Source organism: Pseudomonas sp. RA_15y_Pfl1_P11 (assembly GCF_963970975.1).
Classification (GTDB): Bacteria; Pseudomonadota; Gammaproteobacteria; order Pseudomonadales; family Pseudomonadaceae; genus Aquipseudomonas; species Aquipseudomonas tritici.
Genome location: NZ_CAXAOY010000011.1, coordinates 1 through 115,343 on the forward strand (window position 1 = coordinate 1; position 115,343 = coordinate 115,343).

Annotated in this window: 94 protein-coding genes, 4 tRNA genes and 4 pseudogenes (1 of these 102 running past the window's edge); 48 read left to right on the forward strand and 54 right to left on the reverse strand. The window is 60.3% G+C overall.

Going from position 1 to position 115,343, the window contains the following annotated elements; all coding sequences use genetic code 11:
* Positions 1–143: 143 nt before the first annotated feature.
* The 7 genes from AACY44_RS15195 to AACY44_RS15225 all read right to left on the reverse strand — a co-directional run bounded on the left by AACY44_RS15195 (position 144) and on the right by AACY44_RS15225 (position 11,107).
* Positions 144–1,673 carry a DHA2 family efflux MFS transporter permease subunit gene (locus AACY44_RS15195; RefSeq protein WP_339417927.1) on the reverse strand — a complete coding sequence of 510 codons (1,530 nt, stop codon included), beginning with the start codon at positions 1,671–1,673 and terminating at the stop codon, positions 144–146.
* The gene (locus tag AACY44_RS15200) at positions 1,673–2,872 is read right to left on the reverse strand and encodes an HlyD family secretion protein (protein WP_339437225.1); all 1,200 of its coding nucleotides are present in this window, start codon (positions 2,870–2,872) and stop codon (positions 1,673–1,675) included. Before AACY44_RS15200 ends, AACY44_RS15195 begins: the two co-directional genes overlap by 1 nt.
* A gap of 15 nt (positions 2,873–2,887) precedes the next feature.
* A complete protein-coding gene (locus AACY44_RS15205; RefSeq protein WP_339417929.1) occupies positions 2,888–4,339 on the reverse strand; it encodes an efflux transporter outer membrane subunit in 1,452 nt (483 codons plus the stop codon).
* Positions 4,336–4,809 carry a MarR family winged helix-turn-helix transcriptional regulator gene (locus tag AACY44_RS15210; protein ID WP_339417930.1) on the reverse strand — a complete coding sequence of 158 codons (474 nt, stop codon included), beginning with the start codon at positions 4,807–4,809 and terminating at the stop codon, positions 4,336–4,338. Before AACY44_RS15210 ends, AACY44_RS15205 begins: the two co-directional genes overlap by 4 nt.
* Positions 4,810–4,993: 184 nt before the next feature.
* On the reverse strand, positions 4,994–8,665 hold the full coding sequence (locus tag AACY44_RS15215; RefSeq protein WP_339530554.1) for a translocation/assembly module TamB domain-containing protein: 3,672 nt from the start codon (positions 8,663–8,665) through the stop codon (positions 4,994–4,996).
* Entirely contained in the window at positions 8,665–10,392 is a 1,728-nt protein-coding gene (locus AACY44_RS15220) for an autotransporter assembly complex protein TamA (RefSeq protein ID WP_339437223.1), read from the reverse strand. The genes AACY44_RS15215 and AACY44_RS15220 overlap by 1 nt, the downstream gene beginning before the upstream one ends.
* A 64-nt stretch (positions 10,393–10,456) precedes the next feature.
* Positions 10,457–11,107 carry a GNAT family N-acetyltransferase gene (locus tag AACY44_RS15225; RefSeq protein WP_339417933.1) on the reverse strand — a complete coding sequence of 217 codons (651 nt, stop codon included), beginning with the start codon at positions 11,105–11,107 and terminating at the stop codon, positions 10,457–10,459.
* 169 nt (positions 11,108–11,276) lie between these two features.
* On the opposite strand from AACY44_RS15225, the gene xthA reads away from it, so the two are divergent.
* Entirely contained in the window at positions 11,277–12,089 is an 813-nt protein-coding gene (gene xthA, locus AACY44_RS15230) for an exodeoxyribonuclease III (RefSeq protein ID WP_339417934.1), read from the forward strand.
* A gap of 119 nt (positions 12,090–12,208) precedes the next feature.
* A complete protein-coding gene (locus tag AACY44_RS15235) occupies positions 12,209–13,540 on the forward strand; it encodes a phosphate ABC transporter substrate-binding/OmpA family protein (protein WP_339438294.1) in 1,332 nt (443 codons plus the stop codon).
* A gap of 126 nt (positions 13,541–13,666) precedes the next feature.
* Here AACY44_RS15235 and AACY44_RS15240 read toward each other — a convergent pair whose 3' ends face one another.
* Complete coding sequence (locus AACY44_RS15240; RefSeq protein ID WP_339437220.1) at positions 13,667–14,896, reverse strand: acyl-CoA dehydrogenase; 1,230 nt, start codon at positions 14,894–14,896, stop codon at positions 13,667–13,669.
* A gap of 152 nt (positions 14,897–15,048) precedes the next feature.
* Here AACY44_RS15240 and AACY44_RS15245 point away from each other — a divergent pair, with 152 nt between their 5' ends.
* From AACY44_RS15245 to AACY44_RS15255, 3 genes are all read left to right on the forward strand, one after another.
* A complete protein-coding gene (locus tag AACY44_RS15245) occupies positions 15,049–15,984 on the forward strand; it encodes a LysR family transcriptional regulator (protein WP_339437219.1) in 936 nt (311 codons plus the stop codon).
* Between the two features lie 78 nt (positions 15,985–16,062).
* A complete protein-coding gene (locus tag AACY44_RS15250) occupies positions 16,063–16,455 on the forward strand; it encodes a MerR family transcriptional regulator (protein ID WP_339417938.1) in 393 nt (130 codons plus the stop codon).
* A gap of 16 nt (positions 16,456–16,471) precedes the next feature.
* Positions 16,472–17,371: a hydroxymethylglutaryl-CoA lyase gene (locus AACY44_RS15255; RefSeq protein ID WP_339530558.1), complete on the forward strand. Its 900-nt coding sequence runs from the start codon at positions 16,472–16,474 to the stop codon at positions 17,369–17,371.
* A 548-nt stretch (positions 17,372–17,919) separates the two neighbouring features.
* Here the strand turns inward: AACY44_RS15255 and AACY44_RS15260 are convergent.
* Both AACY44_RS15260 and AACY44_RS15265 read right to left on the reverse strand, forming a co-directional pair.
* Positions 17,920–23,094 (reverse strand): NEL-type E3 ubiquitin ligase domain-containing protein, encoded by a 5,175-nt coding sequence (locus tag AACY44_RS15260; RefSeq protein ID WP_339530560.1) that lies wholly within the window; start codon positions 23,092–23,094, stop codon positions 17,920–17,922.
* 81 nt (positions 23,095–23,175) lie between these two features.
* Entirely contained in the window at positions 23,176–24,810 is a 1,635-nt protein-coding gene (locus AACY44_RS15265; RefSeq protein WP_339417941.1) for an AMP-binding protein, read from the reverse strand.
* 150 nt (positions 24,811–24,960) lie between these two features.
* Between AACY44_RS15265 and AACY44_RS15270 the strand changes: the two genes are divergently transcribed.
* The 4 genes from AACY44_RS15270 (at position 24,961) to AACY44_RS15285 (ending at position 30,583) form a co-directional block, all read left to right on the forward strand.
* Entirely contained in the window at positions 24,961–26,124 is a 1,164-nt protein-coding gene (locus AACY44_RS15270; RefSeq protein WP_339427851.1) for an isovaleryl-CoA dehydrogenase, read from the forward strand.
* Between the two features lie 110 nt (positions 26,125–26,234).
* Positions 26,235–27,839 (forward strand): carboxyl transferase domain-containing protein, encoded by a 1,605-nt coding sequence (locus AACY44_RS15275; RefSeq protein ID WP_339530562.1) that lies wholly within the window; start codon positions 26,235–26,237, stop codon positions 27,837–27,839.
* A gap of 15 nt (positions 27,840–27,854) precedes the next feature.
* Positions 27,855–28,661, forward strand: coding sequence for a gamma-carboxygeranoyl-CoA hydratase (locus AACY44_RS15280; RefSeq protein ID WP_339417945.1), 807 nt, complete (start codon positions 27,855–27,857; stop codon positions 28,659–28,661).
* Complete coding sequence (locus AACY44_RS15285; protein ID WP_339530564.1) at positions 28,658–30,583, forward strand: acetyl/propionyl/methylcrotonyl-CoA carboxylase subunit alpha; 1,926 nt, start codon at positions 28,658–28,660, stop codon at positions 30,581–30,583. The genes AACY44_RS15280 and AACY44_RS15285 overlap by 4 nt, the downstream gene beginning before the upstream one ends.
* Here the strand turns inward: AACY44_RS15285 and AACY44_RS15290 are convergent.
* Positions 30,580–31,212, reverse strand: coding sequence for a LexA family protein (locus AACY44_RS15290; RefSeq protein ID WP_339417949.1), 633 nt, complete (start codon positions 31,210–31,212; stop codon positions 30,580–30,582). The two genes, AACY44_RS15285 and AACY44_RS15290, sit on opposite strands and share 4 nt — an antisense overlap.
* A gap of 130 nt (positions 31,213–31,342) precedes the next feature.
* Here AACY44_RS15290 and AACY44_RS15295 point away from each other — a divergent pair, with 130 nt between their 5' ends.
* Both AACY44_RS15295 and AACY44_RS15300 read left to right on the forward strand, forming a co-directional pair.
* Positions 31,343–31,693, forward strand: coding sequence for a DUF6124 family protein (locus tag AACY44_RS15295; RefSeq protein ID WP_339417951.1), 351 nt, complete (start codon positions 31,343–31,345; stop codon positions 31,691–31,693).
* A 465-nt stretch (positions 31,694–32,158) separates the two neighbouring features.
* Positions 32,159–33,310 (forward strand): M14 family metallopeptidase, encoded by a 1,152-nt coding sequence (locus AACY44_RS15300; RefSeq protein ID WP_339417952.1) that lies wholly within the window; start codon positions 32,159–32,161, stop codon positions 33,308–33,310.
* On the opposite strand, the gene AACY44_RS15305 is transcribed toward AACY44_RS15300, so the two are convergent.
* Positions 33,307–33,759 (reverse strand): winged helix-turn-helix transcriptional regulator, encoded by a 453-nt coding sequence (locus AACY44_RS15305; protein ID WP_339417953.1) that lies wholly within the window; start codon positions 33,757–33,759, stop codon positions 33,307–33,309. The two genes, AACY44_RS15300 and AACY44_RS15305, sit on opposite strands and share 4 nt — an antisense overlap.
* Positions 33,760–33,858: 99 nt before the next feature.
* Between AACY44_RS15305 and AACY44_RS15310 the strand changes: the two genes are divergently transcribed.
* Positions 33,859–35,130, forward strand: a complete 1,272-nt coding sequence (locus AACY44_RS15310) for an MFS transporter (RefSeq protein ID WP_339438289.1) — start codon at positions 33,859–33,861, stop codon at positions 35,128–35,130.
* On the opposite strand, the gene AACY44_RS15315 is transcribed toward AACY44_RS15310, so the two are convergent.
* Complete coding sequence (locus AACY44_RS15315; protein ID WP_339417956.1) at positions 35,032–35,571, reverse strand: cytochrome b; 540 nt, start codon at positions 35,569–35,571, stop codon at positions 35,032–35,034. The genes AACY44_RS15310 and AACY44_RS15315 overlap by 99 nt on opposite strands.
* Complete coding sequence (locus AACY44_RS15320; RefSeq protein ID WP_339530567.1) at positions 35,568–36,650, reverse strand: catalase family peroxidase; 1,083 nt, start codon at positions 36,648–36,650, stop codon at positions 35,568–35,570. Before AACY44_RS15320 ends, AACY44_RS15315 begins: the two co-directional genes overlap by 4 nt.
* A 168-nt stretch (positions 36,651–36,818) precedes the next feature.
* Between AACY44_RS15320 and AACY44_RS15325 the strand changes: the two genes are divergently transcribed.
* From AACY44_RS15325 to AACY44_RS15340, 4 genes are all read left to right on the forward strand, one after another.
* Positions 36,819–37,325 (forward strand): sigma-70 family RNA polymerase sigma factor, encoded by a 507-nt coding sequence (locus AACY44_RS15325; protein ID WP_339530568.1) that lies wholly within the window; start codon positions 36,819–36,821, stop codon positions 37,323–37,325.
* On the forward strand, positions 37,322–38,059 hold the full coding sequence (locus tag AACY44_RS15330; protein WP_339417959.1) for an anti-sigma factor family protein: 738 nt from the start codon (positions 37,322–37,324) through the stop codon (positions 38,057–38,059). The genes AACY44_RS15325 and AACY44_RS15330 overlap by 4 nt, the downstream gene beginning before the upstream one ends.
* A 120-nt stretch (positions 38,060–38,179) precedes the next feature.
* Positions 38,180–39,274: a cell division protein ZapE gene (zapE, locus tag AACY44_RS15335; RefSeq protein WP_339417961.1), complete on the forward strand. Its 1,095-nt coding sequence runs from the start codon at positions 38,180–38,182 to the stop codon at positions 39,272–39,274.
* Between the two features lie 39 nt (positions 39,275–39,313).
* Positions 39,314–40,606 (forward strand): protein kinase, encoded by a 1,293-nt coding sequence (locus AACY44_RS15340; RefSeq protein ID WP_339417963.1) that lies wholly within the window; start codon positions 39,314–39,316, stop codon positions 40,604–40,606.
* Positions 40,607–40,720: 114 nt separating this feature from the next.
* Here the strand turns inward: AACY44_RS15340 and AACY44_RS15345 are convergent, their stop codons facing one another.
* Together AACY44_RS15345 and AACY44_RS15350 are read right to left on the reverse strand one after the other, a co-directional pair.
* On the reverse strand, positions 40,721–41,428 hold the full coding sequence (locus AACY44_RS15345) for a YebC/PmpR family DNA-binding transcriptional regulator (protein WP_049712595.1): 708 nt from the start codon (positions 41,426–41,428) through the stop codon (positions 40,721–40,723).
* A gap of 100 nt (positions 41,429–41,528) precedes the next feature.
* On the reverse strand, positions 41,529–42,386 hold the full coding sequence (locus tag AACY44_RS15350; protein ID WP_339417967.1) for a LysR substrate-binding domain-containing protein: 858 nt from the start codon (positions 42,384–42,386) through the stop codon (positions 41,529–41,531).
* Positions 42,387–42,499: 113 nt separating this feature from the next.
* Between AACY44_RS15350 and AACY44_RS15355 the strand changes: the two genes are divergently transcribed.
* The 3 genes from AACY44_RS15355 (at position 42,500) to AACY44_RS15365 (ending at position 45,150) form a co-directional block, all read left to right on the forward strand.
* On the forward strand, positions 42,500–43,624 hold the full coding sequence (locus AACY44_RS15355) for a 2-aminoethylphosphonate--pyruvate transaminase (RefSeq protein ID WP_339427855.1): 1,125 nt from the start codon (positions 42,500–42,502) through the stop codon (positions 43,622–43,624).
* Positions 43,621–44,448 (forward strand): phosphonoacetaldehyde hydrolase, encoded by an 828-nt coding sequence (phnX, locus tag AACY44_RS15360; RefSeq protein WP_339417970.1) that lies wholly within the window; start codon positions 43,621–43,623, stop codon positions 44,446–44,448. The genes AACY44_RS15355 and phnX overlap by 4 nt, the downstream gene beginning before the upstream one ends.
* A 114-nt stretch (positions 44,449–44,562) precedes the next feature.
* Complete coding sequence (locus AACY44_RS15365; protein ID WP_339427856.1) at positions 44,563–45,150, forward strand: cytochrome b; 588 nt, start codon at positions 44,563–44,565, stop codon at positions 45,148–45,150.
* A 163-nt stretch (positions 45,151–45,313) separates the two neighbouring features.
* Here AACY44_RS15365 and AACY44_RS15370 read toward each other — a convergent pair whose 3' ends face one another.
* Entirely contained in the window at positions 45,314–46,198 is an 885-nt protein-coding gene (locus AACY44_RS15370; protein WP_339417973.1) for a 1-aminocyclopropane-1-carboxylate deaminase/D-cysteine desulfhydrase, read from the reverse strand.
* Between the two features lie 57 nt (positions 46,199–46,255).
* Positions 46,256–48,295 (reverse strand): NADPH-dependent 2,4-dienoyl-CoA reductase, encoded by a 2,040-nt coding sequence (locus AACY44_RS15375; protein ID WP_339418071.1) that lies wholly within the window; start codon positions 48,293–48,295, stop codon positions 46,256–46,258.
* A 213-nt stretch (positions 48,296–48,508) separates the two neighbouring features.
* Between AACY44_RS15375 and AACY44_RS15380 the strand changes: the two genes are divergently transcribed.
* The 3 genes from AACY44_RS15380 to AACY44_RS15390 all read left to right on the forward strand — a co-directional run bounded on the left by AACY44_RS15380 (position 48,509) and on the right by AACY44_RS15390 (position 52,002).
* On the forward strand, positions 48,509–49,639 hold the full coding sequence (locus tag AACY44_RS15380) for a carbon-nitrogen hydrolase family protein (protein WP_339437210.1): 1,131 nt from the start codon (positions 48,509–48,511) through the stop codon (positions 49,637–49,639).
* Positions 49,636–50,664 carry an AraC family transcriptional regulator gene (locus AACY44_RS15385; RefSeq protein ID WP_339438282.1) on the forward strand — a complete coding sequence of 343 codons (1,029 nt, stop codon included), beginning with the start codon at positions 49,636–49,638 and terminating at the stop codon, positions 50,662–50,664. The genes AACY44_RS15380 and AACY44_RS15385 overlap by 4 nt, the downstream gene beginning before the upstream one ends.
* 333 nt (positions 50,665–50,997) lie before the next feature.
* Positions 50,998–52,002: a transketolase-like TK C-terminal-containing protein gene (locus tag AACY44_RS15390; protein ID WP_339456976.1), complete on the forward strand. Its 1,005-nt coding sequence runs from the start codon at positions 50,998–51,000 to the stop codon at positions 52,000–52,002.
* 33 nt (positions 52,003–52,035) lie between these two features.
* On the opposite strand, the gene AACY44_RS15395 is transcribed toward AACY44_RS15390, so the two are convergent.
* A complete protein-coding gene (locus tag AACY44_RS15395; protein WP_339417980.1) occupies positions 52,036–52,506 on the reverse strand; it encodes a MarR family winged helix-turn-helix transcriptional regulator in 471 nt (156 codons plus the stop codon).
* 145 nt (positions 52,507–52,651) lie between these two features.
* Between AACY44_RS15395 and aceE the strand changes: the two genes are divergently transcribed.
* Positions 52,652–55,312 (forward strand): pyruvate dehydrogenase (acetyl-transferring), homodimeric type, encoded by a 2,661-nt coding sequence (gene aceE, locus AACY44_RS15400; protein ID WP_339438279.1) that lies wholly within the window; start codon positions 52,652–52,654, stop codon positions 55,310–55,312.
* A gap of 1 nt (position 55,313) precedes the next feature.
* On the opposite strand, the gene AACY44_RS15405 is transcribed toward aceE, so the two are convergent.
* Entirely contained in the window at positions 55,314–56,096 is a 783-nt protein-coding gene (locus tag AACY44_RS15405; RefSeq protein ID WP_339437205.1) for a DUF2242 domain-containing protein, read from the reverse strand.
* A 174-nt stretch (positions 56,097–56,270) separates the two neighbouring features.
* On the opposite strand from AACY44_RS15405, the pseudogene AACY44_RS15410 reads away from it, so the two are divergent.
* Positions 56,271–56,962 (forward strand): annotated as a pseudogene (locus tag AACY44_RS15410) (MFS transporter); the annotation flags it as partial.
* A gap of 38 nt (positions 56,963–57,000) precedes the next feature.
* Here the strand turns inward: AACY44_RS15410 and AACY44_RS15415 are convergent.
* From AACY44_RS15415 to AACY44_RS15465, 11 genes and pseudogenes are all read right to left on the reverse strand, one after another.
* A pseudogene (locus AACY44_RS15415) lies at positions 57,001–57,219 on the reverse strand (GNAT family N-acetyltransferase); the annotation flags it as partial.
* 285 nt (positions 57,220–57,504) lie between these two features.
* Positions 57,505–59,379 carry a SurA N-terminal domain-containing protein gene (locus tag AACY44_RS15420; protein ID WP_339417987.1) on the reverse strand — a complete coding sequence of 625 codons (1,875 nt, stop codon included), beginning with the start codon at positions 59,377–59,379 and terminating at the stop codon, positions 57,505–57,507.
* Between the two features lie 230 nt (positions 59,380–59,609).
* Complete coding sequence (locus tag AACY44_RS15425; protein WP_003174819.1) at positions 59,610–59,882, reverse strand: HU family DNA-binding protein; 273 nt, start codon at positions 59,880–59,882, stop codon at positions 59,610–59,612.
* A gap of 148 nt (positions 59,883–60,030) precedes the next feature.
* Positions 60,031–62,427: an endopeptidase La gene (gene lon, locus AACY44_RS15430; RefSeq protein ID WP_339456978.1), complete on the reverse strand. Its 2,397-nt coding sequence runs from the start codon at positions 62,425–62,427 to the stop codon at positions 60,031–60,033.
* Between the two features lie 175 nt (positions 62,428–62,602).
* The gene (gene clpX / locus AACY44_RS15435; RefSeq protein WP_017136464.1) at positions 62,603–63,886 is read right to left on the reverse strand and encodes an ATP-dependent Clp protease ATP-binding subunit ClpX; all 1,284 of its coding nucleotides are present in this window, start codon (positions 63,884–63,886) and stop codon (positions 62,603–62,605) included.
* A 112-nt stretch (positions 63,887–63,998) separates the two neighbouring features.
* Positions 63,999–64,634: an ATP-dependent Clp endopeptidase proteolytic subunit ClpP gene (gene clpP, locus AACY44_RS15440; protein ID WP_017848147.1), complete on the reverse strand. Its 636-nt coding sequence runs from the start codon at positions 64,632–64,634 to the stop codon at positions 63,999–64,001.
* 91 nt (positions 64,635–64,725) lie between these two features.
* On the reverse strand, positions 64,726–66,036 hold the full coding sequence (gene tig, locus AACY44_RS15445) for a trigger factor (RefSeq protein WP_339417991.1): 1,311 nt from the start codon (positions 66,034–66,036) through the stop codon (positions 64,726–64,728).
* A 398-nt stretch (positions 66,037–66,434) separates the two neighbouring features.
* A tRNA-His gene (locus tag AACY44_RS15450) sits at positions 66,435–66,510 on the reverse strand.
* Positions 66,511–66,587: 77 nt separating this feature from the next.
* A tRNA-Leu gene (locus AACY44_RS15455) sits at positions 66,588–66,672 on the reverse strand.
* 57 nt (positions 66,673–66,729) lie between these two features.
* Positions 66,730–66,805, reverse strand: a tRNA-His gene (locus tag AACY44_RS15460).
* Between the two features lie 32 nt (positions 66,806–66,837).
* A tRNA-Arg gene (locus tag AACY44_RS15465) sits at positions 66,838–66,914 on the reverse strand.
* Positions 66,915–67,193: 279 nt separating this feature from the next.
* Between AACY44_RS15465 and folD the strand changes: the two genes are divergently transcribed.
* Both folD and pbpG read left to right on the forward strand, forming a co-directional pair.
* Positions 67,194–68,048 carry a bifunctional methylenetetrahydrofolate dehydrogenase/methenyltetrahydrofolate cyclohydrolase FolD gene (gene folD, locus AACY44_RS15470; protein WP_339530572.1) on the forward strand — a complete coding sequence of 285 codons (855 nt, stop codon included), beginning with the start codon at positions 67,194–67,196 and terminating at the stop codon, positions 68,046–68,048.
* Between the two features lie 205 nt (positions 68,049–68,253).
* On the forward strand, positions 68,254–69,177 hold the full coding sequence (gene pbpG, locus AACY44_RS15475; RefSeq protein WP_339427860.1) for a D-alanyl-D-alanine endopeptidase: 924 nt from the start codon (positions 68,254–68,256) through the stop codon (positions 69,175–69,177).
* A gap of 146 nt (positions 69,178–69,323) precedes the next feature.
* Here pbpG and AACY44_RS15480 read toward each other — a convergent pair whose 3' ends face one another.
* Positions 69,324–69,986 carry a C39 family peptidase gene (locus tag AACY44_RS15480; protein WP_339417993.1) on the reverse strand — a complete coding sequence of 221 codons (663 nt, stop codon included), beginning with the start codon at positions 69,984–69,986 and terminating at the stop codon, positions 69,324–69,326.
* Between the two features lie 210 nt (positions 69,987–70,196).
* Between AACY44_RS15480 and AACY44_RS15485 the strand changes: the two genes are divergently transcribed.
* The gene (locus AACY44_RS15485) at positions 70,197–70,349 is read left to right on the forward strand and encodes a hypothetical protein (RefSeq protein WP_339417994.1); all 153 of its coding nucleotides are present in this window, start codon (positions 70,197–70,199) and stop codon (positions 70,347–70,349) included.
* On the opposite strand, the pseudogene AACY44_RS15490 reads toward AACY44_RS15485, so the two are convergent.
* Positions 70,346–70,686, reverse strand: a pseudogene (locus AACY44_RS15490) (PA0061/PA0062 family lipoprotein). The gene AACY44_RS15485 and the pseudogene AACY44_RS15490 overlap by 4 nt on opposite strands.
* A 79-nt stretch (positions 70,687–70,765) precedes the next feature.
* Here AACY44_RS15490 and AACY44_RS15495 point away from each other — a divergent pair.
* Positions 70,766–70,999: pseudogene (locus AACY44_RS15495) on the forward strand (hypothetical protein); the annotation flags it as partial.
* Here the strand turns inward: AACY44_RS15495 and AACY44_RS15500 are convergent.
* From AACY44_RS15500 to AACY44_RS15515, 4 genes are all read right to left on the reverse strand, one after another.
* Positions 71,000–71,839 carry a TIGR03915 family putative DNA repair protein gene (locus tag AACY44_RS15500; protein ID WP_339530574.1) on the reverse strand — a complete coding sequence of 280 codons (840 nt, stop codon included), beginning with the start codon at positions 71,837–71,839 and terminating at the stop codon, positions 71,000–71,002.
* Entirely contained in the window at positions 71,836–73,056 is a 1,221-nt protein-coding gene (locus AACY44_RS15505) for a putative DNA modification/repair radical SAM protein (protein WP_339427861.1), read from the reverse strand. Before AACY44_RS15505 ends, AACY44_RS15500 begins: the two co-directional genes overlap by 4 nt.
* Before the next feature lie 107 nt (positions 73,057–73,163).
* Positions 73,164–74,501 carry a lysine N(6)-hydroxylase/L-ornithine N(5)-oxygenase family protein gene (locus tag AACY44_RS15510; protein ID WP_339417998.1) on the reverse strand — a complete coding sequence of 446 codons (1,338 nt, stop codon included), beginning with the start codon at positions 74,499–74,501 and terminating at the stop codon, positions 73,164–73,166.
* 120 nt (positions 74,502–74,621) lie between these two features.
* Entirely contained in the window at positions 74,622–75,104 is a 483-nt protein-coding gene (locus AACY44_RS15515; protein WP_065875993.1) for a sigma-70 family RNA polymerase sigma factor, read from the reverse strand.
* A gap of 255 nt (positions 75,105–75,359) precedes the next feature.
* Between AACY44_RS15515 and AACY44_RS15520 the strand changes: the two genes are divergently transcribed.
* From AACY44_RS15520 to AACY44_RS15585, 14 genes are all read left to right on the forward strand, one after another.
* Positions 75,360–76,529, forward strand: a complete 1,170-nt coding sequence (locus tag AACY44_RS15520; protein WP_339418000.1) for an efflux RND transporter periplasmic adaptor subunit — start codon at positions 75,360–75,362, stop codon at positions 76,527–76,529.
* Between the two features lies 1 nt (position 76,530).
* Positions 76,531–78,501, forward strand: a complete 1,971-nt coding sequence (locus tag AACY44_RS15525; protein ID WP_339530576.1) for a MacB family efflux pump subunit — start codon at positions 76,531–76,533, stop codon at positions 78,499–78,501.
* Positions 78,494–79,897 carry an efflux transporter outer membrane subunit gene (locus AACY44_RS15530; protein WP_339427864.1) on the forward strand — a complete coding sequence of 468 codons (1,404 nt, stop codon included), beginning with the start codon at positions 78,494–78,496 and terminating at the stop codon, positions 79,895–79,897. The genes AACY44_RS15525 and AACY44_RS15530 overlap by 8 nt, the downstream gene beginning before the upstream one ends.
* A gap of 104 nt (positions 79,898–80,001) precedes the next feature.
* On the forward strand, positions 80,002–80,799 hold the full coding sequence (locus tag AACY44_RS15535; RefSeq protein ID WP_339418003.1) for an alpha/beta fold hydrolase: 798 nt from the start codon (positions 80,002–80,004) through the stop codon (positions 80,797–80,799).
* A 60-nt stretch (positions 80,800–80,859) separates the two neighbouring features.
* Positions 80,860–81,630, forward strand: coding sequence for a FadR/GntR family transcriptional regulator (locus tag AACY44_RS15540; protein WP_339418004.1), 771 nt, complete (start codon positions 80,860–80,862; stop codon positions 81,628–81,630).
* 127 nt (positions 81,631–81,757) lie between these two features.
* Positions 81,758–82,960, forward strand: coding sequence for an ABC transporter substrate-binding protein (locus AACY44_RS15545; RefSeq protein ID WP_339418006.1), 1,203 nt, complete (start codon positions 81,758–81,760; stop codon positions 82,958–82,960).
* A 57-nt stretch (positions 82,961–83,017) separates the two neighbouring features.
* A complete protein-coding gene (locus AACY44_RS15550; RefSeq protein WP_339418008.1) occupies positions 83,018–83,878 on the forward strand; it encodes a branched-chain amino acid ABC transporter permease in 861 nt (286 codons plus the stop codon).
* 1 nt (position 83,879) lies between these two features.
* Positions 83,880–84,890 (forward strand): branched-chain amino acid ABC transporter permease, encoded by a 1,011-nt coding sequence (locus AACY44_RS15555; protein ID WP_339418009.1) that lies wholly within the window; start codon positions 83,880–83,882, stop codon positions 84,888–84,890.
* Complete coding sequence (locus tag AACY44_RS15560; RefSeq protein WP_339418010.1) at positions 84,887–85,636, forward strand: ABC transporter ATP-binding protein; 750 nt, start codon at positions 84,887–84,889, stop codon at positions 85,634–85,636. The genes AACY44_RS15555 and AACY44_RS15560 overlap by 4 nt, the downstream gene beginning before the upstream one ends.
* Positions 85,636–86,331: an ABC transporter ATP-binding protein gene (locus AACY44_RS15565; protein WP_339418011.1), complete on the forward strand. Its 696-nt coding sequence runs from the start codon at positions 85,636–85,638 to the stop codon at positions 86,329–86,331. Before AACY44_RS15560 ends, AACY44_RS15565 begins: the two co-directional genes overlap by 1 nt.
* A gap of 13 nt (positions 86,332–86,344) precedes the next feature.
* On the forward strand, positions 86,345–87,613 hold the full coding sequence (locus tag AACY44_RS15570; protein WP_339418013.1) for a Zn-dependent hydrolase: 1,269 nt from the start codon (positions 86,345–86,347) through the stop codon (positions 87,611–87,613).
* On the forward strand, positions 87,610–89,013 hold the full coding sequence (locus AACY44_RS15575; RefSeq protein ID WP_339530578.1) for an amidase: 1,404 nt from the start codon (positions 87,610–87,612) through the stop codon (positions 89,011–89,013). Before AACY44_RS15570 ends, AACY44_RS15575 begins: the two co-directional genes overlap by 4 nt.
* An 81-nt stretch (positions 89,014–89,094) precedes the next feature.
* Complete coding sequence (locus tag AACY44_RS15580) at positions 89,095–89,958, forward strand: LysR family transcriptional regulator (RefSeq protein ID WP_122684030.1); 864 nt, start codon at positions 89,095–89,097, stop codon at positions 89,956–89,958.
* A gap of 58 nt (positions 89,959–90,016) precedes the next feature.
* Positions 90,017–91,021 carry a LacI family DNA-binding transcriptional regulator gene (locus AACY44_RS15585; protein WP_339467570.1) on the forward strand — a complete coding sequence of 335 codons (1,005 nt, stop codon included), beginning with the start codon at positions 90,017–90,019 and terminating at the stop codon, positions 91,019–91,021.
* On the opposite strand, the gene AACY44_RS15590 is transcribed toward AACY44_RS15585, so the two are convergent.
* The 6 genes from AACY44_RS15590 to AACY44_RS15615 form a co-directional block, all read right to left on the reverse strand.
* Positions 91,018–91,743, reverse strand: a complete 726-nt coding sequence (locus tag AACY44_RS15590; RefSeq protein WP_339418021.1) for an SDR family oxidoreductase — start codon at positions 91,741–91,743, stop codon at positions 91,018–91,020. The two genes, AACY44_RS15585 and AACY44_RS15590, sit on opposite strands and share 4 nt — an antisense overlap.
* Positions 91,744–91,828: 85 nt before the next feature.
* Entirely contained in the window at positions 91,829–93,361 is a 1,533-nt protein-coding gene (locus tag AACY44_RS15595) for an FGGY-family carbohydrate kinase (RefSeq protein ID WP_339497542.1), read from the reverse strand.
* 2 nt (positions 93,362–93,363) lie between these two features.
* The gene (locus AACY44_RS15600) at positions 93,364–94,443 is read right to left on the reverse strand and encodes an alcohol dehydrogenase catalytic domain-containing protein (RefSeq protein WP_065875978.1); all 1,080 of its coding nucleotides are present in this window, start codon (positions 94,441–94,443) and stop codon (positions 93,364–93,366) included.
* Between the two features lie 28 nt (positions 94,444–94,471).
* Positions 94,472–95,464, reverse strand: coding sequence for an ABC transporter permease (locus AACY44_RS15605; protein WP_339427870.1), 993 nt, complete (start codon positions 95,462–95,464; stop codon positions 94,472–94,474).
* Positions 95,430–96,938: a sugar ABC transporter ATP-binding protein gene (locus AACY44_RS15610; RefSeq protein ID WP_339530582.1), complete on the reverse strand. Its 1,509-nt coding sequence runs from the start codon at positions 96,936–96,938 to the stop codon at positions 95,430–95,432. The genes AACY44_RS15605 and AACY44_RS15610 overlap by 35 nt, the downstream gene beginning before the upstream one ends.
* Positions 96,939–97,001: 63 nt before the next feature.
* Positions 97,002–97,925 carry a substrate-binding domain-containing protein gene (locus AACY44_RS15615; RefSeq protein WP_339418029.1) on the reverse strand — a complete coding sequence of 308 codons (924 nt, stop codon included), beginning with the start codon at positions 97,923–97,925 and terminating at the stop codon, positions 97,002–97,004.
* Between the two features lie 204 nt (positions 97,926–98,129).
* On the opposite strand from AACY44_RS15615, the gene AACY44_RS15620 reads away from it, so the two are divergent.
* Complete coding sequence (locus AACY44_RS15620; protein WP_339530584.1) at positions 98,130–98,807, forward strand: sterol desaturase family protein; 678 nt, start codon at positions 98,130–98,132, stop codon at positions 98,805–98,807.
* Positions 98,804–99,901 carry an SMP-30/gluconolactonase/LRE family protein gene (locus tag AACY44_RS15625; RefSeq protein ID WP_339530586.1) on the forward strand — a complete coding sequence of 366 codons (1,098 nt, stop codon included), beginning with the start codon at positions 98,804–98,806 and terminating at the stop codon, positions 99,899–99,901. The genes AACY44_RS15620 and AACY44_RS15625 overlap by 4 nt, the downstream gene beginning before the upstream one ends.
* Before the next feature lie 60 nt (positions 99,902–99,961).
* On the opposite strand, the gene AACY44_RS15630 is transcribed toward AACY44_RS15625, so the two are convergent.
* The 6 genes from AACY44_RS15630 to AACY44_RS15655 form a co-directional block, all read right to left on the reverse strand.
* Positions 99,962–101,473, reverse strand: a complete 1,512-nt coding sequence (locus AACY44_RS15630) for an acid shock protein (protein WP_339418035.1) — start codon at positions 101,471–101,473, stop codon at positions 99,962–99,964.
* A 127-nt stretch (positions 101,474–101,600) separates the two neighbouring features.
* Complete coding sequence (locus AACY44_RS15635; protein WP_339418037.1) at positions 101,601–101,954, reverse strand: hypothetical protein; 354 nt, start codon at positions 101,952–101,954, stop codon at positions 101,601–101,603.
* A gap of 2 nt (positions 101,955–101,956) precedes the next feature.
* Positions 101,957–102,952: a hypothetical protein gene (locus tag AACY44_RS15640; RefSeq protein WP_339530588.1), complete on the reverse strand. Its 996-nt coding sequence runs from the start codon at positions 102,950–102,952 to the stop codon at positions 101,957–101,959.
* A 137-nt stretch (positions 102,953–103,089) separates the two neighbouring features.
* Positions 103,090–104,154, reverse strand: coding sequence for a lipocalin-like domain-containing protein (locus AACY44_RS15645; RefSeq protein ID WP_339427873.1), 1,065 nt, complete (start codon positions 104,152–104,154; stop codon positions 103,090–103,092).
* Positions 104,144–106,606: an ABC transporter permease gene (locus AACY44_RS15650; protein ID WP_339437189.1), complete on the reverse strand. Its 2,463-nt coding sequence runs from the start codon at positions 106,604–106,606 to the stop codon at positions 104,144–104,146. The genes AACY44_RS15645 and AACY44_RS15650 overlap by 11 nt, the downstream gene beginning before the upstream one ends.
* A 1-nt stretch (position 106,607) precedes the next feature.
* On the reverse strand, positions 106,608–107,276 hold the full coding sequence (locus AACY44_RS15655) for an ABC transporter ATP-binding protein (RefSeq protein WP_339456990.1): 669 nt from the start codon (positions 107,274–107,276) through the stop codon (positions 106,608–106,610).
* A gap of 274 nt (positions 107,277–107,550) precedes the next feature.
* Between AACY44_RS15655 and AACY44_RS15660 the strand changes: the two genes are divergently transcribed.
* Entirely contained in the window at positions 107,551–108,228 is a 678-nt protein-coding gene (locus tag AACY44_RS15660) for a histidine phosphatase family protein (RefSeq protein WP_339418072.1), read from the forward strand.
* Between the two features lie 174 nt (positions 108,229–108,402).
* Positions 108,403–110,058: a lipid IV(A) 4-amino-4-deoxy-L-arabinosyltransferase gene (arnT, locus tag AACY44_RS15665; RefSeq protein WP_339418046.1), complete on the forward strand. Its 1,656-nt coding sequence runs from the start codon at positions 108,403–108,405 to the stop codon at positions 110,056–110,058.
* A 56-nt stretch (positions 110,059–110,114) separates the two neighbouring features.
* On the opposite strand, the gene AACY44_RS15670 is transcribed toward arnT, so the two are convergent.
* From AACY44_RS15670 to AACY44_RS15680, 3 genes are all read right to left on the reverse strand, one after another.
* Entirely contained in the window at positions 110,115–110,828 is a 714-nt protein-coding gene (locus AACY44_RS15670; RefSeq protein WP_339530591.1) for an AAA family ATPase, read from the reverse strand.
* Positions 110,828–111,571 (reverse strand): ABC transporter permease, encoded by a 744-nt coding sequence (locus AACY44_RS15675; protein WP_339530593.1) that lies wholly within the window; start codon positions 111,569–111,571, stop codon positions 110,828–110,830. Before AACY44_RS15675 ends, AACY44_RS15670 begins: the two co-directional genes overlap by 1 nt.
* Before the next feature lie 380 nt (positions 111,572–111,951).
* Positions 111,952–112,371: a hypothetical protein gene (locus tag AACY44_RS15680; protein ID WP_339427875.1), complete on the reverse strand. Its 420-nt coding sequence runs from the start codon at positions 112,369–112,371 to the stop codon at positions 111,952–111,954.
* A 558-nt stretch (positions 112,372–112,929) separates the two neighbouring features.
* Between AACY44_RS15680 and AACY44_RS15685 the strand changes: the two genes are divergently transcribed.
* Positions 112,930–113,724, forward strand: a complete 795-nt coding sequence (locus AACY44_RS15685; RefSeq protein ID WP_339530595.1) for a helix-turn-helix transcriptional regulator — start codon at positions 112,930–112,932, stop codon at positions 113,722–113,724.
* A 261-nt stretch (positions 113,725–113,985) separates the two neighbouring features.
* On the opposite strand, the gene AACY44_RS15690 is transcribed toward AACY44_RS15685, so the two are convergent.
* Positions 113,986–114,390 carry a Rid family hydrolase gene (locus AACY44_RS15690; protein WP_339427876.1) on the reverse strand — a complete coding sequence of 135 codons (405 nt, stop codon included), beginning with the start codon at positions 114,388–114,390 and terminating at the stop codon, positions 113,986–113,988.
* 325 nt (positions 114,391–114,715) lie between these two features.
* On the opposite strand from AACY44_RS15690, the gene AACY44_RS15695 reads away from it, so the two are divergent.
* Positions 114,716–115,174 carry an REP-associated tyrosine transposase gene (locus AACY44_RS15695; protein ID WP_339530597.1) on the forward strand — a complete coding sequence of 153 codons (459 nt, stop codon included), beginning with the start codon at positions 114,716–114,718 and terminating at the stop codon, positions 115,172–115,174.
* Here the strand turns inward: AACY44_RS15695 and AACY44_RS15700 are convergent.
* A protein-coding gene (locus tag AACY44_RS15700) for a pyridoxamine 5'-phosphate oxidase family protein (RefSeq protein ID WP_339418058.1) crosses the window boundary here: on the reverse strand, positions 115,144–115,343 show its final stretch. The gene runs 799 nt beyond the window's last position; the window shows 200 of its 999 coding nt (coding positions 800–999); its start codon lies beyond the right edge, outside the window — the gene reads right to left on this strand; its stop codon occupies positions 115,144–115,146. The two genes, AACY44_RS15695 and AACY44_RS15700, sit on opposite strands and share 31 nt — an antisense overlap.

Below are 115,343 nucleotides of genomic sequence, written 5' to 3' on the forward strand. Positions count from 1 at the left end.
TCCCACTCGGGTGCTGACACACCAGTGCTGGCTACGGCCTTTGCCCCGCACGCGTTCTATAACCTTACGATGAACCAGTTTGATGCGCGACAGCGCTACGTCGAAGATGTAGTGGGGCCTCCCACATGGATCGAGTACATCCATCAGTGGCCGGAGGCCTCCGGCCCAGCCTTCGCACCAAACGGCGGCTTCGCCAACCACACCAACAACATCAACCCCATGAACATCCACCCCAACAACGTGAAGTAATCCACGGTGGACATCATGTACGCCTGGCTGGTGAGGATTTGATCCAGTTGCGCATACGCCTTGTGCCCTGCCCCACCCAACGCCTGCAACGCGTCGCGGGTCGCCGGGTCGTAGGTGGTCATGTTTTCGCTCATGTACGCATGGTGCTGGTCCGCCCGGCGAATCCAGATCCAGGTGGTCAGCGAGGCCGCAAAGCTGCCGCCCAGGGTACGCAGGAACGTCGCCAGGCCCGCACCGTCGGCGATCTGGCTGGGCGGCAGGTCGGACATCAGGATGCTCAAGGTCGGCATGAAGAACAGCGCCACGCCGATGCCCATGAACAGCTGCACCAGGGCGATGTGCGTGAAGTCCACTTCATTGGTGAAGCCAGCACGCATAAAGCAGCTCAAGCCAATCGCCAGGAACGCCAGGCCTGCCAGCAGGCGCAGGTCGAACTTGTGCGCGTATTTGCCGACAAACGGCGACATCAGCACCGGCAGAATGCCAATCGGCGCCACCGCCAGGCCAGCCCAGGTAGCGGTGTAACCCATCTGGGTCTGCAGCCATTGCGGCAGGATCAGGTTGATACCGAAGAAGCCCGAGTAGCCCAGAATCAGCACAATGGTGCCGATACGGAAGTTACGGTAGGCAAACAGTCGCAGATTCACCACCGGGTGTTTGTCGGTCATTTCCCAGATGACGAACACCGCCAGCGCAATCACCGAAATCGCCGCGCCAATGATTATGAAGTTGGATTCGAACCAGTCCAGGTCATTGCCCTTGTCGAGAATGATCTGCAAGGCGCCGACACCGACAATCAGGCTCAGTAACCCAACGTAGTCCATCGGCTGGTAACTGGTCTCGACCGGGCGCTTCTTCAACTGCGAACGCACCACCAGCACCGCAAAGATGCCGATGGGCACGTTGATAAAGAAGATCCACGGCCAGCTGTAGCTGTCGGTGATCCAGCCGCCGAGGATGGGACCGGCGATCGGCGCCACCACTGTGACCATCGCCAATAACGCCAGGGCCATGCCGCGCCTGGCCGGCGGGTACACGGCGATCAGCAAGGTCTGGGTCATGGGGTACAGCGGCCCCGCGACCAAACCTTGCAGCACCCGAAAACCGATCAGCTCGGGCATCGAGGTGGAAATACCGCACAGGAACGAGGCCAGCACAAACAGAATGGTCGCCCACAGAAACAGCTTCACCTCGCCAAAACGGCGGCTCAGCCAACCGGTAAGTGGCAGGGCAATGGCGTTGCTCACGGCGAACGAGGTGATGACCCAGGTGCCCTGCTCCGAACTCACGCCGAGGCTGCCGGAAATAGTCGGCAACGCGACGTTGGCAATGGTGGTGTCGAGCACCTGCATAAAGGTCGCCAGCGACAGGCCAATAGTGGCCATCAACAGGCTGGGTGGCGTGAAGGAGGCGTTATTGCTCATCAGCGTTGCGCAGCCTTGGGCGCGGCGGTGCTGTTGTCATGAATCAACTGCTTGATCATGGCATCCGCCTCGGCCAATTGGCCGTCATACACATTGGTGGTGAACGACGCCTTTTGCGGCGCCTGTTGCGCCAGTACCGGGCCACTCTGGTCGTGCAGGTCCACATTGACCACGGTGCTCAAGCCCACCCGAAGCGGGTGTTTGGCCAACTCGTCGGCGTTGATGTGGATGCGCACCGGCACCCGTTGCACGATCTTGATCCAGTTACCGGTGGCGTTCTGCGCCGGCAGCAGGGCAAATGCGCTGCCGGTACCGGCGCCAAGGCTGTCCACAGTACCGCTGTACTTCACGTCACTGCCGTAAATGTCCGACTCGATGTCCACCGGCTGGCCAATACGCATATCGCGCAGCTGGGTTTCCTTGAAGTTGGCATCGATCCACAGCTGGTTGAGTGGAATCACCGCCATCAACGCCGTGCCGGGCTGTACGCGCTGGCCCAGTTGTACGGTGCGCTTGGCCACGTAGCCGGTGACCGGGGCAATCAGAGTGCTGCGTGCATTGGTCAGGTACGCCTGGCGCAGTTGCGCGGCGGCGGCCTGCACGTCCGGGTGGGACGAGATCACGGTGTCATCCACCAGCGCATTGCTGGTCTTGAGTTGCTGCTCAAGGTTGGTCAGGGCGTTTTTCGCCGCCGTCAGGCTGTCACGGGCGTGGGACAGTTCTTCCCGGGAAATCGCCCCGCCCTGGGCCAGGGTTTTACGACGGTTGTAATTGTCCTGGGCCGTTTGCACGTCGGCTTTCTGCGCATTGACTTGGGCCTTCATGCCGTCGACGTTGCTGTATAAACCACGCACCTGACGCACCGTGCGGGCCAGGTTGGCCTGGGCACTTTGCAGGCCGACGGCCGCGTCGTTCGGGTCGAAGTTGATCAGCACTTGGCCTTCATGGACCAAATCGCCATCGTCGGCGCCGATGCTCACCACGGTACCGGTGACCAGCGGGGTGATTTCCACCACGTTGCCGTTCACATAGGCGTCGTCGGTGCTTTCGTTGAAGCGACCGTAGAGCTCATACCAGCCCCACACGCCCACGACGCCAAGGATGACGATCAGCGCGAGGCCGATCAGCATCACTTTGCGTTTGCGTGGGTTGTTGTCCTTGGGTTGTTCAGTTGCGGTGTTGCTGTCGGCAGTGGCCATGACAAATACCTCAAATTATTCCGAGCGTGTGGCTGGGGTGGTCGCGGCCACATTGTTGGCGTCGTATCCGCCACCCAGGGCCTGCATCAATTGAATCGACAGATCGATCTGCGCCGCATTCAGGCTCGCCAGTTGGCGCTGGGCCTGCAGCAACTGCTGCTCGATGCTGAGCACATCCAGGTAGTTACCGATCCCGGCGCTGTAACGTTGAACGCCTGTGTCGTAGGACTGCTGGGCAATGTCCGCAGCGTGTTGCTGAGCCTGGATCTGCCGGCCGGTATCGCGCAGTTGCGAAAGGGTGTCGCCGATATCGCCAAGGGCTTGCACCAGGGTCTTGTTGTACTGGGCCACGGCCAGGTCGTAGTCGGCGTCGCGGGCATCCAGGTCGGCGCGCAGGCGGCCGCCGTCGAAGATCGGCAGCGAGATCGTCGGCGCGATATTGAAAAAGCGGCTGGCCGAACCAAACATCGCATCCCCCAGCAACGACTCGGCCCCGGCGCTCGCGCTCAGGTTGAGGTTGGGGTAGAAGCGGGTTTTGCTGGCATCGATATTCTTGCCCGCTGCCTCGACGCGCCAGCGCGCGGCGATCAGATCCGGGCGACGGCCCAGCAGCTCAGCCGGCAGCACTGAAGGCACGGCGACCGCGCTGGGCTTGAGTACGTTGGGACGGGCCAGCTCATTGCCACGGTCCGGGCCTTTGCCGAGCAGCACCGCCAGGGCGATTTTCGCGCTCTGCAGTTGCTTTTCCGCGTCGATCAGTTGCGACTGCGAGCTGGCTTCCAGGCTTTCGGTCTGTTGGTACTGGTACTGGCTGTCGATGCCCGAGTCCAGGCGGCGTTTGCTCAGGTCAAGCATCTGCCGGGTGCGTTTGAGGTCGTCATTGGCCAGGTCACGCACGATATGCGCCTGGCCCAAGTCGCTGTAGGCCTTGGCGACGTTGGCGGCCAGGGTCAGGCGCGCCGCCTGCTGATCAACCTGGGCGGCGCGAGCCTCGCCCAACGCGGCTTCCCAGGCAGCGCGCTGGCCGCCCCAGAGGTCGAAGTTGTAATTAAAGCTGGCGCCGATGTTGCGCACGGTCGAATAGGCATCGCCTTCGCCTCGCGGGTCCTGGTCTTTGGCCAGGCGCGAGCGGCTCACACCGGCGCTGGCATCCAGTGTCGGCATGCGCTCGGCATTGGCGGCGTAAGCGGCGGCTTCGGCCTGATGGGCACGGGCACTGGCGACTTGCATGTCGGGGCTGTTTTGCAGGGCTTCCTGGATCAGGCCGTCGAGCTGCGGGTCGCCAAGGTTTTTCCACCAGTCGGCGCTGGGCCAGGCGGCACTCGACAGGGTCACGCCACCCAAGGACTTGCCGGTTTGCAAGGTATTGGCGTCAAGGCGTTTGCCCTGGGTGTCGAGGCCGCTGTAGTTGGCGCAACCGGCCATGCTCATGGCCACCAGCACCAGGCAAAGGGCGCGTGTGTTCATTGGTTACCTACCCGCTGGATAGTGATGGGATCACCTGCAGCTATCAGAATTTTCTTGAGGATCTTTTCCAGGGTTTCCAACTCACCCGGTTCCAATGCGCCGGCCAACTGGTTTAACGCATCGGCGCCGATGAACGGCAGCATGTCTGCCAGGCGCTGGCCGTCGGACGTGAGCACAAGCTGCACTTGGCGTCGATCCAGCTCTGAACGCTTGCGATCCAGCAGCCCCTTCTGCGTCAGGCGGTCGAGCATGCGGGTCATTGAACCGCTGTCCAAAGACAGGTGGCGGCACAGCTCCGCCGGGGTGTCGACGCCGAACTGAGCCATGATGATCAACACCTTGAACTGCGCGGCAGTGATGCCGTGGGGTTCCATGTGGGTGTCGATGATGCGGTCTTTGAGGATTGCGGCGCGCCCGAGCAATAGCCCCAGGTGGCAGTTGTGGAAGTTATCCGGAGTGAAGTGTTTCATCGGAAGTCACCTTATTACTGCCTAGGCAGTGAATGTGTGACGAGATATTACTGCTTAGGCAGCGAATGTCAAATGGAATAGTTAGCTTGCTTGGTAATTTCACGATGAGCGGTTTGAAATGCAAACAGATATGGCCGCTAGCGCCCACATCTGTTTGCTCCCACAGTTTTGAATCGCGCCGGGGTCAGAAATCGCGCTTGTAGAAGATATCCAGCGAACTGGCCACACCACTCGCCACCTCCAGATACACCTTCTTGCTCAACAAATAGCGCAAGGCGATGGTGCTGGCCGGTTCGAATACCCCTACCCCGTAACGCAGGCTGAGCTTTTCGGTGATTTTGCCGCTGGCGACCACGGCGGTGTTGTTGCCGCTGCCCTGGGTATCCAGGTCGAAATCCTGGATGCCCAACTTGGTGGCAAGGTCCGAGGTCACCCCGGCACTGCCCATCAACCCCAGGCCCAACGCCGCCTGGGCAAGCATGTTGTTGTCTTCACCGGTGGAGCTCAGCGGACGGCCAAGCACCAGGTAGGACAGCGCCTGTTCCTGGCTCATGGCCGGTTCGGAGAAGATTTGCGTGGTGGGCTGCTCGGCGCTGCCGCTCAGGCGGATACCGGCGATCACATCGTCGGTCTTGCGGATCGCTTCGACATCGAGATACGGCTGGTCCAACGGACCGGCGAACAGCAGCCGTGCACGCCGCACATCGAGCCGCTGCCCGTAGGCGCGGTAGCGGCCATCGTTGAGCCACAGCTCGCCACGGGTGTCGAGGTTGTCGCCGATGTGCACCTGGCCCTGCACTTTGGCGGTGAGGCCAAAGCCCGAGAAGTTGAGCTTGTCCTCACCCACCACCACGTTGATGTCCATGGCCATCGCCATCGGCGGCTTGCCCTCTTCGGTCTGACTGCCCACGATCACGGTGTCATCCGAGACCTTCACGGTGGACGGTGGCAACTCGCGCACGATGATATCGCCACGCGGGATGTGCACGTTGCCGGCCACGGCGAGCTTGTCATTCTTCAGGGTGATTTTCAGGTCGGGCGCCACTTCCAGCACGGCGTAAGGTTCAACCGTGACCGGCAACTGCGAGCCTTGCAGGCTGAGGTCCACCACCAGGGCCTTGCCCCAGTCGATCTGCCCTTTGAGGCTGCCCTGCCCGGCTTTACCGCTGCGCCAGCCGCCATTGAGCTGCACGCTTTCACCGGCGATCAGCGCCTGCACGTTCAGGCCTTCCAGGCTAATGGGCAGTTCCGGACCGGAAATCTCGCCGCCCACCAGGTTCACGCTGCCGTTGACCTGAGGTGCCAACAAGCCGCCGGAGATGCGCCCGTTGCCATTGAGCTTGCCGCTGAGGGTTTCCACCATCGGCACAAACGGCCGCACCACCGCGAGGTCCAGGCCGGCAAGGGTGAACGTGCCCGTGATCGGTTTGCTCTTCGGCAACGGGTTGATCTGCGCTTGCAACATCAGCTCGCCGAGCTTGCCGCCACGGAAGTTCAGCTGGGTGTCGATACGCTTGGGGTTGAGCGTGGTTTCCAGCTTCAGCGTGTCATAGGGGAAATCCAGCCACTGGTCCTTGTCCTTGACGCGCAAGGTGCCGCCACTGGCGTCCACCGAGACCACGCCTTTGGGGCCGCTGTCCGGCAGATCGAGCTGCAGGTCGGCGTTGAGCTTGCCCTTCCAGGCGAAATCCTTGGGCAAAAACGCCGCCAGGCTGTCGATGGGAAATTGCTTGAGGTGGTAGCGCAGCTTTGGCTCGGGCATCAGCCGCTGGTCTTCGCCGCACAGGCTGGCGGGGCCGGAGCCCCAACAATGTGCGGCAAACGTCAGCTTGCCATCGGCCATGCGTTCGATCTTCGCCGGCGCTTGCAGCTTCCAGTCCTGGCCGCCCGCTTGCACATCACCACTGGCGAGGCGCCCGCGCCAATTGCCTTTGTCGAGGTTGCCATCCAACGCCAGGGCCAGCTTGACCAAGGGGCCAGCCAGGTCCAGTTGGACCTTTTGGTTCTTGATATCGCCCTGGGCGCTGGCTGTCAGGGTGCCGACCTGGGTGTCACCGCTCTGAATGCCGCTGCCCTTGAGGTCGATCCTTGCGCGCTGGGCGCTATCGAGGCTGGCGTCGAGGGTAAGGCTTTGCAGGCGATTGTCGGCGAACGCCAATTGCTGGCCTTTGAGGGCGAGCTTGCCTTGGGGGGCCTTGAGGCTGCCGGCCACGTCGAGTCGGCCATTAACCTGCCCGCGCAACTGCGGCCACAGCTGGGCCAGGCGCGCCAGCTTGATATCGATCTGCCCAGCCAGGCGTTGTTGCAGACTGCCGCTGCCGTTGATGCGGTTGTCGCCCAGGCGGATATCCACGTTGGCCAGGGTCCACTGCTCGCCCGCGCCTTCAGCCTTGGCCGCCAGCACGGCAGTTTGCCCGCGCAGGCGGCCCTTGAGGTCGAGGTCGGCATTCAGCTTGAGCTGCTCGTTCTTGAACTCGCCCTTGCTGCGCAGGGGGCCGGCCAAAGTGCCGGGCAGTTCAGCAACCCAGTACGCCGGGTTCAAGGCCGACAGGTCCAGCGCGGTGTCCCAGGCGATGCCGTCGGCGAATTGCAGGTTCAAGTGGCCTTCGGCCTTGCCTTGGCCGGCGGTGAGTTTCAGCTCGGGCAGGAAGACTTGCTTGAGGTCGCCACTGAACGGCGTGACCACATTGAACTTGCCCGCCGGGCCGTCGAGGTCGGCCTTGAGGTTGCCCAGGTAGTTACCGTCTTTGTAGGAAACCTCACCATTAAACGTACGCAATACGACTTGCGGCTCGTCGACAACCGGATAGAGGCGATGCCAGGGGAAGTCCAGCCAATCGATATTGGCGTCGGCGCTGAAACCTTGTTGCCAATCCAGTTGGGCCGTCAGCTTGAGGCTTTGCTTGTCTCCGGCATTCAGGTCCAGGCCGGCGATCTGCGCGCCCTTGGCGTCAACCCGGCCTTGCAGCAGCACATCCACCGGGCCTTTTTCCGCAGGAAGCACGGCCTTGCCCAACACTTGGTAGCCGCGCTTCAAGTCACCTTTGGCGGTGAGGTCGAGTGTGTTGAGTTGCAAGGTGTCCGGCAGATCGGCGCTGGGCTTGAAACTGTCGGCGGTGATGTGCAATTGGGCCGGGAGGTTTTCTGCCAAGGGTTGCAGTTCGCCCGTGAGCTTGGCTGGCAAATAGCCGCTGCTGTCTGCATCAAGCGTGAGAGTCTTTAACAAATCGCCATCGATCTTCAACGCCACCTTCCAAGGTGCGCTGCCTGGCGCATACGGCAGGCTTACATTCCCAGTGGCGCTCAGCGGCCAATCGCCGGTGGGTTGCAGCAAGCCGGCCAGGTCCAGTACCAGATCGTCACGCTGCAGGTGCACGGCGTCGATCTGCAGACCGGCAGCCGTCCAATGCGCCGCCAATTGCAGGCCCCTGAGTTCTTCGCTGCCGTTGAACAGCAGGCTACCGACGCGAACGTCGCCCAACTGGATGGCTACGGGCAGTTTCAGGTCGGGTAACTGGATCGGGCCGCTGCTTTCCTCAGTGCCCGGCGGAAATTGCAGGCTGACCTGATCCACGTCCAACCGATTAATGCACAAGGTCATGCGCAACAGGCAGGCGGGCGACCAATCCACCGTCGGCGCCTGGAGTTCGACGCGGCTGCTGTCTTGCTGCCACAGCAGATGGTCGGCGCTCCACTGGCCGCCCAAATGCCCCTGGAAATGCTCTACGCTCAACCCCGGTACGCGGGCCAATGCCCAGCGGCTGCCGGCCTGGGTGCCGAGTAACGCCCACAGCGCCAATAACAGCACGGCGAGGATGGCAAGCACGGCCAGCCCCGCTATTTTCACCCCACGCATCACAGCTCAGGCCCCATGGAAAAGTGCAATCGAACGCCGCCCGGATCTTCGAGGGCATGGGCCAGGTCAAGGCGGATCGGGCCGACCGGCGAGACCCAGCGGATACCGACGCCGACGCCGGTTTTCAGGCTGGGCAGGTCCAGCGAATTGAACGAGTTGCCCTGGTCGATAAACGTCGCGATCCGCCACTTCTCGGCGATGGAATATTGATACTCGGCGCTGAGGGCAACCATGTAGCGGCCACCGATGCGGTCGCCGCGGTCGTTCTCGGGCGACAGCGTCTGGTACTCATAACCGCGCACGCTCTGGTCACCACCGGCAAAAAAGCGCAACGACGGCGGCACCGATTTGTAACCGTTGGTGGCACTGCCGCCGACCTGGGCGCGGGCGAGAAAGCGGTGGTTGTCCCACAAGGTGGTCAGACCCTTGACCATGGCCGTGCCGTAAAGCAGGTTGGTGTCGGAGCCTAAGCCCTCTTTGGCGACCTTGGTGTCGAATTGCAGACGATAGCCGTGGTGCGGGTCGATGCGGTTGTCGCTGCGCAGGTAGGCGTAGCTGATACCCGGCATCACCAGGCTACTCAAGCCGGAGTCGTTGCCCAGGCGATACTCTTCGCGCTGATACTTGAGCGAGATTACTCGGGTCCAACCGCTGGGCAACTTGCTATGCCATTCTGGGCCGAGGGTGAGCAATTTACTCACGGTGTCGGTGTTGGCGAGTTCTTCGTTCTGATAGCCACCGGAGAAGCGCAGTTTGTCGGTGAGCGGGGGGTCGAGCGGAATGTCGTACCACAGGCCGACGTTCTGCCGCGGTGCCGACAGCTCGGCTTCCCAGCCATAGCTATGGCCCTGTGGGTTGACCCAGTGACGGGTCCAGTTGGCTTTGCCGCGCGGGCCAACGTCGGTCGAAAAGCCCAAGCCCAGGCCCATGGTCCGCGGCTTGCGGGTTTCCAGACGCACGGCCACCGGGATGATGTCATCCGTCGAGGCGGCCGGCGCAGCGTCCACGCGCACGCCTTCGAAAAAACCACTGGCTTGCAGGTTCTGGTTGAGTTCGGCGATCAATTCGGAATCGTAGGGCGTACCGCTTTTGAACGGCACCATGCGTTGCAGCAGCTCTTCGTCAAACGGCGTGTCGCCGGCAAAGCTCACCTTGCCCAAGGTGTAGCGCGGGCCGCTGTCATAGATGAGTTCGATATCGGCGACGCCCGCCTGCGGGTCCACCGACAGTTTCTGTTTGGTAAAACGCCCGCTGAAGAAGCCGTAGCGCGAGGCCTGGTTCTGGATCAGCCGCTTGGCGTCTTCGTAATGGCCGTGGTTGAGCACGGCGCCGGATTTGAGGTCGTCGCTGACGGGCACGCGAAAAGCTTTGAGGTCTGCGGCTTGGCCGTCGACTCGTAGGGTCACGTCTCGCAAATGCACCGGCTCGCCGGGCTCGATGGTGAGGATCAGGCGCGGGTTCTTGCCGCCCTTCACATCACTTTCGATCTGTGGCTGATAGAAGCCCAGGGCCTGGGCTGCTTTACGCGCCTGCTCCTCGGCGCCACGGCTGAACCGCAGCAAGGCCTCTTCATCACGATCGCCCACCCCGCCGATGTAGCCCTCGATGTTGGCTTTCAACGCATCGTTTGAGGGCTTGATCCGCACGTCCAATTCGCTTTGCGCCAAGGCGCCGCAGCTTGTGAACAGCAGAATCAAGCCGCTGGTAAATCTTCCTGGAAACTTCATAGGCGCGGATGCTACACGAGCTGGAGAGCACTTTAGAACTCGGAAAATTCTGAAAAATTCTGCATCAAGCCGTTGCAGCATGTGACGACTGCGGGTTGGGATGAAAAAACACGTGCTCCACGACAGGTCCTACAGCGACTTCACCGATCTCTTCATACCCCTGGCGCTGGTAGAAATCCAGGTAGCGAGAATTGCCGGTGTCCAGCACCACACCGGACGAGTGCGGGTCGTCGGCACACCAGTTGTGCACCGCTTCCAGCAACTGCTCGCCGTAGTGTTTGCCCTGGAATTGCGGGTGAATACCCAGCAGCGGCAGCACGTGTACCGACTCACTTGGCAGGCACGCCAGCACCGCATGGTGGTAGTCGAGGTAACGCCGCGTGCCGCGCACGCCGGTGCTCAGCCACATGCGGATTTGCCAGGCCCAGCTTTCGGTAATCCCCAGGCGCCGCTGCGGGGGGGCGATCAGGGCGATGCCGATGAGCCGGTCATTGACGAATAGGCCGATGGCCGGAAGCTTCTGGAAGAAATGCTGCTTGACCAGTTCGCGCACGGTGGCGCGCACTCGCTGCTCATAACCTGAACGTTCCGCTTCAAAGATATAGGCAAACGTTGGCTCATGGCGGTAGGCCTGGTACAGCAGGGAACGGGCCTCGCGGGAGTAGCCGCTGTTGAGCAAGCGGATTTCGCCAATGGCGGTCGAAGTGTCTGGCATACAGTGAATCTCCCTGGGCACCGCTCAGAAGGCGGCGTTCTTATGGGTACGAACCCACGCAGCACGAGTCGTTCCCAGACATTAGCAGCGCAACTGCCCTACCGCCACGCTGGCCCCCGTCCGACTTGTCGGCTAGCATCGCCCTTTTGCCAGGACTGGACTGCCGACCATGAAAATCGTCTCCTTCAATATCAACGGGCTGCGCGCCCGTCCTCATCAGCTGGCGGCGCTGATCGAGAAGCACCAGCCGGATGTGATCGGCCTGCAGGAAACCAAAGTCCACGACGACCAGTTCCCGTTGGCCGAAGTACAGGCCCTTGGCTATCACGTGTACTACCACGGGCAAAAAGGCCATTACGGTGTGGCTCTGCTCTCGCGCCTGCCGGCGTTGAGCCTGCACAAAGGTTTTGCCACCGACGAAGAAGACGCCCAGCGCCGGTTTATCTGGGGCACCTTCGCCGACGAAAACGGCCAACCGGTCACCATCATGAATGGCTATTTCCCCCAGGGCGAAAGCCGCGACCACCCGACCAAGTTCCCGGCCAAGCAGCGCTTCTATGAAGACCTGCAACAGTTGCTGGAAAGCCAGTTCAGCAATGACCAGGCGCTGGTAGTGATGGGCGACGTGAATATTTCCCCGGAAGATTGCGACATCGGCATCGGCGCCGACAACGCCAAGCGCTGGCTCAAGACGGGCAAGTGCAGCTTCCTGCCCGAAGAACGCGAATGGATGGCCCGCCTGAAGAACTGGGGCCTGGTGGACAGCTTCCGCCACCTCAACCCGGACGTGGCCGACCGCTTCAGCTGGTTCGACTACCGCAGCCGTGGGTTTGAAGATGAGCCTAAGCGCGGGCTACGGATCGACGTGATCCTGGCGTCCAATGGCTTGCTGCCAAGGGTCAAGGATGCGGGCGTGGATTACGATCTGCGCGGGCTGGAGAAGCCGTCTGACCATGCGCCGATCTGGCTTGAATTGAGCTGACAACATCGTCCAATGTGGGAGCTGGCTCCCACAATTGGATCCATGGCTTATCAGTCACATTGTTGAAACCTGCCTGACTTATTCTCGCGGCACTCCCTTTGGCTTGAGAAGGTGCCGGCATGATGCTGCGCGTTCTGTTTCTGCTGGCGCTCTTTCCTCTCTACGCGGTTTGCGCCCCCCTACCCGCTCCCGATCAAGGCCCTGCATTACGCATCCAGGGTTCCAATACCATTGGCGCGGCGCTGGGGCCGGCGTTGGTCAAGGGATTGATGGAACATCAGGGCCTGCAGGACGTGCGCATTGAGCCGGCGCAAGGTGCCAATGAACAGCGCGTGACCGGCAAGACGCGCCTAGGCAAGACCGTGTCGATCGAGGTCGCTGCCCACGGCTCCAGCACCGGTTTCATGGCGCTGAAAAAAGCCACGGCCGACCTGGCGGCCTCGTCTCGTCCGATCAAGGACAGTGAACTGGTCGACCTCGACCCCCTCGGCGACCTGAAAAGCCCCGACGCCGAACAGGTGATCGCCATCGACGGCCTGGCCATCATCCTCAACCCGCGAAACCCGTTGAACGCCTTGAATACGGAGCAACTGGCGCAGATCTTCAATGGCGAAATCAGCACATGGGAAGCATTAGGTGGGGTCGGCGGGCCGATTCATTTGTATGCGCGCGATGATCAGTCCGGCACCTACGACACCTTCAAGGAACTGGTGCTTCGCTTGCGTGGCAAGCCGCTCGCCGCAGGTGCCAAACGCTTCGAGTCCAGCGAACAGCTGTCCGACGCGGTCAGCCAGGACCCGCAGGGCATCGGTTTTATCGGCCTGCCCTACGTGCGTCAGGCCAAGGCAGTGGCGATTGTGGATGGCGACTCGCAACCCATGTTGCCGCTCAATAGCCTGATTGCCACCGAGGATTACCCGCTGTCGCGCCGGCTGTTTTTCTACCTGCCGCCATCGGGGCGCAACCCATGGGCCAAGGCACTGGTGGACTTCACCCAGAGCAGCAAGGGCCAGGCGATTGTCGCGGCCAACGGGTTTATCGCGCAGCAGGTACAGGCGATCGCCGTCGAGCCGCGCGCGTCGATGCCCGAGGACTATCAAGCCATCGCGCGTGACGCTCAGCGTTTGACCGTGAATTTTCGCTTCGAAGAAGGCAGTGCCAGCCTGGACAACAAAGCGCGCCAGGATTTGCAGCGGGTGGTGGCGTACCTGAAAAGTCACAACAAGCTGGATAAGCAGGTGACATTGGTGGGGTTTGGTGATGTCAAGAATGACCCGCAACGGGCGGCGTTGTTGTCTAAGTTGAGGGCGATGGCGGTGCGTCGGGAGCTGGTGAAGAACGGTGTGATACTGCGCGATATTCGTGGGTTTGGGGCACAGATGCCGGTGGCGGCGAATACGGCGGATGAAGGCAGGATCAAGAATCGGCGGGTGGAGGTTTGGGTGTATTGAGCTCTAAGTCTTGTGGTGTTTTGACTGGTCGCCTCGCGAGCAAGCCCCACATTCGACCGCATTCTTACTGAAGATATGCGGTCAACTCTGGGAGCGGGCTTGCTCGCGAATGCAGGCGACGCGGTCTTATTGACCGCCGCGCATCAGTTCTTTAGGCACATATTTGCCAATCTCAAACTTGCCAATCGCGGCGCGGTGCACTTCATCCGGCCCATCCGCCAACCGCAGCGTACGTTGCATGGCGTACATATAGGCCAGCGGGAAGTCGTTGGAGACGCCCGCGCCGCCGTGGATCTGGATCGCACGGTCAATCACCTTCAAGGCCACATTCGGTGCGACCACTTTGATCTGGGCGATTTCACTTTTCGCGACCTTGTTGCCCACGGTGTCCATCATGTACGCCGCCTTCAAGGTCAGCAGGCGCGCCATGTCGATCTCCATGCGTGAGTCGGCAATCTTGTCGATATTGCCGCCCAAATGGGCCAGCGGCTTGCCGAACGCGGTACGGCTGACGGAGCGTTTGCACATCAATTCCAGTGCACGCTCAGCCATGCCGACGGAGCGCATGCAGTGGTGGATACGGCCTGGGCCAAGGCGGCCCTGGGCAATCTCAAAACCACGGCCTTCGCCGAGCAGCACGTTTTCATAGGGCACGCGCACATTGTCGAACAGCACTTCAGCATGCCCATGGGGCGCGTCGTCGTAGCCGAACACGGGCAGCGGGCGCACGATCTTCACGCCGGGGGTGTCCACCGGTACCAGGATCATCGAGTGTTGCTGATGGCGCGGCGCATCCGGGTTGCTCAGGCCCATGAAGATCAGGATTTTACAGCGCGGGTCGCAGGCGCCGGAGGTCCACCATTTCTTGCCATTGATCACCCATTCGTCGCCCTGGCGCTCGGCGCGGGCAGCCATGTTGGTGGCGTCCGAAGACGCTACGTCCGGTTCGGTCATGGCGAAGGCTGAGCGGATCTCACCGCGCAGCAGCGGCGCCAACCAGCGTTGTTTTTGCTCTTCGTTGGCGTAGCGCACCAACACTTCCATATTGCCGGTATCGGGAGCGGAGCAGTTGAACGGCTCTGGGCCCAACAGTGAGCGACCCATGATTTCGGCCAGCGGCGCGTATTCAAGGTTGGTGAGGCCAGCGCCCAGTTCGGATTCCGGCAGGAACAGGTTCCACAGGCCTTCGGCTTTAGCGCGGGCTTTCAACTCTTCCATGATTGCGGTGGGCTGCCAGCGATCACCTTCGCTGACCTGGCGTTCGAACACCGGCTCGGCCGGGTAAACGTAAGCATCCATAAATGCAGTGACGCGTTCACGCAGTTCCTGAACCTTGGGCGAATAGGCGAAATCCATGAGCAGCTCCCTTCTCTGAGAGGTTGTTTAGGTCATGCAATCGATGCTAGAACAGCGTTGATAATTTACCTAGCCTATTCTCGGCGTGTATTAACATTCATCACCGATATATGATCGGCCTATCGGCACCCTAACAATAAGAGCGCAACCCAATGAATCTGAGCAAGGTCGACCTCAACCTGTTTATCGTCTTTGACGCGATCTACACCGAAGCCAACCTGACCCGCGCCGGGCAGATTGTCGGCATCACCCAACCGGCGGTGTCCAACGCTCTGGCACGCCTGCGCGAGACCTTCAACGACCCGCTGTTCGTGCGTACGGCTCAAGGCATGGTGCCCACGCCGATGGCGCAGAACATCATCGGCCCCGTGCGTAATGCCCTGTCGTTGCTGCGGGTGTCGGTGCAGGAAAGCCGGATTTTCAACCCGCAGCAGGCGGCCAAGACCTACCGCATCAGCATGACCGACCTCACCGAAGCAGTGATTCTGCCGCCGCTGTTCCAGCGCTTGCGCCGCCTGGCGCCGACGGTGGTGATCGAGAGCTTCCTGTCCAAACGCCGCGAGACCACCAAGGAATTGGCCGCCGGGCGCCTGGACTTTGCGGTGGATGCGCCGCTCAACACCGACCCACAGGTGCGCCACGTCAAGCTGATGGAAGACCGCTATGTGTGCGCCATGCGCAAGGGTCATCCCATGGCTGGCAAAGACAAGCTGACACTGGATGACTACCTGGCGCTGACCCACATCCATATCTCCAGCCGTCGTAACGGCTTGGGCCACGTTGACCTGGCACTGGGCAAAATGGGCATCCAGCGAAAGATCGCGCTGCGCTCCCAGCACTACCTGATGGCCTCGCAAGTGTTGCAGCAGACCGACATGGTCATGACCGTGCCCGAACGCTTCGCCCGCCGCCACGAACTGCACTGGTTCAACCTGCCGGTCAACGATGTGCCGCCAGTAGAGACCCACCTGTACTGGCATGAAAGCACTGACCAGGACCCTGCTAATCGATGGATGCGTGAGCAAATGATCGAGTTGTGTCAGCAGGTGACGGCCCATGAAAAAAAACTGGATGGCAAACAACCCTGACTGTAGTGAGCGCGAGCCTTGACGTTAACGTCAAGCAGCCATTAGCTTAGCGCCCAAGACATCTTCTCGGGCACATCCATGAGCACGACCTACAGCATCTCCGACCTCGCCCGCGAGCTCGACATCACCACCCGCGCCATTCGCTTCTATGAAGAACAAGGCCTGCTGGCCCCGGAACGCCGGGGCCAGGAGCGCATCTACTCGGCGCGCGACAAGGTCAGCCTCAAGCTGATCCTGCGTGGCAAGCGCATCGGTTTTTCCCTGGCCGAATGCCGCGAGCTGATCGAGCTCTACGACCCCTCCGGCGGCAACCACATCCAACTCAACAGCATGCTGGCCAAGATCGCCGAGCGCCGTGAACAGTTGGAACAGCAACTGCTGGATATCGAACAAATGAAGCTGGAGCTGGATACCGCGCAAGAGCGCTGCACCCAGGCCCTGGCCCACACCAAGAGCCAGGCTGGCCATTGATCAGAAGGTAACTGCCATGTCCCTCCCCTCACACGTACGCCTGGTGGAAGTCGGCCCGCGCGACGGTTTGCAGAACGAAGCCCACCCCATCAGCGTGGCGGACAAAGTTCAACTGGTGGACGCCCTCAGTGCCGCGGGCTTGAGCTACATCGAAGTCGGCAGTTTTGTATCGCCCAAATGGGTGCCGCAGATGGCTGGTTCTGCCGAGGTGTTTGCACAGATTCAGCGTAAAGCTGGCGTGACCTATGGTGCCCTGGCGCCTAACTTGCGGGGTTTTGAGGACGCGTTGGCGGCCGGCGTAAAGGAAGTAGCGGTGTTTGCGGCGGCGTCCGAGGCGTTCTCCCAGCGCAATATCAACTGCTCCATCAACGAAAGCCTGGAACGCTTCGCGCCGATCATGGCCGCGGCCAAGCAACATGGGATCAGCGTGCGTGGTTATGTGTCGTGCGTGCTGGGTTGCCCGTATGAGGGCCAGATCGCGCCGGAACAGGTGGCGATGGTCGCGCGCGAGTTGTATGCCATGGGCTGCTATGAAGTGTCCCTGGGCGACACCATCGGCACCGGTACGGCGGGCGCGACGCGGCGACTGTTCGAGGTGGTCGGCGCCCACGTGCCACGAGAAAAGTTGGCCGGGCACTTCCATGACACCTATGGCCAGGCCGTTGCGAATATCTACGCCAGCCTGTTGGAAGGGATCACCGTGTTCGACAGCTCTGTCGCGGGCCTTGGCGGTTGCCCGTATGCCAAAGGGGCCAGCGGTAACGTTGCCACCGAAGATGTGGTGTACCTGCTCAACGGCTTGGGCATCCAGACCGGTATCGACCTGGAGGCGTTGATTCGTGCGGGCCAGCAAATCAGCAACGTGCTGGGCCGACCAACAGGGTCGCGCGTGGCCAAGGCGCGCAACGCCGGTTGAGTAGCGTAGCCGTGACAATGTGTTACCGCACACCTACACATCGAGTAACACGGAAACATATTTCGGCGTGATTGCCGTAGGCCAACCCCTACATAAAAATCAAGCCATTGATTTTAAAGGAATTTATAAAGTTGGCACGGCTTCTGCTATCTCTATGGCATAACAAGAATAAAAAGCGCCAAACCTAATAAAAATAAGACGAAACGACTCTGACATAACAAAAACAACACGGCAGAGACGCAGCTAACAGATTTTTTTGGAGAAGATGTGCTTCGCAGGGTACGGCGTGCCGAAACCCGCAACCGGTTAGAGAAAAATAAAACTACCTCAGGTAGCTACCCACTGGTTGGATCGATAATGAAGAAGCAGGTCAGCGCTCAAAAAAATACGTTTGCTCTTGACTCCGAATGGGGGTCGCCAAAAACAGCGGTAAAGGGTAACGGTTGCCAAAAACAACAATAGACCGCCCCTCAATAATAAAAAAAGAGCACGCAACGACAAATTAAAGGGGACCCTAGGGTCCCCTTTGTGCTTTCTGCACCGTGCGATTACAGGGCGGTCCCACCTGAGGCCGCGACGTTGTTGAACACCCTCCGCGTCAAGGTGTGCAGCGCTCGTTGTTCCAGCGCCCGCCGCTCAGCCCCTAGCTGCTTGAGTTCACGCTCAAAAAACACGCTTTGCATCGAGCCGTTCACCAGGATTTGATCCCTGCGCATACTCAACAGGCGCGCTAACCGGCCGACCGCCTCATCATGTTTTGTCTGCCACAGTGCTCTTGTCGCTGGATCTACAGCGGCGTCTTGCTCGCCTTGCAAATCCGAAATATCGAACAGCGCAGTGCTCTTTTCGTCTATCAGAACTAGGTCCGGCTTCATTAACGCCTCAAGTTCCTGAGGGTATCGGGTGCGCAGGTGTTTGTCCCAGAACAGGCGCCCGATAAAAAAGTCCGCCTCTTTAGCCGCATGACGCATTTCTCTTTGCACCTCTGCGCCCGCATTATCGATATCCGTTTGACTCACAGCGGCCTGCTGCGCAAACAACATGTCCCGGGATTGGACCGGCAAATCCAGCGATACCGCAAGCCGGGTGCGATAAGCCAGAATGACTTCAACCTGCTCGGTAAACCCGGGTCCTCTCGCCGCGACATCCCGTTCGGCAATGGCGTCTACCAACGCTAGACGAAACAACTTTCTGCCCGTGGATACCAACGCGCCTTCTTCGCTCTCAACGCCTGCCAACTCGAGTGCCCTCGCCCCCAGCAATTCACTCTCGAGATTCATGAATTCGACCGAGCTGCCGTCGCCACAGGTGACTCGATCATCGGCAGCTGCAAATAACGACTCTCGGATAGCCTGGCTTTCGCTCGCGGCCTCGAGCATGTTCCACACGCGCTGCGCCAGTACCGGGCGCGTCACATCACTGTTGAATTCCGCGCTGCGAGTAGTATCGGACACCACGGTAAAAAAAGCGGCTGACTCAGGATTGGCCCTGAGTTCGTCCCAGATCCCGCCGCGCCGGGCTGATTCGCTGGCCGACAACGCTCCCAGCCATAAGCCGCGCGCTTCGTCGACCGTAATGTGCTCCCCCAAATGCGCCGCGTTGAAAGGCTCACCCAGCCGCGCCAGGGTAGCCGCCGACAATGGATTGTCGTGCACGATGATGCGGTCCGGATGCTGGAAAGCGTATTCAGGTAACGTCGTGATCCGATTAGTGTGCAGATCGACGCGGGCCAGTTGGGGTAGTTGTTCGGCGCCGACAGGAAAGGTCTCCGTGCCGGTATCCGAAAGATAAAGCTGGTTCAAATTGCGCAGGCGGCGCAGGTCGGCCTGCCATCCCAGGCGACGATTATCGCTGAGATTCAGAATCTTCAGGCTCTGCATACCCTCCAGACGCAGGCGGCTCGATTCGGTCATCTGGATATCGTTTCGACTCAAATAGAGTTTAGTCAGCCCGGCCCCGCCATTAGCGAAATCTGGCAGTTGCGTCAGGTTGTTCTCTCGCATGTCCAGCCAGCGCAAGCCGCCGAATGCGTTCAGAAAAGGCAGTGAGCTGTCTGAAAGCGCCATTCGACGTAGAACCAGGCTGCCCACGTGATCCATATTTGCGGTTATCGCAGGCAATTCGCCAATCACTTCATGCGACAAGTCCAGTACATGGCCGATCGGCGTCTGATCCCCTGCCAATGCCTGCGCAGAACTTCTACGCCAGGCAGCCTTGATGGTGCCCGACACTCTGCGCCTGGCGCTTGCATAACCCGATCCGCCCTCCTGCTGCCAACTGCCCAGCGCCGTGTCCAAGTCTGCAAGCTCAGCTTCGAGTTGGGTCAACCTCGCCAGAAGTACAGCGTCGCCAGCGCCTTGAAGGTCGAGCATGACCTCGACCTCTGCCATGGACTTCGACGGGTACAGCGCCATTGCTTTCATCCTACAAACAGACGGACGCTCGCCAGCGCCGCCCACCGGGCTGAGTGGATACCCTATGCGTCCGTCAGCCAGACGCATGGGTGATTTGAAACCGGGTTTGATTGCTTTCAAGCCAAGTGCGCGCCGGCTCGCCAGCTCGCTCAGCGGCTGTTGCGCAATCTGCATCTTCAAGCGTTGGGCAGCCCTATTGAATTCGGCCCACCCTGTGAACTTGCCACTGCTTGCCATCCAGAGCGCGTTAAAGAACGCGCCTTCATCACTGCGCCAGTACTCTACTTTTTCCGGGCCGCTGCAGAGTTTCCACTCCTTCAGGTCGGTATGGATAAGACGCAGTTGCCTGGGCGCGCTCGTATCACCCACCCGGTCCAGCAGGGGACCATCGTAAGCGCCCTCGCGTAGCTCAACAGACACACCTTCCAGAAGCCCGGGCAGGGAGGCCATCTTGTGCAAGGCCAGCCGTACGACGTCCAACGTGAGTTGATTGTCGAACAAAAGATCTGCGTGTGCCCGCATCACTCGCGCCTTCTGCCAGTAAACACGTGCTTCCTCGGCCAGGCGTAAAGGCAAACGTGACCCGGTCTGCATGCTTGTCAGTTCCTGACTATTGGCATGGCTGACTATTTCTTCGGCGGCCAGTTTAGGCAGACCAGGAAAGTCGCGCTGGATCAGTTTTACGTTGGCGTCGCTGGATACATCACCGGCTGATATCTCCCGATTGAACAGCTTACCTTTGGTGCCATAGGCCGCCTCAAGCAAGCAATCCCGGTACCTCACCACCCTCGCATAGTGTGTACGCAAATACTGCATCAGCGGATCAGTATCTTCATCGTCAAGTTCTTCGTTCGCGGAGGGCGAAGTCTCGGATGAAACGTCTCGGGTCCTCAGGAACAGCATTGAGATAGCCTCTTGCGTCATCTTCTTTTCGCCCAATAAGTGGCGAATTTCGGGCTCCGTCAACTGCTCCCTGAATGACGAAAAGAGGCGGCCACTTTCCAGTTCCTCATGCCCAAGCGTGACGACCGAGGACGAATCACTCGGAACAGCTGAACACCACACCTGATTGCCCTCAGCATCCAGCGCCACCAACACGCGCGACTCGGGCCACATCCCACACTCGAGCAACAACTGGACTTGTGTGAACCAATCGACCTGGCTAAAAAACCAAGGGTCTGAGTGGCTCAACCGATCAATAAATGACTGGTATTTACCGGCGCATTCAAACCGCCGCAGCATATCTTTGAGGAGTGGCGCAGGCGGCCGGTGCTCGATGAATACCCGACGCAACTCGTCATCTGTTACGCCACTGATCGCCCTCGCCTGCTCGAGCTGACTATCGCTAAGGTGATCGACCGTATGCCCCATGCGACGCAACAGGGTTTGGCGATCCCACGTCGACGGTTGTTCGAACTCATGCACCCAAGCGCCTTCGCCGTTATGTCGCACACGTGGCGCATAGCGGGCATCACCCTCAGGGTGCACAAACCTGAACTCGTTATCGGTACCGCTGGCTTTGACCTTGTAATGACCACCACCGTTTGCCGGCAAGTAGAGACCTGCTTCGTGGACATAGAGCCCTAGCGCGTTTGGCCGTTGTCCGTCGGGCAACGCAATTTGATGCAGATATGACCTCGGCTGGAAATCATATAAACGCGGTCGCCCTCCGAGTTCCACATGCACCAGCCGCTTGATGAACGCCGTATTTTTCGCTGTCTCCAACACTTTGGGCAGCGCCAGCCCCGCCAGATTGAAACCCACCGCCGAAAAATGTGCCCAAACCGCTTGGACGTCGTCCTGGGACCAGGCATCAATCCCTTCACCGACCTCGTAGAGCACCTGCGCGGCGGCAACGACCAGCATCACCTCTCCCAGGAAAGGCACCACGAAAGAGGCAAGATTGAGAATATCCAGCGCTTTGCTGCCGAACGACCAGAGCCAGGCTTTATAAACACGATCGTCCACATCCTGGGTGGACACCACACTGGTGCTGGCATTGCTCATGATCAGCCGTATGCGCTGCATCGCGCAGTCCATCCAGACGTCTCGCCACGGTGACGCATAGGTTCCCTGACGATGGATCCGGCTTTTTTGCGCCGGGGCAAAATCCTGATCGTGGGCGTATACCGCCCCCGGATCCAGCAGTGCCTTCAACTGTGTAAAAAAACCATCCTGATCGGCAAGTGGCACGAACTGGCTGAAGAATGTGCGGTATTCGACATGACACAGACGCGTCGTCAGCTCGTCGGTAAAGGCCGCAACATGGTCATAGACCTTGAGTGGATGGAGTGGATCGCCCGGAATGTATACCAGGCATGGTCGGGGCACGAGCGCTGCATTCCTCACATTTGTCCGCCACACGACCGGACCGATGACCAGGATGTTCTCGATCACAAAATTGAGTAACCGCAACGGCGAAAACTTCACCACCGCGCCGTCCCATTTGCGGTCTGCCTGATCTATCAACAGATCGTTGATCAACTGGTGGTGATCAGCGCCGATGTCCCCCTTCATCAAGGCAATCTCAGCGGCCAGTTTCAACTGGTTCCGATGGCTGGTAATCAGGGTGCTGTACAGCTTGCCAACTTCCGCCGGTGTGGTGGTGATCCGAATATGATTGTTGAGATAGGTGCGCACGTACTCGTAGTAGGAGCTCCCCAGATCGAGTTCCCGACACAGTTTGGCGAACTCATGAGACTTGATACGCACTGGGAGTGACTGGACATTGCCTGGCGAATGAAGCTTGTCGCTTGGGTACTGGTAAAAGTTGTAATAGGTGATCAAGTGGCAGTCCTCGCAACCCGGATCACTTGCCTCTTGCGAGGTGAAGTTGTTCAGCGCAGCCTCCAGCAGGCTGATACCTTTGTAAAAATAGAATTGCGGGGCCAATGTGCTGGCGTAGGAGGTCGAAACTTCTCTGGGTGCGGACTCGCATTCCAGCTGTGTCAGCTTGCGGGCATAAAACGCTTTTCTGGTGTCCAACCTCTGCCCGAACGTTTTCTCGATCGCTGCCACCAACAACGGCTCGGCGTACTCTGCCGGTCCCTTCAGTTCACTGAACATCTGATCGAGTTGGTTCAAGGACGTCCTGCTGCGTAAGTGGATCGTGCTCATGCGATCGCGCGCAGCCGCCGGGGCCTTTTTGTACCAATCCGGGATGTTCAGTGCCAACGAGGCCAGTTCGGTTTTGCGCTGATCCAGCGCATCGGTGTACCAGCCAGGCGTGTTGTCCTTGATAAGCCGACCATGTGGACTGTGCTCGTCCTGAACAGGTCGCGTCGGGGGATCAATCGTGCGGTGTGTCATCGGTATGGCCGTCAAGTGGCGAAGTAGTTCGCCACTTTAGGCACCGCGCTGGCGCGCGCAGCAGTAGACATGCACCACGCTTCAGGCGTCGTCGCGCAACTCCTCGATGCTGATCTCGCGCATGCGGAATTTCTGAACCTTGCCCGTGACCGTCATTGGAAACTCCTCCACGATCTTGAAATGCTTGGGCGTCTTGAAATGCGCGATTCGCCCCTTGCACCAGGTGTGCAGCTCCAATTCATTGGCCACATGGCCTGGATGAAACTTGACCCAGGCGACGATGGCTTCACCGAAGCGTTCATCCGGAATGCCGATCACCTGTACATCCGCCACTGCCGGATGGGTGAAGAAAAACTCCTCCAACTCGCGCGGGTATACGTTCTCGCCACCGCGAATGATCATGTCCTTGTTGCGCCCCGCGATGCATACATAACCCTGGGCGTCCATGCTCGCCAGGTCGCCGGTGTGCATCCAGCCGGCGTCATCGATGGCCTCGCGGGTGGCGTCGGGGTTATTCCAGTAGCCGAGCATCACGCTGTAGCCACGGGTGCATAACTCGCCGATTTCACCGCGTGCGACGGTATTGCCGTCAGCGTCGATGATCTTGTTTTCCAACTGCGGCTGGGTGCGACCGACCGTGGTGACGCGACGTTCCAGGTCATCATCCGCGCCGGTTTGTAGGGACACCGGGCTGGTTTCGGTCATGCCGTAGGCAATCTGCACCTCACTCATGTGCATCTCGTTGATGACCCGGCGCATCACTTCGATAGGGCACGTCGCACCGGCCATGATGCCGGTGCGCAAGGTAGACAGGTCGAACTCGCCGAGACGTGGGTGATCGAGCATGGCGATAAACATGGTCGGCACGCCGTACAGGCCGGTGGCGCGCTCTTCGGCGACGGCAGTGAGGGTCTGCAGCGGGTCGAAGCCGTCATTGGGGTAGATCATGGTGGTGCCGTGGGTGATGCAGCCCAGATTGCCCATCACCATGCCAAAGCAGTGATAAAGCGGCACCGGGATCACCAGGCGATCCTGCGCGGTCAAACCCAGGCTTTCACCGACCATGTAGCCGTTATTGAGAATGTTGTGATGACTGAGGGTCGCGCCCTTGGGGAAGCCGGTGGTGCCGGAGGTGTACTGGATATTCACGGCTTGGTCGAAGTGCAGGCTGGCCTGGCGGTTGTGTAACTGTTCGGGCGCAATGCCAGCGCCGAGCGCGGCCAACTGCGACCAGGGCAGGAATCCCGTGGGCGGACTGGGGTCGAGGCTGATCATGCCGCGCAGCTCGGGCTTCAATTCCTGGAGCATCGCGTGGTAATCGGACGTCTTGAACGACCCGGCGCATACCAGCCACTGGCAACCGGACTGCTTGAGCACGTACGCCAATTCACTGCTGCGGTACGCCGGATTGATATTGACCAGGATCACACCCAGCTTGGCACTGGCGATCTGGCTGATACACCACTCGGCGCAATTGGGTGCCCAGATACCCAGGCGATCACCGATCTGCATGCCCAGCGCGAGGAATGCGCGGGCATGTAAATCCACGGCCTGCGCCAGTTGCTGCCAGGTGAAGCGCTGCTGTTGATGGCGCACCACCAGCGCCTCGCCATCGGGAAACTGTGCAACGGTGCGATCAAAGGCCTGGCCAATCGTCATGGCCAGCAAGGTCTTGTCCTGAACGCCACGGCTGTAGCTCTGATTCGATTGATCCATAACGACCCCTGTTGTCTTTTTTGTAGGTTGACGTAAACGTAAACTACGATTGACAGCGCCTTAACGCAAGCTTACGTTAACGTAAAGGTGAACGTCCTCCCCTGGCGCGCCATCCACACAAAAACAACGCTCACATTAAGGTGCCCTTCCATGAGTTACCCGTCCCTGAACTTCGCCCTCGGTGAAACCATCGACATGCTGCGTGACCAGGTGCAGTCGTTCGTGGGCAAGGAAATCGCGCCCCGTGCGGCACAGATCGATATCGACAACCTGTTCCCAGCGGACCTGTGGCGCAAGTTCGGCGACATGGGCCTGTTAGGCATTACTGTGCCAGAAGAGTACGGCGGCGCCGGCCTGGGTTACCTGGCGCACGTGGTGGCCATGGAAGAAATCAGCCGCGGTTCGGCGTCGGTGGCCTTGTCCTATGGCGCGCACTCCAACCTGTGCGTGAACCAGATCAACCGCAACGGCAACCACGAACAGAAACTCAAGTACCTGCCCAAACTCATCAGCGGCGAACACGTCGGCGCGTTAGCCATGAGCGAGCCGAACGCCGGTTCCGATGTGGTCTCGATGAAACTGCGCGCGGATAAGCGCGGCGATCATTACGTGCTCAACGGCAGCAAGACCTGGATCACCAACGGCCCTGACGCCAGCACCTACGTGATCTACGCTAAGACCGACCTGGAAAAAGGTGCCCACGGCATCACCGCGTTTATCGTCGAGCGCGACTGCAAAGGCTTCAGCCGCAGCAACAAGTTCGACAAGCTAGGCATGCGCGGCTCCAACACCTGCGAACTGTTTTTCGATGACGTCGAAGTGCCCGAAGAAAACATCCTCGGTGTACTCAATGGCGGCGTGAAAGTGCTGATGAGCGGCCTGGACTACGAACGCGTGGTGCTTTCCGGTGGCCCCACCGGGATCATGCAGGCCTGCATGGACCTGATCGTGCCCTACATCCACGACCGCAAGCAGTTCGGCCAGAGCATCGGCGAATTCCAGCTGATCCAGGGCAAGGTCGCCGACATGTACACCCAACTCAACGCCAGCCGCGCCTATCTCTACGCGGTGGCCCAGGCCTGCGAACGTGGCGAAACCACGCGCAAGGATGCGGCCGGGGTGATCCTCTACAGCGCCGAACGCGCCACGCAAATGGCCCTCGATGCGATCCAGATTCTCGGTGGCAACGGCTACATCAACGAATTCCCTGCCGGGCGCCTGCTGCGCGATGCCAAGCTGTACGAAATCGGCGCCGGCACCAGTGAGATCCGCCGGATGCTGATCGGCCGCGAACTCTTTAACGAGACGAAATGAATTTCGTCAGCCGCAAGTGCCAAGCTTCAAGCTGCAAGAGGACCGCGTTTACTTGCAGCTTGTGGCTGACAGCTTGCAGTTCGTAGCTCGCAACGCCTACGGAGTAAGCCATGCTTTTACACACCCAGCTCAACCCACGATCGGCGGAGTTTGCCGCCAACAGCGCGGCGATGCGCCAACAGGTCGACGCCCTGCACAGCCTGCTCGCGCATGTGCAGCAAGGCGGCGGCGCCAAGGCTCAGGAACGGCACACGTCGCGCGGCAAATTGCTGCCACGCGAGCGCATCAACCGCCTTCTCGACCCAGGCTCGCCGTTTCTCGAGCTCAGCCAATTGGCCGCTTATCAGGTGTATGGCGAAGATGTGCCCGCCGCTGGCGTAATAGCCGGGATCGGCCGCGTGGAGGGCGTCGAATGCATGATCGTCGCCAACGATGCCACCGTAAAAGGCGGCTCCTACTACCCCCTGACTGTAAAAAAGCACCTGCGCGCGCAAACCATTGCCGAGCAGAATCGCCTGCCGTGCATTTACCTGGTGGACTCCGGCGGCGCCAACCTGCCACGTCAGGATGAAGTGTTTCCGGACCGCGAGCACTTCGGGCGGATCTTCTTCAACCAAGCCAATATGAGCGGCCAAGGCATCCCGCAGATTGCCGTGGTAATGGGCTCATGCACAGCCGGCGGTGCTTATGTGCCGGCGATGGCGGACGAGGCAATCATGGTGCGCAACCAGGCGACGATATTCCTCGCCGGACCGCCTTTGGTGAAGGCTGCCACCGGTGAAGTAGTCAGCGCCGAAGACCTCGGCGGTGCCGATGTGCACTGCAAGATCTCTGGCGTGGCCGACCACTACGCCGACAGCGATGAACACGCTCTGGCGCTGGCCCGGCGCAGCGTGGCCAACCTCAACTGGCGCAAGCAGGGCGAACTGTTGCAGCGCACGCCCGTAGCACCGCTTTACAGCTGCGAAGAGCTTTACGGTGTGATCCCGGCCGACGCCAAGCAGCCCTTTGACGTACGCGAAGTGATCGCACGGCTGGTCGACGGCTCGGTGTTCGATGAGTTCAAAGCACTGTTCGGTAACACGCTGGTGTGCGGCTTTGCGCACCTGCACGGCTACCCGATGGCGATACTGGCCAACAACGGGATTCTGTTTGCCGAGGCGGCGCAAAAAGGCGCGCACTTTATCGAGTTGGCCTGTCAGCGCGGCATTCCCCTGCTGTTCCTGCAGAACATCACCGGCTTTATGGTCGGGCAGAAATACGAAGCTGGCGGCATTGCCAAACACGGCGCCAAGCTGGTCACCGCAGTGGCCTGCGCCAAGGTGCCGAAGTTCACGGTGATCATCGGTGGCAGCTTTGGTGCCGGTAACTATGGCATGTGCGGCCGTGCCTATGACCCGCGTTTCTTGTGGATGTGGCCGAACGCACGCATCGGCGTGATGGGGGCCGAACAGGCGGCCGGCGTGCTGGTGCAGGTAAAACGTGAGCAGGCTGAACGCGCGGGCGTTGGTTTCACCGCCGAAGAAGAAGCCGCGATCAAGCAGCCAATCCTCGACCAGTACGAAACCCAGGGCCACCCCTACTATTCCAGCGCGCGCCTGTGGGACGACGGTGTCATCGATCCGCTGCAGACCCGTGACGTGCTGGCCCTGGCCTTGTCCGCCTCGCTGAACGCCCCCATCGAGCCGAGCCGCTTCGGCGTGTTCCGCATGTAAATGGAGCTGCACCCCATGAGCGATTTCAATACCCTCGAACTGATCACCGACAGCCGTGGCTTTGCCACGCTGTGGCTCAGTCGTGAAGCCAAGAACAACGCATTCAACGCCGAGATGATCCGCGAACTGATCATCGCCCTCGACCAGGTGCAAGGCGATCCGTCCTTGCGCTTTTTAGTCCTACGCGGGCGAGGCAAGCACTTCAGTGCCGGCGCAGACCTGGCCTGGATGCAGCAATCGGCCGAATTGGATTACCACACCAACCTGGACGACGCCCGCGAACTGGCGGAGCTGATGTACAACCTGGCCAAGCTGAAAATCCCGACACTGGCGGTGGTACAAGGCGCGGCCTACGGCGGCGCACTGGGCCTGATCAGTTGCTGCGACATGGCGATTGGCGCGGACGATGCGCAGTTCTGTCTGTCGGAAGTGCGCATTGGCTTGGCGCCGGCGGTGATCAGCCCGTTTGTGGTACAGGCCATTGGTGAACGCGCGGCACGGCGCTATGCGCTGACCGCTGAACGCTTCGGCGGCCAGCGCGCACGGGATATCGGTTTGCTGGCGGAGAGCTACCCAATCGACGCGCTGGACCAGCAGGTGGAGCAGTGGGTCGCCAACCTGTTGCAAAACAGCCCGGCGGCAATGCGTGCCAGCAAAGACTTGCTGCGCGAAGTCGGCAACGGCGCCCTCACCCCGGCCCTGCGCCGCTATTGCGAAAATGCGATTGCGCGCATTCGCGTCAGTGCCGAGGGCCAGGAAGGTTTGCGCGCCTTCCTGCAAAAACGTCCACCGAGCTGGCAGCCACAGGAGCCGCGTTCATGAGCCCACTCACGACCCTGCTGGTCGCCAATCGTGGCGAGATCGCTTGCCGCGTGATGCGCACCGCCAAGGCCATGGGCCTGAAAACCGTGGCCGTACACAGCGCCACCGACCGCGATGCGCGACATAGCCGCGAGGCAGATATCCGTGTCGACCTGGGCGGCAGCAAGGCCACTGACAGCTACCTGCAAATCGATAAACTGATCGCCGCCGCCCAGGCCAGTGGCGCCCAGGCAATTCACCCAGGCTATGGTTTTCTGTCGGAGAACGCCGGGTTTGCCCGCGCGATTGAAGCCGCCGGCTTGATCTTCCTCGGGCCGCCCGCCTCGGCCATCGATGCCATGGGCAGCAAGTCGGCCGCAAAGGCGTTGATGGAAACCGCCGGCGTGCCGCTGGTGCCGGGTTATCACGGCGAGGCCCAGGACTTGGAAACCTTCCGCGCGGCCTGCGAGCGTATCGGCTACCCCGTACTGCTCAAGGCCACGGCCGGTGGCGGTGGCAAAGGCATGAAGGTGGTCGAGGACGTCAGCCAACTGGCCGAGGCCCTGGCCTCGGCACAACGTGAGGCGCTGTCGTCCTTCGGCAACGGGCAGATGCTGGTTGAAAAATACCTGCTCAAGCCGCGTCACGTGGAGATCCAGGTGTTTGCCGATCAGCATGGGCATTGCCTGTACCTCAATGAACGGGATTGCTCGATCCAGCGGCGCCACCAAAAAGTCGTCGAGGAAGCGCCGGCTCCAGGCTTGAGTGTTGAACAACGCAAAGCCATGGGCGAAGCCGCTGTGCGTGCGGCCCAGGCCATCGGGTATGTCGGCGCAGGTACCGTGGAGTTTTTGCTGGACGCTCGCGGTGAGTTCTTCTTCATGGAGATGAACACGCGTCTGCAGGTGGAGCATCCGGTGACCGAGGCGATTACGGGCCTCGACCTGGTGGCCTGGCAGATTCGTGTCGCTCAGGGCGAGGCGCTGCCGATCACCCAGGAGCAGGTGCCGCTGATCGGCCATGCGATCGAAGTACGCCTGTATGCCGAGGACCCGGCCAATGATTTCCTGCCCGCCACCGGGCACCTGACGCTGTACCGCGAACCCGCGTCGGGCGCTGGCCGCCGCGTGGACAGCGGTGTCGAGCAAGGCGATAGCGTGTCGCCCTACTACGACCCGATGCTGGGCAAGCTGATTGCCTGGGGCGAGGACCGTGAACAGGCGCGCCTGCGCCTGCTGGGCATGCTGGATGAGTTTGCCGTGGGTGGCCTGAAGACCAACCTGGGCTTTTTGCGGCGCATTATCGGGCATCCGGCGTTTGCGGCAGCCGAGTTGGATACCGGCTTTATTCCGCGCTATCAGGATGAGCTGCTGCCGACACCTGGCGAACTGAGCAATGATTTCTGGCAGGCAGCGGGCGCGGCGTTCATACAGACCTTGCCGGCCGGTGACGGGCCTTGGGCAGATAAGCGAGGCTTTCGTGCCGGTTTACCTGCCGAGGTTTCGCTGCATTTGAGCTGCAATGGTCAGGATCGGCTGGTGACACTCGCTGCCGATACCGCGCAATTGCGCGGTGAACAGTTGTTGATCGAGCACCAGGGCGTGCGCCTTGGCCATCTGGCTGTGCGCCACGACCGCACGGTGTACCTGCGTTGGGACGGCGAGGTGCATGCCGTCAGCCTGTTTGACCCGATTGCAGCGGTCGACGCCAGCGGCGCTCATCAAGGTGGCCTTACGGCACCGATGAACGGCAGCATCGTGCGCGTGCTGGTGCAGGTCGGGGACAACGTGGAGGCCGGCACGCAACTGGTGGTGCTGGAGGCTATGAAGATGGAACACAGCATTCGCGCGCCCCAGGCTGGAGTGGTCAAGGCGCTGTTCTGCCAGGAAGGCGAAATGGTTGCCGAAGGTTGCGCGTTGGTGGAGCTGGAAACAAAGGTCTAGAACTTTGCCGTGGCCTGCACAACGACGCCAAGAATGCGGCAATCGCCGGTGAACTGCCGTTTCGGGTAAGTCGGATTGAGCGGCACCAGATAGAGCTGGCCGCTCTCTTCCTGCAGCTGACGGAAGGTCGCCTGGGGGCTATCGGCCCATTGGGCGACCACCAGCTTGCCGGGCTCGGCGGTAATGGCCGGATCGACCAGAATCATCATGCCCGCACTCACGCTGAGCCCGCTGGGTGCCGTCATGGCATCGCTTGTGACCGGCAGCCAAAAGGCATCGCCGTGGGCATGATAATCCGTCAACTCGAAGCGGGCGGTACCATAAGGCGTTCGCTCTTCGCGGATTTCGCACAGCCCTTTCCAGTCGCTGACCGGATAGCGGAAATACGGGTTGTAGTTTTTCTCCGGAGGCACTTCATCGGCCCGCTCGCGAATATCCAGCGCGACCTCCAGGTAGCCCAGGCCCAACGCCGCCAATACCCGGTTCATGTCCGCCAGGCTGGGTGCACGGCGCTTGTTGAGCCAATGGCCCACGCCCCCCTGGGACATGCCCAAGCGTTCAGCCAACTCACCTTGCGTGACCTTGCGGTCTTCCATGTTGGCCTTGACCAACGCGATCCAGTTATCCATGGGGCTGACAATACGTCACGTAGTTTTCAGGGCAATAAACAGTTTGTAGTAATCCATAAAACGACATAAATACGATACGTACTATCATCGGACATAAGGTTTTCGACACCCACCCAGAGTACCGCCCCTTATGACGACAAGCCCGCTTCTCCTGCCTGAAATCCCGGAAGACGATGAATTGCACGACCTGCGCAGCAGCGGTGCTGCCAAGCGTGCGTTGGACTTTTACTTGAAAGAGGATATGTCGACATCAACCCCTGAAGAGGCCTTGTTTGCCATCAATGCAGGCATCAGCCAGGAGGACGCCCTGGTGCACGCCTCGGAGCTGTTGCGCAGCGCTGCGGCCACGGCCTATGCATCAGCGAGCAGCCATCAGGGCAGTCATCGTGACATGGCGTTTTCAGTGGTGTATTTGATCGATATGGCGAAGGCGATGGTGGAGCGGTCGTTGCAAGTGCCAGAGGCTCAAGCGAATAGATAACTGGCGGTTAGAAAAAATATTTCTATCCCAAGGATAAAAACATTTGACTTGCAAATGATAATGATTATTATTGGGCCTAGCTGATCGCGAGATCAGTCGATAGAACAAGGGACCTTAGGTCGGACTCTTGGAATATCTCCTCATCAGGCTAATCACGGTTTTTGACCCGGCTCTTTGGCCGGGTCTTTTTTTTGCCAGTTTCCCTGGCGTGGCTTCAGGCTAATGAAGACTGTGTGCGACTTGATGGCGCGCATGGTAGCAAACGACCATCGCCAAAAGAAAGCCAGCGGATAGCTCTAGCCCACATCTTTGCGAATTAGCGCTTGAGAATCAATCTCATAGATTCTAAGCTGCCGCGGCGTCAAGGACGACGCCCCCTCCCTCTCGCAACAATTTTGCATCCGATCTTTACCAGACTCCTGTGTAATATAGCCGCCACAACACTCATATTCAGGCAACCAGACTATGACCGTGGCCTTGACCTCCATCAAAATCAGCACCGACTTCGACAGTGGCAATATCCAGGTACTGGATGCCCACGATGCCTATCAGTTGTTGCTGGCAATCAAACCCGATACATGCAGCGCGCATTACCAATGGTTCCACTTCAAGGCCGAAGGCATGCATGTGGGCCACACCCATACCTTTCGCCTGAGCAACGCCGGACAGTCCTCCTACCCCAACGCATGGAGCGGCTACAACGCCGTGGCGTCCTACGACCACATCAATTGGTTTAGGGTACCTTCGCGATTTGATGGAGAAATCCTGCATATCAGCCTCGAGACCCGCGAAAAACATGCCTGGCTCGCCTATTTCGAACCCTATAGCCGCGAGCGTCACGACTGGCTGATCGAGCAGGCCCTGAACCGCACTGGCACCCAACTGCTGGCCACCGGTAAAAGTGTTGAAGGCCGTGATATCCAGCTGTTACGGCGGGGTAAAGGGGGCGAAGGCCGGCGCAAGATCTGGATCATCGCTCAACAGCACCCCGGCGAGCACATGGCCGAATGGTTTATGGAAGGCATCATCGAACGCCTGCAACAGGACGGCGACGATGAGATGAAAAAGCTGCTGAAAGTCGCCGACCTGTATCTGGTGCCCAACATGAACCCGGACGGCGCCTTCCACGGCCACCTGCGCACCAACGCCATGGGCCAGGACCTCAACCGCGCCTGGCAGAGCGCCAGCCAGGAGAACAGCCCGGAAGTGCTGTTCGTGCAGCAACAAATGGAAAAGTACGGCGTTGACCTGTTCCTCGATATCCACGGCGACGAGGAAATCCCCTACGTATTCACCGCTGGCTGTGAAGGCAACCCCGGCTATACCCCGCGCATCGAGGCGCTGGAAGAACATTTCCGCAGCCACTTGAGTGGCCTGACCCGCGACTTCCAGACGACCTACGGCTATACCCGCGACCTGCCGGGAGAAGCCAACATGAGCCTGGCCTGCAACGCGGTAGGCGAGCAATACGACTGCCTGTCCCTGACCCTGGAAATGCCCTTCAAGGACAACGACGACGCCCCCAACCCGCACACCGGTTGGTCAGGTAAACGCTCGATGCAGTTGGGCAAGGATGTGTTGAGCACCGTCGCCTCTATCGTCGACGAACTGCGTTAAACCGACTCGGCGGGCACCCGCCGACAATCCTCGGGCCCCAGCAAGCGTCCATCCGCGGAGCGCAATTCCAGCGCTCGCAGCGGCTCACCCTGGGCGCGGTCTACCATCACTGAATGCGCCTCGCCTGCCCCGTAGAAAAACCCTTCCCCCCACTGCCGTAACCCGATGATCACGTTGAACAGGCCTTGACCCTTTTCCGTGAGGGCGTACTCCTGATACGCACTACCATCCGACGCAGGCACGACCTCTAGCACGCCATGGTTCACCAGGCTGCGCAAGCGCGTGGACAGAATATTCTTGGCCATCCCCAAGCTGCGCTGGAATTCACTAAAGCGACGGATGCCATCAAACGCGTCGCGAATGATCAGCAACGACCAACCATCGCCAATGGCATCCAACGAACGCGCCACCGGGCATTCGGCACTTTCAAAACGGGTGAGGTTGACCATCAGGCTGCCTGTCTTGGATCAATAATGTGGTTGCAATATAAAACCGGAATCCTTACCGTGCAACTGGTTTCATTTTAGAACCACACAAGGATAAGCCGCATGCCCTCATCCCCCTTGAGCGGCGCCGTGGTGTTGCTGTTCGCCATCGCCTGTGGCCTGTCGGTGGCCAACGTCTACTACGCGCAGCCGCTGCTCGACGCCATGGCCGAGACCTTCGCCATGGATCACGCCACCGTTGGTATCATCATCGCCCTCACCCAGGTCGGCTATGGCGTGGGACTGTTGCTGCTGGTGCCTCTCGGGGATTTACTCAACCGGCGCAAACTGATCGTCACCCAACTGCTGCTTTCCACGCTCGCCGTGCTGGTGGTGGCGTTGTCTTGCAACAGTTTCTGGTTGCTGGCCGGCATGGTGCTCACCGGGCTGTTGGCCGTTATCGCCCAGGTGCTGGTGGCATTCGCGGCCCATCTGGCGTCGCCTGAACAGCGCGGGCACGTGGTCGGGCTGGTTACCAGCGGTATCGTGGTCGGCTTGCTGCTGGCGCGCTCGGTTTCAGGCGCCATGGCTGACCTGGCGGGTTGGCGTTCGGTGTACATGCTGTCGGCAGGCCTGACGTTATTGATGGCGATCCTGCTGTGGAGAGTGCTGCCAGGCACGGAGCAACCGCAGGCAACCGGCACCTATGGCGCGTTGATCCGCTCGGTTTTCAGCTTGTTCAAAGAGGAAAAAGTCCTGCGTGACCGCGCCGTGCTGGCGATGCTGATTTTCGCCGCCGGCACCGTCCTGTGGACGCCAATGGTATTGCCCTTGAGCGCCCCGCCGCTGTCGCTTTCGCACACGCAGGTCGGCCTCTTCGGGCTCGCCGGTGCCGCCGGAGCCCTGGGTGCCGCGCACGCCGGACGCCTGGCCGACAAGGGCTTCGCCCAATGGGTCAGCGGCACGGCACTGCTGCTCATGCTGCTCTCTTGGGTTGCCATCGGTTTTACCCAATCGTCTCTGTGGGCACTGTCGCTGGGGGTGATTGTGTTCGACCTGGGCTTGCAGGCCGTGCACGTCACCAGCCAAAGCCTGATCTATGCGGTACGCCCCGATGCACAGAGTCGGCTGGTGGCGGGTTACATGGTGTTTTACTCAGTAGGCAGTGCGGTGGGATCGGTCAGTGCCACGGCGATGTATGCCTGGGCCGGGTGGATCGGGGTGTGCGGCCTGGGCGCGGCGATGAACCTGCTGGCATTGATCTACTGGCTGACCACACTGCCCCCGAAACCGGTCTCAGTCTTTGCTGCCGGTCATGCTTTGAAGCACGCCGTCACGGCGAATCAGCCCATGGAACAGCGCCGCCGCCAGGTGCAACAACACGGTGAGGAATAGCAGATAGGCCAGGAACCCATGGGCCTTGCGCAGCACCGCAAACAAAGGCGCATTTGCCCCCACCAGCGCCGGCAGCTGCACTGAACTGCTAAGCATCACCGGGTCGCCCGCCGCCGAAATCATCGCCCAACCCAGCAGCGGCAACACCAGCATCAAGGCATACAGCACCAGGTGAGACGCCTTGGCTGCCAACACTTGCCACAGCGGTACGTCGGCGGGCAACGGTGGTTGGCGCGTGGAGAAGCGCACCACCAGCCGCACGATCACCAGCGCCAGAATCGCGATACCCAGCGGCTTGTGCAGGTGGATCAACCATTCATGCCGCTGCGAAACCGACGCCGCCAGGCCCGCGCCGATAAACAGCATGGCGATGACCATCAGCGCCATGAGCCAGTGCAGCAGGCGCGCCAGGGGGGCGAAAAACCGTGGTTGGTCATTCATGGCTTCGACTCCTGAGGGGCGCTGCGCAACGGGCTGACTTCACCGGCGCGGCGCAGGTACGAACTGGCATACGCCGCCGAACGTGCCGCGAGCAACGGGTCATTGGAGGCTTCGATGCCACTGGGCAGAATCAGCGGGTCGAAGTTGATATCGCGGCAATCGCCATCGGCCTGAGCCTGGCTGCTTTGCAGCACCAGGGTGCCGGCATTGATGACTTTATGCTCGCCGGTCCAGGTCTTGCTCGCATCGTCCAGCGGGTCACCGGGATTGGCCAAGGTGATGTTCAACTGCCAACGCAACGGTCCAGCGGACAGGCGTCGCACCAGGTCTTTTTCCAGGAAATCGCTGCCCGCAGGTGAGGTATCGCCCGCTGCATCCTGACGCTGTGGCACCACGCCCCAACGCACGGCCTGGCGCTTGCCATCGGCGCCCACCAGGTAAAACGCGTTGATACCGTTGTAGGTTTCGGTCGCATAACTGGCGGAAGGCTTGGCGGTCTTGACCCACGCCAGGAACGGCGCCGTCTCGGGATGAGCCGCAAAGAACGCTGGCATGCTCGCCGGGTTGGGCTTGCCGGTGGAAGGCTCCGGCGCACCGGCCTTGAGCATCTGGTAGAACGCCTCGGGCGTACCCACCGGGAACACTGGCATGCTGTTCATGCCGGTGCGCCACTGCTGGCCGTTGGATTGGCTAAATTGCACGGCAAAGCTGCGGATCGGCACACTGCTGTCCGGCGCATAAGGGTTGCCGCTGGGCAAGGCAAACCGGCCGATCAGCGGGGTCTTGGCCTCGTTGAACACCTGGGCACTGGAGTAGGCACGCGCCTCGGGGCTGCTCTCGAAATAGCCGGCCACGCACACGCCCTTGGCATGGTTACGCCGGAAGCCTGGGTGGACACCGTTGTTGGTTTCCAAGGCATTGACCAGGGTTTTCGGACGCAAGCGCTGTGGGTCGAGGGTGCCATTGACGTAGGCAAATGCCCCCGCCATAACCGCAACCACGGCTCCGATACCCGCCAGGCGCGCGATCAGGCTCGACGTGCTCAAGGGGGGACGGGGCGGTGATGAGTGATCTACCATGAAGAAACTCCAGGGCCAAAGGCCGTAGGGGTGAACATAAGGTCGGAGCATTAAGACGAACGCCGATTGGCTCTATTCCCAGGCCTTGGATTTATTTCCCGGCAAGGGGGAATAACCTTCATCGCCGCACGTCTCTCTAGTCCCAGCGTAGTGAACAGCCAGCTCCCCATGCATGAACTCGACGAACCGTTACGTGAACTCATCCCCAGGCTGCGGCGCTTTGCCGTGTCCCTGACGCGTAACACCAGCAGCGCCGACGACCTGGTGCAGTCGACCCTGGAACGAGCGATCATCAGTTGGGCCGACAAACGCGTCGAAGGCGACTTGCGCGCGTGGCTGTTCTCGATCCTCTATCGGCAGTTCCTCGACACCCACCGCCGCACACGGCGCTACGCACGCATGCTGGAAGTCTTTACCGGGCGTGATGATGCACAGCCGTCGGTCGAACGTACGGTGATCGCCCAGTCAACCCTGCAAGCCTTCGATCAACTCAACACCGAGCAGCGTGCCCTGCTGCTGTGGGTCTCGGTCGAAGGCTTGAGCTACAAGGAAGTCGCCGAGATCCTCGATGTCCCCATCGGTACCGTAATGTCGCGCCTGTCCCGGGCACGCCAAGCCCTGCGTCAACTCAGTGATGGCGAAATTGCCAGCCCTTCCCTGCGGATACTCAAATGATCAGCCTGCCCCCCAGCGAACGCGATTTGCATGCCTACGTCGATCACCAACTGCTGGAAAGTGATCGCCGTGTCCTGGAAACCTATCTGGCGGCCCATCCGGACGTCGCCGCCCAGGTCCACGCCTGGCAGCACGACGCGCAATTGCTGCGCGCCGCATTGGGCGGTGCCCTGCAACAGCCGGCTAACCCGGACCTGGACCCAGCACTGATTCGCCAGCGCATCAAGCGCCAATCGCGCCGCCATTTCGCTACGGCAGCCATGCTATTGATCGCCGTCAGCCTCGGTGGCCTGGGTGGCTGGCACGCCCGTGAAGCCACTCAGCCGCCTCTGTTGCCGATGGCCGATGCGATGCAAGCCTTCCGCCTGTTTGCCCAGGACGGCATCATGCCCGCCGACTACAAGGTTCAGGGCGACGGCACGATGCAGGCTTGGCTAGACCGCTACTTCAACCAGGCGCACCGCCTGCCTGACCTGAGCGCATCGGGCTTCAGGCCGGTCAGCGGGCGCCTGCTCACTACCGAGCAAGGTGCCGCCGCCATGGTGCTCTACGAAGACCCGCAAGGGCGGCGCATCAGTTTCTACATCCGCCCGCCTGGCCCGGATAACGGTTTCCTGCCCAGTGGCAGCCGCCGCGCCGATGGCTTGCAGGCCCAATACTGGTCGGGCGCTGGCTACAACTATGCGGTGGTCAGCCCCGTGGGCCAGCCGACCCCGCAGATGCTGAAGTTCTAGAAGCCCACGCCCAACACGATGCTATCGAGCTAGGTGCCGCCCAGCGGCACCTAGCTCTATTGGTCAAATCGCGGCGGGCGCCCTACAGTAAGCGACCACTGAAATACAGAGTGACTTGCATTGGCCGTGCTTCCCCTTATCCGTCGCCTCCTCGGTAAAAGAACCGACAGCCTCGACGACTCGCCCATCCCTGCATTCTTTCAGCAAAAAGCCGAGCAACAGGGCTTTACCCTGAGCAGCGGCCAAACCCGCGCCATTGCCGCCCTGGCCCGTGAAACCAAGACCCTGCTCGCCGGCCAGCCCACCCGCAGCCTGTATTTGCACGGGTCGGTGGGCCGCGGCAAAAGCTGGCTGCTGGATGGCTTTTTTCAGGCGTTGCCGATTACCGAGAAGCAACGTGTGCACTTCCATGACTTTTTTGCCCAACTGCATCGCGGCATGTTCAAGCATCGCGGGCAAGACGATGCCCTGGTCTTGACCCTGGATGAACTGCTGACGGACTGCCGGGTGCTGTGTTTCGACGAATTCCACGTCCACGACATCGGCGATGCCATGTTGATATCTCGGCTGTTCAAGGCCCTGTTCGGACGCGGTGTGCTGGTGCTGGTAACGTCCAACTATGCGCCGCAAGACTTGCTACCCAACCCCCTGTATCACGAGCGCTTCAAGCCGGTGATCGACCTGATCGCCGCGCGTATGGAGGTGCTGGAAGTCAGCTCGCCCCAGGATTTTCGCAGCCTGCCCCAGACTCGGAGCGTGCAACGCTTTACCAGCGGTCACTACGTCTGGCCGGGGACCGCGAGCCAGCGCGAAGCACTCGGTTTGACCGCTGTAGACTGCACGCCTCAGCCCTTGCCCGTCGGCACTCGAACCTTGATATGTCGCCGCCATACAGGCCGCTCCATTGCCTTCACCTTCAACGACCTGTGCGAACAGTTGACGGCAGTGATGGACTACTTGCTGCTCTGCCAGGACTACGATGACTGGATCATCGACGGCCTGCCACAACTGGCGGAGTGCCCGATTGCCGTGCAGCAGCGATTCATCAATCTGGTGGACGTACTCTACGACCGGGACAAGCAACTGATTCTGATCGGCGAGCAGCCCCTCAACCTTGCCTTGGGTGGCAAAGCCATCGACCTCGCCCGCACCGCCAGCCGTCTCGGACAATTGCAACAGGCCGGCCCGCAACACTCGCGCGACCCGGTATCATGAACGCCATTCACGCCACCTTGCCGAGTGACTGCGCCGTTCATGAATACCCTCGCCCAACTCAAGGCCGGCCAACTGGCCGGTATCACGCGGCTGGACCTGTCCTGTGGACTGACCGAATTCCCCCGGGAAATTTTTGAACTGGCCGACTCGCTGGAGATCCTCAACCTCAGCGGTAACGCCCTGAGCAGCCTGCCCGACGACCTGCACCGCCTGCCTCACCTGCGCGTGCTGTTTTGCTCGGATAACCTCTTTACTGAACTGCCAGCCTGCCTGGGCGAATGCACGAGACTGAGCATGATCGGCTTCAAGGCCAACCAGATCCGCCACGTGCCTGCCGCCGCGTTGCCGCCGTTGTTGCGCTGGCTGATCCTGACCGATAACTGCATCAGCCAATTGCCCGACGAACTGGGCAAGCGCCCGCTGCTGCAAAAGCTGATGCTGGCCGGCAATCACCTGGTGCACCTGCCGGAGAGCCTGGCCCACTGCCACAACCTCGAATTGCTGCGCATCGCCTCCAACCGCCTCACCCAGCTGCCGGAATGGCTACTGGCCCTGCCAAGCCTGACCTGGCTGGCCTATGCCGGTAACCCGGTGGAAATGGCGATGGAGGTGGCAGGTGATGACGCCACCCCCAATATTCCCTGGTCCGACCTGGAACTGGCCGAAGTCCTCGGTGAAGGCGCTTCCGGCGTTATCCGCAAAGCGCTGTGGAAACCGTCAGGCAAACCCGTCGCAGTCAAACTCTATAAAGGCACCATCACCAGCGACGGCTCACCGTTGCACGAAATGCAAGCCTGCATCGCCGCCGGGTTGCACCCCAACCTGATCACGGTAGAAGGCCGCGTTATCGGCCATCCTGATGACCAGGCCGCATTGGTGATGGACCTGATCGACCCGAGCTACCGCAACCTTGCAGCCCTGCCGAGCCTGGCCTCGTGCACCCGGGATATCTACGAATCGGGCATGCGCCTCAGTCTTGAAGTGGCCTTGCGCATGGCACGGGGCATCGCTTCGGTGACTGCGCATTTGCACCGTCATGGCATTACCCATGGCGACCTCTACGGCCACAATATTTTATGGAATGAAGCGGGTGATTGCCTGCTGGGGGACTTTGGCGCGGCGTCGTTCCATGCCACGGCAGGCACCCTGGAAACCAAGGCGTTGCAGCGCATTGAAGTGCGGGCGTTCGGCGTGTTGCTGGGGGAGTTGTTGGAGCGGGTTGAGGAGCGGGTGAACAGCGAATTGATGACGCTGCAAGAAAGCTGCTGTCAGCCTGATGTACTGGCGCGGCCAGGGTTCGAGGAAATCGAAGCACTGCTGAACCGGGACTGAAACTCGATTCAAATGTGGGAGCTGGCTTGCCTGCGATGAGCTCGTGTCATTCACTTTTTCAGTGACTGATACACCGCTATCGCAGGCAAGCCAGCCCACACTTTTTACCGCGTTTCAGCCAGCCAGACCGACGAACATATCCTGCACGTCATCATGGTTGTCCAGGCCTTCCAGGAAGGCTTCGACTTCGGCCATCTGCTCGGCGCTCAAACCGCTCACCGGGTTTTTCGAGAGGTAACCCAGCTTGGCCGACAGCACGGTGAAACCCTGCTCCGGCAAGGCCTTTTGTACGGCGTCCAGGTCGGTGGTTTCGGTGATGAACAGGGTGGTGCCCTCTTCTTCGCCGTCTTCGAAATCCTGGGCCCCGGCTTCAATCGCGGCCATTTCCGGATCGGCGTCCGGGCTGTCCGGCGAGGCTTCGATCAGGCCGACGTGGTTGAAGTCCCACGCCACGGAGCCGGAGGCACCCAGTTGACCCTTGCGGAACGCCACACGGATTTCAGCCACGGTGCGGTTGATGTTGTCGGTCACGCACTCGACGATAAGCGGCACCTGGTGCGGGGCGAACCCTTCGTAGGTGACACGGTGGTATTGCACGGTTTCGCCGAGCAGACCGGCGCCTTTCTTGATCGCGCGTTCCAGGGTTTCCTTGGGCATCGAGGCCTTTTTGGCCTGTTCCACCACCAGACGCAGGTGGGCGTTGGTCGCGGTGTCGGCGCCGTTGCGGGCGGCGATGGTGATTTCTTTCACCAGCTTGCCGAAGATCTTGCCCTTGGCATTGGATGCCGCTTCTTTATGTTTGACTTTCCACTGTGCGCCCATGACTCACTCTCTTTTCGTCCATCGCGCCGAAACGTCTACTGGCCGGCGCTTTGGGGGCAGAGTTTATAGCGCAAGAACGCATCGTTCCACCAAAAAACCGTCAGGGTGCCAACTCGAAAAATGCCTGAGTCAAGCGCAATGAGCGCCGCCGCTCCATGCAGCCAAGCATGTGGTGATTCAGCAGCCCTTCGCCCTGGATCGGCACGGCGCACACGCGCGGGTCGGGGCTGACTTCCATCGACGACACCACGCCTACGCCCAATTCGGCAGCAACGGCCTCGGTCACCGCCTCACGGCTGTCGAGTTCCAGCAGCACCTTGGGCTGTACACCGGCAGCCAGGCAGGCGGCATCGAAGGTGCGCCGGGTGATGGAGCTGGGCTCGCGCAGCACCATGATCACGTCGTTGAGCTGATCCAGGCGGATACCCTTGGGCAGGGTCGCCCAGGGGTGACTGGCAGGCACCAGCGCGCAGATCCGCGACGCGCTCAGGGGTAGCAGATGCAGGCCATTACGCGGCTCCACTTCGGTGAGTACCGCCACATCCGCATGCTCGGACAACAACGCAGCCAGGGTTTCCTGGGCGTTGCCCAAGCGCAGGTTGACGGTAATCCCAGGGTAACGCGCGCGCAGGCTGGCGATCATCGGCATCACCAGATGCGGGCCGTCCGCCGCCACTTCCAGGCGCCCGGTGAGCAATTGCCGGTTGGCCTCCAGCATCGCCTGCGCTTCATCCACCAGGCCGAAGATCGCCCGCGTGATCGCCGCCAGGCGCGCGCCCTCCTGCGTCACCTCTACCCGACGTGCGGTACGCCGCAGCAACGGGATCTGGTAGTGCTCTTCCAGAGCCTTGATATGCCCGGTTACCGCCGGTTGGCTGATGAACAGCCGCGCCGCCGCACGGGTAAAACTGCCTTCGCGGGCCACGGCATCGAATGCGCGCAATTGAAAAAGATTCATAGCTATCGGCCTCACTGATAGCTCGCATAACAACAAACAATTTGATTGATGACAAGCCAAACTGCAATTTAGGCGCCGTAGCTTCAGCCCCCGATGCCTTGCGAGAATTTGAGATGACCACCGCGCCGATCCTGCTGACCCCTGGCCCCCTGACCACCTCCGCCCGGACCCGTCAGGCAATGATGGTGGATTGGGGTTCATGGGATGACCGTTTCAACCAGCTCACCGCCAGTGCGTGCGAACACCTGCTGGCGATTCTCAACGGCGCCGACAGTCACCATTGCGTGCCATTGCAAGGCAGCGGCACGTTCGCTGTCGAAGCCGCCATCGGCACCCTCGTACCGCGCAACGCCAAGGTGCTGGTGCTGATCAACGGTGCCTATGGCAAGCGCCTGGCCCGGATCTGCGAAGTGCTCGGCCGCGATTTCAGCACCTTTGAAACCGCCGAAGACAAACCGACCACCGCCGCCGACGTCGACCGGCTGCTGCAGGCCGACAAGGCCATCACCCACGTCGCGCTGATCCACTGCGAAACCAGCACCGGTATTCTCAACCCACTGCCGCAAATCGCCCAAGTCATTAAAAACCACGGCAAGCGCCTGATCATCGACGCCATGAGTTCCTTTGGTGCGCTGCCGATCGACGCCCGAGAAGTGCCGTTCGACGCTCTGATTGCCGCCTCCGGCAAATGCCTGGAAGGCGTGCCGGGGATGGGTTTTGTCTTCGCCGAAAAAACCGCGCTGGCCGCGGCCCAAGGCAACTGCCATTCCCTGGCGATGGACCTGTTTGACCAGCACAGCTACATGGCCAAGACCGGCCAATGGCGCTTCACCCCGCCGACCCACGTGGTCGCAGCCCTTCACGAAGCGCTGCTGCAGTACGTTGAAGAAGGCGGCCTGCCCGCGCGCCATCAACGCTATGCACGCAACTGCCAGGTGCTGCTGGATGGCATGGCCGAACTGGGCCTGCGCAGCTTCCTACCGGCGGCGATCCAGGCGCCGATCATCGTCACCTTCCACGCTCCGCAACACCCGCGCTATCAATTCAAGGATTTTTACGAACGAGTCAAGGCGAAGGGTTTCATCCTGTATCCGGGCAAATTGACCCAGGTGGAAACCTTTCGCGTGGGCTGCATCGGCCATGTCGATGCCACCGATATGAACGCCGCCGTCACCGCCATTGGCGAAGTACTGCAAGCCATGGGCATCACCCTCTCTTCCTTCGGAACACACGCATGAACTACCAGAACCCCAACGCCCTGCAAGCTGTGATCCTCGACTGGGCCGGCACCGTGGTCGACTTCGGCTCCTTCGCACCCACGCAGATTTTTGTCGAAGCCTTTGCCGAATTCGACGTGCAAGTCTCCATCGAAGAAGCCCGTGGCCCGATGGGGATGGGCAAGTGGGACCACATCCGCACCCTGTGCGACCAGCCGCAGGTCGCCGAACGCTACCGCAAAGCCTTCGGCCGCACGCCGAGCGATGACGACGTAACCGCTATCTACCAACGCTTCATGCCATTGCAGATCGAGAAGATCGCCGAGCACTCGACGCTTATTCCCGGTGCCCTCGACACCATCGCACGGCTGCGCGTGCAAGGCATAAAGATCGGTTCCTGCTCCGGCTACCCCAAACAAGTGATGGATAAAGTCGTCGCACTGGCGGCCACCAACGGTTATATCGCCGATCATGTAGTGGCCACCGATGAAGTGCCCAATGGTCGCCCCTGGCCAGCCCAGGCGCTGGCTAATGTGATCGCGCTGGGTATCGATGATGTGGCAGCGTGCGTAAAGGTTGACGACACGGTGCCGGGTATCCTCGAAGGCCGCCGCGCCGGTATGTGGACCGTTGCCCTGACCTGTTCCGGCAACGCACTGGGATTGACCTACGCGCAGTTCAGCGCCCTTGACGCCGCCACTTTGGCCAGCGAGCGCAAGCGCGTCGAAGCGATGTTCGAAGGCTCGCGCCCGCACTACCTGATCGACACCATCAACGACCTGCCTTCGGTGATCGCCGACATCAATGCGCGCCTGGCGCGTGGGGAAATGCCGCAGAGCCACTGACCGAGGTCAAGAAAAGCGCAGTCGCACCGCGTAAAACGCACAAAACAGGCTTACATTAAAAGGACTTCGTCATTAAAGAACGGAGGTCTGACCTGATAAGTGAGGAACACAGCGATGCCGTGGAAAAACTCCGATACGCGCTACAGCACCCTGTCGATCGCGTTGCACTGGTTGATGGTGGTGCTGCTGGCAGTGGTCTACGCCTGCATTGAACTGCGCGGCCAGTTTCCGAAAGGCAGCGGTGCGCGAACGTTGATCGTCGAAATGCACTTTATGTTTGGCCTTACCGTGTTTGTGCTGGTGTGGCTGCGGTTGTTTGCGCGCAGCCTGGGCGTCGCACCGAAGATCCTACCTGCACCGCCACAATGGCAGCGTTTGCTGGCTACGCTGATGCATGTCGCGTTGTATGCGTTGATGATCGGCATGCCGATTGCCGGTTGGCTGATTGTCAGTGCCGAGGGGCATTCGGTGAGTTTCTATGGCATGGAGTTGCCGCCGTTGATTGGCGAGAACAAGGACCTCGCCAATCAGATTGAAGGCTGGCATGTCTGGTTCGGCAAGGTCGGTTATTGGCTGATCGGGCTGCATGCACTGGCGGGAATTGCTCACCATTACATCCTGCGGGATAACACGGCGTTGCGGATGATACCGGGTCGGTTTGCTCGCGATGGGGTTGCGTCAGTCAGCAAATCTGCCAAATGACACGCCCCCTTCGCGAGCAAGCCCGCTCCCACATTTTTGACCAAGCACGCCCCAAACGATCTCGGTCGGCTGTCAGACCGCCTGGCTTTTGATTTTGATCTGAGGCGCCCCGTCAACCACGCTGGCCGAACGCAGGCAAGCCAGCTCCCACAGGGGTTCTGTGTCAGGCATTGAACCCTCGACAGCCCTGCAGGCCGCCGGTGTGGACGAAGATCAGGCGTGTGCCGGGGGAGAAGCGCCCGGCTTCGATCTGCAGCTTCAACGCCAGTAACGCCTTGCCGGTGTAGAGCGGCTCCAATGGCAACCCGCAGGCTCGCTGCGTGGTGTCAATAAAGTCGAGCAGCAGCGGATCGACCTTGGCAAAACCACCTCGGCTAGCGTCCAACAATTCATAACCGCCCTGCACGATAGCGTCGACGTTCTGCGTTACGCCGTGATCGTCCGGCACCGCCATGGCGCCATACACCAAGCGCGCGCCCGCCTCTGCCAGCACCAGGCCGGCCAATGTGGTGCCAGTGCCCGCAGCTAACCACCAAGCGTCGTAATCGGCCCACCCCCGCGCGGGCAATTGCGCCCGCACCTGCTCGACCAACACGGAGCAACCCAATGCACCCGCACTACCACCGCCGCCTTCAGGCACGGGATGCAGATGGGGATACTGCTCACGCCACGGCAGCCAAAAGTCCGGTTCATGGCGCGCGCGGTAGCCGCCATAACCCAGCCAATGCAATTGCATGCCAAAAGCCTTCAAGTCGAGGACAGTAGGGGTGTCTTGTGGATGCCCGCGCAGCAGGCCTACGGTAGGGAAGTCAAAACGCTTGCCGGCAGCGGCTAACGCGTGCAAATGGTTGGAGTAAGCGCCGCCCAGGCTGATGATGCCGCGGGCGTTTTGCGCCTGCGCTAGATGCCCGCTGAGCTTGAACCATTTGTTGCCACTGATCAGCGGGTCGATACAATCCAGGCGCAACACGGCCAGCTCGACCCCTTGCAGCCAATCCAGCTGCAAGGGTTCAAGCGGTGCGCGGGGAAACCAATCGAAGGGGCCCATCGGGAAACATCTGCATGAAAAATGGGGCGGTAGTCTAACACCGCCCCGTTTGGGTTCTTACAGTTCGGCAGCGAGGCGTGAACCCTGATTGATAGCGCGCTTGGCATCCAGCTCGGCCGCCACATCGGCGCCGCCGATCAGGTGCACGTTCTGGCCCGCCGCGACCAGGCCGTCCTGCAGTTCGCGCAGCGGGTCCTGGCCGGCGCAGATGACGATGTTGTCCACCGCCAGCACTTGGGGTTCACCCTCGGCGCCAATGCGGATATGCAGGCCTTCATCGTCGATTTTCAAATACTCGACGCTGTTGAGCATCTGCACCTGCTTGTTCTTCAAACCGGTACGGTGGATCCAGCCGGTAGTCTTGCCCAGGCCGTCGCCCACCTTGGAAGTCTTGCGTTGCAGCAAGAACACTTCACGCGCCGGCGCATGGGGTTGCGGTTTGATACCGGCTACACCACCGCGGGCTTGCAGCTGGGTGTCGATGCCCCACTCTTTCCAGAACGCTTCGCGGTCCAGGCTGGTGGACACACCTTGGTGCACGAGAAATTCCGAGACGTCGAAACCGATACCACCGGCGCCGATCACCGCTACGCGCTTGCCTACCGGCTTGCGTTCGAGGATCACGTCCAGGTAGCTCAGTACCTTGGCATTCTCGACCCCCGGGATCGCCGGGGTACGCGGCGCGATGCCGGTAGCCAGGATGATCTCGTCATAACCGCCCGCCGCCAGTTGCGCCACGTCCACACGGGTATTGAGGCAAAGCTCCACGTGGGTGGTCTGCAATTTGCGTTTGAAGTAGCGCAGGGTTTCGAAGAACTCCTCCTTGCCCGGCACGCGCTTGGCGATATTGAACTGGCCGCCGATCTCGCTGGCGGAATCAAACAGCGTCACCTGATGGCCGCGCTCCGCAGCCACGGTTGCCGCCGCCAGACCGGCAGGACCGGCACCAACCACGGCGATCTTCTTGATTTGCTGCACGGGCAGGTAATTGAGCTCGGTCTCATAGCACGCGCGCGGGTTGACCAAACAGGTGGTCAGCTTGCCGCCGAAGGTGTGGTCCAGGCAGGCCTGATTGCAGCCGATACAGGTGTTGATTTCATCGGCACGGCCAGCGGCGGCCTTGTTGACGAATTCCGGGTCGGCCAGGAATGGGCGCGCCATGGACACCATGTCGGCATCGCCCTCGGCGAGGATCTGCTCGGCGATTTCCGGGGTGTTGATGCGGTTGGTAGTAATCAGCGGAATCTGCACCGCACCGCGCAGTTTGGCGGTGACTTTGCTGAACGCGCCGCGCGGCACCTTGGTGGCGATGGTCGGGATACGCGCTTCGTGCCAGCCAATCCCGGTGTTGATAAGGGTCGCACCGGCGCCTTCGATAGCCTTGGCCAACTGCACAATTTCTTCCCAGCTGCTGCCGCCCTCCACCAGATCGAGCATCGACAGGCGGAAGATAATGATGAAATTCGGGCCGACGGCTTCACGCACACGGCGCACGATATCCACCGCAAGGCGCATGCGGTTTTCGTAGCTACCGCCCCAACGGTCGGTGCGATGGTTGGTGTGGGCGGCGAGGAACTGGTTAATGAAGTAGCCTTCGGACCCCATGATTTCCACGCCGTCGTACTCGGCGACCTGAGCCAGCAACGAACAGGTGACAAAATCCTGGATCTGCTTTTCGATGCCTTCTTCGTCCAGCTCCTTGGGCTTGAACGGGTTGATCGGCGCCTGGATCGCGCTCGGTGCAACTTGTTTAGGGCTGTAGGCATAACGACCGGCGTGGAGGATCTGCATGCAGATCTTGCCGCCCGCCTCGTGCACGGCGTTGGTCACGATCTTGTGTTTTTGCGCTTCTTCGTCGGTGGTCAGCTTGGCCGCGCCGGCGTACACCCCGCCCTCGTCATTCGGGCCAATGCCGCCCGTGACCATCAGGCCAACGCCGCCACGGGCGCGCTCGGCAAAATAGGCGGCCATGCGTTCGAAACCGCCGGGCTTTTCTTCAAGGCCTGTGTGCATCGAGCCCATCAGGGTACGGTTGCGCAAGGTGGTAAAACCCAGGTCCAACGGGGCCAGCAGGTGCGGGTAGGCAACAGCGGTCATGGTCAAGCTCCACAACGGATCATCACGGGGGCGTGACAGGCTCATGCGGCCCGCCATCGGTTTATGTCCCACAGACTAAGAGCCGGCGCACTACCGCTCAATGACTGAAACTGACAAGTTATTGATCCAAATGCACAGTGCCCCTTGGCAAGCCGGCCCATGGGCCCTACCCTAGTCGGCGAACCCTGCACACGGTCTGTTGTCTGTTGCCCCATGCGTAAACTTCTAGCTTTTACCGCCACCATGGCCCTGGTTGCCGCCGTCGCCGCGTATCTGGTCTGGACCCAGGAGCGCCCCGTGGCGCATTACCTGTCGGACCTGCGCATCACCCTCGCCGTCAACGAAGGCCTGCCGGCTGACCGTGGCAACTTGCTGGGCATCCAGCCGGAGCTGTTTCCGGCCGACTACCAGAGCCTGGAGCGCCTGCACCTGAAGCTGTCGGCCTACCTGCAAAAAGCCCGCGACCAAGGGCTGATCAACGACAAGACCATCGTGGTACTGCCCGAACATATTGGCACCTGGCTGATGCTCATAGGCGAGAAGAACGAGGTCTACCAGGCTCTCCACGCGAAGGATGCGATGAATTGGCTGTCGGTCAGCAACCCACTGATGTTTGCGCGCGCGTGGATCAGCGCCACGGGCGACAACCGCACCGACGACGCCTACCTGCGCATGAAAGCCGATGGCATGGCGCGGGACTATCAGGTGTTGTTTGGCGGCCTGGCCAAGGAGTTTGGCGTGACCTTGGTGGCCGGCTCCATCACCCTGCCCAACCCAAGCGTCAGTCAGGGACAGCTGCAGGTCGGCCATGGTGCGCTGTATAACGCCAGCGTTGTCTTCAGCGCCGACGGTTTGCCCGTCGGCGAGCCGCAGCGTCAGCTCTACCCGATCTACGATGAACGTGGCTTTATCGAACCCGGTGATGAAAACGTCGTCAGCGTGGTCGACACCCCGGCCGGTCGACTGGGCGTGCTGGTGGGCAGCGACAGCTGGTACCCGGACAACTACCGCAAACTCAACGAACACGGCGCGCAGTTGATAGCAGTGCCGGCCCTTGTGCTGGGACGTGACACCTGGGACCGCCCATGGCGCGGTTTCAAAAGCGTCTCCACCCCGACTGAAATCAGCCTCAAGCCCGAAGAACTCAGTGAAGGCGAAGCCTGGCGCCGTCTCACGCTGATCAGCCAGCCGCCCGTCAGTCAGGCAAGCGCCGGCATGAGCGTGTTCCTGCGCGGACAGTTCTGGGACCTGGGCACTGCTGGGCATAGCTTCCTCAGCCGCAACGGGCACATCAGCGCAGATAGCGACGCCCGTGGTGCGCGCTTGTTGAATATCTGGCTGTGAAGCCCGTACGGCTGGGGGACCTGTCGGTGGGCTTCGTGCACACCCTGGCGGATGCCATCCACAGCCACGGCCTGGATCCGCAGCCGCTGCTGCTGCAATACGGCCTCGACCCGGCCCGCCTCGCCGAGGCCGGAGCACGCTTATCGATCCCGCGTTACATGCGCCTTGGCCATGCGGCCATCCAGCTCACCGGCGACCCAAGCCTGGGTTTGCGCATGGGCCAGTTCAGCCGCTTGAGCCAGTCAGGGCTCGCGGGCGTCACTGCCGCCCAGGCGCCCAACGTACGCGAGGCTGCGCGCACATTGACTCGTTTCGAAGCACTGTACGGCTCCAATTATCGCGGGCAGTCGAGCTTTGTCGAGGATGCCGAAGGCGCCTGGCTGCGCTTCTACTCCATCAGCCCCTACAACGCCTTCAACCGCTTTGTGGTCGACTCGATCATCGCCGGCTGGCTGCATCAATTGTCGAGCCTGGCCCAGCACCGGGTGCAGGCACAACGCATCGACATCGAATTTGAAGCACCGGTGTATGCCGATCAGTACCACGCGCTCGGAGACATTCACTTCAGCGCCGAGGCCAACCAATTGCGCCTCAACCAGCAAACCCTGGCCCTGCGCAACCCGCAGCACTGCCCAAGCACCTGGAACTTGTTGTTACAACTTTGTGAGAGAGAGTTGGAGCAATTGACCCGCACCCGCAGCCTGCGCGAGCGCATTACCCGGTTGCTCGGGCCGATGCTCAATGGCGGCCGGGAACCCGACCTGGAAGAAGTGGCGGCACGCTTGAAGCTGCCGACTTGGACGCTACGCCGCAAACTGGCCGAAGAAGGCACTCAGTTCCGCGCAATTCTCAACGATACCCGCCGCGACCTGGCCATGACCTATATTCGCGACACGGAACTGGCGTTCGGCGAGATCGCCTACTTGCTCGGTTTTGCCTCGGCCCAAGCCTTCCAGCGGGCGTTCAGGCGGTGGAACAACCAGACCCCAGGGGAATTTCGCCGCAGTCAGCGGCATTCCGCCTGAAGTCGGTCTTACAGCTCGGTTGCATCGTCTGCGGGTTCCAGCGGGTCCCATTCAAAGGCCTGGTACTCGAGCAGCTCTTCCTGGTAATCGTCCATGGGGGACTCCTTTTTTGAATTAAAAGCGGTTGCAAACAAATGACATTCATCACAAGCCTAAAGTGCCGTGATGACGAAAAAATGTCTGCGCCATGACGTTCCTGCACTTCAGGATTAAACGTAGCAGCGCTTTATGGATTTAGTCGCCAGGACTTGAGGTGCGATTGCAATCATTGCAATTGCAATCATATAAAGAATTCGATTAGGGTAGGCGCATCTGTTACCAGGTGACTCGCCCATGCCCGCCTCCACCCTTGACTGCGCGCAACGCTGCATCGACGTTTTGAGCGCCGCAGAAGACCCTCCCAGCTCACCGCTGTACACCGTGATGACCATGGCCAACACGCTCGAATCCAGCCGACAGGCGTGGGTGATTCGCGGCCAGTCACGCTCCCGGCGTGTGGGGAACTGGCCCCGCTGGTTTGCGCGCAATACCGTCGAAAAACCCTTGCTGTACCTACACAGCGCGCAATCATCGGCACAGTTGAGTGCGCTGGCGGACGTGACCCAGCAGCGCGGCATCCTGTGTAACGACATCGAAAACCAGCCTTCGCACTGGCCCAAAGGTGCACAACCTTCCCTGCCGCTGTGGCTCGCTACCCATCCACGTTGCACGCCGTACGACCCGGCTTCCGGCGAAGAAGCCCGGGCAATCGTGTTGGCTGGCTTGCACACGCTGTATGTCGACGGTGAACCGGGGTTTTATTACCTGGCGTTGCATGATCAGCAAAGCGCAGGGGTGCTGAGCGCGCAGGATCGCGAGGACGCGCTCAAGGGCATGTACCCAATCAAGCGTGACCACACGGGCGACGTACGTTTGCTCGGTGCGGGCCGGGCACTGGAAGACGCGCTGCATGCCGCACGGTTATTGAAGCAGGACTGGGACATCAAGGCCCAGGTGTGGAGTTGCCCCAGTTACACGCGACTGGCACGTGAGGCTGCAGCGGCTGAACGCTGGAATCGGCTGCACCCCACAGCGCCCAAGCGCAGTTGCCATCTGCGTGAATGCCTCGCCGCAAATGCGGCGCCGGTGGTTGCCGTCACCGGGTATCCGCAGGCGATTGTCGATCAGTTGGCCGCTCATATGGATGCGCGGTTTGTGGCGCTGGGAGCGGGGTCGGTGCAGGCCGGTGCGCCGAGTCGGTATTGGATTGTGGTGATGGCGCTGCGGGCGTTGGCGGATGAGGGGCGCATTGATATTCAGCAGGTGGAAACAGCGATGGCCCGGTACCCACTCAAATGAATTGGAGCTCCCACACTGGATCTCCACTGAGTTTCAGGATTTGCGCCGGCTGCGGGTCTGTACCCCGGCCTCCATCGCCAGCCCCGCCGTGCGCTCCAGCGCATCCGCATACCCCTGGCGCTGCGCCGGTTCGATCTGCGACAGGAACAACTCATCCACCGTGCTTTCGTAGATCTTCCACATTTTTTTACGCAACACCCGGCCGGCATCGGTGATCGAGGCAAACGCCGCGCGGCCGTCGCCATCGGAGCGCGAACGCACGACCAAGCCATCCTTTTCCAGGCGGTCGACCAGACGCGTGAGGTTGTAGCGCTCGATGGCCAACACATCCGCCAGCTCGTGCATGCGGCGGGTGCCATCGGGCCCGCTTTCCAGGCCCCACAAGGCGTCGTACCAGGCATAGGGCGGCAAGTCCGCCTCGGCCAGGCGGCGTTCGATTTCACGGATGACCGTCCTGTGGGCCCTGACAAAACGGAACCATACATCAGGCTCTTTCGACGACATGCAACACCATCCGAGGGATTTCAAGAAGGTTGCAATAGTAGCTCATCCCGCGCTAGATTCGGCTATGTAGTTGCAATTGCAATTACATTGACGGCACTCCCACGAGGAGCCCGTCACTTGAATTCCGCCTACCCTGGAGCTTCACATGACCCCGAACAACGCAGTCAGACGCGACGACGATCCACAGGAAACCCGCGAGTGGCTGGAGTCCATCGAATCGGTGTTGTCCACCGAAGGCCGCCCGCGCGCGCACTACCTGATCGATCAGTTGCTGGATTTCGACGTGGCGCGGCATGGCGACTTCTATGGGCGGGTTACCACCCCCTACGTCAACACCCTCCCGGTGGACCGCCAACTGCCCTACCCCGGCAACCTGGCCATCGAACGCCGTACCAATGCGTTTATTCGCTGGAACGCCATGGCGATGGTATTGCGCGCAGGCAAACACTCCGGCGTTGGTGGGCATATTGCGACCTATGCGTCAGCTGCTGTGCTGTATGACGTAGGCTTCGATCACTTCTTCCGTGGGCGCACCGATACCTTTGACGGCGACCTGGTGTATATCCAAGGTCACTCCTCACCTGGTATCTACGGCCGCGCCTACCTGGAAGGCCGCATCAGCGAAGCGCAGCTCGACAACTTCCGCCGCGAGGCCGGTGGCGAGGGCATTTCGTCCTATCCGCACCCACGGCTGATGCCGGACTTCTGGCAATTCCCCACCGTGTCCATGGGCCTCGGTCCGATCACCGCCGCTTACCAGGCGCGCTTTATGCGCTATCTGGAATTGCGCGGCCTCAAGCAGCACCAAGGGCGCAAAGTCTGGGCCTTCCTCGGTGATGGCGAAATGGACCAGCCGGAATCCCTGGCCGCCATCTCCCTGGCGGGTCGCGAGAAACTCGACAACCTGATCTTTGTGGTCAACTGCAACCTGCAACGCCTGGACGGCCCAGTGCGCGGCAACGCCAAGGTGATCCAGGAGTTCGAAAGCCTGTACCGCGCCGCCGGCTGGAACGTGATCAAAGTGATCTGGGGCGGTGGCTGGGACGCGCTACTGGAAAAAGACCAAAGCGGCCTGCTGCGCCAGCGCATGATGGAATGCGTGGACGGCGACTATCAGAACTACAAGTCCCAGAACGGCGCTTATGTGCGCGAACATTTCTTCGGCAAATATCCGGAATTGCTGGCGTTGGTTGCGGACATGTCCGACGACGATATCTGGAAACTCTCACGGGGCGGGCATGACCCGGACAAGGTCTACAACGCCTACGCCGCCGCCGTGCGCCACAGCGGCCGACCTACCGTGATCCTGGCGAAAACCGTCAAGGGCTTTGGCATGGGCGAAGCTGGCGAAGGCCAGAACATCAATCACCAACTCAAGAAAATGGGCGCCGACGCTGTAAGAGCCTTCCGCGACCGCTTCGGCCTGGAAGTGGCCGACGACCAGCTCGCCGATATCCCGTACATCAAGCCTGCCGCGGATAGCGAAGAAGCCCGCTACTTCGCTGCACGCCGCCAGGCCCTCGGCGGCTACGTACCGGCGCGACACAGTGCGGTCGAATCGTTGCAAATCCCTGAACTGAGTGCCTTCGCCACCCAGCTTAAAGACACCGGCGAACGCGCGATCTCCACCACCATGGCCTTCGTGCGCGTCCTTGGCACCCTGCTCAAGGACCCGCACCTGGGCAAACTGATCGTGCCCATCGTGCCAGATGAATCGCGTACCTTCGGCATGGAAAGCCTGTTCCGTCAGATCGGTATTCATTCCGCCGTCGGCCAGCTCTATACCCCACAGGACGCCGGGCAACTGAGCTACTACAAGGAGAGCAAGGACGGACAGATCATGCAGGAAGGCCTGAATGAATCCGGCGCCATTTCCTCATGGATCGCGGCGAGTACGTCCTACAGCAACCACGGTTTGATGACCGTTCCGTTCTATATTTTCTACTCCATGTTCGGCTTCCAGCGCGTCGGTGATCTTGCCTGGGCGGCAGGCGATGCAAGGGCGCGCGGCTTCCTGCTCGGTGCCACGGCCGGCCGCACCACGCTGATGGGTGAAGGCTTGCAACATGACGATGGGCACAGCCATATCCTATCGTCGGTGATTCCGTGCTGTGTGTCTTACGACCCGACGTTTGCCTACGAGCTGGCGGTGATCATTCGCGAAGGCATGCGGCGGATGTATGTCGACCAAGAGGACATTTACTACTACATCACCCTGCTCAACGAAAACTACCCGCACCCAGCGATGCCTGATGGCGTGGAAGATGGAATTCTCAAGGGCTTGTACCGATTGAACGCCAGCGAGCAGGCTCAGGTGCAACTGATGGGCAGTGGCTCAATCCTGCGGGAAGTCATGGCGGCGGCTGAATTGCTGGAGAAAGACTTTGGCGTGCAAAGCAACGTGTGGAGCGCAACCAGCCTTACCGAATTGCGTCGCGATGGCCATGACGCCGAGCGCTGGAACCTGCTGCACCCGAAGAGCGAGCCACGGATAAGTTATGTGGAGCAATGCTTGGCCGGCGAAACGGGACCCGTGGTGGTGGCGACAGACTACATGAAACTTTTCGCCGATCAGGTCCGCCCTTTCGTACCTGGCCGGCGCTTTGTGGCATTGGGTACGGATGGCTTCGGGCAATCGGATACCCGAGAAACCCTGCGGGCATTCTTCGAAGTGGACCGGCACTTCATCGTGCTGGCGGCCTTGAAGGCGCTGGCGGATGACGGTGTGATCGGTCGCGATAACGTCAGCGAGGCAATCAGCCGCTACGGGATCAACGTCGACAAGACGAACCCCGCAGCGGTCTGAGTTACTGTGCAGGCGTCGGCAGGGGCGGAATCGCTTCGGTCGGCGCAGGCAGCTCCGGGTTCGTGGCAGCCGGTGCAGGCTCTGCTTGCGGGGCAATCGGCGCGGCCTCGGCAGGCGGCGCCACGGGTTGTGAAGTGGCAGGCGGGTCGTTCGGCGGCTCGACCTTCTCGACCGTCTCGGCAGCCGGGGCGGCTTTAGGTTCCGGCACCCCCAGGTCAGCCTTCGGCTTCTCAGGGATATTCTCGGCCTTCTTCACCTCTTGCGGCAGGAACACGTCCACCAGCGCAAAGTAACGATCGTAGAACTTCGGCGCGGACACGGTCTCACTGGCCACTTTCACCATCGAGTCATCGGTAGAGCCGATTGGCATCGACACGGACCCCAGCACACCCACACCCACACTCGCGGAGTTGTTGACCTTCTTCAGCGCGTAGCGATCCTGCAAGGCGTTGGCAAACATTGTTGAATGGTTGGTGCCTTTGCCATCATCGGCACACACCACGTTGAAGCTAATCTGCAGGTGGCTCTCGCCCGTCTGCTGAAAGCTCTTGTTACCCACGACCACTTTCGAATCGTTACTGGTGATGATGTAGCCCTGGCTAAGCAGGGCACGGCGCGCGGCTTCGCACGCGGCGACATCACTGACCGGGTAATCCCGCGAAAACGTGCCGGAGTCGTCGAAACTCTCATGTTCATAGATAGCGGTCTTGGGTGACGAGCAGCCCGCGGCGCCCGCCAACACTAGCGCCACCCCAAGGCTACGCAAGTAAAATGATGTCGACATTGAAAATCCCGAGGAAAACAGTCAGGGCGGTATTGTGCAACAGAACGAGGCCTTGGCGCGCGCATTCCTGTCGGTAAAACGTCACAGCCCTACGAGACGCCACCTGTAGGAAAAAGCCCGGCGCACAGGTGATCAATAAATACGCGCAATTTAGCCGACGCATGGTTGAGGGACTCGATGGTGGTACTGATCTGGGCGCGCTGGCAACTTCCGGATTTTGCCGGCGAACGCGGCACAAAACAAAACGCTTGGGGCTGCATCAAGTGCTGACATTGCCAGGCATTCGTCCGGTGCTGTGGGTGACCTTCACCTACGTGCTGGCCCATAACATTCTCTATACCTATATCGCCCCGCTGCTGGTACCGGCGGGAATTGTTGCGGATATCGATCGGGTGCTGCTGGTGTTCGGCCTCGCCGCATTGTTGAGCATCTGGCTGGCAGGCGTATTGATTGGTCGGTGGTTGCGCGCACTGCTGCTGATCAGTTGCGCGCTGTTTGGCCTGGTCGCCTTGGCGCTGGCGTTCTGGATCGACCTGCCAGCGGTCATCTACACCGCCGTCGCGCTATGGGGCCTGGCCTTCGGCGGACTGCCCGCGCTCCTGCAAACAGCGCTGGCCAAGTCGGCAGGCGAGTCGGCGGATGCGGCGCAGTCGATGCTGGTGACCGGCTGGAACCTGGGCATCGCGGGCGGCGGTTTGGCAGGCGGCGTGTTGCTCCAGGGATGGGGTGTCGGCACATTTCCATGGGCGGTTGTGCTGCTAATGCTGCTGCCCTGGCCGGCGCACAAAAGGCTTCGCCCCAACAACTGGCCCGGCCATCCCTCCAGGTCGAACATTGAAATGCGCTCATATCCGCAGGACTCATAAAACCGAACCAGGTCGCCGGTCCCGCCGCCGTAGCAGTCCACACGCAAACGCCTCACTCCCGCAGCACGGGCACGGTCGTCGGCGAACGCCATGAGGCGCCGACCAATACCCCGTACGCGCTGATCCCGCGAGGCGATCAGCAGCCGCACATAGACCTCAGGTTCTGTCGCTGCGGGCACATAAGCCATGGGCTCGCCCAACACGAGTGCCGCCAGGACCTGGCCGCTGCTGTCCTGTGCCACCCACGCACCCGGCATCGCGCAGGCATCGGTTACTTGCGCAACCCGCCGCGGCGAGGCTGACCAGGGCTCAGTTCCCCATTGACCGTGATTGCCCCTGGACCCGAACCAGACAATCACTTCGTCGAACACCTGCAAAACCGCCGGGGCATCCGCCACACTGGCGCGGCGGATCACCACCCCCTCACTTCCTTGATCGAACACGCTTAAAACTCCTTGGTCCGCGACAGTGAATGCCCAGTCTAGCGCACATAAAAAACCCCCGGACTGTTCAGGCCGAGGGCTTTTTTGTTCAAACCGACATCAGTACTTCTTGATGTCAGCCTTGATTTCCAACTGCTTGCGGTAGGCCGCGAAATCCTGCTGACCGATACGCGAAGCGAGGAAGCGGCGGTATTGCGCCTTTTCTTCGTCCGTTGGTGCAGCGGCTTCGTTGACGCCGTTCAAGCGAACGATCACCAGGCTACCGTCAGCCAGGGTCACGGTGGTAAAGGTCGGCTTGTCCTTGGCCGCAGGCTTGGGCATGCGGAACAGGGCTTGCAGCACGGCAGGGTCGATCGCTTCCTGGCTACGAGTAGCCGCTTCAGTGACCTTCCACGCCTGGCCGTCGACCGGCTGGTTCAGCGGGGTCTTGCCATCACGCAGGCTGGCGATCAACTCGTCAGCGTGAGTCTTGGCAGCCGCGCTGGCGCGCTCCTTGGCCATCTGCGTACGAATCGAGGCATTGACGCTTTCCAGCGGCAGTTGCGCAGGCTTCAGATGCTCCTTGGCACGCAGCACGATGATGGTTTCCGGGTCCAGCTCGATGGCGGCGCTGTTGGCACCCTCATCCAACACTTCCGGGCTGAACGCAGCGGTGACCACGGCACGGTTGGCCGCAACACCTTCGCCACCTTCACGGCCAAACGGCGCGGAGGTATGCACGGTCAGCTTCAGGTCGGACGCCGGCTGGGCCAGGTCGGACGCTTCAAATGCCGCATCTTCCAATTGCTTGGTCGCTTCGACAAAACGCTGCTCGACTTGCTGGGTCTTGAGCTCTTTGGTCAACTTGTCTTTCAGGCTGGCAAACGTAGGCACTTGCGGTGCCTCAACGCCCAACAGCTTGATCAAGTGCCAACCGAAGGTGCTGCGCACTGGTGCCGAGACCTGGTCCTTCTTCAACGCGTACAACGCGGTTTCAAACTCCGGGTCGTAAACGCCTGGGCCGGCAAAGCCCAGATCGCCGCCACTGTTGGCCGAACCTGGATCCTGAGAGAACTCCTTGGCCAGGGCTTCGAATTTCTCGCCCTTGGCCAGGCGAGCCTGGATTTCTTCGATCTTGGCCTTGGCTTGTGCGTCGGTGACCTTGTCGTTGACTTCAATCAGGATGTGCGCAGCACGACGCTGTTCAGCGAGGTTGGCGATTTCTTTCTGATAGGCAGCCTGCAGTTCATCGTCCTTGACGCTGACCTCGTCGAAGAAGGACGACTTCTTCAATTCCAGGTAGTCGATAACCACTTGATCAGGGGTCATGAACTCTTTGGCGTGCTGGTCGTAGTAAGCCTTGACCTCGTCGTCGGTGAGTTTCACCGCGGCAGGGTTGGCCTTGATGTTGACGGTGGCGAAGTCGCGGGTCTGTTTTTCCAGACGGGCGAATGCCAGCACTTCGGCGTCGGTGACGAAACCACTGCCGGCGATACCTGCGCGAACCTGGCCGATGAGCATTTCCTGGGTCAGCATCTGACGGAATTGCATACGGCTGTAGCCCAACTGACGAATCACCTGGTCAAAGCGTTCGGCGCTGAACTTGCCGTCCACCTGGAACTCCGGCGTCTGCAGGATCACCTGGTCCAGCGCAGCTTCAGAGAAGCCAAACTTTGAATCGGCCGCACCTTGCAGTAGCAACTTGCGATCGATCAGCCCCTTGAGGGCCGCCTCGCGCAGCAGTTTTTCGTCCAGCAGCGAAGCATCGAAATCCTTACCCAGCTGTTGCATCAGCTGGCGACGTTGCATGTCGACGGCTTGGCTCAGCTCGGTCTGGGTGATCTCTTCACCGTTGACCTTGGCCACGTCCTGTTTACTGTTACCCGAAGCCTGGAAAATGGCTTCGATACCGGTGAACGCCATCAATGCGACGATGATCCCGATAATGGTCTTGGCAATCCAGCCTTGTGAATTGTCCCTGATATTTTGCAGCATGCGTCCCCCAGAAACGGTTGAACTTCAAAAATAGGCAACCGTGGAGCGTGGGTAGAGTCCGGATAGAAGAAAGGCGCATCCGAGGATGCGCCTTCTCGTAACTGGCGGAGCGGACGGGGGTTTGAACCCACACCCCCGGCGTAGTGACCCAATGGATACGTAGGTCAGCTGCCGCTCCGCTGCCAGGCCAGACTTGCGTCCGACCCGGGTAGGTAAGGCTTGAGCTAAGCTTAGTTAACGGCTTCTTTCAGGGCTTTACCGGCTTTGAAACCTGGTTTCTTGGCAGCAGCGATTTGCAGTGCTTTGCCAGTCTGTGGGTTACGGCCAGTGCGGGCTGGGCGGTCAGTCACAGAGAAAGTACCGAAGCCTACCAGGACCACGGAGTCGCCGGCCTTCAGAGCGCCAGTGACGGATTCGATTACTGCATCCAGCGCACGGCCAGCAGCAGCTTTCGGGATATCAGCGGATGCAGCGATAGCATCAATCAGTTCCGACTTGTTCACTCTAAGTCCCCTTATATTTCTATTGAGTATGATTCTAAGTTTTTTGGTAAAAACAAAAGCCAGTGCTGAATGGCCTACAGACACTTAAGAGCCGCTTTATAACAAGGGCTCTAAAAAGCTGTCAAGGAAGCCCCCCGGCTTAATCGCATTAATGCGTGCTAATTCTTTCCTTGGAATCTGACTCGCGCTTTTCATCCTTCGCGACAATCTCCGGAGCCACATCCGGCAAGGGCTCCGGCGCGTATTGCAGCGCAATTTGCAGGACCTCGTCAATCCATTTAACCGGTTTAATCTGAAGATCTTGCTTGATATTGTCAGGAATTTCTTTCAAGTCGCGAACATTCTCTTCAGGAATGATCACAGTCTTGATGCCACCTCGGTGGGCGGCGAGCAATTTCTCTTTCAAACCACCGATAGCCAATACTTGGCCACGCAGGGTGATTTCCCCGGTCATTGCGACATCGGCACGCACCGGAATGCCAGTCAAGGCCGACACCAGGGCCGTGCACATGCCTACGCCTGCGCTAGGGCCGTCCTTCGGGGTCGCCCCTTCCGGCATGTGAATGTGCGTGTCGTGCTTCTCATGGAAGTCCAGGGGGATACCCAGGCTCTTGGCGCGGCTGCGCACCACAGTCTGCGCGGCAGTGATGGATTCGACCATCACGTCACCCAGCGAACCGGTCTTGATCAGTTGGCCTTTGCCCGGGATCACCGCAGCTTCGATGGTCAGCAATTCGCCGCCCACTTGGGTCCACGCCAGGCCAGTAACCTGCCCTACCTGATCCTGTTGCTCGGCCAGGCCGTAACTGAATTTACGCACGCCCAGGAAGTGCTCCAGGGAGTCGGCGGTGACTTTCACCGAGAAGCGTTTTTCCTGCGCATGTTCCTTGACCGCTTTGCGGCAGATTTTCGCGATCTGGCGCTCCAGGCCCCGTACACCAGCCTCGCGAGTGTAATAACGCACGATGTCACGGATCGTTTCGAGCTCGAATTCGATCTCGCCCTTCTTCAGGCCGTTGGCCGAAATCTGCTTGGGCGCTAGGTATTTGACCGCAATGTTGATCTTCTCGTCTTCGGTGTAGCCCGGCAGACGAATCACTTCCATCCGGTCCAGCAGCGCTGGCGGGATGTTCATGGAGTTGGAAGTGCACAGGAACATTACGTCGGACAGGTCGTAGTCGACTTCCAAGTAATGGTCGTTGAAATTGTGGTTCTGTTCCGGGTCGAGCACTTCGAGCAGGGCCGATGCCGGATCGCCACGCATGTCGCTGCCCATTTTGTCGATTTCGTCGAGCAGGAACAGCGGGTTGCGCACACCCACTTTTGTCATCTTTTGAATCAATCTGCCTGGCATCGAACCGATGTAGGTCCGGCGATGACCACGAATTTCCGCTTCATCGCGTACACCGCCGAGGGCCATGCGTACGAACTTACGGTTTGTGGCACTGGCAATCGACTCGGCCAACGAGGTTTTACCCACGCCTGGCGGCCCCACCAGGCACAACACCGGCCCGCGAATTTTCTTCACGCGCTTTTGCACAGCGAGGTACTCGAGGATGCGTTCTTTGACTTCCTCGAGGCCGTAGTGATCGGCGTCGAGGATATCCTCAGCGCGAGCCAGGTCCAGGCGCACCTTAGTCTGGGCCTTCCACGGCACCTGCACCAGCCAATCGATGTAGGAGCGCACCACAGTGGCTTCAGCCGACATCGGCGACATTTGCTTGAGCTTGTTCAGCTCGGCGTTGGCCTTGGTCAGGGCGTCTTTCGGCAGGCCGGCGGCATCGATGCGCTTTTTCAGCTCTTCGATTTCGTTGTGGCCTTCCTCGCTGTCGCCGAGCTCTTTCTGAATGGCCTTCATCTGCTCATTCAGGTAGTACTCGCGCTGGCTGCGCTCCATTTGTTTCTTCACACGGCCCCGGATGCGTTTCTCAACCTGCAACAGGTCGATTTCGCCATCCAGCAGCGCCAGCACATGCTCAACACGGGCCGACAGGTCGATAATTTCGAGGATGTCTTGCTTCTGCTCGATTTTCAGCGCCATGTGGGCGGCCATGGTATCGACCAGGCGGCTTGGCTCATCAATGCTGTTGAGGGAGGACAGCACTTCAGCCGGGACTTTCTTGCCTAACTGCACATACTGCTCGAATTGCGAGAGCAGGCTGCGTACAAAAACTTCGGACTCACGTTCAGGGGCTTCGACTTCGTCGATCAACGCGACTTCAGCGCGCAGGTGGCCGTCCACCTCCATGAAGCGCTCGACCGCGCCCCGTTGCTCACCTTCCACCAGCACCTTGACAGTGCCATCAGGCAGCTTGAGCAGTTGCAGCACGGTAGCAATGGTGCCCACGCGATACAGGGCGTCTTCGCCTGGATCATCATCAGCAGGATTTCTCTGGGCCAACAGCAGGATCTGCTTGTCACCCGTCATCGCAGCCTCGAGGGCTTCGATAGACTTCTCGCGACCCACGAACAGCGGGATAACCATGTGCGGATAGACGACGACATCACGCAACGGCAGGAGAGGCAATTCAATGGTTGTCTTCATGATTTCGCCTCTATGACAGTTGAAAAATAAACTTGAAACCAAGATGGGGGCTGCATGCAAAAAAAACAAGCTTATTGCCAGCAGTTAAACGCAGTAAACGCTTTGGAGTAAAAAACGCTGTAAAAACAAAGGGGCCCCTGAAGGACCCCTTGTTTATACCGAAACTGCGAAACGCTTACGCGTCTGGCGCAGCCTTGGCAGCCGGCTCACTGTTTTCGTAGATATACAGCGGCTTGGACTTGCCTTCTATGACGCTTTCGTCAATCACCACTTTACTCACCTCGGACTGCGAGGGGATTTCGTACATGGTGTCGAGCAACACGCCTTCCAGAATCGAACGCAGGCCACGCGCACCCGTCTTACGCTCCAGTGCCCGCTTGGCCACTGATTTGAGTGCGTCGGTACGGAACTCAAGGTCTACACCCTCCATCTCGAACAGCTTGGCGTATTGCTTGGTCAGGGCGTTTTTCGGCTCGGTGAGGATCTGAATCAAAGCAGCCTCATCCAACTCGTCCAACGTGGCCAGGACCGGCAGACGGCCAACGAATTCCGGGATCAGACCGAACTTGACCAGATCGTCAGGCTCGACTTCACGCAGGGACTCGCCCACCTTCTTGCCTTCTTCCTTGCTGCGCACTTCTGCACCGAAACCAATGCCACCCCGGGTGGAACGTTGCTGGATAACTTTTTCCAGCCCGGAGAATGCACCGCCACAGATGAACAGGATGTTGCGCGTATCAACCTGAAGGAATTCCTGCTGCGGGTGCTTACGGCCGCCTTGTGGCGGTACGGAAGCAACCGTGCCTTCGATCAGTTTCAACAGGGCTTGCTGCACGCCTTCACCGGAAACATCCCGAGTGATCGACGGGTTGTCAGACTTGCGCGAAATCTTGTCGATTTCGTCGATGTAGACAATGCCCATCTGGGCCTTCTCTACGTCGTAGTCGCACTTCTGCAGCAGCTTCTGAATGATGTTCTCGACGTCTTCACCCACGTAACCAGCCTCAGTGAGGGTGGTGGCGTCGGCGATAGTGAACGGAACGTTCAGCAGACGAGCGAGGGTTTCTGCAAGCAAGGTCTTACCCGAGCCTGTAGGACCGATCAGCAAGATGTTGCTCTTGCCGAGCTCGACTTCGTCGCCTTTCTTGTCACGCTGGTTCAAGCGCTTGTAGTGGTTGTACACCGCTACGGCCAGAACCTTCTTTGCACGCTCTTGACCAATAACGTACTGGTCAAGGATGCCGCTGATTTCTTTAGGCGAAGGCAATTTATGCGCGCTGCTTTCGGCCTGGGCTTCCTGCACCTCCTCACGGATGATGTCATTGCACAGGTCGACGCACTCGTCGCAGATAAAGACCGAGGGGCCGGCAATCAATTTGCGTACTTCATGCTGGCTTTTGCCACAGAAGGAGCAATAGAGCAGCTTGCCGTTGTCCTCGCCGTTGCGGGTGTCAGTCATTCGTTCGATCCAAATCCGATAGGCTTGCAACACAAGATGAAGGCTTATGCGGGCTTTTTCAAGCCCACCAGTGGTCGGACATGCCGACCAGCCCTATTTTGAGCGGCTTATATTAAGCGGGGCGCTTGTCGATCACGGCGTCGATCAGCCCGTAGTCACGCGCGGCTTCGGCACTCATGAAGTTGTCGCGGTTGGTGTCGCGCTCGATTTCTTCGAGAGTGTGCCCGCTGTGCTTGGCCATCAGCGTATTGAGACGCTCGCGAATGAACAGGATTTCCTTGGCGTGGATTTCGATATCCGACGCCTGGCCCTGGAAACCGCCCAATGGCTGGTGAATCATAACGCGCGAGTTAGGCAGGCAGTAACGCTTGCCCTCAGCACCTGCGGTCAGCAGGAATGCACCCATGCTGCAGGCTTGGCCGATGCAGGTGGTCGATACATTCGGTTTGATGAACTGCATGGTGTCGTAGATCGACATGCCCGCAGTCACCGAACCACCCGGCGAGTTGATGTAGAGATGGATATCCTTGTCCGGGTTTTCCGCTTCAAGGAACAGCAGCTGCGCACAGATCAGGTTGGCCATGTAATCCTCTACGGGGCCCACCAGAAAGATCACTCGCTCCTTGAGCAGGCGCGAGTAGATGTCGTAGGCGCGTTCGCCACGAGCGGACTGCTCGACAACCATCGGGACCAGGCCGCCAGCGGCCTGGATATCAGAGTTCTGCTGAATATAGGAATTACGGAACATGCTCTGCAGTTACTCCCAAATAGTCATGTCTTGAAAACGCATAAGCCAGCGCGAGGCTGGCTTATGGTTGTATTTCCAACGAGTTGGACAATCAGTCGGCTTGTGCTGCTTCTGCCGGCTTGACTGCTTCTTCGTAAGAGACCGCTTTATCGGTCACCTTAGCCTTCTGCAGAACAGTATCCACAACTTGTTCTTCCAGCACAACCGAACGTACTTCGTTCAGCTGCTGGTCGTTCTTGTAGTACCAAGCCACAACCTGCTCAGGCTCCTGGTAGGCCGAAGCCATTTCCTGGATCATTTCGCGAACGCGGTCTTCATCAGGCTTGAGGTCGAACTGCTTGACCACTTCTGCCACGATCAGACCCAGCACGACGCGGCGCTTGGCTTGCTCTTCGAACAGTTCGGCCGGCAGTTGATCAGGCTTGATGTTGCCACCAAACTGCTGAACAGCTTGTACGCGCAGGCGATCCACTTCGTTCGACAGCAGGGCCTTAGGCACTTCTATCGGGTTGGCGGCCAGCAGACCGTCCATAACTTGGTTCTTGACCTTGGACTTGATGGCCTGACGCAGCTCGCGCTCCATGTTCTTGCGAACTTCGGTGCGGAAGCCTTCGATGCCGGTTTCCTTGATGCCGAATTGAGTGAAGAACTCCTCGTTCAGCTCAGGCAGCTTAGGCTCGGAAACGCTATTGACGGTCACGGTGAACTCGGCGGCCTTGCCGGCCAGGTCCAGGTTCTGGTAGTCAGCAGGGAATTCCAGGTTCAGAACACGCTCTTCGCCGGCTTTGGCGCCAACGAGGCCGTCTTCAAAACCAGGGATCATGCGGTTGGAACCCAGCACCAGCTGAGTACCCTTGGCAGAGCCGCCAGCGAAGACTTCGCCGTCAACCTTGCCAACGAAATCGATGTTCAGCTGGTCTTCGTTCTGGGCAGCACGCTCGGCCACTTCGAAACGGGTGTTCTGCTTGCGCAGGATTTCCAGCATGTTGTCCAGGTCCGAATCAGCCACTTCGGCGCTCATGCGCTCGATAGCAATACCATCGAAACCGGCCACTTCGAATTCTGGGAACACTTCGAATACGGCAACGTATTCCAGGTCCTTGCCCGCTTCCAGGGACTTAGGCTCGATCGACGGCGAACCTGCTGGGTTCAGCTTTTGCTCAACCACTGCCTCGTAGAAAGAAGCCTGGATTACGTCACCAACAGCTTCCTGGCGCGCATCAGCACCAAAACGGCGCTTGATTTCGCTCATTGGCACTTTGCCTGGACGGAAACCAGCGATCTTGGCCTTTTGGGCAGTCTGCTGCAGACGCTTGTTGACCGCAGTCTCAATACGCTCTGCCGGAACGGTGATGCTCAGGCGGCGCTCGAGAGCAGTAGTATTTTCAACAGAAACTTGCATGGATATTCCTCGTTGCACAGACGTTAGCCGGCCATTTCCGACCCCAATCAAGGGCATGCATTCTAGTGGGTCAAACTCAAGAAGTCACCCTACTGAAAATACGCCCGAAAACAGCCGGCAATTTATCGGTACGAAGGCACTGACGCACCTCGCCCCGGTGACAAATACAGCCAAGTACGCCAGGGCTCTGCGCCGCCTCTTCTATATATAGAAGAAGTCGTCTATCCCCCTTGGCGGTCAACCCCTCAAACAGGGCCAGCAGGCAGTGCGGCATCATCGAGATACATAAATACGACGAAACGCCCTGCCGTTGCGACCCACTACCTGCAGCCGCCGAATATTCGTACCGCTGAAACCAAAAAAGGCGCCAGACTGTTAAATCTGGCGCCTTTCGAATATGGGGTGGACGAAGGGGATCGAACCCTCGACAACGGGAGTCACAATCCCGTGCTCTACCAACTGAGCTACGCCCACCATATTGCGTTAACAAAGAAACCAAACTACTTCTTTGTTGAGCCCTGCCCTGCCTTTCGACATGACCAAGCCGTGTTTGGTGCGGATGAAGAGACTCGAACTCTTACGCCTCGCGGCGCTGGAACCTAAATCCAGTGTGTCTACCAATTCCACCACATCCGCGCTTGTAGCTCTTAAAGCAAAGGCGCCAGACGATTAATCTGGCGCCTTTTCAAAATATGGGGTGGACGAAGGGGATCGAACCCTCGACAACGGGAGTCACAATCCCGTGCTCTACCAACTGAGCTACGCCCACCATCTAGCGTTACTTGTGCCAAAGCTGCCTAATGGCGCACCCGGCAGGACTCGAACCTGCGACCATCCGCTTAGAAGGCGGATGCTCTATCCAGCTGAGCTACGGGCGCCTGATTAATCTGTACTCTTGGAGGATTACAAACTAAGTGCTTCCAGCCTTACAGAACAACACTCTATTCTGCTCGACCTTCTTAACCAGTGCTAGGCTGTGCCCGACAAGTGCGACGAATAGTATAGAGGGCCTGGAAACCCGTCAAATCTTTTTTGAAAAAAACTGATTTTATTTAAGGGGTTAGGGCAATTTGCAGACCAAGCGCCTTTGCCCTCACGTCATGGCATGCGAGAATGCGCGCACTTTTCTTCCCCCTCTCGATGGTTAATCACGCGTAATGACTGCACAACTTATCGACGGCAAATCAATCGCCGCCAGCCTGCGCCAGCAGATCGCCAAACGCGTCACCGAGCGTGGCCAGCAAGGCCTGCGCACGCCTGGCCTCGCGGTGATCCTGGTCGGCAGCGATCCTGCGTCCCAGGTTTATGTCTCGCACAAGCGTAAAGACTGTGAAGAGGTCGGCTTTATTTCCAAGGCCTACGACTTACCTTCCGAGACCACCCAGCAGGCGCTTACCGACCTGATCGACGGTCTCAACGACGACCCGAAGATCGATGGCATCCTGCTCCAACTGCCTTTGCCCGAGCACTTGGACGCGTCCAAATTGCTGGAGCGCATCCGCCCGGACAAGGACGTCGACGGCTTCCACCCTTACAACGTCGGCCGCCTGGCCCAGCGTATCCCGCTGCTGCGCCCGTGCACTCCGAAAGGCATCATGACCCTGCTGGAAAGCACCGGTGTCGACCTTTACGGCCTTGATGCCGTGGTTGTCGGCGCGTCCAACATCGTCGGCCGCCCGATGGCCATGGAACTGCTGCTGGCCGGCTGCACCGTGACCGTCACCCACCGCTTCACCAAAGACCTCGCCGGCCACGTTGGCCGCGCCGACCTGGTCGTCGTCGCCGCCGGTAAGCCGGGCCTGGTCAAGGGTGAGTGGATCAAGGAAGGCGCCATCGTCATCGACGTGGGCATCAACCGCCAGGAAGACGGCAAACTGGTGGGTGACGTGGTGTACGAAACCGCCATGCCCCGCGCCGGCTGGATCACTCCAGTACCCGGCGGGGTTGGCCCGATGACGCGTGCCTGCCTATTGGAAAATACCTTGTACGCCGCAGAAACCCTGCACGATTGATAACCAGGCGTACTGAAAAAGCCCTGCCTTATCGCAGGGTTTTTTATTGCCCGCAAAAAAACTTTTCTCTTAGTTTTTAGGAACTTTCATCTGGCTTTAGAAGAACATTCGACAGTTTCCGATCCATACTTCTAAAATGTAACGGCATTTATCAAAAAACCGTTCCCGAACGGTATTTCCTTACTTTTTTAGCGAGTTCATCCGCGTGAAAATTCGTCTCTCTCTTGTCAGCCTATTTTTTGCTTTCACAGGCACCTTCGCGCAAGCAGCCGAAACCACCCAGGCTCCGCGTGATACCTCCAAGCTGCAAATCGCTTCAGGCAGCGCAATGCTGGTGGACCTGCAGACCAATAAGGTCATCTATTCCAGCAACCCCGACGTGGTGGTGCCCATTGCCTCGGTGAGCAAACTGATGACCGGCCTGATCGTGCTCGAAGCCAAGCAGAACATGGATGAGTACATCGATATCAACATCAAGGACACGCCGGAAATGAAAGGTGTGTTCTCCCGCGTGAAAATCGGCAGCGAAATGCCGCGCAGAGAGATGTTACTGATCGCCCTGATGTCGTCAGAAAACCGCGCCGCTGCCAGCCTGGCCCACCACTACCCAGGCGGCTACCCAGCATTTATCGCGGCGATGAACGCCAAGGCCAAGGCGCTGGGCATGACTAGCACCCATTACGTCGAGCCTACTGGCCTGTCGATTCATAACGTGTCCACCGCCCGTGACCTGAGCAAACTGCTGGCCGCCGCGCGCCACTACCCGCTGCTCAGCCAACTGAGTACCACCAAGGAAAAGACCGTTTCGTTCCGCAAGCCCAACTACACGCTGGGCTTCTCCAACACCGACCACCTGATCAACCGCGCCAACTGGGACATCAAGCTGACCAAGACCGGCTTCACCAACCAGGCCGGCCACTGCCTGGTGCTGGTGACCAGCATGGGTAACCGCCCGGTGTCGTTGGTGATCCTGGATGCCTTTGGCAAATTCACTCACTTCGCCGATGCCAGCCGGATTCGTAACTGGGTAGAAACCGGCAAGAGCGGCTCGGTGCCGGATGTGGCATTGCGCTACAAGGCTGATAAGAACCTGAAGAACCGCTCGAACGCTGCACAAGTGCGTCGCTAAACACGTACTGCCTATGTGGGCGCTGGCCTGCCTGCGATATCACCGCGGTGCAACTGAAACACCTCAGCGCCTGCATCGCGGGCAAGTCGAAGCGTCGAACCGCCGGCTCCCACACAAGCCCGCTCTCACAGTTTGATCCGCGGTGTTTACTTCCTTTCCGCCAACACCTTCAGTGCCTGCGCCGCCGCCCGCTCCTGCCCGGCCTGGGCCGTTGCATTAGCCGAATCACGCCAGCGTTGAGCATCCACATTGGCCGGCAACTGGCTTGGGCGCTGGGTGACGATTGCCCAACTCCCCGCGCTCTTCCACTTCGATTCAAAGGCGCTGAAGCTCATCAAGAGGCGCCGGTCCATCCCGGAGCGCAGCAGCACAGTACTTTTCTGCTGATTGAACCCGACCACGACCACGTAGTGCGCGTCAGACCACACCCCGCCGCCAATTCTCGCCATCACCGGGTAACCCGCCGCCACCTGCGCCAGCACCGCCGTCAGCTCTGCATCCAGCGGGTACACCATCAGCCCGTATTCACGCGCCAGCACCTGCATGTTGCGTTCAAGGTCCGCTTCGGCGCCCGGTAAACGCAGCGGCTTATCCAGCAAGCCCGGTGTCATGACAATGCCTTGTTGCGACAGCATGCTGGCTAAAGCCGTAGGACCGCTCTGATAAGCCTCGCCGCGAAAAGTCGGCACGCCATTGAGCTCGACACGCTCCGGCAGGCCCACCAGCCTCGACGGGGTTGCAGAGCAGGCCGCAAGCCCCAGGGCACAGGCGAGCAACAAGGATATTTTAAGGTTCGACCGTAACCGCAATTTTCTACTCTCTTGATCAACTGCCGGTGAGGGCCCTGATCATAGGACGCTCTGCCACGTGGGTATAGCCCGCAGGCTTAGTAAAGGGGGTGGATAGAGCAAAGAAGTTGGACAGACACGACCATTGGTCAATAGCAGGCAACCTCCGCCTAGCTAGACTGTCACTTGGGAAGACTGTGTGTGCCCCGTACGGGGCGAAAGGAGGCCCGAATGAGCCTTGCAACAACGATTTTACTGTTGATCTGCGGTTGGCTGGCGGTAGCCGGGGCCATGTTGTGGGGGGTGTTGCGCATTACCCGCCGGCACTATCACCCCCACGTCAAACCCGCCAAGCCCCACAAGGCAGCGGTGCATCACGCCTAGCCAGGCATGTAATTAAAGTCCTGAGTCGCTGCGACTTCCTTGCCGTGGCCATGCTCCAGGGATGCGAGCACGCTCGTGCCCATGCTGGACTCGAATAACGTCACATCCAGGCGATGATCCCCGGCGTCACTTCAAAAAAACACCCGTCATCCACGCGTTTTCCATCCACTCGCTCAGCCATCAGGTCGTTCGGCGCTTCTCCCTTCAAGCCGATCCAGGTTTCGATCGGGTCGGCTTGGGGAATGAGACCGGCGCAGGCCGATAACAGCAGCACAGCACAGAGGGCGGGCATCAACAACAGGGGTTTGCAATCCTGCTCCCTTAGAGGTTCACGCATGCTCGGGCTGATAAAGACCGCACTGCAACAGCCGTACACGTTTATCGTGGTGGCCATATTCATATGCACCATCGGGCCGATGGCGACCCGGTGCAACTGGCCGACGCCTCGGGAGGTGCGCACGCGCCCAAGGCTTAAACCTGTCGCAGCCCTGACACGGCTGGTGTTGCAAGGTTGCTCAATGGCGCCGACCTACACCGTGCCTTCGGTAAACCTCCCGACGGTCTACCGCGAACAGACCCGTGACGGCCCGTGGCACAACGAACATTGCAGGCGGTACAGCCCTGTCAGTGACAGGCAAGCGTGCGATTGGTCACCGCGTTCGGTGGGGGCTGGCAATCTGGCGACCGGCCTTTGCCCCAATCAACTTCGCCTGCCCATCCTTCTGCTTTCCCGTCCGCGCCTCAGTGATCAACCCTGGGATCAACTTGCCCTCGGGCAAGTTCTTCCAGAACCGGCTCGGCAAATGCCCTTCCATCACCTTGGGGTTCAACCGCGCTGGATTGAAGATGTGGCTGTAATAGGTCAGCCACATCGCACTGTGCGGATCCTCTACATTCTGCGCCAGGTGCCGCCACGCCTCGGGGCACTCGCGCTGATGAATAAGCTGCTCTCCGTCGTAGTACACCCCGTCCAGCGGCGTGGCGATCATCCAACGATGACGGCCCATGCGCCCGATGAAATGCTGGCTGGCGGATTTCAGAATGTCGTGTGCAGGCTCGTGCCAGGCCACATATTCCGGCAGCTCCGCCCCCGCCCCAGCAGGTAATGCGATAAACCGCACAAACGCATGCAGGTGGTGCGCCTCGCGGCTGACCTGTTTGATCCGCCGCTGCAACTCGCTACCCAGCTTGTCCCCCGCCAGCATCGCAGTACGATCGCCATGGCTCACACGCCACAACACTTCATACAGCAGGCTCCAGCGCTGGTCGCCGTGGTAGCAGGCGGCCGACTCCAGCAGATCCAACAGCGCCTTGGGCACGCGCGTCTGGAACGGCCCGAGGCCTTCGGGGATGGACTGGTCGGTGGCAAACAGATCAGCTACCTCGGCCTCGCCCCAACTCACCTGGCTGGGATCGACCTGATGGCTGAGCAGCCATCGCGCCTGGTCGCGCCAGGTGCTGAACAGGTTGTCGCATTCCAGGCTGATCATCCCCACAACCCCATTTGCTGCGGTGCGGGGCGGTCGCGCAATTGCTCACGTAGCAACACGCTGGTGCTTTCGGCCTGTTGCGGGTGATAGTCACTGGTGATGAAAAACGGCTTGGCCTTGGCCAGTACGCAGCGCATGCGCGCCAGGTCTTCGAAGCGGATCTTGCGTTCACGCCGCAGGTCCACCAGGCGCTGGGTGGTGCGCAGGCCAATGCCCGGAATGCGCGCAATCAAGGTCGGCTCGGCGCGGTTCAGGTCCAGGGGGAATACCTCGCGGTGTTCCAGGGCCCAGGCCAGCTTGGGGTCGATATCCAGGGCCAGGTGGCCGGGGCCTGCGAACAGTTCGTTGGCGCTGAACCCGTAGCTGCGCAGCAGGAAATCGGCCTGGTACAAGCGATGCTCGCGCATCAGCGGTGGTGCAGCCAGGGGCACGCTCTTCGGGCTGTTGGGGATGGGGCTGAACGCCGAGTAATACACACGCCGCAGCTTGAAATTGCCGTAAAGCGCTTCGGCACCGTGGAGGATGGTGCTGTCATCGGTGTCGTCGGCGCCGACGATCATTTGCGTACTTTGCCCTGCCGGGGCGAATCGCGGTGCGCGCGGCTCATTGAGCACGGTCTGCTCGCCGGTGTAGATGGTCTGCATGGCCTGCTTGATTGAGACGATCTGTTTTTCCGGCGCCAGGGTCTGCAAGCTGGTCTCGGTAGGCAGTTCGATATTCACGCTCAGGCGGTCGGCATAACGCCCGGCTTCGGCGATCAGCGCCGGGTCCGCATCGGGAATGGTCTTGAGGTGGATATAGCCGCGAAAGTCGTGATCTTCGCGAAGAAGCTTGGCGACCCGCACCAACTGCTCCATGGTGTAGTCGGACGAACGGATGATGCCAGAGCTGAGAAACAGCCCGCTGACGCAATTGCGCCGGTAGAAGTCCAGGGTCAGGGTGACCACCTCCTCCGGGCTGAAACGCGCGCGGGGCACGTCGCTGGAGCGGCGGTTGACGCAGTATTGGCAGTCGTAGAGACAGAAGTTGGTGAGCAACACCTTGAGCAATGACACGCATCGCCCATCGGGCGTATAGCTGTGGCAGATGCCCATGCCATCGGTAGAACCCAGCCCCGCCTTGCCCTCGGAGCTGCGCTTGGGCGCGCCGCTGCTGGCGCACGACGCGTCGTACTTGGCGGCGTCGGCGAGGATGCTGAGTTTTTCGATCAACTGCATGAAGGGCTACCGGTACTGGTTTTTTGTACAGTAGCAGAGGGTAGCTACAAGCTACAAGCTTGAAGCTTGAAGCTTGAAGCTTGAAGCTTGAAGCTTGTAGCTGGAACTCAGCTCGCGGTGGCGAGCAACACGTCACGCACCGAGCGTCCCTTGCCACGCCCACGGTCCAGTGCATACAGCGACGCTGCAATCTCATCCGCACGAATCGGCAGCACCGACAGCAAGGTGTCACTCAAACCGTGGCTGGCCTGGCTGAAACCCTGGATGTAGATGCCAGCGTTGCAACGCTCGTCGGTGACGATGCGGTAGTCGCGCGCCACCTCGAATTCGCCCAGATAATCTTCCAGCGGCGCCAGCAAGGCGCGGTGCGTCTGGCGCTCGTAGCCGGTGGCGAGGATCACCGCATCGTAATGATTGACGCTGGTTTCGCCGCTGGCGTTATTGCGCAGCACCAGCTCGATGCCCAACGAACCTGAGGTGGCTTTCTCGACCACCGTCATGGTGCGGAACGCCTGGCGGGCGATGCCGGAGACTTTCTGGCGATAAAAGATGCCGTAGATACGCTCGATCAGGTCCAGGTCTACCACCGAATAATTGGTGTTCTGGTACTCGGCGACCAGGCGCTCACGCTCGGCGCCTTCCTGCTGGAACACCAGGTCGGTAAAGGCCGGCGAGAACACTTCGTTGACGAACGGGCTGTCATCGGCGGGTTTGAGCGCCGACCCGCGCAGGATCATGTCGACCTGCACCGACGGGAAGCTGTCGTTCAGGTCGATAAAAGCTTCGGCTGCACTCTGGCCGCCGCCGATGATGGCGATGCGCATGGCCTTGCCCTCGACACACGGTTGCGTGGCCATGCGCGCTAGGTATTGAGAATGGTGGAACACCCGGCTGTCCCCTTTGAGCGCCTTGAACGCCTCCGGAATACGCGGTGTACCGCCGGCGCTGACCACCACCGAACGGGTGGTGCGCACGTGCTGCTCGCCCAAGGCATCGCGGGAAATCACGCGCAGCGCTTCAACCTGCTGCTGATGCAGGATCGGCTCGATGGCCAGCACTTCCTCGCCGTAGCGCGCCTGGGCCTGGAACTGCCCGGCGACCCAGCGCAGGTAGTCGTTGTACTCCATGCGACACGGGTAAAAGGTGCCCAGGTTGATAAAGTCCACCAAGCGGTCGTGGGCTTTCAGGTAATTGACGAAGGAATATGGGCTGGTGGGGTTGCGCAGGGTCACCAGGTCCTTGAGGAACGAGATCTGCAGTTCGCTCTGGGTCACCAGGGTATTGCCGTGCCAGCGGTAGTCGGCCTGTTTGTCGAGAAACAGCACGTCCAGTTTGCCCTGGGCCTTTTCGCGCTCCTGCAGGGCGATGGCCAGCGCCAGGTTCGAAGGGCCGAAACCGATACCGATCAGGTCGTGAACCGCGGGCGAAGCAATAGCCTGTGTCATTCCAGTGTCCTCTGGATAAGCCCCTTGGCGGTGGGGCGGGAATACCTTTCAAGACCTGCACAACAGGTCATGTGTTGATAGGAAACGAGGACAGTGAAATAAAATTTAACTAACAGGTGATCAGTGCGCTTCCCACTCTCGCATCCGCCCCCGGCAGTGCTTCATGGCGTTGACGATGTGTTTTTCCACCAGGGCGCGGGAAATGCACAGGCGCTCGGCGATTTGCAGGTGGGTCAGGCCGTCGAGCTTGCGCAGCAGAAAGCTGTCGCGACAGGCTGGCGGCAGCTCGGCCAGGGCGCGTTCGAGCAATTCCAGGCGCTGGCCGTGGTCGTGGTGGGTGTGGGGCGAGCAACTGGCGAAGCGCTCTTCGGCATCCAGCACATCCAGAGGTTCAACCTGGCGCAAGGCGTTGCGGCGATGACCGTCGATCACCAGGTTGAGCGCAGTGCGGTACAAAAAGGCGCGGGGTTGTTCGATGGGCGTGTCGCTGGAACGTTCCAGCACCCGAACATAAGCGTCATGCACCACATCCTCGGCCACCTGACGGTTGCCCAGCTTGGCGTTGAGGAAACACACCAGCTCGCGATAGTAGTTTTCCAACATGACTCCCGACCGCCGGGTGGCGGCATTAGGCCCTTGGGTGCAAAAAAGACAGCGTTTGGGTGATGGCAGTTTGAGTGCGTGCAATTTATAGTAATTCTCATCTACTTTTAAAGCACACTTGCATCAACGGACGATTATTTTTCTTCAAGGGAGCTGTAACTGCTTATGTAACCGCCTAAATCCCCCCGCAATTCCCTCGTCTACTTGTCAGCTCCCCGCAACTGCGGTCCGAACTTTCCTGGCTGGAACCAAAGCATGAAACGCCCTCGACCTGCCCGACGCGCCTTGCTGGCTATCGCGTGCCTGCTCCCCATCATCGCCATCGCGGCCTGGCAAGTGCTGCCGTCTGGGCGTGACACGCTCACCACCGTGAGCGTCACCCGCGGCAATATCGAAAACAGCGTGACGGCCCTGGGCACCCTGCAACCCAGGCGTTATGTGGATGTTGGCGCACAGGCGTCCGGGCAGATCCGCAAGATCCACGTCGAGGCCGGCGACCAGGTCCAGGAAGGCCAATTGCTGGTGGAAATCGACCCTTCCACGCAAAAAGCCAAGCTCGACGCCAGCCGGTACGCCATCGAAAACCTCAAGGCCCAGTTGCAGGAGCAAAATGCCCAGCATCAGTTGGCACGCCAGAAGTACCAGCGCCAGCAACGCCTGGCCGCCGGTAATGCGACCCGTGAAGAAGATGTACAAACCGCCAAAGCTGAATTGAGCGCCACTGCGGCCCGGGTCAGCATGTTCCAGGCGCAGATCCGACAAGCCCAGGCCAGCCTGCGCAGCGATGAAGCGGAGCTGGGCTACACACGCATCTATGCGCCGATGACCGGCACCGTCGTGGCGGTGGACGCGCGCGTCGGCCAGACCCTGAATGCCCAGCAGCAGACGCCGCTGATCCTGCGCATCGCCAAACTGTCACCGATGACCGTCTGGGCGGAAGTCTCGGAAGCCGATATCGGCCACGTCAAGCCGGGCATGACCGCGTACTTCACAACCCTGAGCGGCGGCAACCGGCGCTGGACCAGCACCGTGCGGCAGATCCTGCCGATCCCGCCCAAGCCCTTGAATGAAACCCAAGGCAGCGGCAGCCCCAACAGTTCCAGTAAAAGCGGCAGTGGCCGTGTGGTGCTGTACACCGTGCTGCTGGACGTGGACAACAGCGACAACGCGTTGATGGCGGAGATGACCACCCAGGTGTTTTTCGTTGCCAGCCAGGTCAAGGACGCCCTCACAGCACCGGTTGCCGCGCTGCGGGGCACGTCCAGTGCCGACCGCCAGATCGCACGGGTCGTGACCAAAAGCGGGCGTATCGAAGAACGCCACGTGCAACTGGGCATCAGTGACCGCCTGCGCGTCCAAGTGCTAGACGGCCTGAACGAGGGCGATCAACTGTTGATCGGCCCGGCCGACGGCATCGGGGGTTGAGTTGACCACGCCCCTGATCGAACTCAAGAACATCCGCAAATCCTACGGCGGCGGCGACAGCCCGCAGGTCGACGTGTTGCGCGGTATCGACCTGTCGATTCATGCCGGGGAGTTCGTTGCCATCGTCGGCGCCTCGGGCTCCGGCAAGTCCACGCTGATGAATATCCTCGGCTGCCTCGACCGCCCAAGCGTCGGTGACTACCTGTTCGCCGGGGAAAACGTCGCGCGCCTGGACTCTGACGAACTGGCCTGGCTGCGCCGCGAAGCCTTTGGCTTCGTGTTCCAGGGCTACCACTTGATTCCCTCCGGCTCGGCCCAGGAAAACGTCGAGATGCCGGCGATCTATGCCGGCATCAGCGCCACCGAGCGCCATGCCCGCGCCAACGCGCTACTCACGCGCCTGGGCCTGGCCGACCGCACCGGCAACCGTGCGCACCAGCTTTCCGGCGGCCAGCAGCAGCGCGTGTCCATCGCTCGCGCATTGATGAACGGTGGCCACATCATCCTGGCCGATGAACCCACCGGCGCCCTCGACAGCCACAGCGGCGCCGAGGTCATGACCCTGCTCGACGAACTGGCCAGCCAAGGCCACGTGGTGATCCTGATCACCCACGACCGCGAAGTGGCGGCGCGGGCCAACCGCATTATCGAGATTCGCGATGGGTTGATCATCAGTGACTCGGCCGATGGCAGCGAAGTTGCTCCTGCATTAGCCAACGGCGCCCTGCAAGCCGTTGACCTGCGCCAACGCCTGGCCGACGGCGCCGAGCACAATGGCGCGTGGAAAGCCGAACTGGTGGATGCCGTGCAAGCTGCCTGGCGGGTGATGTGGATCAACCGCTTCCGCACGGCGTTGACCCTGCTGGGCATCATCATCGGCGTGGCGTCGGTGGTGGTGATGCTCGCGGTGGGCGAAGGCAGCAAGCGCCAGGTCATGGCGCAGATGGGTGCGTTCGGTTCCAACATCATCTACCTCAGTGGCTCGTCGCCCAACCCGCGTACGCCGCCGGGGATCGTGTCGCTCAATGACGTCCACGCACTGGCAGGGCTGCCCCAGGTGCAGCGCATCATGCCGGTCAACGGCAGCGAAGCCGGGGTGCGTTTTGGCAATGTCGACTACATGGCCTATGTGGGCGGCAATGACACCAACTTCCCGGAGATTTTCAATTGGCCGGTGGTCGAGGGCAATTATTTTACCGCCGAGGACGAGCGCGCCGCCGCCACGGTGGCGGTGATCGGGCATCGTGTGCGCGAGAAACTGTTCAAGGGCGAGGTCGACCCCATCGGCCGGTACATCCTGATAGAGAACGTGCCGTTCCAGGTGATCGGGGTGCTGGCGGAAAAAGGCGCCAGCTCCGGCAACAAGGACAGCGACGACCGCATTGCCATCCCTTATACCGCCGCCAGCGTGCGCCTGTTCGGCAGCTATAACCCCGAATACGTGGTGATCGCGGCGGCTGATGCGCGCAAGGTCCACGAGGCCGAGTTGGCCATCGATCAGTTGATGCAGACGCTGCACAACGGCAAGCGCGACTACGAGCTGACCAACAACGCGGCGATGATCCAGGCCGAAGCCCACACGCAGAACACGCTGTCGTTGATGCTTGGTTCGATTGCCGCGATCTCCCTGTTGGTGGGCGGTATCGGCGTGATGAATATCATGTTGATGACTGTGCGCGAGCGTACCCGCGAAATCGGTATCCGCATGGCCACCGGTGCACGCCAGCGCGATATCCTGCGCCAGTTCCTCACCGAAGCGGTGATGCTCTCGGTGGTCGGCGGCCTGTGCGGCATCGCCCTGGCCCTGCTGGTGGGTGGCTTGCTGGTACTGGCCGACGTGGCGGTGCAGTTTTCCCTGGTGGCGGTGTGTGGCGCATTTGGTTGCGCGCTGGTCACCGGCGTCGTATTCGGCTTTATGCCGGCCCGTAAAGCTGCCCGGCTCGATCCGGTTAAGGCGTTGACCCGTGAATAAACGATCCATCTACTTGCCCGGCTTGTGTGTGTTGCTCAGCGCCTGCGCCGGCAACCCACCGGCCATCGACACGGCTATTGCGCCGCCTGCCGCCTGGCAATACGCCGAGCGCGACGCCGCCCAGGCCACCAACCAGCAATGGTGGACACACTTCGCCAGCCCGCAGTTGAACCGACTGGTCGAGCAGGCCCGCCGTGACAGTTTCGACGTTGCTGCCGCCACGGCCCGTGTGCGCCAGGCCCAGGCCAGTGCGGTGATAGCCGGCGCGCCGTTGTTGCCCGAGGTGAAGTTCAACCTTGAGACCAGTCACCAGAAACTCATACGCGGCTCAGGTGGACCGAACCTGGATGCGTCCCAAAGCGACGACGCCGTCGACAACTTCGGCGCCAACCTCACCGCCAGCTACGAAGTGGACTTCTGGGGTGGCCGCGCCGCCGCTCGCGACAGCGCCCTGCACAGCCTGCGCGCCAGCGAGTTTGACCAGGCCACCGTGGAACTGACCCTGCTCAGCAGCGTGGCCGACCGCTACGCACAAACCCTCGCCGCCCACCAGCGCCAGCAGATCGCCGAGCTGAACCTGGCCAATGCGCGCAACGTGCTCGACCTGGTACAGACGCGCTATGACGCCGGCTCCGCCACGGCCCTGGAACTGGCCCAGCAAAAAAGCCTGGTGGCCAGCCAGCAACGCCAGCTGCCGCTGATCCAGCAATTGGCCGAAGAATCGCAGATCACCCTGGCCGCCCTGCTCGGCCAACCGGTGCAGACCTTGGACCTGGGCGCCGAGCCCTTTCAGGCACTGACCTGGCCGAGCATCGGCGCCGGCCTGCCCAGCCAATTGCTCAGCCGCCGGCCCGACATCGCCAAGGCCGAGGCGCAACTGGCGGCGGCACAGGCTGATGTCACCGTGGCCCGCGCGGCCATGCTGCCCGCCGTCACCCTTGGCGCGACCCTGGGTTCCGACGCCTACAAGGCCATGGATGTGTTGCGCAGCCCCTATTACACGCTGACTGCAGGCTTGGTCGGCCCGATCTTCAACAACGGCCGTTTAAGCGCTGAACGCGACAAGGCCCGCGCACGCCAGGAAGAACTGCTGCAGACCTATCGCGGCGCGATCATCAATGGCTTTGCCGATGTGGAAAAAGCCCTCAGCCGCATCACCCGCCTCGACCAGCAACGCGACTGGCAAAGTGAAGAGTTGCACCAAGCCCGGACAGCGTTCCAGATCGCCGAAAGCCGCTACCAGGCAGGTGCCGAAGACCTGCTCACGGTGCTGGAAACCCAGCGCACGCTGTACGCGGCCCAAGACCAGAATGTGCAACTGCGGCTGTCGCGCCTGCAAGCCAGCATCGCGCTGTACAAGGCACTGGGCGGTGGCTGGCAGGCACAGATCCGATAAACAAAACTCCGATTTCGTACATTAGCCGTCTTCTCCCCCTACATTCTTCAACCTGAGGTCCTTGGTAAAAAAGCCGCTATCACACGGCCACCCAGGACCTCTCGATGACTGTTGCAAACTACCTGACGTGCGCCTGTCTCTGGCTGACCGCAAGCCTTGCCCCTGCCCAACCACTGCTCCCTCCCACCACCATAGACTGGCTGCTGGACTGTCACCTGCCCACCGTTAAGCGTCTGGACCCCAAGGTGCTGCAACGCACCCAATGCGGCATCGTGAACGTACCGCGCAATTACGCTATGCCCCGGCAAGGCAGCGTGCGTCTCTACCTGACGCGCGTCGGCGCCCGTGACCCGTTGAACCGGGAGGGCGTGGTGTTTGCCCAGCCAGGCCACGCCGCCGCAAACAACCAGGGCGGCACCTTTGTCATTCACCTGACCAGCCTCTGGGGCGCCTACGCCAACCCCGCCTATCGCACGCTGGTCAACCGTTACGACGTGATCGAACTCAGCCCCCGCGACCTCAGCAACGACAACGGCATCGAACAGGCCGCTCAGGACATGGAGTACGTCCGCACGCAACTGGGCGACGCCCAACTGCTCTACCTGGGCAATGATAACGCCGCCCGCCTGGGTAGCCGTTACGCTGCGCTGTTTCCCGAGCGCGTGGCGCGCATGGTGCTGGTCAACGCGCAACAGGCCGAGGAAGCGGCTCCGCCGGTCGAGCAACTGCGGCTGAAAGAACCCGTCAAGCACGCCGCCAGCAGTTGTATCAACCGCTGGGTCGGGGACTTCCTGGTCTTTGGCAAGCAGCCACCGCCGTCCACGCGTTGCCTTGACTCAGGTAACCGCAGAGCCGCCACCCGTTTGCGACCTGTTGCCACCGAAAACGACACGTGGCGTTGACGCTGCATCCGGATCGCTATTAAGTGCTATTTATCCGCATTAATACGATAAATCGAACCCATGCTAAGTCGCCCACTCCGACGCAAACGCCAGAAGCTGTCCGATGTGATTGTCGAGTCGGTCAAGCGCTCCATCGTCACCGACGCCTTGAAGCCCGGCGACCGTCTACCCACCGAACGTGAGCTGATGGAAAGCTTCCAGTGTTCCAAGGGCTCGGCCCGCGAAGCGCTCAAGGCCCTGGAAGTGGAAGGCCTGGTGAGCACACGCACCGGCCCCAGCGGTGGTGCTTACCTGAACCAGGCCGGCACTGAGCCAGCCAGCCGCGCGCTGCGCAACTACCTGCACTTCCAGCACCTGGATGGCGAACAGGTGTACCAACTGCGCAAAGTCATTGAAGTGGAACTCGCGGTGTCGGTGCTTGGGCGCTTGAGCGAAGACGACTACCAGGCCCTGCAAGACAACGTGGATTTCTGCAGCGCCCCGGAAGACAGCGAGTCCGGCCAGCGCGAGCAACGCCTGGCGGAACTGGAGTTCCACAACCTGCTGGCCAAGGCCTGCCCCAATCCGTTGCTGAGTTTTATGGCGCAGTTCCTCAACGACCTGCTGCGCGACCTGGTGGTGTTGAAAAAGGCCTACAAGCCCAAGCGCAAGCAGTTCGACGCGGCCAACCTGGATTATCACAAGCAGTTGCTGGTCGCCTTCCGTGCCGGGGATGAAAGCGCGGTGCGCGGTTTGATGCATGAGCATATGTGCGATGCGGAACACCATATGACGGCGCTGGAAGGTGAAGTCAGCCCGCACTTCCTTCTGGAGTTCGATCACCGCCCCTAAAGACACCACAGTTTGACCCTATTCCAACCAACACCTGCGTTATCCAATAACAGGCCTGCCCACAGGCCCTTGCTCCACCGTATCGCCCTTGCCACTCCTGCCAATAACTACACCAGGGAGTCACCCCATGCAGCGTCGTACGTTGTTGAAAGCCAGTCTCACCGCAGCCGCCGCCCTCAGCCTCCCGCTGAGTATCCGGTCGGCATTCGCCGCCGAGCCCTTTACCTTTTACGGCCTCAAGTCCATGTCTGGCGCCTTTGCCAGCTATGGCAAATTTGCCGACATGGGTTCGCGCCTGGCGGTGGAACAGCACCCCGAACTCCTCGGGCGCCCACTGAACTACAAAGTCATCGACACCGAAGGCAATGCCGGCAAGGCCGTGCGCAAGGTGCAGGAAGCCATCCAGCAGGACGGCGCGCGGTTCTTCCAAGGCTGCACGCTGTCGTCGTCGGCACTGGCGGTTGCCAAGGAAGTCGACAAGGTCGGCGGTGTGTTCATGACCCCGGTCGGCGCCGATGAAGTCACCGGCAAGGATTGCAACCTCGCGACCTTCCGCTGGTCGGTGCCCACCTACGGCGCGATCCGTGAAACCATGGTGCCGCTGATCAAGCTGCTGCCGGACGCCAAGCGCTGGTACACCATCACCCCGCAATACGTGTTCGGCGAAGCGCTGCTCGAAGGCGCAAAAACAGTGCTCAAGGAAAACGGCCTGGAACACATTGGCAACAGCTACCACTCACTGCAAGAACAAGAATTCTCCGGCTACCTGACCAACGCCATCGCCGCCAAGCCCGATGTGCTCGTGCTGCTCAACTTCGGCAGCCAGTCGTCCAACACCCTGCGTCAGGCGGTGAACTTCGGCATCAAGGAGCGCATGAAAGTGCTGCTGGTATGGTCCGCCGGCCTCGACCAATTCCAGGAATTGGGCAGCGATGTGCTTGAAGGCGTGTACCTCGGCGCACAGTACTGGCACCAGGTCGACACCCCGCTCAACCGTGAACTGGTCAAGCTGACCCAGGCGAAGTACGGCATCAACCCCACCTACCCGCTGGCCGCCGATTACATCAGCACCAAGGTCATGCTCGAAACCATCATTTCCACCGCCAGCTTTGACGGCAAAACCGTGGCCAAAGCCATGCAGGGCTTGAGTTTCGAAGGGCCGACCGGCAAGGAATCGATCCGCGCCGGCGACCACCAGGTGATCAAGGATTACTACCTGCTGATCGGCAAGGCCACCGGCGACATGGCCGACAAGGACGACCTGGCCAAGGTGCTCAGTGCCGGCCAGTCGTTCCCGCCGGTAGAAGCCACGGGCTGCACGCTCGGCTGATCCCCTGAATTTGGTAGCGCAGGGCCGTGCAAGCGGCCTCCTGCAGAGGGTTCCTGCATGCTTTCTCTTTACCTGTTCCAGATACTCAACGGCCTCGGTTTGGGGATGATCTACTTCCTGATCGCGGTCGGTCTCACGATCATTTTCGGCCTGCTCAACTTCGTCAACTTCGCCCACGGCGCGTTCTTTTTGCTGGGCGCCTACATCTGCTACACCGCCGTAAGCCTCACCGGCAACTTCTGGCTGGCGCTGCTCATCGCCCCGTTGGTGGTGGCCGCGTTGGCCTGGGCTATCGAGCGATTATTGATTCAACGGATTTACCACTTGCCGCACATGTTCCAGATCCTGGTGACCTTGGGCATCGCGTTGATCATCCAGGAAGCCAGCGTGATGATCTGGGGCCCGGTGGGCAAGAGCGTCGCCGTGCCAGAACTGCTGCGCGGCGTGCTGGTGGTGGGTGACTTCGTGTACCCATATTACCGCCTTTTCCTCATCGCGTTTTCCGGGCTGGTCGGCCTGGGCCTGTGGCTGCTGTTGGAACGCACGCGCTTCGGCGCTCTGGTGCGGGCAGGCAGTGAAAGCACCGAGACCGTGTCGCTGCTGGGCACGAATATCTTCCGCCTGTTCTCCATGACCTTCGCCCTTGGCGTAGCCCTGGCCGGCATGGCCGGTGTGCTGTTCGCACCGTTGCGCGGCGCCCAGCCCTTCGTCGGCCCGGAAATTCTCGGGGTGGCGTTTGTGGTCGTGGTGATCGGCGGCATGGGTTCGTTCAGCGGTGCGCTGGTCGGCGGTTTGCTGGTGGGCGTGGTGCAAAGCCTGATGACCACACTTTGGCCCCAGGGCGCGAGCCTGATGATCTACGGCGCAATGGCCGTGGTGATTCTGGTACGTCCTTACGGCCTGTTTGGGAGAGCCTGACATGAGCGAGAAAAATCCCCTGCCGTTTGCCAAGACGCAATCGCGCGCGATGTTGCTGTGGGTATTGGCAGTGCTGATTGGCCTGCCGTTGATACTGCCATCGGCGACCCTGGCCACCGAGATTCTGATCTTTGCCATGGCCGCCCTCGCCTGCAACTTGCTGCTGGGTTACACCGGGCTACTGTCCTTCGGCCAAGGCATCTTCTTTGGTGCCGGCGCGTATTGTGCGGCGTTGCTGATGATCCACCTGCAAATGGGTTTGTTCACGGCGCTGCTTGGCGCCGCCGTCGCCGGTGGGTTCCTGGCCTTGTTGGTGGGCGCCCTGGCGATCCGCCGCACCGGCATCTACTTCGTGATGCTGACCCTGGCGTTCAGCCAAATGGCTTACTTCGTCGCCTATACGCTCAGTGACTGGACCGGCGGCGACAACGGCCTGCTCAGCGTGCCACGCCCGCAAATCCGTCTCGGTGACAGCGTGTTGCTGTCGCTGGCCGACGCCCGCGCCTTCTACGGTTTTGTCGCGGTGCTGTTCCTGCTGATCTTTATCGGCGCACGCCGGGTGATCGCCTCACCGTTCGGCAGCACGCTGATGGCGATCCGCGAAAACGAAACCCGTGCCTCGGCCATCGGCTACGACACGCGGCATTTCAAGATCCTGGTGTTTGTACTGTCCGGCGCGGTCACCGGGATTGCCGGGGCGCTGTACGCGATGCTGCTGCACTTTGTGCCGCTGTCGAATATCGACCTGATGATGTCCGAGAACATCCTGATCATGACCATCGTCGGCGGCACGGGCTCGTTGTTCGGCTCGTTGCTGGGCGCCGGTTCCATCGTGTTGCTGGGGGATTTCCTCTCCGACCTGTGGCCGCGCTGGCTGATGCTGTTAGGGTTGATTTTGATCCTGGTGGTGATCTTCATGCGCGGTGGTTTGTGGGGCGGCCTGGTGTCGCTGTTTGAACGCGTGCGAGGCGGTCGCAAGGCCGCCGCTGTCGCCAAGGAGGAAGGGCTATGAGCATCCTGCTCGAAACCAACGACCTGGAACTGGCCTACGGTGCCTTCCATGCGGTGAATGGCGTAAACCTCAAGGTCGAAGCCGGCACCATCCACACCATCATTGGCCCCAACGGCGCGGGCAAGACCAGCCTGTTCCACTGCCTCACCGGTGAACGCCAGGCCACCGCCGGGGCGATTCATTTCGACGGCAGGAACCTGATGCGCAAACCTGCCCATGCCCGTGTCGGCCTGGGTATGGCGCGCTCGTTCCAGCTCACTAGCCTGTTCCAGAACCTCAGCGTGCGCGAAAACCTGCGCCTGGCCGCCCAAGGCCGCGATGGTGCACGCGCCCTGAATTTCTGGCGCCGCGTGGACAGCAAGCGCGAACACCTGGAGATGGCCGATCAAGTGCTGGAGCGCCTGCAACTCACCGCCCGCGCCGATACCCTGGCCGGCGAGTTGTCCCACGGCCAGCAACGCGTGCTGGAGGTGGGCATGTCGATCTGCTCCAAACCCAAACTGTTGATGCTCGACGAGCCCACCTCGGGCATGGGCATCGACGACATCCCGATCATGACCCAACTGATCAGCGACCTCGGCCGCGACCACACGGTGCTGTTGATCGAACACAACATGAGCATTGTCATGTCCATCAGCCAACGCATCACAGTGATGAGCCACGGGCAGATCCTGGTGGAAGGCACGCCGGAATTCGTGCGGGCTGATGAACGTGTGCGCAGTGCTTACCTTGGGGAGGCTGCCTGATGCTGATCGTCGACAATATCCACTCCTACTACGACAAGAGCCACGTGCTGGAAGGCGTGTCGCTGACCGTAAACCCTGGCGAGTTGGTGACACTGCTGGGACGCAACGGTGCCGGCAAGACCACGACGCTGCGCAGCATCCTCGGGATTATTTGCCCACGTCAGGGCCAGATCCATTTCAACGGCCAGGCGCTGGTGGGCCAGAAGGTCTTTGAAATTGCTCGCCAGGGCCTGGCGCTGGTACCTGAGAACCGCGGAATTTTCCGCCTGCTGACCGTCGAAGAAAACCTGCGCATCGCCGCACGCAAGACCAGCCGCTGGCAGCTCGAAGATGTCTACGGCATGTTCCCGCGCCTCAAGGAGCGGCGTAAAAACGCCGGCCACGCGCTGTCTGGTGGCGAGCAACAGATGCTCGCCATCGCCCGTGCGCTGCTCAACGACCCAAAGTTGCTGATCCTTGATGAGCCCACCGAAGGCCTGGCCCCGGTGATCGTCGACGAGCTGGTGAAGATCCTGCGCAAGGTCAAGGACGACGGCCTGCCAGTGTTGCTGGTGGAACAGAACCTGATGGTCTGCGACAAGCTCGCCGACCGCCATTATGTGCTCGAACAAGGCCGCGTGGTCTACGAGGGCAGCGCCGCCGCTTTCCGCGCCGACCCGACCATCAAAAACCGCTATTTGGCCCTGAGTGCCTGACCGGAGACTGCTGATGAATAGTTTTGCGCAACCGCTCAAGAGCAACGCCCCGCTGATCAACCGCGACCGCCTGTGGCAATCCTTGATGGACCTGGCCCAGCTGGGCGCCACGGCCAAGGGCGGCGTGTGCCGCCTGGCCCTCACCGATCTGGACCGCCAGGCCCGCGACCTGTTTGTGCAATGGTGTGAGGCGGCCGGGTGCAGCGTCAGTGTCGACGCCATCGGCAATATTTTCGCGCGCCGCGCCGGACGCAATCCTGCCCTGCCCCCGGTGATGACCGGCAGCCATATCGACACCCAGCCCACCGGCGGCAAGTTCGACGGTTGCTATGGGGTGATGGCCGGGTTGGAGGTGATCCGCACCCTCAATGACTTGAACATCGAAACCGATGCGCCGATTGAAGTGGTGGTATGGACCAACGAAGAAGGCTCGCGCTTCCCGCCCTGCATGATGGGTTCGGGTGTGTTTGCCGGTAAATTCGATTTACAGGACACCCTCGATAAGCTCGACGACCAAGGCCTGTCGGTGGGCGCCGAGTTGCAACGCATCGGCTATGCCGGTTCGCGCGCGGTGGTCGGCCACCCGGTGGGTGCGTATTTCGAAGCCCATATCGAACAAGGCCCGGTGCTGGAAGACCAGGCCACGACGATTGGCGTGGTCATGGGCTGCCTGGGCCAGAAGTGGTTCGACCTCACCCTCACCGGCGTCGAAGCCCACGCCGGCCCGACGCCGATGCACCTGCGCAAGGATGCCCTGGTGGGCGCCGCAGAGGTAGTCAGCGCGGTCAACCGTATCGCCCATCAACAACAACCCCACGCCTGTGGCACGGTCGGTTGCCTGAGCCTGCACCCGGGATCGCGCAATGTGATTCCGGGCCAAGTGCACATGACCATCGACCTGCGCCATCTGCATGCGGACACGCTGCAAGCGATGGTCGATGAAGTGCGCGGCGTGATCGAAGCCACCGCCAAAACGCACGGCCTCACCTTTGAGCTGACGCCGACAGCCGACTTCCCACCGCTGGACTTCAACCCGGCTTGCGTCAACGCGGTGCGCGACGCGGCGAGTGTCTTGGGCTTGAGCCATATGGATATCGTCAGCGGCGCCGGGCACGACGCGATTTTCGTCGCCGAACTGGGCCCCGCCGGGATGATCTTTGTGCCGTGCGAAGGCGGCATCAGCCATAACGAAATCGAAAACGCCGCGCCGGATGACTTGGCGGCGGGCTGCGCGGTATTGCTGCGCGCCATGGTCAAGGCGGCTCAGGGGGATGTGGCATGAGTGAAATCGGCGAATTGACGGCAGTGCAACTGCTGCAGCATTTTCGCGACAAGCGCCTGTCGCCGGTGGAAGTCACCAGAGACGCTTTGCGGCGTATCGAACGTTTCAATCCGGTAGTGAATGCCTACTGCCATGTGGACCCGGAAGGCGCGCTGAACGCGGCGCGCGCTTCGGAACAACGTTGGCTCGACGGCCAACCCTGCGGCGCGTTGGACGGTGTGCCGGCGTCGATCAAAGACCTCACGCTGACGATAGGCATGCCCACTCGAAAGGGCTCGCGCACCTCATCCGCCGACGGGCCGTGGGAGGTCGACGCGCCCTTCCCGGCCTTTATGCGCAAGGCCGGCGCGGTGCTACTGGGCAAAACCACCACCCCGGAATTCGGCTGGAAAGGCGTCACCGATAACCCGCTCTACGGCATCACCCGCAACCCCTGGGACACACGCACCACGGCGGGCGGCTCGTCCGGTGGCGCTGGGGCCGCGGCGGCGTTGAACCTGGGCGTGCTGCACCAAGGCAGCGATGCCGGCGGTTCGATTCGGATTCCCTGTGCGTTTACCGGCACCTTTGGTATCAAGCCGACCTTTGGCTATGTGCCGCAGTGGCCGGCCAGTTCCATGACCCTCCTTTCACACCTGGGGCCGATGACCCGTACCGTGGAGGACAGCGTGTTGATGCTGCAGACCATCGCCCAGCCGGATGCACGGGATGGCTTGATCGGCGCGCCACGCACCACACCATGGCTGACGCCGGGTACGGATCTGAAGGGTTTGCGCGTCGCCTATAGCCCGAACTTCGGTTACGTGGACGTCGACCCGCACGTGGCCAAGGTCGTCGCTCAAGCGGTGGCAGGGCTGGTGCAACTGGGCGCCCATGTCGAGCAAATCGACCCCGGCTTCAGCGACCCGCTGGAAGTCTTCAGCACCCTGTGGGCAGCCGGCGCCGCACGCCTGACCGGCGCCATGAGCGAGGCGCAAAAACAGTTGCTCGACCCTGGTTTGCTGCGCATCGCACGACGCGGTGAGCGGTTGAGCCTGGATGACTTCAGCGCCGCCCTCGAAGCACGCGCAGCACTGGTAGCGCGCATGGCGGCCTTTCATGAACATTACGACGTGCTGGTATCGCCGATGATGCCGATCACCGCGTTCGACGCCGGGCACGACGTGCCACCGGGCTCGGATTTTCAGGAGTGGACAGAGTGGACGCCGTTCACCTACCCCTTCAACCTCACCCAACAACCGGCAGCCTCAGTGCCGTGTGGGCTAGCAGCGAATGGGCTGCCGGTGGGCTTGCATGTGGTAGGCGCACGGTTTGCGGATGAAACGGTTTTACGGGTGTGCCAGGTGTATGCCAAAGCATTCCCTACCCCGCACTTGCAGACACCCAAAACCCCAGCCTGAAATGCAATAACCTGTGCGGGCTTGCTCGCACCGTTTTGACCGCATTCCATTACAATGCCCCCATTCATCCCCGGGGGCTTCATGGACATCGAACTGGCACGCACTTTCCTCGAAATCACCCGCTGCGGCAGCCTGGCTGCAGCGGCCGAGAAACTGCACGTCACCCAGACCGCCATCACCGCAAGGGTCAAGAGCCTGGAAAGCCAGTTGGGCAGCACGCTGTTCGTGCGCAACCGTGCTGGCGCGAGGCTGACCGCCGATGGCGAAGCCTTCGTGGTGTACGCCAACCAATTGCTGCAAACCTGGGAAGCCGCCAAGCGTGACCTGCCCTTGCCGGATGGCTATCGCAACGTGCTGCACATCGGTGGCGAGGTCAGCCTGTGCAACCCGCTGATGCTCGGCTGGGCCCAGGCGCTGCGCCAACATATCCCCGGCCATGCGCTGCGTACCGAAATCCGTGAAGGCGAGTACCTGTTGCGCCAGTTGGAACTGGGCGTGCTCGACGCCGCGCTGGTGTTCCAACCGCAGTACTGGCCGGGGTTGCAGGTGGAGCAGGTGCTGGAAGAAAAACTGATCCTGGTGCAACTGGTGAGCAATCCAGCCCCCTATGTGTATATCGACTGGGGCCCAGGCTTTCGCCAGCAGCATGACGCCGCTCTGCCCGACAAGGCCCGCGCCGCGCTGAGTTTCAACCTCGGGCCACTCGCGTTGCAGTACATCCTGGAGAACGGTGGCGCCGGCTATTTCCGTACCCGCGTGGTGCAAAGCTACCTCGACAGCGGCGTGATGCAGCGCGTGCCGAAGGCGCCGGAGTTCAGCTTTCCCACTTACCTGGTGTATTCAAGGGCGCGAGATTCGGCGGTGTTGCAACAGGCGCTGGGGTTGCTGCGCGAAGTGGTCAAGGCCGAAAGTGACTGGTCGCAGCGCTGGGACCCCTTGATTTGAATCACCCTGACTCCGCGCGCATGCTAGCCTGCGGGGGTTTCCTTTTGCAGCCTTGCCGATGAACAAGAAAAAGTCCGTCACCATCAGCGACATCGCCAAACGCGTGGGCATGACCACCATCACGGTGTCCCGCGCGCTGAGCAAACCTGACTTGGTCAAGCCGGCCACCCTGGCGCGCATCCTCGAAGTAGCGCGGGAGCTGGACTATGTGCCCAACGCCTTCGCGCGCGGGCTCAAGCGCAGTGAAAGCCTGATCATCGGCGTGATCACCGCCTCAGTGGACAACCCGTTCTACAGCGAAATGATCAAGGCGATTTCCCGCGAGGCCAAGCAGCACGGCTACACCATCATGCTGGTGGACACCGACGAGCTGGAAGAACTGGAAAGCAAAGCCGTGGACACCCTGTTGGGCTACCGCGTGGCGGGGATCATCCTGTCGCCGGTCTCGGACGAGCCGAGCTACCAACCCGACTACCTTGAACGCCTGGGCAACGGCAAGACCCCGGTGGTGCTGCTCGATCGCACGATCCACGACAGCCCGTTCAGCCGCGTGGTGCTGGACAACTACCACAGCGGCATCCAGGCCGCGCACTACCTGCTGCGCCAGACGCCCGACCTCAAGCGCCTGCTGGTGCTGACGGGGCCCGAACACTCACGCATCACCGTCGAACGCCTCAAGGGCCTGCACGAAGTGCTGGCCGAACATCCCCAGGTGCAGGTCGAAGTGCAGGCCGGCGACTACACGCTGATGCCGTCGTACCTGCACACCCTCGACTACCTGGCCGAACACTCGGCGCCGGATGCGATCATGGGCTTCAACCAGTTGATCACCCTCGGTGCCCTGCGCGCGTTGCGCATGCACAACATCCCCCACGACAGCCTGACCATTTGCGGCATCGACCGCCTGCCCTTCGCCGATATCTTCGGCGTGCCCATCGCCTGCGTGGCCCACGACGCGTCCTTGGCCGGCAGCAGCGCGGTACGCCTGTTGCTTGACCACCTCGAAGACCCGTTCAAACCACGGGACAAGGTGGTGATAGCCGGCCAGTTGGAAAACGGCTAGCGGCTGGTATAGCCGCCGTCGATGGGCAGGCTGACACCGCTGATCATGCTGGCGGCGCGGCTCAGCAGGAACAGCACCGGCAGCGCAACTTCCACGGTTTCAGCGAAGCGTCCCAAGGGAATAGCCGCCAGCGCAGGATCACGCTTGGCCGGCTCGGACCAGGCCATGGTCGCCATCGGTGTGAGCGTGACCGTAGGATTGACGCTGTTGACGCGAATCCCAAAACGGCCCCACTCGGCGCATTGCACACGGGTGATCGCGTCCAGCGCGGCCTTGGACGCGCAGTAGCCGAGGTGATCGTCCAGGGCCACCAGCGAGGCCTGGCTGGAGACGTTGACGATGCTACCGGCGATGTGTGCCTTGATCATTTTGGCGGCCACGCGGCTGGCGACTTGCGCGGCGGCGCGGGCGTTGACGTTCATCACTTGGTCGAACGCGTCGGCGCTGATCATGGCAGCGGGTTCCAGGCGCGAGATGCCGGCACAGTTGACCAGGCCGTGCAGCGGCGGCAGGTCTTGCAGGGCTTTGTCGAGGGCGGTGCTGTCGGCGATGTCCAGGCAGAGGGTGTGGCAGCCGAGTTGGGCCAGGGCTTGGGCGTCGCGGCCGAGGGCAAAGACGTCGGCGCCGCTGGCGATCAACTGCAGGGCGATCTCGCGGCCGATGCCACTGCTGGCGCCGGTGACGAGGATACGGTGGTGGGTGAAGTCGAAGGCTGCGTTCATAGATCACAATCTCAAGAACAATGGAGATCCCCTGTGGGTGCGACGGTTCGACTTGCTCGCTCCCACATTTTTGGGCTGTGTTGAATCAGTTGGTTTGCAGGGTGTGCATGATCGGTTTCAGGGCGGGATACAGCTTCAAATACTCGGCAAACGCTTGGTCGTAGGTTGCGATATTTTCCCGCTGTGGCTCCGCCCGCAGCGCCAACTGCACCCACCCTTTATCCATCTCCCCGTCACTCACCAACCCCACCGTATGCGCCGCCAACAACGCCGCACCCAGCGCCGCTTCGACCTCCTGAACGATGGTGTACACCGGGTACTGCGTAATATCCGCGATGATCTGCATCCACAAATCCGAATGGCTCGCGCCACCCACCACGATCAAACGCGGGTCCAGGGAATGCGCCCCGCGAGTGCCCGCTTCGATGTTATGCCGCAGGGCAAAACTCACCCCCTCCAGCACCGCGCGGTACAGGTGAATGCGGCTGTGATACAGGTTCAAGCCGACAAAACTGCCACTTGCGCGGTCATCCCACACCGGGCTGCGCTCGCCCATCAGGTAAGGCAGGAACAGCAGGCCCTCACTGCCCGCCGGAATGCTCATCGCGCTCTGTTCCAGCAGCGCCAGACTGTCCTGGCCGGTGGCCTTGGCCTGTTGCTCTTCAGCCTGGCAGAACTGCTCGCGAAACCAACTGACCGAGGCACCGGCGGTGATCGCACCGCCGAATATGTACAGGTCCCGGTGGCCGTTGTAGACGTGGGGCATGCTCACCAAGCCGTGGTGTGCATCCACCTGCTGGTTCAGGTAACCCCAGCACATGCTGGTGCCGATCATCGCCACGTGATTGCCCGGCTGAGTCACGCCCGCTGCCAAGGTGGCCATGGCCGCATCGACGCCACCGGCCAGGATCGGTGTACCGGCCTGCAGGCCCAGGCGCAATGCCCAGTCTTGCAACAAGCCACCGACCACTTCACCGGAATACACCAAGCGTTCAGGCATCATCGCCTGCGGTATGCCCAGTGCATCGAGCATCTCGCCGGACCAGCCGCGCGCGGCCACATCGTAGACACCACCGATATTGCCGGCGCTGCTATGGTCCACCGCCAACTCACCCGTGAGGCACAAGTTGATATAGCTGTTGGGCGGCAGCAAGTAGCGGGTGTTCGCCCACACCTCAGGCTGGTGCTGCTTGAGCCAGAGCATCTTGGTGAAACCGTAGTAGCTGTCCACCGAGTTGCCGGTGACCTCGAACAAGCGTTCCAGGTCCACCTGCTCGCGCACCCAGGCCACCTGCTCGCCGGCGCGGCGGTCCATCCAGATCAGGCACGGGTGCAGCGGTGTGATCTGTGCATCCACCGCAATTCCCGAACCGCCATACAGGCTGCTGATGCACAGCGCCTTGACCTGCTGCGCCGCCACGCCGGCCTTGCCCATGCACTGCGCGACACAGGCTTCGACGGCGTCCAGCCAGACCTGCGGCCATTGTTCGGCCCAGCGCACTTTCGGGGTATCCACGCGATACCCCTGGCTGTGCTGGGCGATGATCGTGCCTTGACCATCCACCAGCAGCGCCTTGGTGCTCTGGGTTCCTATGTCGACACCCATCACGTAGTTCATGCTCAGGCCACCGGCTTCAAGAGCACCTTGATTGACTTGGTCGAGTTGGCCAGCTCAAACGCTTCGGCGTAGTCATCCAAGGGGAAATCGTGGGTGACGATGCCCTTGGAGGTGACCAGGCCACGTTCGAACAGGTCGATGGCAATCGGGTAGCAGTAAGGCCCGAGGTGGGCACCGCGCACGTCCAGCTCCTTGCGGTCGCCGATGATCGACCAGTCGACCGTAGTCTCGGCGCCAAACACGCTGAACTCGACAAAGCGCCCGAGCTTGCGGATCAAGTCCAGGCCCTGGGTGACGCCGGCCGGTACGCCAGTGGTTTCGATGTACACGTCGCAACCATAGTTGTCGGTGAGGCCGTTGATGATCTCGCGAGCGTTGTCGCGGGACGGGTTGATCACCACATCAGCGCCGAATTTTTTTGCCAGTTCCAGACGCTCGTCGACCATGTCGATCACCACCAGTTTTTTCGGGGTTTTCAACGCGGCGACCTGGACCATGCACAAGCCGAGGGTGCCGGCACCGGCGATGACCACCACGTCGTCAAGCTGGACATCGCCACGGTTGACGGTGTGGATCGAGCAGGCCATCGGCTCCACCAGCGCCGAGTCTTCCAGCGACACCGATTCAGGGATCTTGTGCACGATGGCGGTCTTGGGAATGCGCATGTACTGGGCCATGCCGCCTTCGGCCACTTCACGCTGGAAGCCGAAGATGTTGTGCACTTCGCACATCCAATACTTGCCCGATTTGCAGAAGCGGCACTTGCCGCAGGGCACGATCTGCTCGGCAATCACTTTGTCGCCTACCGCGACGTCGAAGTGCTCTTCGCCGCCCTCGCCGACTTCCACCACATAGCCAAAAAACTCGTGCCCCGGCACGACCGGCGCCTTGACCCACGGGTTGTCACCCCCCCAGAACATTGCCGCGCCCGAGTGGCACTTGCAGTCACTGGCGCAGATGCCACAGGCGGCGATGCGGATCACCAGTTCATTGGCACGTGCCTGAGGTTTGCCGATGCGTTCCAGGCGGTAGTCTTTGGGGCCGTGGCAGACGACGGCTTGCATTTCGGTGTGCTTATCCATGGTGTCTGATCCCGTTCTTGTTAGGAGTTTATTTATGGCGCTGACGGCTGATAAAAATCGCCAGCAGAATGATCCCGCCCTTGATCACGCTTTGGACGTAGGGCGAAACGCCAAGCATGTTCAGACCGTTGTTCAATACGCCGAGCAGCAGGGCGCCGAGCAACGTGCCGACGATGACCCCACGCCCACCGGCAATCGACGCGCCGCCAAGGACCACGGCAGCGATCGCATCGAGCTCGAACGACACGCCGGCATTCGGCTGGCCGCTCATCAAGCGTGAGGTCAGCACCAGCCCGGCAATCGCCGCCGTGAGGCCGCTGATGCCGTACACCAGCAACTTGAAGCGCGCGGCGCGCACGCCGGACAAACGCACCGCTTCTTCATTGCCGCCGATGGCGTAGATGTAGCGGCCGATGCGCGTGTGTTGCAGCAGCACATAGGCGGCGGCGTAGGTGATCAGCATGATCAGGATCGGCACTTCAATGCCGAACAGCCTCTGGCGGCCGAAGAAGCCGAACCACTCCGGCAAACCGGAAATCGGGTAACCGTCGGTGTACATCAGGCCCAGGCCACGGGCGATGCCCATGGTCGCCAGGGTGACGATGATCGGCGGCATGTGCAGGTAGGCCACGAACAGACCGTTGCCGATGCCGAAGGCCACACCGATCAACATGCCCGCGCCAATCGCCAACCCTGGCGGCAGCCCCGCGACCATCAACCCGGCGGTAAGCGTGCCGGACAAGGCCATCACCGGCCCCACCGACAAATCGATGCCGCCAGTGAGAATCACGCAGGTCATGCCCACCGCGATAATCGCGTTGATCGACACCTGGCGGGCGATGTTCGACAGGTTGCTGGCGGTGAGGAACGTGTCGCTGGCGAGGATCATCACCAGGGTCACCACCACCAGCCCCACAAACGGATAAAACGCCGGCGAACGCACTAGCCTCGCCAGGTTCAGGCGCAGCCGGCTGCTGTCGCCGCTGCTAATGGACGTATTCACTTGAGCCCCCTGTTGCATGGCGCATGACCTCTTGAGGATTGACGGCAGACGCTTCGAGTACCTTGACGATGGCGCCCTTGTGGAACACCGCGACGCGGTCGCACATGCCAATGACTTCCGGTAATTCGGAGGAAATCATGATGATTGCGTAGCCCTGCTCGGTGAGGCTGCGCATCAGCGCGTAGATCTGCGCCTTGGCCCCCACGTCGATGCCACGGGTGGGTTCGTCGAACACCAGCACGTTGCAGTGGTGATTGATCCAGCGGGCGATCACGACTTTCTGCTGGTTGCCGCCACTGAGGTTGAACACCCGGCTTTCGCTGCTCGGGGCTTTGATCGACAGCTGTTTCATCAGGCCTTCGACGCTCGCACATTCGCGGCTTTTGTCGATCAGGCCGGAGGCGTTCTGGTATTTGGGCAGGTTGTTCAGCGAGATGTTTTCGCGAATGCTGAAATCAGTGATCAGCCCTTCGCTCTTGCGGCTTTCCGGGAGCAGGCCGATGCCGTGGGCCAGCGCGTGGGCCGGGTCATCGAGGGTGATTTTTTCACCGTGCAGCCACACCTCTTTGCTCACTGCCGGCAGCGCGCCCATCATGCCCAGCGCCAGTTCGGTACGGCCGGAGCCGACCAAGCCGGCAAAGCCGAGAATTTCGCCCTTGTGCAATTGGAAGCTGTTGTGGGGGCCATTGCGCACCAATTGGATGTCCTTGACCTCCAGCAACAGCGAGCCGCGTGCGCTGGTCGGTTTGGGCGGAAAACTGCATTCCAGGCGACGACCTACCATCATTTCGACCAAACGGTCGATGTCACTGTCGGCCACATCGGTGACGCCGACATTGCCGCCGTCACGCAGCACGCTGATGCGGTCGCACACCTGGAAAATCTCTTCCAAGTGATGCGAGATAAAAATCACCGCCACGCCCTGGCGCTTGAGTTCGCGCATGATCTCGAACAGCAGCTCCGCTTCGCTGGGCGTAAGCGTGGCCGTGGGTTCGTCGAGCACCAGCAGGCGCGCATCCAGGGCCAGGGCCTTGGCGATTTCGACAAACTGCTGCTCGGCCACGCTCAGGTGCTTAACCGCGCATTGCAGGTCGATCCTCACGCCCAGGCGCTTGAACAAGGCCTCGCTGGCCTCGACCATCTGGCGCTTGCGCAACAGGCCGAAGCGGTTGCTCAGCTCATGGCCGAGGAAGATGTTTTCCACCGCCGTGAGGTAAGGAATCAGGCTGAATTCCTGGAACACGATGCCGATACCCGCAGCAATGGCATCGCGATAGGTCGCGAATTGCTGCGCCTGGCCGTCGATCAGGATCTGGCCTTCGTCTTGATGCTCGACGCCGCCGAGAATCTTCATCAGCGTCGATTTGCCCGCGCCATTTTCGCCGAGCAAGGCATGAATCTCACCGCGCTCGACTTGCAGGTTGATGGACTTGAGGGCCTGTACGCCCGGGTACCGCTTACAGATGTTTTCCAGCTTCAGAAGACTGCTCATACCGCCGACCTCGTATTCAGAAGGAAACCTTAAGCCCCACGGATGACATGGGGCCTGGACGATTTACCAGCTGAAATCCTTGGCTTTGGCCTGGTCGATCAAGGTGATGTCCACTGGAATGGAGGCCGGCACTTGCGAGCCCCACTTCTTCGCCAGGGCAATGCCCAGGGCGAGGCGGATCTGGTCGCGGGGGTATTGGGCCGAGGTGGCGATGAATTTGCTGCCGGGTTTCTGGATCGCCTTGATCGCTTCCGGCGCGCCGTCGACGCTGACCAGCTTCACGTCCAGGCCACTGGCTTCGATGGCCGACAGAGCGCCGAGGGAGCCGTTGTCATTCACGCTGAAAATGCCCTTGAGGGTGGGCTGGGCCTGCAGCATATTCTCGGTGACGGTCAGCGCCTGGTCACGCTCCTGCTTGCCGTTCTGGATGCTGACAATCTTGATGTCCGGGTGCTTCGCAACGGCCTCTTTGCAACCGCGCACACGCTCCAGGATCGGCACCACGGCGATGCCATCGAGGATGGCGATATTGCCTTTGTTGCCGATGTTCTTGGCCAGGTATTCACAGGCCTGGAAGCCGGCGTCGAAGTTTTTCGAACCGACGAAGGAATCGAGCGGGCCATCCGCCTGGGCGTCTACCGCGACCACCACCACACCAGCGGCGTGGGCGGATTTGACGGCCGACTGCACGCCCACCGAATCGGTGGGGTTGATCAGCAGGATATCGATGCCTTTTTGCAGCATGTCTTCGACGTCACTGACCTGCTTGGACACGTCATGGCGGGCGTCGGTGATGATCAACTTCGCGCCGATGGTCGCCCCGGCTTCTTCCAGGGCGTTTTTCATGGTGACGAAATAGGGGTTGTTGATTTCCTGGAAGGACGCGCCAATGCGGATCGGATTGCCAGTGTCGGCAAACGCCGGGGAAGCGGTGCCGAGGGTGATGCTTACAGCCAATAAACACAGGGTTTTCGGAAGCATTTTCATGGCATGGTTCTCTGTTTTGTTTTTATTTTTAGAGCAAATGTTATCGTTAACATTTTGCGAGAAACTAGCAAGGAAATTAGGCAGGCGCAAGGGGCCGCTGGTCGGTCGCCCCCACATTAGAGTTATGTGCTACGCAAAAACTCGCACAAATTCGAGTAGCAACTAAGCTCATCCACCAACAATAAAAATACCGAGCTGCCCGCCATGCGCCACCCCACCGAGACCTTTCGCGTCCGCTACCGCGCTAACGTCGCGCCCCACTACAACCCCTGGCTTCACGCCAGTTTCGTGTTCGGCTACGGCGTTGCCTGCATCGCCCTTGCGTGGTCATCCACCGCCCACATATCCACATTGCAATGGCTGACAGTGCCTTTGACGCTGGTGTTCTTCAACCTCTGCATCTACCTGGTGCACCGCCACCTCGGCCACCATAAACATGCCTTGACTCGTTTGTTCTACGCGCGCCACACCGGCGATCACCACAGCTTCTTCACCCCCGGCCACATGACTTTCGACAGCCCGAGGGACTGGCGCGTTATCCTGTTCCCGGCCTGGCTGATCGTGTTGCACAGCCTGGTAATCACCTTGCCCGCCTGGTGGCTGCTTCAGCAACTGAGCCCCAACGTCGCCGGGCTGTTCGCCGGGTGCATGATCCTTGGGTATTTACTTTACGAAGTGTTTCACGCCTGCGAGCACTTGCCCGCCAATCACCCGCTGGCGCGCCTGCCGTGGATCCGCCAGATGCACCGGCTGCACGCCCTGCATCACCGCCGTGAGCTGATGCAGGGGCGTAATTTCAATATCGTGCTTCCCCTGATGGACTACCTGTTCGGCACCCTGCACTGGGAACCGCCTCCCCACAACAACCAGGAATCCACATGAGTACCCGCCCAACAAAACTGCGCCATCTGCTGTTTGTGCTGTTTCTGGCAGTGATCGCCTTTCTGCTATTAATGCCAACCAAGGTGCAACCGGTGAATTGGACGCCGCCCAAGGCGCCCTCGATGAAAGACGGCCCCTACGCCGAAAACCAGCGTCTCAAAGGTGTGCAGAAAATCGGCGCCCAGGACATCGCCGGGCCCGAGGCCTTGCTGCTGGATGCCCAGGGATTTCTGATCAGTGGCCTGCATGACGGACGCATCATCCGCACCTCGCCCGACAGCCGCAGCCTGGAAGTGCTGGCCAATACCGGCGGTCGCCCCCTGGGCATGGCGCTACACCCGGATGGCCGCTTGATCATTGCCGATGGGATCAAGGGGCTGCTTGCACTGGATGCCCAGCGCCAACTCACCATCCTCAGCAATGGCGCCAATGACCTGCCGCTTGGCTTCACCGATGACGTCATCGTGGACGCCAGCGGACGTTATGCGTACTTCAGCGATGCATCCAGTCGCTGGGGTTATGGGCAGGACGGTGAAGCGGTGATCGAGCATGGCGGCGATGGTCGGCTGCTGCGCTATGACTTCAGCAACGGCAACACCGATGTGTTGCTGGACCAGCTGCAATTCGCCAACGGCGTGGCGTTGGGTCCGAATGAAAACTATGTGCTGGTGAATGAGACCGGCGCCTATCGCATCAGCCGTTATTGGCTCAAAGGCGAACGAGCCGGCACCCATGATCTGTTCATCGACAACCTGCCCGGCCTGCCGGACAACCTCAGCTTCAACGGCAGGGACCGTTTCTGGGTGGCGCTGTACTCGCCGCGCAATCCACTGCTGGACAGCTTTGCCGGCTACCCGCTACTGCGCAAGGTGATGGTGCGCGCGCTGATGGTGGTGCCCAAGCCGATCGAGCGCAAAGCCTTTGTGCTCGGGCTGGATACCGAGGGCAAGGTCATCGCCAATTTGCAGGACGGCAGCGCAGGGAATTACTCGCCCATCACTACCGCTCGGGAGTATGGCAACTGGTTGTACCTGGGTTCGTTGAAAAGCACGAGCATGGCGCGCGTGCCGTTGGCGCTGGCGTTGGCGCCCTGACGCAAAAAGGGCACACAGGCGCTCGGCCTGTATGCCCTCATTGCTTGCGGCTACACGCGTTTAGCTCTTGGTGCTGCTGAGCAAGGTTTGCTTGCACAGGTGACCAAAGCTGACGAACTCGGTGTTTTCACCGCCGACGCCAATGCCTGGGTATTCCAGCACCTCCATGCGCCACACGCCGTAGTTGAAGTCGGTACGCCAGGTGTTGTTGTAGCCCTGGGAGTAATCGACAAAGGTGGTCTGGAAGTCACCGGCGCACGTGCCCACGTTGATCGTGCCACCGGCTTGGCCGGAGCTGTCGGTCGCCGCCGAATACGCCTTGTAGACGATATTGCCGGTGTCCGGGTTGATGTGCTGGTCGAGATAAACAATCGGGTGCAGCCCCACCAGTGGCGCGCCGGTGCTGTCGGACAGGTTCATTTTCCAGGTCAGGTTTCGATAAGCCTGGGTGGTCATGTAGCCGTAGCCCACATCAGACGCGGAATACGGGATGCGCAACACGTTGGCCTCACCTTTCATATCCGGGTTGTCGACACGTGGGTTGGAACCAAAGGACAGGGTGTATTTACCCGTCGCGCTCCACGGCTCGTTCGGGTGCGGGTTCGGGCGCACCCGCACCTTGACCACACCGCCCACACCCGGACTCGGGATCGACGTCGAGACGATATTGGCACCTACGGTGACCCACTGGCTGCCATCGAAGCGCTCAAGGATCCATTTGCCACGGGTGCTGCCGCTGGCGGCATCGGCCGACAGGGCAATGCCCACGCTCTGGCCACGCACGGCGGTGAAGTCGAAGTAATCGACATCATCGAGGCTGTCGGCGTTGCCGCTGATGTAGTTCAGGGTGTCCGGCAGTTGAAAGGCAGTGTCCGGCGTGTCATTCGGTTCGAAGGCATCGATATTGGCATTGACAGCCACACCGAACTGGAAGCTCGAACCCGAGACAGCCGCATTGGCTTCCATGAACCAGTAGTAGTCACCCGCCGGCAATACGCCGCTGAGGCTTTCGTCACCGGTACCGGGGTTATTGGAAGTGCCCAGCGGGATCGGATTGCCTTGGCCATCGTCCTGGAACAGGGTCAAGGACATGTCGGTACCGGCCGTCTGGCCGACCAGCAGCGCATTGATCCGGGCCGTCTGCGGCAGGTTGAAGTGGTAGCACAGCAGGTCACCGGTTTGCACACCATTGACCGCGTACAACTCATTCACGTCCAGCGTGGTTTCACAGCCTTGGACCAGCGCCGCTTGCACGGCGGTGGCTGGCTGAGCGCCGGCTTTCTTGACCTGGGTTACCGGGGCAGGTGCGCTGTGGTCTTCCACCACCGAGTCGGCCTTGGCCTTCGCGGCGAACATCGGCTTTTTCAGTTGGGCGCCTGCGTTCAGTTGCTTTTTCAGCGCCGCCGAAGCCTTGGTGGCCGGGACTTTGCCAGCGGCTTTCAGGCTTTGCTTGATGTCAGGTTTAACGGCTTGCGCAGCCAGGTGAGGGTATTGCTCGGCCTGGGCAAAGGCCGAAACGAAGCAGGAGGCCGCCATGGCCGCGCCCAGCATAAAGGCTTTTTTCGATTTCATTTTTTATCCATCCATAGTTAAAAAGTGAAGCTCAGGTGACATCCGGTCACCTGGGATGGAATCTATGATATTACTGGATGTATGTACAGTATATTTTTCAGGGAAATGTGTAAAAAAGGACACGCTCTTAGAGCCAAGTACTCCAAAGACCCCAGTAGGCGGCCAAAAATATCGCGAGACGATACAGCCATACAGCCCAGCGCTTGAGTGCTAAAGGTATAGCGGCCAACTCTGCCTCAGTCACAAAACCGTCTTTCACGTGGCGTTTTGGCATTGTCAGGATACTGATCATGACGCACATACGATTAAATCTAGCGAGCCGCCGGTTTCTCCAGCGTTGCTGAAGTTTGAGCACCTCTACATTTTCACTGAAGTAACTTTCCAGCTCGTCGAGTTTTGCACGCGTGGCATAACACATCAGTCCCACAACAACGAACGTCCCAATCACCATCACGATGGTGTAGATGAAAAACCAAGACATCGTTAAGCTCCCTCTGGTTGAAAGATCAAATCGCCATCTATCTCTATGACCTTGCCGCCCAAGAACGCACCACCTGCTCCCCCTAGATTGCCTCCTGCATACCCTCCAGCAGCGCCCCCAACAATTGCACAGTTCAGAGCACCGCTTCCTCTAGTCGCGACACCTAAAAAAATGTTGCATGCACGACGAGTTAGATCAGCACCCAACGCCCCAACCCCCGCTGCCCCCAAAACCCCACCCGTAAACTTACCCGTCTCCACATACTTCGCCCTCCGACACTGCGCCTCCCTCCCCGTCACACACGCCTCCTTGATCTCCAACCCCGCCGCCCCCGTATCCAACACCAACCCCACATAAGTCCCTTTACCCAACCACTTCGACATCTGCGTCATCTCCCGGATCCGCTGCGCATACCCCGCGATCTCACCCTTGTGCAGATAACTCTTGGTCGAAATCCCCAATACCTTTTTCAACGACTCATTGCCCCGCAATCCCGTACCAAACCGCGCCGCACCCTGCAGCTGTACATCCAAGCGTCGAAACAACGCCTGGCGCTGCTGGATAAACATCGCCCTGTCCAAACGACCGTCTTTCAACCGCTGATGCAGCCGCTCGATTTCTTCCAGCGTTTGCGCCACTTCATTCAAGTGCCGCGCCCACGCCGATGTCGCGCTGCCGATACCCATCGAGCCATTCGCCAGGAAGCTCTGCAGCAAGTCATAGTTGTCGAGCATCGCCGTGCCGGCCGCGGCATTCAGCTCCAGATTTCGGCGGACTTCTTCGGCATGGCGCATCAGCCAGGCTTCCTCGACCGAACAACTCACGCTGTGGCTGTCGGGAATAATCACCAGTTGGCCCTGAGCCACAAAGCCAGTGCGCAAATGCCGGTTCAACACATCAAAATGGTCGGAACGCTGGCGGCTCAGGGCGCCGCCCATCAAGCGGATTTTCAAGCTCTGGTAGTCCGTCGCGCGGTCGTTGATATAGCTCTGCGCCATGCCCTACATCCAGGATGCAATAGAGATGGCGTCGAAATATAAGCAAGCGCCCACGCCCCGAACACAAGTCCAGGGGGGCCGATTCACATTTGGGAAGTTACCTACACAGCGAAGAAATAGAGCCTACAAAAACCACGCTAATATCCGGTCATCTCCAGATAACCTACCCCACCGTCAAACTGCACCGGCCCTTCCCAGTACGGAATACTCAGGTTCATCCAGGCTTTGGGGTTGACGGCCTGGGGGGTGATATCCAGCTGTTTGCCAGGAATTTTCAGCGACCAGCGTGTAGGAATGTTGCGGCCGTCAATGTGGGTGGTTTCCAGCGGTGTCAGCTGGATATCCGCGTTGTGCAGGGTTTGCGTACGCCCTTCGTGATCAATCCAAGTGCCGGTCATATACGACGCACCGTCGGTTTGTCGCACACGAAACAGCATCAACTGCTCGCCACGGTCCAGGTGCAGCGAGAACCAGTCCCAGCCGGTCTGGCTGGCGGTCAGCGGTTGGCTGCTCCACTCGCGGTCGAGCCAAGCGGCGCCGGTGACTTGATAGGTCCTGCCGTCGATGCTGACGCTGCCCTTGGCGTTGAAAAACGGCTGGCTGTAGTAGTACGACGCTTGGCCCTGGTCGGATTTGCGGCTGTAGCCGCCGTCGCCCTGCAGCACCAATGGGCGACTGGAAGTGAGGTGCACGTCATAGGCGAATTGCGCGCCGTTGGCCTTGAGCTGCATGTCCGCCAACGCGCTCGCGGCACCGGGGCGGGTGGCGAAACTCCAATCGTCAATCCAGGCGTTGAACGGCACCGCCTGGACGCCGGCCTGGCCGACGCCACCTCGGGCGTAGCGCTCGGCGGCGTAGTGGTGGGTGGCGGAAGTGACAGCGGCGTGCCCAAGCCAAATGGTCGAGTCGTGCCAGCCCGCTTGCGTCGGCCCGGCCTTGAGGGCGTTGCGAAACAACGTCCATTGCACGCCGAACACATTGCCTTGTTCATCCTTGAGGTTCGCGGTGACGTACCACCATTCAATGCGAAAGCCGGCGTGGGAACCATGGTCTTCGGGGAAGCTGAAGACTTTGCCGGGCACCACTTGGGCGAAATCTGCCGCGTCACTGCCAAGCCCGGCAAAGCTTTCCTGCGGCTCTGGGACTTTGTCGCAAGCGCCCAATAACACTAAAAACGCCCACAACAGGCACTTAATCTTCATTGGCAAACGTCCTCAACAAATCCGCCGGGCGGCTGCGGTACAACTGCCACAACGGCCAGGCCGAGGCCAGCAAGGTCGCAAGCATCGCCAACCCGAGCAATTGAGCCAGCTGCCACGGGAACACCTGCAACGGCAAGCGCCAACCAAAGGCCTGCACATTGATCACGGCGTCCAGGCACCACGCCAACAGCAGGCCGAGCGGCACAGCCAGCACCAGCGTGAGCACCGCCAACAGCCAGGTCTGGCCGAGGTTGAGCAGCATAAGTTGCCGACGCGTGACACCCAATGCCCACAGCGGTGCAAGTTGGCCAAGGCGGCTCTGGCTCTGGGTCAACAGGCTGATAAACAGCGCGACACCGGCCACGCCCAACGTCAGGCTGTTCAGCGCGGCCGTGGCGGCGAAGGTGCGTTCGAACACTTGGCTCGACCAACCCTTGAGTTGCTGTTGATCGATGATGCGACTGTCTTCCAGGGCAAAGGCGCGTTGCACCTCACGCACCAGCGGCGCCACGTCCGACGGTGAAACCCGCAGGTTGAAACGCGCCGGTGACAGCGTCGGCCAGTGGGCCAACAGGTGCTGGGCATTGACCAACACGTGGCCCTTGGGGTTGCCGTAATCGGCGTAGATCCCCACCAGTTTGGGCGCCCATACGCCGTGTGGCGTGGGGATGCTCACGCTATCACCGAGCTGCACACCGAGCCTGCGCGCCAATTGCTCGCTGAGCATCAAGGTATCGCCTCGCTGCAACTGGTCCCACGGAGCATCCGTCGCCTCAAGCAACGGCCAGTGCTGGCGATAGGTCGGGTCGTCGACCACGCCAAACAAGTCCGCCGGCCAGCCCTGCAATTGCACCGCGACCTGCCAGGTGGGCAACACCGTTTGTACCAACGGGTGTTGCGCCAGCCAGTGACTGAGCTGCTGCGCCTGCGTCGGGTTTTGCGGGTTGAGGTACAGCTCGGCGGTGAGACGCTGCTCCAGCCAGTTATTGAATGTGTGACGAAACCCCGAGGTCATGGAACCCGCGCCAATATTCGCGGCCAGGGCCAATAGCAATGCCATCAGCGCAAGACTCAAAGCCGGCAACTGTTGGCGGCAGTCCGCCAAAAACCATTGGCCGAGCACCGAACGGCTGCGCCCCAACACGGCCTTGAGCAGGCCATTGAGCACCACCGGCAAACCGAGGGCAGCGCCAAGCAACAAGGTGGCCATCAGCACAAAGCCGGCGGCCAGGCTATTGCCCACCCACAGCGCCAGCACCGCGATCAGCAGCGCAGCACTGGCCACCCAACCTTGACGGCGCAACCAGCGTCCATGCGCCTCATGCCAGGCCTGGGCGTTGGCCAGCGCCAGCAATGGCAGGCGCGCCGCCCGCCATAAGCTGCTGGCGCCAGCGAGCAAAGCGCCGAACAAACTCAAGCCCAACCCCGCGCCCCACCACCACGGGCTCAGGTTTAACTGCCCCGCCACCTCGGCGCCATACAAGCCGCGCAGGCTGGCCGCCACATCCGGCAGCAGCAGACTGGCCAGCAGGTAGCCGCACGTCACACCAAGCACGCCACCCAACAATGACAACACGCCGAGTTCGACGCTCAGGCTGACGATCAACATCCGCACGCTGACCCCGCAGGCACGCAAGGTACGCAACAGCCCGCGCCGCTGCTCCAGGGCCAGGCCGATGGCGGCGTGCACAATAAACAGCCCCACCACAAACGACAGGAAGCCCAGCGCATCGAGGTTCAGGTGAAAGCTTTCGGTGAGGCGCGCGAGGTTGTTGTCCTCGCCCTGCTTGAGTTGCAATCCGGCGGGCGGCGTGGGGTGGCCGGCGGCAAAAGCCTTGTCCACCAGCAGGCGCGACAGGCGCTCGGGCATCTCCAGCACAGGTTGGGCAAAACCAATATCGGTGAGCAGCAAGCCGGGCGCCATATCCGGTTGGGCTTGCAGCGGCGGCAGTGTATGACCGCTCAAGGTAGTCGGCTGCTGACCTTCGTACAGCCCTAGGCTCTGCAAGGTCTGCGGCGCGATCCAAGTGCGCCCCGGCGGCTCGAAAAACGCCAGCATCTGCGCCTGGCTCAAGCGCTGACCCGCCACCGCACCACTGCCGGGCAACGACACCGGGTCGATGCCCATCAACTGCAAGCGAACATCTTCCAGCCCCTTGAGCTGCACGCGCCCCTGCACCACCGGCGACACCGGCCACCCGGCACGACGCAGCTGGGCAAACACCGCCTGCGGGAAAGCGGCCTCGTCAGGTGCACTGAGGCTGGCCTGCGGTTCACCCCCGATCAATTGGCTGGCGCGGGCATAGCTGTCGCGCGCCTGGCTGTTGAGCGCTTGCACGCCAATCAACAGCGCGGTGGCCAGCCACAGGCCGGTGAGCACGCTGAAGAACTGCACGGGATGCCGCCGCCAGTGGCTGAGCAGCGCGCGTAATGTCCAATAAAAAACCGCCATCTCAAGCGGCGCCTGCCGGTACGACACGGCCGCGGTGCAGCACCACCTGCCGGTCCAGCCGTGCGGCAATGCGCGGGCTGTGGGTGACCATCAACAGGCTGGTGGGGCTGTCGCGCAGCAAGTCGAGCAGCAGTTGCAGGACTTCATCGCTGGTGGCTTCGTCAAGGTTGCCGGTGGGTTCATCGGCCAACAACAGGCCCGGCCTTGACGCCAATGCCCGCCCCACCGCGACCCGTTGCTGCTGACCACCGGAGAGTTGTTCCGGGTAGCGCTTGAGCAGATCACCCAGGCCCAGGCGTTCCACCAGTTGCGCCTGCCACTGGGGGTCAAACCGCCCCGCCAGCCGCGCCTGGAACGCCAGGTTGTCCTCGACCCGCAAGCTGCCGATCAGGTTGAACTGCTGGAATACCAATCCGATTTGCGTACGCCGCCAATGGGCCAGTTGCGCCTCGCTGAGCTGATCGAGGCGCTGCTCACCCACCTGGATACTGCCGCCATCCACCCGATCCAGGCCGGCTACCAGGTGTAACAGGGTGCTCTTGCCGCTGCCCGATTCGCCCATCAACGCCAGGCTGCTGCGCTCGGCCAGGAGCAAATCGACACCGGCCAACACCGCTAACGAACCCTGGGGGGTGGCGTAGCTTTTAGACACTCCTTGCACCTGCAACATGGCAACACTCGTTTGATGGGCGGCAATCGAGAATAACGGTTGCGGCTCCCAGCCACGCAAATTTTTCACATTGATTTCACCGGCTGCCCACTCACTGCACTTTAAATTGCCGGCCATGGGTCATTCGTCGGCAACTTGTTAGTTGCCACGCCTGACAACTTTTAACCACAACATGTTCAGCGAAAAGACAGCCCACCTGTGACAGCCTCCGGCACCACTACGGGCATTCGCCAACACGTTGCGACCAACTAACACGACACTGCCAACAATGCCCATGGTGAATGAAGTGGTTGACCTTACCCTGACCAAACCGCGCTCACGCCGGGCCTTTATCAAGCGCCTGCGACCGCTATGGCTGGGGCTATTCGTGGTCGGCCTGCTGGTCGCCGGCAACCTGCTCTGGCACGCCTCGCCACGCGACCTGGGCGTCAGTGATCGCCTGCTGACGTCCCACGTGCTGCCCCTCTGGCGCGACGGTGACCTGATCGTGCTGGTGCGTCACGAAGAGCGCTGCGACCGCTCGACCAACCCTTGCCTGGGCCCCGTGGAAGGCCTGACGATCAACGGTAGCCAACAGGCGGAAACCCTGGGCAACGCCTTTAAAACACTGGGCATGGAGGGCAGCGACGCACTGGCCAGCCCCGCGATCCGCACGGCTCAGACGCTGCGCTTCATGTTTGGCAAAAACGAAGTGACCTCCGGCCAGCAAGCCGTCTGCGGCGCGGCGATGGGTGAAGAACTGCTCAGCCACAAAACCCCAGGACGCAACCTGGTTTTCGTCACCCATAGCGGTTGCATTGCCGACTTCGAAGCCACCCTGGGCTTTCCCCACGCCACGTTCCCCCAGTACGGCAGTGCACTGTTCGTACAGGTATTGCCCCACGGTAAATTCAAGACCTTGGGCATCGTCAACAATCCCGACTGGCCCGCCGCGCTGAAACAACTCTATTAACTTACCCTTCGGCCTGTTCAGCAAAAAGACAGCCCTGCCCTGGCATGTTTAGTTGCGCCTTTTCATTAAGGACGACATGACTATTTCCCGTAACTCAGTGAAGGCTGTGGCCATTTCCGTTATTACTTCATTACTTCAAACATCCGCCACTAAGCGTCAGGGAGCGACGTGCTCATGAATCGATTAAAGCCCCTGCCGGTAGTGTTGCTGGCCTTTATCGCGTTTTACCTGTTGCCTCTGGGCCTGCACGGCTTGTGGACCCCGGACGAAACCCGCTACGCCCAGATCAGCCAGGAGATGCTGCAAAGCGGCAACTGGGTGGCGCCGCACTTCATGGGTATCCGCTACTTCGAAAAACCCGCCGGCGGCTACTGGTTGATCGCCCTGGGCCAGGCAGTGTTTGGCCAAAACCTGTTCGGTGTGCGCATCGCCTCAGCCGTGGCCAGCGGCCTGAGCGTGCTGCTTGCCTACCTGGTTGCCCGCCGCCTGTGGAATGATCCGCGCAAAAGCTTCGCCTGCGCCTTGCTCTACCTGAGTTTTGGCCTGGTGGCCGGGCAAGCGGGCTACTCCAACCTTGATCCGCAATTCACCTTGTGGGTCAACCTGAGCCTGGTCGCCCTGTGGTTTGCACTTGAAAGCGCCACGACGCGTGCTCGCCTATTCGCCTGGGCCGTGCTGGGCCTGGCCTGCGGCCTGGGTTTCCTGACCAAAGGCTTCCTGGCCTGGGCGCTGCCAGTGCTGATTGCAGTGCCCTACATGCTCTGGCAACGCCGCCTGGGCGAGTTGCTGCGCTATGGCCCGCTGGCGATGGCGGTTGCGGTGTTGGTGTGCCTGCCGTGGGCACTGGCGATCCACCTTCAGGAACCCGACTTCTGGCGCTTCTTTTTCTGGAATGAACACATCCGCCGCTTCAGCGCCGACAACGCGCAACACGTGCGTCCGTGGTGGTTCTTTCTGCCGATCATCGCGGTGTCTTGCCTGCCGTGGGCAGGTCTGCTGCCCGCCACCCTGTGCAAGACCTGGCAGGAAAAGCGCCAGCCGGCGATCACCTTCCTGGCCCTGTGGTTGCTGCTACCGCTGGTCTTTTTCAGCCTGAGCAACGGCAAGCTGCCGACCTACATCATGCCGTGCCTGCTGCCCCTGGCATTGCTGATGGGGCATACCCTGGTCGACCTGATCAGCACCGGCCGCGCCCGCACAATCTGCCTCAATGGCCTGCTCAACTTCGTGATCGGCATGGTCGCCATGATCGGCTTGATCTACCTGCAAATCGCTCGGCCGATTTACAGCAACAGCCATGCAGAGATGTTCAGCCTGTCCCTGGCTTTTATCGTGTTACTGGTGTGGATCCTCGCCAACTTGTTGCAAGCGTTTCGCCCGCTGACGTTGTGGGCAATGCCGGTGCTGGGCATCGGCCTGCTGGTGACCCTGCTGCCAGCGAGCATGCCGGCGTGGATCGCAGATAACGAAATGCCCGACCCGTTCGTGCTCGAACACCTTGAAGAATTGCAGCAGACCAACGCACTGTTGAGCAATGAACTGAGCAGTGCCAGCGCCCTGGCCTGGCGCCTGAAACGCCCGGAAGTGGCGCTGTATGACACCGAGGGCGAGCTGCGCTACGGTTTGCAATACGCGGGGGCTGTACGTCGCAAAGTCGAATTGGAGGACGTACAAACCTGGCTCAAGGACGCGCGCCAGCGCGGCTCGGTAGGCGTGCTGATGCGAGTCAACAGCACCAGTGAAATGCGTGAGGCAGGGCAACTGCCGCCTGGGGGCAAACGCTACCACAAGGGTTGCCTGGAACTGATCATCTACCCGAAATCGGCCTGAGGGCGGCATTGTGGATAACTGAACGCGGTGATCCTGCTGCCGTTATTCGGCGTGGTCTATCCATTTGGCAGGCTGGCGGCATGGATAAATGCCTCATCCAGACTGTCACCACCGTATGTGCTCATGAAGCTTTGCGCGTCTGTGAAACGGTTGAATCGCCGCTGACTAAGCATGTAAAAGTCATCGCAATGCATGACGATTTCATCAACGTTGTGCGACGAAACCAGCACCGCGACACCTTCCGCCGCCGCCCCCTTCAGGCATCGCCAAATGTGATAACGAAACTCAGGGTCTACACCCGCCGTGGGTTCGTCCAGTATCACCAGGTCCGCGTTGGCGCAGAGCAATGACAAATAAAAAAACCAACGCTTTTCTCCGTAGCTACAGAGGGAGGATTTTTTGTTCCAAATGTCGCAATACCTTTCTGCAATGCCGGGGCTCCATTTTCCGATCCTCTCCAGAGCGTGCTGTTGAGTGACCTTTGTTTCGGAGCAAAAGAGCATGGTCATTTTGAAGATGTCGAACATGCGGAACACGGGGGGCGTGTTGATGATTTGCGACAGGTAAAGCAGTTTGGAAAAAGAGTTGTTTATCTCACCGCCAGCAATCTTCTTCAGGCCACAAATCACATCGAAAAAGGTAGTTTTTCCGGAGCCATTAGGGCCCAGCAACCCTGAAATGGAGCCCGCCTCAATTGTCAGAGTCGCATGATGCAACAAAATATGAGAGGCATACCTGACGTCAAGTGAGTTTACGATAAGCCGCTTCATCAATAACGACTCCATACGGGATTGATAAGTAAAAAGCGAAACATCAAAAAGAAAGAAACCACCAACAAAACGACAACCATCAAAACAACCAACCAGCACTCCGCCAACCCGACTAACATAACCTTGTTTGCCCACCACATTGGATTAAAAAAACTAACGATGACAAAGGCTGGGCGGGGGGAACCCGTACCTACAATCCCGAGCGCCAACATCGCCAGTGACAACATGGAAAAGACAGTACTCGCATTCTGAAAACCCAGCGGCACCAGCGTCAGCAATAGCGAAGGTATGGCAAAAATAAGAAAACAAACATAAAACCGCACAACCACAACCAAGTATTCAGCGCCATTAAAAACGCCAAAAGAATAGCGTGTGAGCACATAGAAAACAGTGCAATACAGTACGGCGACAACCGAATACGCGAGAAACTGCCCAATAAGAAAGACAACCCTTGTTCGGCCCGTATAAACGAATGACCGCAGAAAGCCACTTTCCCTCCGGCCCACTATGTAGAACGCCAGACCAAATAGCGCCACACTTGACGCTACAAAAGCGTAAAACCAGGAAGTGCTGGACAAATAATCGACAGCGGTATCACTCACTGGAGCCTTGGCGTAGGTGATCAAATAGTAGGTCACCACAGGAGATACCACTGTCCAAAATAATGCAACAGGCTCTTTCAATTGTTCCTTTATAAAGAGCGCCGCGAGTGAACATGGCGCGAACAACAAATACTGATTCATTATTCACCTCACGGAACGGGACCTTTCTTTCTAATACTCAACCGCTTACCAACCCGCAAAAAAAAAAAACACTCTAGCCCTCCCGGAGAAAACCGCAACAGTTATAAATATTTAGCGCAGGACAGTTGACGATTTTAATAGGAAGTTTCACTCACCACTTTCGGAATACTAACAATTTCACAAAGTACCAAAGTTTCTTCCAGCCTTCCTCATCAAATACGACCTTTTATAAAATCAATACGATACGACTCACCAAATCATAAGAAACAGAAAGCTCCAACTCAGGTGTTTTTTGTAAGATGAGGACTATTCCTACAAGCACGCATAAAACAATCCGACAAATGGCACCATTCATATCGCGCCTGAATAGATAGGTAACCCTAACTTGACTCCGCTTCGTCGTTCAGCAGCGAGCTAGTCTTATGGACTGGCAACCCCCTCACCTGCTCCTGCACCGCCCGCCCCTCGGCCCGATTGCGAATGAACCCAGCCCGGGTGAACCGTTCCAGAAACGGCACCGGTAACGACGTGCCCGGTGTCACCGCAGGATGCTCGGCCACATCCCCAAACAAGGTGTAAGCCGCACTCGGCAAGTGCCGGGTGTTGAGGTCGCTGGTCAGCCGTCCTTCCTGCAATACGATCGCGCGGTTGGTGACCCTTTGCAGGTCGGACAGGCGCTGGGATATGTAGAGGATGGCCACGCCTTGTGTGCGCTGACTGTCGACCAGGCCAAGCAGGCGTTCGGTGTCGGGTTCCGGCAAGGCCGCGGTGTGTTCGTCGGGCTGTTGGTGCACGGCCACAATGCCGACTCGGCGTGCCGACAAGGGCGAGCTAAAGCGTTGGCGCTGCCCATCGACCCACGGTTCACCGGCATCCGGTGCCAGGGTGCTGCGGAGGATTGTTACGCCCGAATTAAATGCGTTGCCTCATCAACAACTCAATAGCTGAATCGCATAGCAAAAAGACTTTGAGTTATAGGTTCCTTATCAGCAGTTGGTTGATTGCTAGGCTGACGGTGAGCCGCTGAAACGATTAAAAAGCTGTAGGACATTGGCTATGTTTAGCCGCTGCCGGATTTCACGATCACCTCAAAAAAGTAATTATTACTTAATTATCAATACGTTAAATAACCTCAGAAACATCTCTAGGTTTTTCGCGTCCGGAATTGTCCCTCAGAAACGTCGAATTAATGACGTGGTTTTTATGGCACTTTGTATCGATCGTTTCCGCCACATGCGTAGGACGAATCCCCTAGCCAACTACAATTTCGAGTACCCACTCTGGTGTGTGAGCCAAGGATCGCCCCGCAAAGGCCAGAGAATTTGTAGACGGTTTTCGACATCAAGGATGAGATGGCAATGAGTTTGACCCGCAGTATTGCAAACACCCAAAGCCCGAATTTCTATGCCGAAATGGGCGAGTTGATTGCCAACAGTGGCCACGCGGACTTCGCCGCGCACATGCTGCACCTGGTGGACAAGTGGGTACCGATCCACCTGGTGGACCTCAGCGAATGGACCCTCGACGAGCTACGCAACCGCGTGCTCGATATCACGTTGCTCGGCAGCGCTGGCCAGACGCAGGATCTGCCGCCGCCCCTGCCCCTGAACTCCATGGACGACCACCCGTTGCTGCGGGAAATGCTCGGCATGCAGGACCCGCTGCTGATCCAGCTAAAGGCCAAGGCTAAAAGCGCGTACCCACGCGGCAACTCGCACCAGTGCAACCTGGTGTCGCGCCAGGGCAACCGGCGCTGTGTGATTTCGTTTTATCGTCCGCCCAACCATCGCGGGTTTTCCCTGGCCGAGTTGTCGTTTCTCAAGTGCCTGTCGGACACCCTGCTGCCACTGATCGAGTGCCATGCGCAGAGCCTGCGCCAGGCGCCGCACTCCGAAGTCGAACCGGCCCACACGTTGCTGGAACAATCGCAATTGCAGCGTGAGTTCTACCAGCGCCTGTCCCTCGGCGACATCACCCTCTCGGCACGCGAGCAGGAGGTGTGCCTCGGCCTACTGACGGGCGGCACCGTGCCGCAGATGGCGGAAAAACTCAGCGTGAAGAAGAGCTCCATCGAAACCTACCTCAAGCGCGCCGCTGCCAAGCTGGGCGTCAGTGGCCGGCATGGTTTGGCCAAATGGATGATCGGTGCTTGATGAGTAAATTGAGCGCATTCGCGATGGTAGGGATGCTCAGCGGTTGATCGCAGACTATCAAAGGCCCGAGGTATTTCAGGCACAGTAGCGTATCCAGCGCGCCCACCCGTTCCCGGGGTCCTGCTGCAATGCCGCCCGGATATCCTCCCGACCAAACACCGCTACCGCGGCGACATCGACAGCAATCCTACGTCCCTTGATGTAAAGCGTTGGAGGCCCCGTGGGATGAGGCACTTCCTGTGGTGAGGGGATTTGTTGCGCTCACTGTCGTGAAATCACAGCCTCAGCCTCAATCTCGATCAACCACTGCGGCAACGACAACCCGCTGACAATGATCCACGAAGACGGCGGAGGGTTGTGCGCGAAGCGCTCACGCAGCGCTTGGGCAATCGGCTCCTGCTGGTCACGCGCTGACTCGACGATATACAGCCACAGTATCACCACATGGGACAGATCGCCGCCGACCTCGGCCAGAACCTTTTCGATATTGTCCAGGGCGGTCGCGGTCTGCTCAGCGATGCCAGGGCCGACAGTACGCTCCTGGGCATCCACGCCCACCTGGCCGGAAAGCAGGATGCGCCGGCCTTCCGGTACTTCCAGTGCCTGGCTGAAGCCATATTGCAGGGAGTTGAACACGGTTGTGGGATTGATGACTTTTCGCTGCATGACGAGTCCTTGTTGTCGGTGGGAAAACAAGGCTAACGCACTGGGTTGGGGCAATCTGGTGATTCAATATCTGGCAACATTTCAACCATCATGCCCGGGACCCTTGTAGTGAGCGGGCTCGCCCCGCGCTGGGGGGCGAAGCCGCCCCAAACAAGGCAACGCAAAACTCACCTGACACAGCGCGGGGATCCGTTTTGGGGCGGCTTCGCCCCCCAACGCGGGGCGAGCCCGCTCACTACAAATATTCAGTGACCAAATCGCGGAGGTTCACTGTAAATCGCGAGCTAGCGTTAATGTTCCTAAGCACTATTCCTGGAGCAACGGATTGCGCCCAAAACCTCAAACACATCGCCTGCGTCACGGTCGCTACTCAGAACACGGACGTAGCTATCTCATTACCATGGTCGTTCACCACCGCCAGCGTTTGTTCGCCGACCTGTTCCTGGGTCGCCTGATGGTTGCCGAGTTCCGACAAGTTCATGAACTTGGGTTGGTCGATTCCACGGCATGGGTAATTATGCCTGACCATATTCATTGGCTGTTTGAGTTGAAACAGCAGACGTTGGCCGACGTTGTCCGGCGCATCAAGTCACGCAGTGCGCTGACGATTAACAGGCGTCGCAGAAGCAAGGAACGCGTCTGGCAACCTGGTTATTACGATAGGGCTGTGCGTGTAGAGGATGATATTCGTACGATGGCGCGCTACATCGTGGCTAACCCGTTGCGAGCAGGCCTGGTTGAGCGGGTAGGCGATTACTCACTGTGGGATGCTGCCTGGCTCTGACAGCGCGCCGATGGGCAATCATCGAGATGACCAACCCGTTGCTTCCCAATGCGTCCTACGGCACGAAACAGCCTACCAATGCCCCACCTCAGCGCCAACGCCGCCGGGCGGCGGATCACGTGCTCCACGGTCACCGTCCACAAGCGCTGGGCGCCTTCAAACAAGGCCA

What these genes read in the sequence shown, in the direction of transcription:
- AACY44_RS15330 (WP_339417959.1), top strand. Translation starts at nt 37,322, where the DNA reads ATGATCAGCCTGCCCCCCAGCGAACGCGATTTGCATGCCTACGTCGAT.
- xthA (WP_339417934.1), top strand. Translation starts at nt 11,277, where the DNA reads ATGAAAATCGTCTCCTTCAATATCAACGGGCTGCGCGCCCGTCCTCAT.
- AACY44_RS15320 (WP_339530567.1), bottom strand. Translation starts at nt 36,650, where the DNA reads ATGGTAGATCACTCATCACCGCCCCGTCCCCCCTTGAGCACGTCGAGC.
- AACY44_RS15585 (WP_339467570.1), top strand. Translation starts at nt 90,017, where the DNA reads ATGAACAAGAAAAAGTCCGTCACCATCAGCGACATCGCCAAACGCGTG.
- AACY44_RS15655 (WP_339456990.1), bottom strand. Translation starts at nt 107,276, where the DNA reads ATGTTGCAGGTGCAAGGAGTGTCTAAAAGCTACGCCACCCCCCAGGGT.
- AACY44_RS15605 (WP_339427870.1), bottom strand. Translation starts at nt 95,464, where the DNA reads ATGCAACAGGGGGCTCAAGTGAATACGTCCATTAGCAGCGGCGACAGC.
- AACY44_RS15220 (WP_339437223.1), bottom strand. Translation starts at nt 10,392, where the DNA reads ATGAAGTTTCCAGGAAGATTTACCAGCGGCTTGATTCTGCTGTTCACA.
- AACY44_RS15670 (WP_339530591.1), bottom strand. Translation starts at nt 110,828, where the DNA reads ATGAAGCGGCTTATCGTAAACTCACTTGACGTCAGGTATGCCTCTCAT.
- AACY44_RS15255 (WP_339530558.1), top strand. Translation starts at nt 16,472, where the DNA reads ATGTCCCTCCCCTCACACGTACGCCTGGTGGAAGTCGGCCCGCGCGAC.
- AACY44_RS15205 (WP_339417929.1), bottom strand. Translation starts at nt 4,339, where the DNA reads ATGAACACACGCGCCCTTTGCCTGGTGCTGGTGGCCATGAGCATGGCC.
- AACY44_RS15520 (WP_339418000.1), top strand. Translation starts at nt 75,360, where the DNA reads ATGAAACGCCCTCGACCTGCCCGACGCGCCTTGCTGGCTATCGCGTGC.
- AACY44_RS15395 (WP_339417980.1), bottom strand. Translation starts at nt 52,506, where the DNA reads ATGTCGTCGAAAGAGCCTGATGTATGGTTCCGTTTTGTCAGGGCCCAC.
- AACY44_RS15645 (WP_339427873.1), bottom strand. Translation starts at nt 104,154, where the DNA reads ATGAAGATTAAGTGCCTGTTGTGGGCGTTTTTAGTGTTATTGGGCGCT.
- AACY44_RS15635 (WP_339418037.1), bottom strand. Translation starts at nt 101,954, where the DNA reads ATGTCTTGGTTTTTCATCTACACCATCGTGATGGTGATTGGGACGTTC.
- AACY44_RS15305 (WP_339417953.1), bottom strand. Translation starts at nt 33,759, where the DNA reads ATGGTCAACCTCACCCGTTTTGAAAGTGCCGAATGCCCGGTGGCGCGT.
- AACY44_RS15565 (WP_339418011.1), top strand. Translation starts at nt 85,636, where the DNA reads ATGCTGATCGTCGACAATATCCACTCCTACTACGACAAGAGCCACGTG.
- AACY44_RS15390 (WP_339456976.1), top strand. Translation starts at nt 50,998, where the DNA reads ATGCCCGCCTCCACCCTTGACTGCGCGCAACGCTGCATCGACGTTTTG.
- AACY44_RS15215 (WP_339530554.1), bottom strand. Translation starts at nt 8,665, where the DNA reads ATGCGTGGGGTGAAAATAGCGGGGCTGGCCGTGCTTGCCATCCTCGCC.
- AACY44_RS15620 (WP_339530584.1), top strand. Translation starts at nt 98,130, where the DNA reads ATGCGCCACCCCACCGAGACCTTTCGCGTCCGCTACCGCGCTAACGTC.
- AACY44_RS15250 (WP_339417938.1), top strand. Translation starts at nt 16,063, where the DNA reads ATGAGCACGACCTACAGCATCTCCGACCTCGCCCGCGAGCTCGACATC.
- AACY44_RS15245 (WP_339437219.1), top strand. Translation starts at nt 15,049, where the DNA reads ATGAATCTGAGCAAGGTCGACCTCAACCTGTTTATCGTCTTTGACGCG.
- AACY44_RS15685 (WP_339530595.1), top strand. Translation starts at nt 112,930, where the DNA reads ATGAGTTTGACCCGCAGTATTGCAAACACCCAAAGCCCGAATTTCTAT.
- aceE (WP_339438279.1), top strand. Translation starts at nt 52,652, where the DNA reads ATGACCCCGAACAACGCAGTCAGACGCGACGACGATCCACAGGAAACC.
- AACY44_RS15580 (WP_122684030.1), top strand. Translation starts at nt 89,095, where the DNA reads ATGGACATCGAACTGGCACGCACTTTCCTCGAAATCACCCGCTGCGGC.
- AACY44_RS15660 (WP_339418072.1), top strand. Translation starts at nt 107,551, where the DNA reads ATGGTGAATGAAGTGGTTGACCTTACCCTGACCAAACCGCGCTCACGC.
- AACY44_RS15650 (WP_339437189.1), bottom strand. Translation starts at nt 106,606, where the DNA reads ATGGCGGTTTTTTATTGGACATTACGCGCGCTGCTCAGCCACTGGCGG.
- AACY44_RS15370 (WP_339417973.1), bottom strand. Translation starts at nt 46,198, where the DNA reads ATGGGCCCCTTCGATTGGTTTCCCCGCGCACCGCTTGAACCCTTGCAG.
- AACY44_RS15590 (WP_339418021.1), bottom strand. Translation starts at nt 91,743, where the DNA reads ATGAACGCAGCCTTCGACTTCACCCACCACCGTATCCTCGTCACCGGC.
- AACY44_RS15510 (WP_339417998.1), bottom strand. Translation starts at nt 74,501, where the DNA reads ATGACACAGGCTATTGCTTCGCCCGCGGTTCACGACCTGATCGGTATC.
- AACY44_RS15600 (WP_065875978.1), bottom strand. Translation starts at nt 94,443, where the DNA reads ATGGATAAGCACACCGAAATGCAAGCCGTCGTCTGCCACGGCCCCAAA.
- AACY44_RS15505 (WP_339427861.1), bottom strand. Translation starts at nt 73,056, where the DNA reads ATGCAGTTGATCGAAAAACTCAGCATCCTCGCCGACGCCGCCAAGTAC.
- AACY44_RS15625 (WP_339530586.1), top strand. Translation starts at nt 98,804, where the DNA reads ATGAGTACCCGCCCAACAAAACTGCGCCATCTGCTGTTTGTGCTGTTT.
- phnX (WP_339417970.1), top strand. Translation starts at nt 43,621, where the DNA reads ATGAACTACCAGAACCCCAACGCCCTGCAAGCTGTGATCCTCGACTGG.
- clpP (WP_017848147.1), bottom strand. Translation starts at nt 64,634, where the DNA reads ATGTTCCGTAATTCCTATATTCAGCAGAACTCTGATATCCAGGCCGCT.
- AACY44_RS15285 (WP_339530564.1), top strand. Translation starts at nt 28,658, where the DNA reads ATGAGCCCACTCACGACCCTGCTGGTCGCCAATCGTGGCGAGATCGCT.
- AACY44_RS15340 (WP_339417963.1), top strand. Translation starts at nt 39,314, where the DNA reads ATGAATACCCTCGCCCAACTCAAGGCCGGCCAACTGGCCGGTATCACG.
- AACY44_RS15485 (WP_339417994.1), top strand. Translation starts at nt 70,197, where the DNA reads ATGAGCCTTGCAACAACGATTTTACTGTTGATCTGCGGTTGGCTGGCG.
- arnT (WP_339418046.1), top strand. Translation starts at nt 108,403, where the DNA reads ATGAATCGATTAAAGCCCCTGCCGGTAGTGTTGCTGGCCTTTATCGCG.
- AACY44_RS15355 (WP_339427855.1), top strand. Translation starts at nt 42,500, where the DNA reads ATGACCACCGCGCCGATCCTGCTGACCCCTGGCCCCCTGACCACCTCC.
- AACY44_RS15280 (WP_339417945.1), top strand. Translation starts at nt 27,855, where the DNA reads ATGAGCGATTTCAATACCCTCGAACTGATCACCGACAGCCGTGGCTTT.
- AACY44_RS15225 (WP_339417933.1), bottom strand. Translation starts at nt 11,107, where the DNA reads ATGCCAGACACTTCGACCGCCATTGGCGAAATCCGCTTGCTCAACAGC.
- clpX (WP_017136464.1), bottom strand. Translation starts at nt 63,886, where the DNA reads ATGACTGACACCCGCAACGGCGAGGACAACGGCAAGCTGCTCTATTGC.
- AACY44_RS15195 (WP_339417927.1), bottom strand. Translation starts at nt 1,673, where the DNA reads ATGAGCAATAACGCCTCCTTCACGCCACCCAGCCTGTTGATGGCCACT.
- AACY44_RS15315 (WP_339417956.1), bottom strand. Translation starts at nt 35,571, where the DNA reads ATGAATGACCAACCACGGTTTTTCGCCCCCCTGGCGCGCCTGCTGCAC.
- AACY44_RS15260 (WP_339530560.1), bottom strand. Translation starts at nt 23,094, where the DNA reads ATGACACACCGCACGATTGATCCCCCGACGCGACCTGTTCAGGACGAG.
- AACY44_RS15500 (WP_339530574.1), bottom strand. Translation starts at nt 71,839, where the DNA reads ATGATCAGCCTGGAATGCGACAACCTGTTCAGCACCTGGCGCGACCAG.
- AACY44_RS15365 (WP_339427856.1), top strand. Translation starts at nt 44,563, where the DNA reads ATGCCGTGGAAAAACTCCGATACGCGCTACAGCACCCTGTCGATCGCG.
- AACY44_RS15345 (WP_049712595.1), bottom strand. Translation starts at nt 41,428, where the DNA reads ATGGGCGCACAGTGGAAAGTCAAACATAAAGAAGCGGCATCCAATGCC.
- AACY44_RS15570 (WP_339418013.1), top strand. Translation starts at nt 86,345, where the DNA reads ATGAATAGTTTTGCGCAACCGCTCAAGAGCAACGCCCCGCTGATCAAC.
- AACY44_RS15555 (WP_339418009.1), top strand. Translation starts at nt 83,880, where the DNA reads ATGAGCGAGAAAAATCCCCTGCCGTTTGCCAAGACGCAATCGCGCGCG.
- AACY44_RS15290 (WP_339417949.1), bottom strand. Translation starts at nt 31,212, where the DNA reads ATGGATAACTGGATCGCGTTGGTCAAGGCCAACATGGAAGACCGCAAG.
- AACY44_RS15540 (WP_339418004.1), top strand. Translation starts at nt 80,860, where the DNA reads ATGCTAAGTCGCCCACTCCGACGCAAACGCCAGAAGCTGTCCGATGTG.
- AACY44_RS15630 (WP_339418035.1), bottom strand. Translation starts at nt 101,473, where the DNA reads ATGAAATCGAAAAAAGCCTTTATGCTGGGCGCGGCCATGGCGGCCTCC.
- AACY44_RS15270 (WP_339427851.1), top strand. Translation starts at nt 24,961, where the DNA reads ATGAGTTACCCGTCCCTGAACTTCGCCCTCGGTGAAACCATCGACATG.
- AACY44_RS15325 (WP_339530568.1), top strand. Translation starts at nt 36,819, where the DNA reads ATGCATGAACTCGACGAACCGTTACGTGAACTCATCCCCAGGCTGCGG.
- AACY44_RS15405 (WP_339437205.1), bottom strand. Translation starts at nt 56,096, where the DNA reads ATGTCGACATCATTTTACTTGCGTAGCCTTGGGGTGGCGCTAGTGTTG.
- AACY44_RS15545 (WP_339418006.1), top strand. Translation starts at nt 81,758, where the DNA reads ATGCAGCGTCGTACGTTGTTGAAAGCCAGTCTCACCGCAGCCGCCGCC.
- tig (WP_339417991.1), bottom strand. Translation starts at nt 66,036, where the DNA reads ATGCAAGTTTCTGTTGAAAATACTACTGCTCTCGAGCGCCGCCTGAGC.
- AACY44_RS15550 (WP_339418008.1), top strand. Translation starts at nt 83,018, where the DNA reads ATGCTTTCTCTTTACCTGTTCCAGATACTCAACGGCCTCGGTTTGGGG.
- AACY44_RS15275 (WP_339530562.1), top strand. Translation starts at nt 26,235, where the DNA reads ATGCTTTTACACACCCAGCTCAACCCACGATCGGCGGAGTTTGCCGCC.
- AACY44_RS15615 (WP_339418029.1), bottom strand. Translation starts at nt 97,925, where the DNA reads ATGAAAATGCTTCCGAAAACCCTGTGTTTATTGGCTGTAAGCATCACC.
- AACY44_RS15210 (WP_339417930.1), bottom strand. Translation starts at nt 4,809, where the DNA reads ATGAAACACTTCACTCCGGATAACTTCCACAACTGCCACCTGGGGCTA.
- AACY44_RS15235 (WP_339438294.1), top strand. Translation starts at nt 12,209, where the DNA reads ATGATGCTGCGCGTTCTGTTTCTGCTGGCGCTCTTTCCTCTCTACGCG.
- AACY44_RS15640 (WP_339530588.1), bottom strand. Translation starts at nt 102,952, where the DNA reads ATGGCGCAGAGCTATATCAACGACCGCGCGACGGACTACCAGAGCTTG.
- AACY44_RS15690 (WP_339427876.1), bottom strand. Translation starts at nt 114,390, where the DNA reads ATGCAGCGAAAAGTCATCAATCCCACAACCGTGTTCAACTCCCTGCAA.
- AACY44_RS15675 (WP_339530593.1), bottom strand. Translation starts at nt 111,571, where the DNA reads ATGAATCAGTATTTGTTGTTCGCGCCATGTTCACTCGCGGCGCTCTTT.
- AACY44_RS15265 (WP_339417941.1), bottom strand. Translation starts at nt 24,810, where the DNA reads ATGGATCAATCGAATCAGAGCTACAGCCGTGGCGTTCAGGACAAGACC.
- AACY44_RS15420 (WP_339417987.1), bottom strand. Translation starts at nt 59,379, where the DNA reads ATGCTGCAAAATATCAGGGACAATTCACAAGGCTGGATTGCCAAGACC.
- folD (WP_339530572.1), top strand. Translation starts at nt 67,194, where the DNA reads ATGACTGCACAACTTATCGACGGCAAATCAATCGCCGCCAGCCTGCGC.
- AACY44_RS15240 (WP_339437220.1), bottom strand. Translation starts at nt 14,896, where the DNA reads ATGGATTTCGCCTATTCGCCCAAGGTTCAGGAACTGCGTGAACGCGTC.
- AACY44_RS15610 (WP_339530582.1), bottom strand. Translation starts at nt 96,938, where the DNA reads ATGAGCAGTCTTCTGAAGCTGGAAAACATCTGTAAGCGGTACCCGGGC.
- AACY44_RS15535 (WP_339418003.1), top strand. Translation starts at nt 80,002, where the DNA reads ATGACTGTTGCAAACTACCTGACGTGCGCCTGTCTCTGGCTGACCGCA.
- AACY44_RS15515 (WP_065875993.1), bottom strand. Translation starts at nt 75,104, where the DNA reads ATGTTGGAAAACTACTATCGCGAGCTGGTGTGTTTCCTCAACGCCAAG.
- AACY44_RS15350 (WP_339417967.1), bottom strand. Translation starts at nt 42,386, where the DNA reads ATGAATCTTTTTCAATTGCGCGCATTCGATGCCGTGGCCCGCGAAGGC.
- AACY44_RS15310 (WP_339438289.1), top strand. Translation starts at nt 33,859, where the DNA reads ATGCCCTCATCCCCCTTGAGCGGCGCCGTGGTGTTGCTGTTCGCCATC.
- AACY44_RS15595 (WP_339497542.1), bottom strand. Translation starts at nt 93,361, where the DNA reads ATGAACTACGTGATGGGTGTCGACATAGGAACCCAGAGCACCAAGGCG.
- AACY44_RS15560 (WP_339418010.1), top strand. Translation starts at nt 84,887, where the DNA reads ATGAGCATCCTGCTCGAAACCAACGACCTGGAACTGGCCTACGGTGCC.
- lon (WP_339456978.1), bottom strand. Translation starts at nt 62,427, where the DNA reads ATGAAGACAACCATTGAATTGCCTCTCCTGCCGTTGCGTGATGTCGTC.
- AACY44_RS15575 (WP_339530578.1), top strand. Translation starts at nt 87,610, where the DNA reads ATGAGTGAAATCGGCGAATTGACGGCAGTGCAACTGCTGCAGCATTTT.
- AACY44_RS15375 (WP_339418071.1), bottom strand. Translation starts at nt 48,295, where the DNA reads ATGACCGCTGTTGCCTACCCGCACCTGCTGGCCCCGTTGGACCTGGGT.
- AACY44_RS15295 (WP_339417951.1), top strand. Translation starts at nt 31,343, where the DNA reads ATGACGACAAGCCCGCTTCTCCTGCCTGAAATCCCGGAAGACGATGAA.
- AACY44_RS15200 (WP_339437225.1), bottom strand. Translation starts at nt 2,872, where the DNA reads ATGGCCACTGCCGACAGCAACACCGCAACTGAACAACCCAAGGACAAC.
- AACY44_RS15300 (WP_339417952.1), top strand. Translation starts at nt 32,159, where the DNA reads ATGACCGTGGCCTTGACCTCCATCAAAATCAGCACCGACTTCGACAGT.
- AACY44_RS15380 (WP_339437210.1), top strand. Translation starts at nt 48,509, where the DNA reads ATGCGTAAACTTCTAGCTTTTACCGCCACCATGGCCCTGGTTGCCGCC.